Source organism: Novosphingobium kaempferiae (assembly GCF_021227995.1).
GTDB classification, from domain to species: domain Bacteria; phylum Pseudomonadota; class Alphaproteobacteria; order Sphingomonadales; family Sphingomonadaceae; genus Novosphingobium; species Novosphingobium kaempferiae.
In genome coordinates this window covers 1,429,343-1,540,635 of record NZ_CP089301.1, presented here as the reverse complement: position 1 = coordinate 1,540,635, position 111,293 = coordinate 1,429,343, and the positions used below count along the sequence as shown (strand labels likewise).

Here is a 111,293-nt window from a genome sequence, read left to right as displayed (position 1 = left end):
AATCGGCGAGCCATGCCTCCTGCGCGCCACGCGGATCGTATTCGCTGCGACCTTCATAGCCGCCGTAGTAGGGGGCGGGACCGCTATGGCCCTCATGCGCGAGGGCCGGGGAGGCGGCCAGTGTCAGTACCGCAAGACCGGCGGCACGCAGGGGAAGACGCATCGGGGCACCCTTTCGCGAAAAGCTCGGGGGCGTGAAAAATCAACCCCGTCAGTTAACGCGAAATTTAGCATCGTAATCCGCGCGAAACCAAGGGTCTGGCGCGGATTACACGGGCGGTGTCCCGTTCTGGTGCGACTCAGATGGAAAGCGCGGCGACTTGCGCGATCAACTGCATACCCACCGCGTCTTCTTCGTCGAAGCGGCCGGGGGTTGGGCTGTCGAGGTCGATCACGGCGATGACCTTGCCGTCGCGCAGGACCGGCACGACCAACTCCGAACGACTGGCCGCGTCGCAGGCGATGTGGCCGGGGAAGGCGTGTACGTCAGGCACGACCTGCGTGGCGCCCAGAGCCGCAGCGGTGCCGCAGACGCCGACGCCAAAGGGAATGCGGATGCAGGCGGGCTTGCCGATGAACGGGCCGAGGACCAGTTCGTCCTCGATGGTGCGGTAGAAACCGGCCCAGTTGAGATCGGGCACGAACTGCCAGATCGCCGCAGCCAGGTTCGCCATGTTGGCGACCGGGTCGGGCTCGCCCTGGACCAGCGCATCGGCCGCGCGAGCGAGGCTGCTGTAGAGTTCGGGCTTGGGAAGGTCGGTATCTGCTGCAAAGTCGTACATCGTGAGGCCCTTATCGCAACTGGCTGTTGTCGGCCAGCCGGCGTCGGCCTATCTCGATACGATGAACCCGATCGTCAAGAAGACCGCCATCGCCTCCTCCGTGATCGTCCTGGCTGCGGCCGGGTTCGTCTACTGGAGTTTGACCACCAACACCTCGGACCTGCCGAGCGATGCGACGACGGGCAAGAACCCGCAACTCGTCGAGCCGAAACCGCAGTGGATTCCCAGCATCAAGCTGGCCAAGCCGGTGGGCTGGGCGGCGGGCGAGGCGCCCAAGGCCGCGCCGGGCCTCACCGTCGCGCGCTTTGCCGAGGGGCTGGATCATCCGCGCACGATGCTGACGCTGCCGAATGGCGACGTGCTCGTGGCGGAGACGAATGCTCCGGCGGGCAACAAGCCCTCAGGCGTCACCGGCTTCGTCATGGGGCTGATGTTCAACCGTGTCGGCGCGGGCAGCCCTTCGCCCGACCGCATCGTCCTGCTGCGCGATGCCGATGGTGACGGCAAGGCGGAAGGCAAGTTCACGCTGCGCGCCGCCGACATGCACTCGCCCTCGGGCATGGCCTATCGCGACGGCAAGCTGTACATCGCGAACCACGACAAGGTGCTGGAATTCGCGTTCACACCGGGCCAGACCGTGCTCGAAGGCAAGCCGCTGCGCACGATGATGGACCTGCCTGCGGCGGGCAATCACTGGATGCGCAACCTGCTGCTGAGCGAGGACGGCAAACACCTCTACGTCGCGGTCGGCTCGGCCAGCAACATCGCCGAGAACGGCATGGAAGCGGAAACGGGTCGCGCGATGATCTGGGAGATCGATGTCGCGACCGCACGCCGCCGCCAGTTCGCGGTCGGCATGCGCAACCCGAACGGCATGGGCTGGAACCCCTCCACCGGAGAGATGTGGGCGACCGTACAGGAGCGCGACATGCTCGGGCCTGACCTCGTGCCGGATTACCTCACCAACGTGCCGGTTGGCGCGCAGTACGGCTGGCCATGGGTCTACTGGAAGACCACCTTCGACGATCGCGTACAGTGGCCGATGCAGACCTACATGATCGAATACACGCGCAAGCCCGAGTACGCGATGGGCGCGCACGTTTCGGCGCTGGGGCTGACGTTTGCGAACGGCGGCAACCGCATGGGCAAGGGATACGAGAACGGCGTCTTCATCGCCCGTCACGGTTCGTGGAATCGCCGTCCGGCGGCGGGTTACGACGTGGTCTTCGTGCCGTTCGACGCCAACGGCAATCCGAAGGACGTGAAGCCGCAGCCGGTGCTCACCGGCTTCCTAAAGGACAATGGCGATACCCGTGGTCGGCCGACGTGGGTCACGTGGGACAAGGGTGGCGCGCTGCTCGTCAGCGACGATACCGCCGGGATCGTCTGGCGGGTGATGTCACCGGGCGCGCAGCCCTCGGGGGCGATCAAGCCGGTCGTCACCGAGCATCTCAAGCCGCGGGAGGATATCAAGGATCCGACCTCGCCTGAGGCGATGCAGCAGCTGATGGGCGGATTCCGCAAGGAAGACGACAAGCTGCTGCCGTGAGACTGAAATCGTCATTGCAGGCGTAGCGAAGCAATCCACTGCCGGCCTGTGCCGCTGGATCGCTTCGCTACGCTCGCAATGACGAGGTTTGGGCGAGGGGCTCTCAGATCGCCTTGCCCGCCCGCCCAGCCAGTTCGTTGACGTATTGCCACGCCACGCGGCCCGAGCGGGCACCGCGTCGGCGTGACCATTCGAGCGCATCCGAGGGCTCCCACTCCAGCCCGAATTCGGTCGCGTAGCCGCCGATGATGGCGAGGTAGGCGTCCTGATCGCAGTTGTGGAAACCGACCGAGAGGCCGAAACGGTCGGCGAGGGCAAGGCGCTCGTCGACGATGTCGCGCGGGTTGATCGGATCGTCCTGCTCCGCCATCGAGCGGCCGACGATGGCGCGGCGGTTGGATGTGACGGCGAGCCTCACGTTGGCGGGCCGAGCCTCGACGCCGCCCTCCAGCCACGAACGCAGCACGCGCGGGCCGGAGCCGTCGCCTTCCTCGAAGCCGAGATCGTCGATGAAGACGAGGAAGCTGCGCTTCACCTTGCCAAGCGCGGCGAAGAGATCGGTAACGCCGGAGAGCGCATCCTGCGCCACCTGCACCAGCGCGATGCCACCGGGATACGCGGCGTCGGCGGCGCATACGGCGGCGCGCAGGAGTGCGGACTTGCCCATGCCGCGCGAGCCCCACAGCAGCATGTCGTGTGCGGCATATCCGGCAGCGAGACGTTCCACGTTCGTCACGACGCGCTCCTTCTGGCTGTCGATGCCACGCAGCAGGGAGAGGGCAGGGGCGTCGAGACGCTCCACCCACCGGGCGGTGCTGCCGGTCCAGACGTAGGCGGGGTGGGCCAGCCAGTCGGTCCCGGTGCTCGCTACGGGAGACAGGCGCTCCAGTGCCTCGGCGATCCGGGTGAGCAGGGCAGACTGGTCGGCGGGAAGGGTCATTGCGTGCATGTCCTTGGCTTTCGTCGCGTCGGGGCTATAGCGACGGGACATGGACCGCGCCACCCGACCCGAAATTCTCGATGCAGGCCCCGACGGGGTGGCCAAGGCTGCGCGCCTGCTGCGTGAAGGCGGACTGGTCGCGGTGCCGACCGAGACGGTCTACGGCCTTGCCGCACGCGCCGACCGGGACGAGTCCGTCGCGGCGATCTACCGCGCCAAGGGGCGGCCGAGTTTCAATCCGCTGATCGTCCACGTGGAAGATCTGTCGGCGGGAGAGCAACTGGCGCACTTCGATGAGCGGGCGCAGATGCTCGCCGATGCCTTCTGGCCCGGTGCGCTGACGATGGTGCTGCCGTTGCGGGAAGGGGCCCCGATTGCCCGAGCCGTCACGGCGGGGCTACCCACCATCGCTTTGCGCTGCCCGGCGCATCCGGTGATGCGTGCGGTGATCGCCGAGGCCGGCGTGCCTTTGGCGGCTCCTTCCGCCAATCGCAGCGGCGGTGTTAGCCCGACCGAGGTGGCGCATGTCGTGGCCTCTCTGGGCGCGAACGTGGATGCGGTTATCGATGGTGGGCAGTGCGAGGCCGGGCTTGAATCTACCATCATCGCGCTGCGCGAAGACGGGCGCTGGCAGGTGCTTCGGCCTGGTCCGATTGCGGAAGCGCGCATCGCCGCCGTGCTCGGGCAGGACAGCGTGCCGGTGACATCGCAGGAGATCGAAGCGCCGGGGCAACTCGCGAGCCATTACGCGCCGGGCAAGCCGGTGCGGCTGAATGCTACCGACGCGGCTGCCGACGAATTTCATATCGGCTTCGGATCAGTTAGTGGCGACATGACCCTCTCGGCCACCGGTGATCTGGTGGAGGCTGCTGCGCGCCTCTATGCCGCGCTTCATGCCGGGGCTGCCGCCGGGCAACCCCGCATTGCCGTCGCGCCGATCCCCGAGGGCGACATCGGCGCTGCCATCAACGATCGCCTGCGCCGCGCGGCGGCCTGAGCCCATTCATTCGTCATTGCGAGCGTAGCGAAGCAATCCAATGCCGCCGCTGGATTGCTTCGCTACGCTCGCAATGACGAGGGGTGTTCACGCGTCCGCGCCTGACATGAAAAGGCCCGCCGCGTCGGGGGACGGGCGGGCCTCTCTCAGTGTTCCACGTGAAACGTCAGTAGTCGTGGTCGATATCGCCAATGCCGTTGATGCGGCTGCGCAGGGTCTGCGGCTTGCGGATCAGGGTCACGTTGCCCGCGCCGTTGATCTCCACGTCGACCGTGCCGGTGGCGCCGATGGTCACGTCGCCCACCCCGTCGATGCGGATGGTGGCGTCGCGGCCCTGGACTTTGCCAAGGTTGATGTCGCCCGCGCCCGCGCTGCTGACGAACATGCGATCCACCTCGCCCGAAGCATCGAGGTCGATCGCGCCACGCGCGTTGATGTTCAGGGCTTCCTGCTGCAGCCCGTGGAGGTTCACGTCACCCGGCGCGTCGAGGTCGAGCCCGGCGATCTCGGGTGCGGTGATCCGCACCTTGAGACCACGATGAATGCGTGCCGATCCCTTGATCGAGAGGTGGCCGTTCTCCCAGACGAGGCGGTCGACCACGTCGGCCGGGCCTTCGACGATCATCTCGGCCTTGTCGCCCCGGTTGAACTCAAGGTTCACCGGCACTTCCATGGCGAGCTGGCTGCCCGACTGGATGGCGAAGGTGCGGGTCTTGCGCGGTCCCTTGGGGTGATCGTCCTGATCGCTGAGGTTGATCGTCCAGCCTTCGTTGACGAAGTCCTGGCGGAGCTTCTCGCCACCGATCACCCAAGCCGCGCCGATGGCGACGATCGACAGGATCACGCCGCTGGCGAAAACGATGAGCAGTTTCCTGAGCATCTCTTGGTCCTCCTTCTTTCGTCGCTTAGTCTTCGGAATGGATGGCGGGTTCGAGCACGCGGTAGTGCAGGCGGCCGAACCACATGATGGCGTTGACGATCCAGATGCTGACGATGGTCAGCAGGGCTCCTGCGGCGACCGAAGCGCTCATGATGCCAAGGCCGCCGAGGATGGCGACCAGCGGGCCGCCGGGGAAGCCGCTGAACGGTCCTGCGATCAGAACGAAGCCGCCGCCGATGAAGCAGGCGATCACCGCCACGAACAGGCCGAACATCACGCCCAGAACCGGCAGCACGATCGGCAGCAGGATCAGGATGTCGATGGTCGCGAGGCCCATGAAGGCGAGGATCGCGCTCCATGCGGAAGACGGGGAGCGCTCGGTCTTCCAGTTCCGAAAGCCGGTTTCGAAGCGCAGTTCGCGGGCAAGGCGGCTCGGGTTTCCGAGGGCCGCGGCGACCTCCTCTTCGCTGCGGCCCTCGGCGAGGCCGGCTTCGAAGTGCTCTTCGTAGTCGGCGACGATCTCGTCGACAGTGTCCTGCGGCATGCCCTTGAGGCCCGCCTTCAGGCGCTTGATGAACTCGTTACGCGTCATGGCTGGACTCCCCCCTGCTCGACGGGCGTTTCAGGCTCGGTGGTGGTGGCGCCGTCGATCAACTGGTCGACGGCCTTGGTGAAGCCCCGCCATTCGCCGACCTGCTCGGCAAGGCGCGAGCGTCCGGTATCGGTGAGGCTGTAGTACTTGCGGGGCGGGCCCGAGGGCGATTCCTCGAGATAGGTCTTCACCAGACCCTCGGACTGCATGCGGCGCATCAGCGGGTAGATCGTGCCTTCGCCCATGTCGACCGCGTCAGCCATGCGGCTCGCGATCTCGTAAGCGTAGCTGTCTCCCCGCGAAAGCAGCGCGAGGACGCAGAGCCCGAGCACCCCTTTCTTCAACTGGATTTCGATTTCGGACATCGAATCATCTCCTGCGGATGAGGAGTGTATATAACCAGCTACTGTGTTACGCAAGATACCTTGCTGAGATAGATACAGTCTAAGGCAAGATACCTTGCTATGACTGGGTATCGATCAATGCACATCCCTGCATTTCCGGGGTTTTCCGCAGGTTTGGAGCGTCTTAAGGTGCGGCGCATGGCCGTCCCCTATCACCCTCCCGTTAAGCGCTCGGTCGAGATCGCAGGGCACAAGACCTCGATCAGCCTGGAGCCGGTATTCTGGGAACTGCTCAAGCGAGTCGCCGCGCAGGAGGGGGTGCCGATCAACGCGCTGGTGGCGCGGATCGATGCAGAGCGGTTGGAGGCGGAGACGCCGCCCGGACTGGCGGGCGCGGTCAGGGTATGGCTGGCGACGTCCCTGCTGGACTTGGGCCTGCTAGATTCAGGCGGCGCGGCTGAGGCCGGGTAGGGCGGCGCCGAAGGCGCGACGAGCGATTTCGTCGAGGCTCGCCGGCCCCCAGCCGGTCATGGCGGCCGAGACGCAGACGAAGCCGGCGCGACGCCAGTCGCCGCGTGCCCGTCCATGCAGCACCAGCGCGTCGCTCTCTCCCGCCTGAGCCGGGTCGCTCACGAGCATCAACGCGCCGTGCGGGGTGCCCAGATACTGCCGCTCGCAGACGCTCTCATAGCGGCCGGTGGCGAGGCAGTTCCATGATCGCGGATCCGCTGCCGATCGCACCAGATGTTTCCTGCCGGGCAGCCCGGCGAGATGGACGGGGTTGCCGACATTGCCGAGAATCCAGACGGTATCGTCCGGTGCCACCCGCGCGCGCCAGACGTCGCAGATGCGGCGGGCCAGTTCGACGCTATCGGAAAATCCATAGGGAAGGGCGTTGCGGGCGCTGTCGCCGTTGAAATGCAGGTCCGCAACAAAGTGGATCGCCATCGTCATCTTCCCGTGGCGGAGCAGCCCTCCCGGCGCTCCGGCAAGAGTTTCAACGGCTTGTATAAGTGATTCGTTCCAATGTGATGACAGGGATTCGGGCGGTCAGAGCGGATTTGCGACGAGCCGCGCAAGGCCTTGAAAAAGGGCGGGGAAGCTTTTGCTTCTCCCGCCCTTGGTGCGACCGCGATCAATCAGTAGGTCGAAGGGGGATCGCTTGCCGGGAAGCTCTCGTCCACGGCCTCGTCGGTCTTGTCCCAGCCCTTGGGCGGGTTCTGCATGTGGTCGGGACCGGAACCGCGGATGCCCGCGAATTCGGCCTCCTGCTTGTTCTGGTTCGCGTATTTGTAGAGCGCGTAGCCGACCGCACCGGCGGCCGCCAACTTGATCAGGCCCATGTCGTGTCTCCTCTCGGCAATTCTTGAGAGGACAACGCGCCATGGGCCCCAGTTGTTTCCGGAATGTAAGCTCAGTCGCCGCCGACGCGTTCGATCTGCGCGCCGACCAGCGCCAGCTTCTCTTCGAGGCGCTCGTAGCCGCGGTCGAGGTGGTAGAGGCGGTGGACCTGCGTCTGCCCCTGCGCCGCGAGACCGGCGATGACGAGGCTCATCGAGGCGCGCAGGTCGGTGGCCATGACGTCAGCGCCGGTGAGGCCGGAGACGCCGTGGACGATGGCGGTGCGGCCCTTGGTCTCGATCCGCGCGCCCATGCGGTTGAGTTCGGGAACATGCATGTAGCGGTTCTCGAAGATCGTCTCGGTCAGCACGCTGGAGCCTTCGGCGAGGCACAGCAGCGCCATGAGCTGCGCCTGCATGTCGGTGGCGAAGCCGGGGTAGGGGGCGGTGGAGAGCGTCACCGGACGCAGCTTGCCGTCGGAGGCGACGTGGAGGCCTTCGGCGCGCGGTTCGACGTGGACGCCCGCGTCGCGCAGAGCCTGCACGGTCGCTTCCATGTCCTCGATTTTCGCGCCCTTGAGCGTGACTTCGCCGCCGGTGATGGCGGCGGCGCAGGCGTAGGAGCCCGCCTCGATACGGTCGGGCATGACCATGTAGGTCGCGCCGTGCAGGCGATCGACGCCGTGGATGGTGAGGTCGCTGGTGCCGATGCCCTCGATCTGCGCGCCCATCGCGACGAGCAGGTTGCACAGGTCGACGATCTCGGGCTCACGCGCGGCATTGTGGAGGGTGGACTTGCCCTTGCACAGCACCGCCGTCATCAGCGCGTTCTCGGTCGCGCCAACGGAGACGACAGGGAAGGAATAGCGCCCGCCCGGCAGGCCGCCGTCGGGCGCCACGGCCTTCACGTAGCCCGCTGCCATCTCGATCTTCGCGCCGAGCGCTTCGATGGCCTTGAGGTGCAGGTCGATCGGGCGGTTGCCGATGGCGCAACCGCCGGGCAGCGATACGGTCGCCTCGCCCATGCGTGCCAGCATCGGGCCGAGGACGAGGATGGAGGCGCGCATCTTGCGCACGAGGTCGTAAGGCGCGACCGAGCTGGTGATGCGGGTGCCCTGCAGCGTCATCACCCGGCCGAAGTCTTCCGGACGACTGCCCGCGATGGCGGTCGAGACGCCGAACTGATTCATCAGGTGCTGGAACCCGTCGATATCCGCGAGGCGCGGCAGGTTGCGCAGCGTCAGCGGTTCCTCGGTCAGCAGCGCGCAGGGCAGCAGCGTGAGCGCGGCGTTCTTGGCGCCCGAGACGGGGATGGTGCCGGAAAGGCGCTTGCCGCCTTCGATGATGATCTTGTCCATCACCGTCCTTTAGCGCCAAACGCGCACGCTTCAACGGGAGGGCGCGCAAATTCGCGGCGGATTAAAGGTTCCTTAGGGTTAACATGAGCTTGTTGCGCTCTAAGGATTTCCCGGCTTTAACCGCACTGCAACATGAGCGAGGCAAAACCAGACCCATGAGTGACATGAATTTCCGCAAGCCGGTTCGCAAGGCCGTCTTTCCCGTCGCCGGTCTCGGCACCCGCTTTCTTCCCGCGACGAAGGCGATCCCCAAGGAACTTCTGCCGGTCGTCGACCGTCCGCTGATCCAGTACGCCGTCGACGAGGCGCGCGAAGCGGGAATCGAGGAGTTTGTCTTCGTGACCGGCCGCGGCAAGACCGCGATAGTCGAGCATTTCGATACCGCTTACGAACTGGAAGCGACCATGACCGGTCGCGGCAAGTCGCTCGATCCGCTGGAGCCGACGCGCATCCAGCCGGGCAACCTAGTTACTGTGCGCCAGCAGGTGCCGATGGGTCTCGGCCATGCGGTCTGGTGCGCGCGCGCGGTCGTCGGTAACGAACCTTTCGCGATCTTCCTGCCGGACGAGCTGATGTACGGCTCGCCGGGTTGCATGAAGCAGATGATCGAGGCCTACAACGAAGTGGGCGGCAACCTCGTCTCGGTGCTCGAAGTACCGCATGAGGAAGTGTCGAGCTACGGCGTGATCGCTCCGGGCGAGAGCCGCGGGGCGCTGACCGAGGTCAAGGGCTTGGTCGAGAAGCCGAAGGTCGAGGACGCGCCTTCGAACAAGATCGTCTCGGGCCGCTACATCCTTCAGCCTGAAGTCATGGGCCTGCTCGAAACGCAGGGCAAGGGTGCGGGCGGCGAGATCCAGCTTACCGACTCGATGGCCAAGCTGATCGGCCAGCAGCCGTTCCATGCGGTGACCTTCAACGGCCGCCGCTTCGACTGCGGCTCGAAGGTAGGCTTCGTCGAAGCGACCCTCGCCATTGCGCTCGACCGCCCCGACATGCGGGACGAGGTTCGGGCCATCGCGCAGAAGCTGCTGGGCTGATTTATAATTCCTCCCCGAGCTTGCTCGGGGAGGGGGACCGCCGCGAGCGGTGGTGGAGGGGGAAGGGGCCAGAAAATCCCCCTCCGTCAGCCCTGACGGGCTGCCACCTCCCCGAGACAAGCTCGGGGAGGAATTTGCTTCATTGCCGCACAGGGTCCGTCAGTCGCGCCATGATCGCGGCGACATAGGCCTGAGTCTCACGAATGTTCGGGATACCGCCAGCCTTGAGCACGCGCCCCGGTCCGGCGTTGTAGGCGGCCAGCGCCTTCTCGATATTGCCGCCAAAAGCGTCGAGTTGCATGCGCAGGTAACGCGCGCCGCCTTCGAGGTTCGCCATCGGATCGGCCGAGTTCACGCCCATCTGCGCTGCCGTTCCTGGCATGAGCTGGGCAAGCCCGCGCGCGCCGACGGGCGAGAGCGCCAGTTCGTTCCAGCGGCTCTCCTGCCAGACCACGGCTTCGAGCAGGGTCGGGCTGATATCGTACTTTGCCGCAAGCTGCGCGACGCGTTCGCGCCAGCGGGTCGGGCCCGCAGCGTCGAGCGCTTCGGTGATCGACTGGGGATGGAGATTGGTGTCGACGTCGAGCGGCGTCGATTCGACCTGCACCGGTGCGGTCGCGATGGTGCTGCCGATGAAACCGACGCCCGATTCGGCATCGATCTGGGCGAGGTCCGGTGAGCCGGGCAATGCGGCCGGGCCTCCGGCAACCCATTCGGCGCCGCCCGAGCCGATCTGCATGACGTCGGCCGAAGCGACTCCGGGGACGGATGCGCAGGCGGCGGCGATGAGCACGCCAAAAGCCCTGATCCGCGTCATCGATTCGGTTCCCGCCACCATGGTCGCCCTCCTACCGCATCCGCGAGATTGAGTCACACGCGGATGCGGCAGGGCGCATCTACCTTACCTGATGCCGAGCGCGGTGCGGATCGCGCGCCAGGACAGCAGCTTGAAGTTCTGCGCCTTGGGGGCGTTGTCGCCGTCCTGCGCGATGAACAGGCCCTCGGGGTACTGCGGCCCGAAATCGCCGAGGATCACCTCGATGCCGTCGGTGTCGCTGGTGCCGCCGATGGCGCCGCCGTTCACGCGGAAGCGGCCTACAGGTTTGTCGGTCGCGAGGTCAAACAGCACATAGGCGTTGTCGCCCTGGCTCGATGCGACGAGCCATGCGCGGCCCTCCGCATTGCGGGCGATGGCGAGGCCCTCGATGTCGTCGACGAGGCCGTCCGCCTCGCCCACGCGGGCGTAGGAACTGGCGGTCAGCGTCGCGGGAGACAGCGGCACCTTCCAGATCGCCACGTCCTCCTCGGCGACGTAGAGCGTCTTCGTCACGTCATCGACAACGCAGCCCTCGGACTGGGTGGCGAACTTGACATTGCGCAGGTGCTCGGCGGCGATCTTGCCCGCCTTCTCGACAAGGCGGCTTTCGGCGACGGTGCCGTCCTTGAGGACGACGTAGGCGCGCGCCAGTTCACCGGCGGCGAGCGGCGCGCCCATGCAGAAGCCATAGGCCTCGGCGGGGGCATGTCCGGCGGGGAGGAAGGTCTCCGCGCCCAGAACGGTCAGCTTGCCGGTCGCGCCGTCGAGCGTGAACAGCGCGATGCGCGGCTCGGCCCGGTCGGTACGGTCGCTGGCGCCCACGAGGATGCGGCTGGTGCCGTCTCTCATGGCGATCTGGCGCAGGTCGGTGTTGTTCAGTGCGCCTGCCGGAGAGAAATCGCGCACCTTGCCGTCAAGGCCGTAGACGTAGAGCCCCGCCTTCTTGTCGGTGCCGAGGATCAGGCTGGCAGCGGGATTGGCGGGATTGCGCCAGATCGCCGGATCGTCCGCTGCATCGGCATTGCCGGTGCCGACGGGCGTGGTTTCACCCTCAGCCGGAACGTCGATCGCCGGATAGTGCGGTCGCGGCGGTTCGGCGGTGGTCGCGCCGGTCGTGGCGCAGCCCGCGAGCGGCTTTGAGAATAGCGGAAACCTTCATCAGAAGGATACCCGCGCGCCGAACTTCACGGTCGAACCGTATTCCTCGTACTGCAGCAGGCGCTGGGCGCCCGCGAAGTTCTGGTAGGCGTAGTACTTGGCATTGTTGACGTTCACCCAGTCCGCGAAGAGGCGGATGTTCTCGGTCAACTTGTACTTGGCCGAGAGGTCCAGCTGGAAGTGCTGGTTGACGATGCGGTCGGTGTCCGGCGCGTCGCCCACTTCGTCGAGGTACTTGTCGCGGAAGGTACCGGCGGCGCGCAGGCTTACCGGGCCCTTCTCGTAGCCGAGCACGACGTTGAAGGTGTTCTTCGACGCGTTGGGCAGGTTGATGCGGCGGGCCACGCCGTCATCGTCCAGCGTCGTGCCGCGGGCGTAGGTGTACGTGTAGTTCAACTGGGTCAGCAGGCCATCGAAGGGCGAGGGCAGCATCGAGAAGACCTGGCTGTAGCTTACCTCGACGCCGGCGATCTCGGCCTTGTCACCGTTTACCGGCTGGCGCAGTTCGGTGTAGGGAACGCCGTTGATCTCGCCTTCGTCGGTCGAGAAGCTGGTGTAGGTGTAGTCCTTGATCGACTTGTAGAAGCCGCCGACGGTGAACGCGCCGTTGTTGGCGAAGTAATATTCGAACCCGGCGTCGAAGTTCCACGCCTGATAGGGCTTCAGTTCCGGGTTGCCGAATTGGGCCTCGCCGTCTTCGTTGATCGAGTAAAGCGGCGGGAGCTGCGACAGCTTGGGACGTACGATCGTCTTGTAACCGGCGAAGCGCGCGACGAGGTTCTGTTGCGGGCTGTAGCGCACCGTAAGGCTGGGCAACCAGTTGGTGTAGTGGCGCTTGAAGGAGAGCGGCGAGACGTCGATCGCGGTGATCGTCTCGTCCTCGTCAGCCGGGTCCTCCATTTCAGTGATCGCGACGAGATTGCCGGTCAGCTTGTTGCGTGTGTGCTCCATGCGCACGCCGCCGATGACGCGCAAGGTGGCGCTGTCCCAGCGGCCGAGCAGGTAGGCGGCGGTGATGTCTTCGGTCACCGCGTAATCGCTGCTCGAACTGTCGATCAGGCTGTCGTCGGTGTTGTATTTGAAGCCCGTGGGATCGGCGAGGTAGAAGTCGGCCGAACCGCCCTTGTTGGCGACCGGGCCCATGTCGAGCAGGCGGTAGGTCTGCTTGCCCAGCACGTCATTCAGCGTGAAGTCGCCGTCGTAGTCGTCGAAGCGGCTCATGTTGAAGTTGTACGACTTCTTGCGCCAGCGCGCCTTGACGCCGCCCTGCACGGTGAAGTCGCCGTTGTCCCCGGCGAAGGTGCGGGCGAGGTCGGCCTTGGCGGCCCATTCGCGATCCTGGCTGTCCGACAGGGTGGTCAATTCCAGACGGTCGAAGCCGTAGTTGGTCGGGTCGTTCAGGACGCTGCCGCCGCTGGTCGCGGCGTAAGTCGGGAAGTAGCGACCGCTGTTGTCGACATCGACCACAACGCCCGAATCGTTCTCGAACTCGCCGGTGAAGCGCATCGGGTCGAGCGAGAAGGTCTCCTTCTCCGTCGACTTGGCGTAGCTTGCCTGCCAGTTGAACTTCCAGGTGCCGGTGTCGGTGTCGCTGCCGATCGAGACCGAGCGGATGCGCTGACGCTCGAAGCGGTCCTTGTGGTCGCGCTCGACGGTCAGCTTGTCGCCATCGTCGAGGGCACCGGTGTCGAAGGTGACGCGCGAGCCGTCGGAATCGCTGGCCTCGCCGAAATCGCTGAAGTCGAACGTGGTGCGGCGGCGATACTCATGGTCGTCGAACTGCGACCAGTTGCCGCGCACATAGGCCTTGGTCGTGTCCGATACGCGCCAGTCGAACGAGAGCGCCGCGTTGATGCGGGTGCGCTCCACGTCGTAGTCGCGGTATTCGAGGGTTTCGCCGTAGACCGCGCCGTTGTCGTCCTCGGTCCAGTCGGCCATCTCGACGTTGTCGGTCTCGAACTTGCGCTTGTAGTAGCTGACCGATCCTGCCACGCCGAAGTCGTCGCCGATCTTCTGGGTGAAGTCGAACGCGCCCTTCGGGGTCACCTTGCCCGAGTAGTCGTTCCAGCTGCCCTCGGCGCTGACGGAGTAGCGGTTCTTCTTCGAATCGAACGCGCTGGTGGTGTGGATCTCGACCGAGGCGCCGATGAAGTCGCCGTCCATGTCGGGGGTGAAGCTCTTCTTCACCTCGATCGATTCGATGGTGTCGGACGAGATCACGTCGAGCGCGACCGAGCGGCTTTCCGATTCCGGTGCGGGCAGGCGCACGCCGTTGACCGAAGTGCCGTTGAGGTCCGGGTCGAGGCCGCGGACCGAGACGTAGCGGCCTTCGCCCTGGTCGTTGAGGATGTTGAGGCCCGGCAGGCGGCGCAGCGATTCCGCTACGTTCTGGTCCGGGAACTGGCCGACGGCGTCACGGGTCAGGACCGACTCGACGCCGTCGGCGGCCTTCTGGCGCGACAGGGCGCTGGTCAGGTTAGCGGTCTGGCCGGTGACGAGGATGTCGCCGCCGCCGATCGCGGGAAGGTCGAAGTTGCCGGCGATGGTGCCGCTGGCGGGAACGGTGACGGTCTGGGTGGTCACTTCAGCGCCGACGTAGCGCGCTTCCAGCGTGTAGGTGCCGGCGGGGACGTTTCCGAACACGTAGCTGCCTGCGCGGTCGGTCTCGGCCTGGCGGTTGAGTTCGACGATACGAACGGTCGCGGACTGGAGTGCGCGGGTGCCAGTGGCGTCGTTGACGTGACCCGCGACTTCGCCCGCATGGGCGATGGTGGCGAACGATGCCGAGGCGAGCAGCCCGGCGACGAGCTGAAGCGAACGATTCATAGCTGGAAAAATCCCTGAAGCGACAGTTTGTGTGTCCTCAGGGGCGGCCCGTAGGCGCGCTAAATGACGCTCGCGTGATGAACTGGTGACAGTTCAGTGACAATTGCTGCGCTGCGACAATAGATTACACGGCGTGCGCACGCGCAAAAAAGCACGCTTTGCAGCGAGCCAGGCAATTCCAACGATGTAAAAGGGGAGGGGAATGGTGCTGCTAGGGAGGATTGAACTCCCGACCTCACCCTTACCAAGGGTGCGCTCTACCACTGAGCTACAGCAGCGCCGTTCCAGAGCCGCCGGATGCCCGGGGCAGGGGCGCGCTATTGTCCTCGCGGCGTTCGATTGTCAAGCGCCGCTTGCGCTTTCTTTTTCACGGCGGCAAGGCTCGGAGTCATGAGTGACGGGAAAACGCCGCGCGACGGCACGGAAAAGCTGACGCGCGAGGAGAGGCTGGCCGCCAAGCTACGCGAGAACCTGCGCCGCCGAAAGGCGCAGGCGCGTGCCGTCGCGACCGGGCCCGACGCCGATACCGATAGCGAATCACTCACGAGCAAACCGCCACTGGCCAAATCGCCCCCAGAAAGCTAGGGGCTGCGCGCAGACCGCATCGGTCCTCAAGACAGTATAGGGAGCTAAGCCTTGCCTCGCCTGATCCTGCTTCGCCACGGCCAGAGCCAGTGGAACCTGGAAAATCGCTTCACCGGCTGGTGGGACGTGGACGTCACCGAGAAGGGCGAGGCCGAGGCTCGCGCCGCCGGTGCGCTGCTCAAGGACAAGGGCGTGTTGCCCGACGTCGCCTTCACCTCGGTCCAGACGCGCGCGATCAAGACGCTGCACTTCGCGCTGGAAGCGGCGGGCATCCTGTGGATTCCCGAGACCAAGGATTGGCGCCTGAACGAGCGTCACTACGGCGGCCTCACCGGGCTCGACAAGGCGGAGACCGCTGCCAAGCACGGCGACGAGCAGGTCAAGATCTGGCGCCGCAGCTTCGACATTCCGCCGCCGGTGCTCGACAAGGGCAGCGAGTTCGACCTGTCGGGCGACGTGCGCTACGCCGGGATCGACGTGCCGATGACCGAGAGCCTCAAGGACACCATCGCGCGCGTACTGCCTTATTACGAAGGCTCGATCGTACCGCACCTCCATGCCGGTTCGACCGTCCTCGTCGCTGCGCACGGCAACTCGCTGCGCGCGCTGGAGAAGCACCTCTCGGGCATTTCCGACGAGGAGATCACCGGCCTCGAAATCCCGACCGGGCAGCCGATCGTTTATGAGCTCGACAACGATCTCAAGGTGCTCGACCGCTACTACCTGTCGGAGCGCTGAGGCGTGCCTGACGTTTCCAAGCCGCCGGTCGCCATCGTCATGGGGAGCCAGTCCGACTGGCCGACCATGGGCAAGGCCGCAGAAATGCTCGACAAGCTGGGCATCGCCTATGACGCGCGGATCGTCTCGGCCCACCGTACGCCCGATCGGCTGGTGGACTTCGCCAAGGGCGCGGAAGGCGAGGGCTTCAAGGTGATCGTGGCCGGGGCAGGGGGCGCGGCCCACCTGCCCGGCATGGTCGCCTCGATGACGCATCTTCCCGTGCTCGGCGTGCCGGTGCAGAGCAAGGCGCTGTCGGGGCAGGACAGCCTGCTCTCGATCGTGCAAATGCCCGCCGGTATCCCGGTGGGCACGCTGGCGATCGGCGAGGCGGGCGCGGCCAACGCGGGCCTCCTCGCAGCGGCGATCCTCGCCACTTCGGACGAGGCGCTGGCTGAACGGCTCAAGGCATTCCGGGCGGCGCAGACCGAAAGCGTGGCGGCAAAGCCGGTGTGATTTCCCCGCTCGATCGAGCGGGATTCGGAACAGGTACAAGGTCCGCTCGCCCTGAGCTTGTCGAAGGGCACGGGCGCAAGGCAGGCGTAAAGGCGTAATGATCCCTCCCGGCGAAACCATCGGCATTCTCGGCGGCGGCCAGCTCGGGCGGATGATCGCCATGGCGGCGGCGCAGCTCGGCTACCGCTGCCACGTCTATGCGCCGGAGGCGGATTCCATCGCCGCCGACGTCTGCGCGCAGTTCACCTGCGCCGCCTGGGACGACACCGAGGCCATGGCTAGGTTCGCCGCCGACTGCGCCGTCGTCACCTACGAGTTCGAGAACGTCCCCGTAGGCCCGCTCGCCTCTTTGGGCGACACGCCGCTGCTCGCCCACGCGCGTGCGCTGGAGACGGCGCAGGACCGCCTCAACGAGAAGCGCTTCGTCACCGATCTCGGCGGCACGCCCGCGCCTTTCGCGCCGGTCGACAGTGCCGAGGATCTCGCGCAGGCCATCGCCACCATCGGCGCGCCCGGCATCCTCAAGACCCGCCGTGACGGTTACGACGGCAAGGGCCAGTGGCGCATCATGACGCCCGAGGATGCCGCAAACCTCGATCTCCCGGCGACGCCGCTGATCTACGAGGGCTTCGTGACCTTCTTCGCCGAGTTCTCGGTGATCCTGTGTCGCAGCGCGGACGGCGACATCCGGTTCTTCGACAGCGCGCACAACGTCCACGAAGGCGGCATCCTCGCCATCAGCACCGTGCCTGCGCCTGCCGAACTGCTGGAGCAGGTTCCGGTCGCGCGCGATCTTGCTGCCAGGGTGGCCGGTGCGCTGGATTACGTGGGCGTCCTCACGCTCGAATTCTTCGCGACCAAGGACGGCCCGGTCTTCAACGAGATGGCGCCGCGCGTCCACAATTCGGGCCATTGGACCATCGAGGGCGCCGTCACTAGCCAGTTCGAGAACCACGTCCGCGCCATCTGTGGCCTTCCGCTGGGCAGCACCGAGCTTGCCGCCAACGGCGTCGAGATGCGCAACCTGATCGGCGACGAGGCGCACGACTGGCCGACGATCCTCGCCGATCCGGCCAACCACCTGCACCTCTACGGCAAGGCCGCCGCGCGCCCGGGCCGCAAGATGGGCCACGTCACGCGGCTCATGCTGGACTGATGGCGCGGGACGTCTTCCTCATATACGCCCGAGCCGCGAACGGCGTGATCGGCAGGGACGGTACGCTGCCCTGGCGGCTTCCGGCCGACCTCCGGCGGTTCAAGGCGCTCACCATGGGCAAGCCGATGGTGATGGGCCGCAAGACGTTCGAGAGCTTCCCCTCGCCGCTCCCGGGCCGTCGCCATATCGTGCTGACTCGCGATACCGGCTGGAGCGCCGGAGGTGCGGAAGTCGTCCATTCGGTCGAGCAGGCGCTGGCGCTGGCGGGTGACGGAGAGGTTGCCGTGATCGGCGGGGCGGAGATCAACGCGCTGTTCCTGCCGCTCGCCACGCGCATCGAACTGACCGAGATCGCAGGTGACTACGAAGGCGACACGGTGATGCCGCCGCCCGGCCCCGAATGGCAGGAGACGGCGCGTGAGGATCATCCGGCGGACGGTGCCTTTCCGGCACACGCTTTCGTGACGCTCAAGCGCACCCTATAGCCGGCAGACCAATGATTCGCCTCGACAACCGCCAACCCGTCTCCGAATCGCTGCGCAGCGCCGTGCTGGCGCTGGGCAATTTCGACGGGTTCCACCAGGGCCACCAGGCAGTGGTGGGAGAGGCGATCCGCTGGGCGAAGGCGGAAGGCCGCCCGGCCATCGTGGCGACTTTCGATCCGCACCCGGTCCGCCACTTCAAGCCTGATGCCGAGCCGTTCCGCCTGACCACGCTGGAACAGCGGCAGGAACTGTTCGGAGCGGCGGGCGCCGACGCCATGCTGGTGCTGCACTTCGATTCGGCCATGGCCGCGATGCCCGCACCGCAATGGGTCGAGGAGATGCTGGTGCGCCACATGGGCGCGGTCGGCGTCGTCACCGGCGAGGATTTCACCTTCGGCCGCTCCAAGGGCGGCAACCCGCAGATGCTGCGCGAAGTCGGCGCGGCCCACGGGCTGCAGGGGCGCACCGTCGGCCCTGTCCGCGACGAAGGCGGCATCGTCTCGTCCAGCCGTATCCGCGAGGCGCTGAAAAGTGGCGACTGCGCCACCGCCGCGCGCCTGCTGACGCGGCCGTTCTCGATCCGGGGACGGGTGCAGCACGGCGACAAGTTGGGCCGCACCATCGGCTTCCCCACCGCCAACCTCGACATGGCGAACTATCTGCGCCCGCTTTACGGCATCTACGCCGTCACCGGCCGCATGCCTGACGGGCGTTTGGTGAACGGCGCCGCCAACATCGGCATCCGTCCGACGTTCGACCCGCCCAAGGAACTGCTGGAGCCGCACTTCTTCGACTTCGCGGGCGATCTCTACGGGCAGGAGATCGAGGTGGCGTTCCACCACTTCCTGCGGCCAGAGGCGAAGTTCGATTCGCTCGACGCATTGATCGAGCAGATGGACCGCGATTGCGTGCGAGCGCGGGAGTTGCTGGCGGCGCTGTAGGGCCATGCGGTGGGGTGCATCCTCGCACTTCCAACAATCCCGCAATTGCTCTAGTGCCGCGCGATCATGACCGAACAGCGCGACTATCGTAGCACCGTCTTCCTGCCGAAGACCGATTTCCCCATGAAGGCCGGGCTCCCGCAGAAGGAGCCAGGCATTCTTGCGCGCTGGCAGGCCGAGAAGATTTACGAGAAGACCCGCGACGCCCGCCGTGGCCGCGAGAAGTTCGTGCTGCATGACGGCCCGCCCTACGCCAACGGCGACATGCACATCGGCCATGCGCTGAACCACATCCTCAAGGACATGGTCGTCCGCACCCAGACCCTGCTGGGCAAGGATGCGCCGTACGTGCCCGGCTGGGACTGCCACGGCCTGCCCATCGAGTGGAAGGTCGAGGAAGAATACCGCAAGAAGAAGAAGAACAAGGACGAGGTTCCCGCGGAGGAATTCCGCGCCGAATGCCGCGCCTACGCCCAGAACTGGGTGAACGTGCAGCGCGAGCAGCTGAAGCGCCTCGGCGTCAACGGTGACTGGGACAACCCGTACCTGACGATGGATTTCCAGGCCGAGGCCACCATCGTCGGCGAACTGCTCAAGTTCGCGGAGAACGGCATGCTCTATCGCGGCGCCAAACCGGTGATGTGGAGCCCCGTCGAAAAGACCGCACTGGCCGAGGCCGAAGTCGAGTACGAGGACATCGTCTCGACCCAGATCGACGTGGCGTTCGAGATCGTTGAATCGGCTATCCCGGAACTGGTCGGCGCCCATGCGGTGATCTGGACGACGACGCCGTGGACGATCCCGGTGAACCAGGCTTTGGCTTACGGGCCGGAAGTTGAGTATGTGCTGGTCGAAGCCAGCAAGCCACCTCTCGCAGGGGTTGTTGCCGATGGTTCTCGGACACCACTGCTAGATGAAGGCAGCGATTATCGCTTTGTAGTCGCTGCTGCTCTAGCCGAGCAATTCTGTGCTCGGTTGGATGCCCGGCTCTGGGTTGTTCACGAAAAAGCGGCGTATACCTTCAAAGGCTCCGACCTCGCGGGCACCGTCGCCCGTCACCCGATGCATGCCCTCGGCGGCTTCTTCGCCGAGCCGCGTCCGCTGCTCGCAGGCGATTTCGTCACCACCGAAAGCGGTACCGGCCTCGTCCACATGGCGCCCGACCATGGCGAGGACGACTTCGAGCTGTGCAAGGCCCACGGCATCAACCCCAAGTTCGTGGTCGAAGCCGACGGCAAGTACCGCGCCGACTGGCTATGGCTGGCGGGGCAGGGCTCGGTCATCAACCCGAAGTTCAATGCGCCCGACGGCCCGGTCTGCACGGACCTGCGCGAAGCAGGCGGACTGCTCGCGGCTTCGGCGGACTACAAGCACTCCTACCCGCACTCGTGGCGCTCCAAGGCCAAGGTGATCTTCCGCTGCACTCCGCAGTGGTTCGTGCCGATGGACAAGGTGATGACGCACATCTCGCCCAAGACCCCCGGCGAGAACCGCTGGGAAGGCGAGGGCGGCGCGGTGAACCCGGCGGAAGAGGGTCTGTGCGACGCGCCGACGCTGCGTCAGGCGGCGCTGCAGGCCATCGCCGACACCCGCTTCGTGCCCGACAAGGGCCGCAATCGCATCGGCGCGATGGTGGAAGGGCGCCCGGATTGGGTGCTCTCGCGCCAGCGTGCGTGGGGCGTGCCGATCACGCTGTTCGTGGATCGCAAGACCGGCGAATACCTCGTCGATGAGGCCGTAAATGACCGGATTCGTGCGGCGATCCTGGCGAAGGGCGTCGATGGCTGGTCGGATGCGGCGGCGCAGGAACTGCTGGGTTCCGACTACGACGCCGAGGATTACGAGCGGGTCGCCGATATTCTCGACGTCTGGTTCGATTCGGGTTCGACCCATGCTTTCGTAATGGAATCAGGGCGTTGGCCCGATCTGCTGCGGCCTGAGGGCTTCACTGGGCCGAAGGCGGACCTGTATCTGGAAGGTTCGGACCAGCATCGCGGGTGGTTCCAGTCCTCGTTGCTGGAGAGCTGCGCGACGCGTGGACATGCGCCTTACAAGGCGGTCCTGACCCATGGTTTCACCATGGATTCCAAGGGCTTGAAGATGTCGAAGTCGCTCGGCAACACGATCAGCCCGCTCAAGGTGATGGAGACCAACGGGGCCGACATCATCCGTCTCTGGGCGCTTTCGGTCGACTATACCGAGGATCACCGCATCGGTGACGAAATCCTCAAGGGTGTCGCCGACCAGTACCGCAAGCTGCGGAATACATTGCGTTATCTGCTCGGCGCGCTGGACGGGTTCGATGAAACCGAGCGTGTACTGAACGGCACCGAGATGCCACAGCTGGAGCTCTACGTGCTCTCTATGCTGGGCAGGCTGGACGCGACGCTGCGCGAGGCCGTGGCGGCCTACGATTTCAACACGTATGTCCGCGCGCTGCTCGATTTCTGCAACGAAGACCTCTCGGCCTTCTTCTTCGACATCCGCAAGGACTGCCTCTACTGCGACGCGGTGACCGACCCGAAGCGCCGTGCCTACCGCACCGTGCTCGACATCCTGTTCCACGCGCTCGTCCGCTACGCCGCGCCGGTGATCGTCTTCACCGCCGAGGAAACCTGGGCGAGCCGCTACCCCGATGCGGGCAGCGTCCACCTGCTCGAATGGCCGGAAGTTCCCGCCGTCGAGGCCGACGAGGCGAAGTGGGCGGAACTGCGCGTGCTGCGCGAGAAGGTGACCGAGGCGATCGAGCCGCTGCGCCGCGAGAAGATCATCGGCTCCAGCCTCGCCGCCGTGGTCACCGTGCCGGCAGACGCGCCGGAGGCGGATCTGGCGGAGCTGTTCATCACCGGGACAGTCACGCGCGGGCAGGGCGATGGCGTGAGCGTCACCCCCTCCTCCGACCACAAGTGCGGCCGCTGCTGGCGTCACCTCCCCGAAGTGACCGAGGACGGCGCCCTGTGCGACCGCTGCGACGACGTCGTCGGCGAATTGGAGACCGAGGCGTGAACCCCTGGGTGAAGCGCGTTCTCGGCCTCGTGGTCGCACTGGTGGTCTACGCGATCGACCAGGGCATCAAGGGCTGGGTGGTCAACGACGTGCAGCTCGACCGGATCGGCCAGGTCTACGTGCTGCCGTTCTTCAACCTGACCTGGACGCAGAACTTCGGCGTCTCGCTCGGCCTGTTCACCGCCGGATCGCCCGAGGGCCGCTGGGCGCTGGTGGCGATGACCGGCGCGATCGCGGCCTTCGTGTTCGTCTGGCTGCTGCGCGAGCGCAAGCTGCCCGAGATCGCCGCGCTCGGCATGGTGCTGGGCGGCGCGCTCGGCAACATCCGCGACCGCTTCGGCGTCGGTTACGTGATCGACTATGCCGACCTTCATTTCGGCGGCTTCCGCCCTTTCCTGATCTTCAATCTCGCCGATGCGGCCATCACCATCGGCGTCCTGATTATCCTTGCCCGATCCCTGTTTTCGCGCGAAAAGCCCGATGCAGCGGCCGAAACCGCCCCGATTGCCGATTAAACGCGAGTTGAATTTGATGCGCATGAAGAAAACCGGTGCCCTCGTCCTCGTCGCTACGGGCGCCGTCATGCTGTCCGCTTGCGGCAGCACGGGCCTGTTCAACCGCACCCGCCCCGACGAATTCGCGGTGCAGCGCCAGACTCCGCTGGTGGTGCCGCCCGACTTCTCGCTGAGCCCGCCGAAGGAAGGCCAGCCGCGCCCGACCGACGATTCGCTCCAGCAGCAGACGCTCGACGCGCTGTTCGGCGGCCCGCAGGCCCGCAGCGACGTGGAGAAGTCGGCGCTGAACCTCGCGGGGACCGCCGACCCGGCGATCCGCTCGACCGTGGGCGATCCCAAGACCTACACCGTGTCCAAGGGCCAAGTGACGCGCGCGATCCTCGCTGCTCCCGAAGGCGACGGCCGCGACGCGCAGACCGCGGTCGGCGGCGCCTGACCGCTTCGGTTCGGAATGATGTGAAGAGGCCGGGCGAGAGTCCGGCCTTTTTCGTTATGGGGCGGTGCTTGCGGAGGGGGCTTCGACAGGCTCAGCCTGAGCGGGAACCTGACAGTCCGTCATTGCGAGCGTAGCGAAGCAACCCAGAGCCGCGCAATGCCGCTGGATTGCTTCGCTACGCTCGCAATGACGAGAAAAAGGGGGCGGTCTTAGGTGGAATGGGCTTGGACCGAACCTTCCCCGATACCCGTCGCCCCTGCGAAGGCAGGGGCCTATCCCGCCCTTGCCGCCTCGCGATGAGCAAGGTGTTGCGGGGCGAGACCTGATGGGCTCCTGCCTACGCAGGGGCGACGTGGTTTCGGTGGGGCAGCCTGTGCCGCTGGATTGCTTCGCTGCGCTCGCAATGACGAGGTGAGGGGCGCAAATTCCTCCCCGAGCTTGCTCGGGGAGGTGGCAGCGCGAAGCGCTGACGGAGGGGGAATGGCACGAGGTTCTCCCCCTCCACCACCGCCTGCGGCGGCGGTCACCCTCCCCGAGACAAGCTCGGGGAGGAATTTGGAATTTAGCCGTCGCCGCTGACGCCGTCGTCCTCGCCGGGTTCGGCCGCGCGGCTCACCAGCACCTTGTCGATCTTGAGGCCGTCCATGTCGATGACCTCGAAGCGCCAGCCCTGTTCGGTGAAGTGCTCGCCCTCGCGCGGCACCTTGCGCAGGACGTGGAGGACGTGGCCTGCGACGGTCGCGAAGTCGCGGTCCTCGGGCAGCGAGATGGCGAGGCGGTCCGCCAGCGAATCCGCGGGCATCGCGCCCGAGATCAGCAGAGAGCCGTCTTCGCGCTCGACCACCATAGGCTCGTCGCCTTCGTCCTGGTGCGAGACGAAAGTGCCTGCCAGCGCCGAAAGCACGTCTGACGGCGTGACCACGCCTTCGAGGTGGCCATATTCATCATGGACCACCGCCATCGAGACTTCGGCGGTCTGCAGCTTGCGCAGCGCGTCCATGGCGTCGAGCTGGTCGGGGATGACCTCGGCCTTGCGCATCATCGCGCGCACGTCGACCGAGCGTCCATCCACCAGCGCGGCGAGCGCTTCCTTGACCTTGAGGATGCCGACCACATTGTCCGGCGCGCCTTCGCCCGCGACCACGGGCAGCAGCGAGTGCGGCGAGGCGGCGATCTTGGCGCGCAGCAGGGTCTCGTCGGCGTCGGCGTCGATCCAGTCGATCTGGTTGCGGGGGGTCATGAGTTCGCGGACGGGGCGTTCGGCAAGCCGCATGACGCCGGTCATCATCGCGCGCTCCTCCTCCTCGATCACGCCGGTGCGGGTGGCCTCGGCGAAGATCATCTGGAGCTCCTCGGCGGTGAGGCGCTCGGCGTCGCCGCTGCGGATCGAGAACAGGCGCAGGATCAGGCCCGACGAACGGTCGAGCAGCCAGACGAACGGGCCCATGATCTTCGACAGCCAGCTCATCGGCTGGGCCATCACCAGCGCCACCGGCTCGGCCATGCGCAGCGCCAGCTGCTTGGGCACCAGCTCACCGACCACGACGCTCAGGTATGTCGTGGCGATGATCACGAGCGCGAAGCCGAGTTCGGAGGCGAAACGCACCGGCACGCCCAGCAGCGTCAGGCGGTCGCCCACCGGCTGACCCAGGCTCGCGCCCGAATAGGCGCCCGCGATGATGCCGATGAGGGTGATGCCGATCTGCACGGTGGAGAGGAAGCGGCCGGGGTCGGCGGCAAGGTCCATCGCCGTCTGCGCGGCCCGGCTGCCCTTGTCGGCAGAGACCTTGAGGCGCGGCGTGCGCGCGGAGACGATGGCCAGTTCGGACATCGAGAACAGGCCGTTCAGCAGAATCAGCCCGATGATGATGAGGACGTCGGTCCAGGGAAAGGGTGTCACAGTGCTTCCATCGCTAGCAGATATTGCGGCGCTCGCGAAGAACCTGCGTTGCGCGATTGCTGCATCGCAATGATTTGCAATGCCGGACGGTGATCCGGACTGGAGCGGGAACCCATTGATCTATCGCGGGTTGAGGCCGCGTGAGCCATTCGCCGTTCATGTTCACTACCGCACAGATGCCCGCTATAAGGGCACATCCAGAGGAAGGGACACTCAAGATGAAGAAGTCGCGCCTGATCACCTCGGCCGCCGCGGTCCTCGCGATGGTCACGGTTTCCGCATGCGTCACCGATCCGAACACCGGTGAGCGCAAGGTTTCACGCACGGCCATCGGCGGCGCGGGCGGCGCCGGGCTCGGCTATCTGCTGGGCAGCGTCATCGGCGGCAAGACCGCGCGCATCGTCGGCGCGGGCATCGGCGGCGTCGCGGGCGGCGTCGTCGGCTACCAGATGGACAAGCAGATCAAGGAGCTGAAGGAACAGACCGCCGGTTCGGGCATCGACGTCACCCAGCAGGGCGACGGCATCCTCGTGAACCTGCCGGACGTGACCTTCGCGGTGAACTCCACGGTCATCAGCCCTTCGTTCCAGACCTCGCTGGACAAGGTGGCGCAGTCGATGATCCAGTATCCCAACAGCCTCGTCGACGTCTACGGACACACAGATTCGACCGGATCGGCGGCGTACAACCAGGATCTGTCGAAGCGCCGCGCCGATTCGGTGGCGCGCTACATCATCAGCCGCGGCGTCTCGTCCTCGCGCATCCAGACGCAGGGCATGGGCATGAACTACCCGGTCGCGGACAACAACACGCCCGAAGGCCGCGCGCTCAACCGCCGCGTCGAGATCAAGATCACCCCCGTCACCACCGACGACGCCAGCGCGGCGAAGTAACGACGGGCCGGTACGGGCCAACATCTTCCGCAGGAAGCGGGATCGGGGAAGGGGCCGGCGCGCAGGACGCACCGGCCCCTTCTTCTCGTCTGGCGGCGATGAAGCGAGGGCTTTCAATGTCGTAACTTGAATCGCGTCGCGCTGCGGGTAATCTTGCCGACTTGGCTGGTTCGGGGGGACTGATGCGTTTCGGAATCTTGGCGGCGGCATTCGTCGCCTGGCTGTCGGCGGTGCCGGCGCATGCGGCATGGCTGGAGGCGTCGAGCGATCACTTCGTGATCTATGCCAACGATACCGAAAAGGACGTCACGCGTTTCGCGCAGCAGCTCGAACGCTATCATGCGGGCATGGCGCTGGTCCTCGGCCAGACCGCAGTGAAGCCGAGCCCGTCCAACCGCGTCACCGTCTACGTCGTCAAGAACGAGCGGGAGGTGCGCGACCTGCATGGCGGCGACAACAAGTTCGTGGGCGGTTTCTATCTGCCGCGGGCGGAAGGCTCGCTGGCGATCGTGCCGGCGGTGCAGGCAGCCAACGGTCCGGTGACCTGGTCGATGGTGGTGCTGCTGCACGAATACGCGCACCACTTCCAGATCTCCGCCAACGCGATGCCGATGCCGCGCTGGTTCACGGAAGGCTCGGCGGAATTCTTCGCATCGAGCAAGTTCGAATCCGACGGCAGCCTCTGGCTGGGGCGGCCCGCCAATCATCGCGCGGGTGAACTCTATTACGCAAGGGATGTGAAGGTCGCAGACCTTCTCGACCCGACCGACTACGACAAGCGCAAGCACGAAAGCTACGATGCCTTCTACGGCAAGAGCTGGCTGCTTTACCACTACCTGACCTTCAATGACGGACGCAAAGGCCAGTTCACGCGCTACATCACCCTGCTCGGCGAAGGGAAGGGGCAGCGCGAGGCGGCGACCGAGGCTTTCGGCGACTTCAATGTGCTGGAGAAGGAACTCGATCGCTATCTGGCGCAGCGCCGGATGACGGCGCTCACCTTGAAGCCGGAGGGTCTCAAGATCGGCCCCGTCGCGCTGCGTCCGCTGACCGCCGGAGAGGCGGCGATGATGCCGGTGCGCATCCGTTCCAAGCGGGGCGTGACTGACGAGGAGGCGAAGGAACTGCTGGTCGAGGCGCGCTCGGTGGCCGCAAAGTTCCCGGAAGACCCTGCCGTTCTGGCCGCGCTGGCGGAGAGCGAATACGATGCGGGCAACGACAAGGAGGCCATCGCGGCGGCCGACGCGGCAATCAAGCGCGATCCCGCGCAGACCAATGCTTACGTCCAGAAGGGCTATGCGCTGTTCCGTAAGGCTGAGGAGGCGGGGGGTGACTATGAGGCCAGGGCTGCGGCCTACAAGGCGGCGCGCGCTCCGTTCATCGCGCTGAACCGCATCGAGAACGACCATCCGCTGCCGCTGATCTACTTCTACCGCAGCTTCGTCGAGCAGGGCGACGCTCCGCCGCCCCTGGCGATCAACGGGCTGATCCGTGCGGTGCAACTCGCACCGTTCGACCTCGGCGTGCGCATGACGCTGGGCAGCGCGCTTGTCCGTCTCGGCCGCACGGAAGAGGCGCGCTGGGCGCTTACGCCGATCGCCAACAACCCGCATCGTGGCGGCTTTGCCGACTATGCCCACCGCATGATCGAACGGATGGACAAGGATCCGGCCTGGCGGGGCGAAGACATGGATCCTCCGGCGGAGGATGAGGCTGCTGAGGACAAAGTCCGGGTCGGGCCTGCGTAGGACAGGCCACTGGTCCTTGCGGTTCGCGCGGCATGTATGGCGGTAATTGGATATCACCATCGCAAGCGTGGCGTCATGGCCACGGGCAGTCTGTCCTAAGCCGAGTACCGCACCGCCCGCTCTGCCAATCGTTTCACCGCCGCCGCGTGAATGCCGTTGGCGGAAACCAATACGCCGAACGCGCGCGGGTCGTGCTTGTTGTAGTTGAGCGGCTTGCCGAAGGCGTCGGTCACCGTCGCGCCCGCCTCTCGCGCGATGAGGCCAGCGGCGGCGATATCCCATTCGTAGCCCCAGCGCAGCGTCGCCAGCAGGTCGGCCTCGTCCGCCGCGACCATCGCCATGCGCAGCGCGATCGAGTTGGGCTGATCGACCAGCGTGAGGTCTGCGTCCTCTGCGGCGAGCTTCTGAGCCGGGACTCGCGACCCCGCCAGAACCTCGCGACGACTCGCCGTCAGCCGCGCGTCATTGAGCCATGCCCCTTTGCCTGCCTCGGCGCGCCACATCTCGCCCCCGTCCGCGCGGCGGCGCACCGGCGCGTAGAGGTAGCCGAGCAGCGGTCGCCGCGTGTTCACCAGCGCGACCGAGACCGCCCATCCGGTACGGCCCCTTATATAGTCGCGCGTGCCGTCGATCGGATCGACCAGCCAGACCAGTTCGTGTTTCTGCCGCTCGTGCGTGTCGGCCGTCTCTTCGGAGAGCCAGCCCGCCGCAGGCAGCAGCGCGCCGAGTTCCTGCTTGAGAAATGCATCGACCTCCAGATCGGAAGTGCAGACGGGACTGCCGGGGGTCTTCTCCCACGATTCGAGCGTGTGTCCGTCGCCCGGCCATCCAGCCAGAGCGATGCATCCGGCCTCGCGAACGATGGCTTCCAGTCTCTCTCGGTCAATCATCCGACTTCTCTCGGCATTTATTGCTATTGCGAACTGATATCAATTAAAGGCGATCAATTTGCGCCCGGCTATGCATTTGCGCAGGCGACGGGCCTTTTCAAGCCCGCCCGGATGTGCTTAGGCGGCATGCGAACTTATGGCTACGGCGCCTTCCCCGGGAACCTCCAGCAGAAAGCGATTTGAGCGATGAACATCCACGAATATCAGGGCAAGGAACTGCTCGCAAAGTACGGCGTGGGCATCCCTGCCGGCATCGCCGCCCTCACGGTCGAAGAAGCGGTCGCCGCCGCGAAGCAGCTTCCCGGACCGCTCTACGTCGTCAAGGCGCAGATCCACGCGGGCGGCCGCGGCAAGGGCAAGTTCAAGGAACTGCCGGCCGACGCCAAGGGCGGCGTGCGCCTTGCCAAGTCGATCGAGGAAGTCGAGGCTTTCGCCAAGGAAATGCTCGGCAACACCCTCGTCACCATCCAGACCGGTGAAGCGGGCAAGCAGGTCAACCGTCTCTACGTGACCGACGGCGTCGACATCGACAAGGAATACTACCTGTCGATGCTCGTGGACCGCAAGACCGGCCGCGTCGCCATGATCGTCTCGACCGAGGGCGGCATGGACATCGAGGAAGTCGCCCACAACACGCCCGAGAAGATCGCCACGATCACCATCGATCCGGCTGAAGGCTTCCAGGCCCACCACGGCCGCGCCGTCGCCTTCGCGCTCAAGCTGACCGGCGACCTCAACAAGCAGGCCCAGAAGCTCGCCAAGCAGCTCTACACCGCGTTCATCGCGATGGATTGCGACATGGTCGAGATCAACCCGCTGGTCGAATCGAAGGGCGGCGAACTGCTCGTCCTCGACACCAAGATGAGCTTCGATTCGAACGCGCTCGCCCGTCACCCCGACATCTTCGCCCTGCGCGACGAGACCGAGGAAGACCCGGCCGAGATCGAAGCCTCGAAGTACGACCTCGCCTACATCAAGCTCGATGGCGACATCGGCTGCATGGTCAACGGCGCCGGCCTCGCCATGGCGACGATGGACATCATCAAGCTGAACGGCATGTTCCCGGCCAACTTCCTCGACGTCGGCGGCGGCGCCAACAAGGAGAAGGTGACCGCGGCGTTCAAGATCATTCTCGCGGACCCCGCCGTTAAGGGCATCCTCGTGAACATCTTCGGCGGCATCATGAAGTGCGACATCATCGCCGAGGGCATCGTTGCCGCGGCGAAGGAAGTGAACCTCTCGGTTCCGCTCGTCGTCCGCCTCGAAGGCACCAACGTCCAGCAGGGCAAGGACATCCTGGCCAACTCGGGCCTCGCGATCGTCCCCGCCAACGACCTGGGCGACGCCGCGAAGAAGATCGTCGCCGAGGTTCAGGCGGTCGCCTGATCGCCGGGCTTCGCATAGGTGATTTTCCGGGGTGTCTCGATCCCTCGGGCGATCACTAGGCGAACATTCGACCAGAACGCAGACGGCGGGGGTTTCGCGACCCCCGCCGTTTCTGCATGGTCGCCAGACGTTCCGCACCCGTGATGCGACCGCGTAGCTGAGCTATCCCACCCCCAAGCGCTTCCCGTTTCAGCGGGGCTTGACGCAACGGTAAGGGCGCGCGATAGCTCGCCCCGGAAGTTTTAATCGCGCGGTTAAATTGTACCGTCCCAGCTAGTGAGAGGACAGATCGCAATGAAGATCCTCGTGCCCGTGAAGCGGGTCATCGACTATAACGTGAAGCCGCGGGTGAAAGCCGACGGCACCGGCGTCGACCTTGCCAACGTCAAGATGAGCATGAACCCCTTCGACGAAATCGCCGTCGAGGAAGCCATCCGCCTCAAGGAAGCGGGCAAGGCCGAGGAGATCATCGCGATCTCGGTCGGACCGACGAAGGCGCAGGAAACCCTGCGTACCGCGCTCGCCATGGGTGCCGACCGCGCGATCCTCGTCGAGACCGACGCTGAAGTGGAGCCGCTCGCCGTCGCCAAGATTCTCAAGGCGATCGTGGGTGAAGAGAACCCCGGCCTCGTGATCCTCGGCAAGCAGGCGATCGACGACGATTCGAACCAGACCGGGCAGATGCTCGCCGCGCTCACCGGCCGTCCGCAGGGCACGTTCGCCAGCAAGGTCGAGATCGACGGTGATTCGGTTGCCGTCACCCGCGAGGTCGACGGCGGTCTGGAGACGGTGAAGCTGGCGCTGCCCGCCATCGTCACCACGGACCTGCGCCTGAACGAGCCGCGCTACGCTTCGCTGCCCAACATCATGAAGGCGAAGAAGAAGCAGCTCGATGTGAAGTCGCCCGCCGACTACGGCGTCGACATCGCTCCGCGTCTCAAGACCCTCAAGGTCGCCGAGCCGCCCGTCCGTGTCGCAGGCGTCAAGGTCGCCGACGTCGACGCGCTCGTCGCCAAGCTCAAGGAACTGGGAGTAGCCTGATGTCCAAGACTCTCGTCTGGGTCGAACACGACAACGCCGCCGTCAAGGACGCGACGCTTTCCGCCGTCACCGCTGCCGCCAAGCTCGGTGAAGTCCACCTGCTCGTCGCCGGTTCGAACTGCCGAGCCGTGGCCGATGCCGCCGCGCAGATCGCGGGCGTGGGCAAGGTACACCTCGCCGACAACCCCGCCTACGAGCACGCGCTGGCCGAGAACGTCGCGCCGCTGATCGTGGACCTGATGGGCCACCACGATGTGTTCGTCTCGCCCGCCACCACCACCGGCAAGAACATCGCGCCGCGCGTCGCCGCGCTGCTCGACGTCGCGCAGATCTCGGACATTCTCTCGGTCGAGGGCGAGAAGACTTTCACCCGTCCGATCTATGCGGGCAACGCCATCGCCACGGTCGAATCGAGCGACGCCAAGCTCGTCATCACCGTGCGCGGCACCGCCTTCGCCAAGGCCGAGGCCACCGGCGGGGCGGGCGTGGTCGAGGACCTCGCCGGAGCGGGTGACGCGGGCCTCTCCAGCTTCGTCGGCGCGGAAATCGCCAAGTCGGAGCGCCCGGAGCTGACCAGCGCCAAGATCATCGTCTCGGGCGGTCGCGCGCTGAAGGACTCGGAAACCTTCGAGGCCACCATCCTGCCGCTCGCCGACAAGCTGGGCGCCGCCGTCGGCGCCTCGCGAGCAGCCGTCGACGCGGGCTACGTGCCCAACGACTACCAGGTCGGCCAGACCGGGAAGATCGTGGCGCCGGAAATCTACATCGCGGTCGGCATCTCGGGCGCGATCCAGCACCTTGCGGGCATGAAGGACTCCAAGACCATCATCGCCATCAACAAGGACGAGGACGCCCCGATCTTCCAGGTCGCCGACGTCGGCCTGGTGGCGGACCTGTTCACCGCGGTGCCGGAGCTGACCGGCAAGCTCTGAGCCTTCGGACAAGTACCGATGCGAAAAACGAAGCCCCGGTTGGTGACAACCGGGGCTTCTGCTTGTCAGGCTTGCAGGTAACCGCTTAATTGCCGGGCAGATTTCCTCGTAAGGACATGCCTATGAGCCTGCGTCCCGTCATCCTTGCCGCCATCGCCGCGTCCCTCCTGCCCGGTCAGGCCTTCGCCGAGACCAAGGTGGTCACTGCCACCTCGCCGTGGAAGGTCGATTACACCGGCAACGCCTGTCACCTCCAGCGCGGCTTCGGCACCGCTGCGGAGCCCATGCTGGTCCAGTTCGAGCAGCTGGCGCCGGGTGACAACTTCAACTTCACAGTAGCGGGCAGCGCGTTCTCGGGCGTATCGGAACTGACTCACGCGACGCTGAGCACTGGCCCGGATCGCAAGCCGATCAGCACGCGCTTCACGCTGGGTGACATGAATGCGGGCGGCCAGAAGCTGACCACGCTGTTCTTCATGGGCACCACGCTCAACGGCCACGCCGAGGACGGCAAGCAGCCGGAGAAAGTCACGCCCGAGCGTGAGGCACAGGTCAATTCGCTGTTCGTCAGCTGGGGCGGCAAGGAAGTGCAGATCGGCACCGGCCCGCTCGCCAAGGCCTTCGCGGCGATGGGCTCCTGCACCGAGGGACTGGTGAAATCCTGGGGCCTCGATCCGGTGCAGCAGAAGACGCTGGCACGCTGGCCCAAACCGCTGAGCGAGCCCTCATCGTGGTTGCCGCCGGGCAGCTACCCTTCGGACCTCGCGGACGAGGGACGGCAGGCGCTGGTCGACGTGCGGCTGCTGATCGACCCGGCGGGCGCGATCTCGGATTGTCAGGTGGTCAACGGCTACAGCGAGCCGCGCTTCGCCAAAGTCACCTGCGACCGCATCCGCGAACGCGCGAAGTTCGAACCCGCCCTCGATGCCGCCGGCCAGCCGGTGGCGTCCTATGCGGTGCGCCGGGTGCGCTGGGTCATCGACCGTAAGCCGCGCATGATCCGTCAGCGGCGCCGGTAGGGCCAAGGCGGGTCACAAGGGGCTGCGGCCAAGCGCATGCAAGATCGCGTCGGGTTGAGCTGTTCGGGCGGGGGGCCAGATGTTCAGGACAAATGCGGCGAAGCTTTTCGTCATTACGTTTGCAGCATGCGGCTGTCTTGCAGACGAGGCGTTCGCGCGGCCTGCCTTGACGTTGCCTTCGATAACTCCGTGGAACCTCGATATGCAGGAGAACGCCTGCGCCCTCAGGCGAATCTTCGGTACGGCGGAGAAGCCGTTCCTGCTCGAGTTTCGTCGCTATCGCCCCGGAGACAGATTCCAGTTGCTGTTCCGGGGGAAGGAGGTCTCCGGTCTCATGCAGCGGGAGGCCGTGACAATTGAATACGGCTCCCTTGCCAAGGATAAAGACTCGCAATTCCAGGCTGGTTCTTCGAAGCCGGAAAAGGGAGCCTCGGTTCCCGCGATTTTCCTCTCATCCAGCTTCAGGCCGGTAATGGACCGAGAACCCGGTTCCGTGAGCCCTGATATGGTGACGCCAGCCATGGAAGACAGCATCAGGCAGATCGCTCTGGTCTGGGGTAGCAATCGCCTCGTGCTCGACACGGGATCATTGGACAAGCCGTTCGCCGCCATGCGTTCATGCACGGATGAAATGGTCAAACGCTGGGGGCTTGACCCTGCGACGCAGAACTCGCTGAGCCGTCGAGCCAGACCGGCGAAGCTGGCAAGCATGGTACGGTCAATTCAGGCGGTCTATCCCATGTCGATGGCAGTGATGGGCAAGCAGGGGCGCGTGAATTTCCGGGCGCTGGTCGATGCGCAGGGCGTGGTTACGGGATGCGAGACGGTGCAGTCCTACAACGATGCTGCGTTTGACGCGCTCGCATGCAAGGTGATTCAGAAAACCGCCTTCGAGCCCGCGCTGGACAAGGATGGCAAGCCGACCGCGTCCTACTACGCCGAAACCGTCATCTATTCGATGAACTAGGAAGCCTTCACCCGCTCATAAAGCCTGAGCTCCACCGGTTCCGCCTCGTCCGTAAGCTGTGTGCCGTACTGCGCGAATCCGAACCGCGCGGCGACGCGCTCCGAGGCGGAATTACCTTCCTCGATCATGCAGGCGACGCGCTTGGGACCATGCTCGCGGTCGAACCAAGTGAACGCGGCGGCCATGACTTCGCCGGCGACGCCCTTGCCCCACCAGTCGTGGCGGACGATCCAGCCGGCTTCGGGCACATCGTCCATGCCTTTTTCCGGGCCGAAGCCGCGCAGGCTGTGGAACACGCCGCAGGTGGCGACGATCTCGTCCTCACCCTTCGCGCGGACCACGAAGGTGCCGTAGCCGTAGAGCATCCACGAACCGGCGTTGCGCAGCAGCCGCTCGAACTGCGCCAGCGCTCCCGCGCGCGAGGGGCCGAGGTAACGGCGCGTCTCGACGTCTTCCAGCAGCCGGCAGAGGCCGGGCAGGTCGGTTGCGGCGGGGCGCCACAGTTCGAAGCGGTCGGTCAGGAGCAGCGGTGCATCGGTCATAGCATCCGGTCGATGGCATGGATGCACAGGCCGAACAAGCCGCCCACCAGCGTGCCGTTGATGCGAATGAACTGGAGGTCGCGGCCGACCGCGCCTTCCAGCCGGTTGCTGATCGTGCGTGCATCCCAGCGCTTCACGGTGCCCGAGACGAGGCCGACGATCTCCTCGCCGTAGCGGGCGGTGACGCCGACCAGCGTGCGCCGGGCGAAGCGGTTGATCTGGCTCTGCAGGCGCGGGTCGCCGCGCAGCGCCTCGCCCAGTTCGCCCAGCATCGTCGTCAGTTGCCCCGCCAGCGCCGCGTCCGGATTGCGCGCGGCGTCGATCAGCTTGCGACGCAGGCGCTCCCAGACCGACTGCCACCATTGCCCGACGGCGGGATTGGCGATCAGTTCGCGCTTGGCGTTCTCCACCCGCTCGCGGGTTTCGGGATCGTTGACGAGGCGATCGGCAAGGCCCTCCAGCATCTGCTCGACCTTGAGCTTGAGCGGGTGGTCGGGCTGCACGATCATCTCGGCCAGCAGCTTGTAGAGACCGTCCAGCACAGAGTTGGCGATGCGACTGTCGAGCCCGGTCAGACGCAGCAGGCTGTGCGCGCGCTCGCGGATCATGGCGCGAACGATCTCCTCGTTCGCCTCCAGCGCTTCCCCGGCCCAGCGGATGGAGCCCTCGACGAGGGGGAGGTGGCGGCGGTCGGCGATCATCGCGGAAAGCATCTGGCCGAGCAGGGGGGCGACCTCGACCCGCTCCAGCTGGCGGGCCAGTCCGGCGCGGACCTGATTGCCGAGGCGTTCTGGGTCGAGCGATTCGAGAACGTCGGCCAACAGGTTTGCCGCACCGGCGCGGATGCGCGACTGCCCGCCGCGTCCCGGATCGGAGAGGAAGCCGCCCAGCGCGGCGGCGAAATTGAAGGCATTCACCCGGCGGGCGACGACCTGCGGGGTGAGGAAGTTGTCGCGCAGGAACGTCGCCATCGAATCGGCGATGCGGTCCTTGTTCTCGGGAATGATCGCGGTGTGCGGGATCGGCAAGCCGAGCGGGTGGCGGAACAGCGCGGTTACGGCGAACCAGTCGGCGAGCCCGCCCACCATCGCCGCCTCGGTGAAGGCGATGGCGTATCCCCACGCCGGATGCGCCCCCGCCAGCTTGCGCAAGACCACGAAGCCCACGGCCATCGCCAGCAGCAGGCCGGTGGCGAACATGCGCATGCGGCGGGCCCGGTCCTGAGCCGGGCCGATCAGCGACAATCCCGCAGTCCTGCGCCCGGCTGGCGGCAAGCTTACTCCTTCCTTACTCGGCCGGGTGCGCCTGTGCGGTCCCGGCATGGTGGTGCGCGGGATCGTACGTCAGCAGCGACTTGCGCAGCTTCGGCCCGACCCTCTTCTCGAAACCATCGGCGAGGCTGAAGGCTGCCGGGACGATCACGAGCGTGAGCAGGGTGGAAAGCACGAGGCCGCCGATCACCGTCCAGCCCATCGGCTGGCGGAATGCGCCGTCGCCCGAGAACGAGAGCGCGGTCGGGATCATGCCCGCGGTCATCGCGACGGTGGTCATGACGATCGGCTGCGCGCGCTTGTGCCCGGCGTCCATGATCGCGGTCAGCTTGTCGACGCCCTTGGCCATCTCCTCGATCGCGAAGTCGATCAGCAGGATCGAGTTCTTGGCGACGATACCCAGCAGCATCAGGATGCCGATGTAGACCGGCATCGAGATCGGCTGGCCGATGGCGGTCAGCACCAGCATCCCGCCGAGCGGGGCCAGCAGCAGCGAGGCCATGTTCACCAGCGGCGAGACGAAGCGCTTGTAGAGCAGCACCAGCACCGCGAAGACTAGGAAGATGCCGCTGATGACGGCGGTGACGAAGTTGGCGATCATCTCGCCCTGCCACTTGTCCTCGCCGACGGGGGCGTTGGAAACGCCCATCGGCAGCTTCTTCATGATCGGCAGCTGCTGGATCGCGGCCATGACCGGGCCCTTGACCTGCCCGGCGCCGAGGTCCGCGCCGACGAAGATGCGGCGCGACTGGTTGTAGCGCTGGATCTGCGTGGGACCGGCGCCGAAGCGGATCTCCGCCACGCGCTTGAGCGGCACCGTGCCGCCGCTGACGGTGGAGACGGGCAGGTTCTCGATCGTCGAGAAATCGCGGCGCGAGGTGCGGTCGAGGATGACGCGGATCGGCACCTGGCGGTCGCTCAGCGAGAACTTGGCGGCGTTCTGATCGATCTCGCCCAGCGTGGCGATGCGGATGGTCTGGCTGATCGCCGCCGTCGTCACGCCGAGCTGCGCGGCAAGATCGACGCGCGGGGCGATGATGAGTTCGGGGCGCTGGAGGTCGGCGGCGATGCGCGGGGCGACGACGCCCGGGATCGTGCGCATCTGCTCGACGAGCGTTTGCGCGGTCTTGTTCAGCAGTTCGGAATCGCTGCCCGAGAGCATGACCGAGATGTCGCGCCCGCTGCCGAAGCCGCCCGACTGCGAGGCGAAGCTGACGCGCGCGTCGGCGATGTCCTGCAGCTTGGGGGCCATGCGGCGCTCAAACTCGATGCTGGTCGCATCACGCTCGCTGGCAGGCTTGAGCGCGATGTAGAGGTTGCCCGAGCCTTCGCCCGCGAACTGGAGCACGCGCTCCACCTCGGGCTGCTTTTCGAGCAGGCGCGCGACGCTGGCGCCGACCGCCTCGGACTGTTCGAGGGTGGTGCCGGGCACCATCTCGATCTTGACCTCGCTGGTGTCGTTGTTGGTGTTCGGCTGGAACTGCTGCGGCAGGCCCGCCAACAGTGCGAACGTCACGACGAGTGCGTAGATCGAGGCGCAGAAGGCGTAGAAGCGGTGGTCGTGCATGCGCGCGATCACGCGGTCGGTGAAGTAGCGATACCAGCGTCCGAACGCGCCCATGAGCGTCGCGAGCAGCCGGAACAGCTTGCCCACCAGCCAGATGGCGACGGGAATGCCGATCGGCGAGAGGATCGCGGCGAGCACGAACGCGGCCTTCTTGAGCCCGATCGTGGTCAGGCCGGCCTGCAGCGCCGGGAACAGCATCGCCGCGCCGGCAAAGCCCGCCGCGATCAGGAGCACGAAGGCGAGCGTGGCGCCGAGCGCGTAGATGCCGCGGAACGGCTGGGGCACCAGCGCGGCCTTCCGGCGATGCGCCTCCGTGCTGTCGAGCGTCCAGGCGAGGATCTTCATGTAGAGGTCCATCGCCTTGCCGCCGCCGTGCTCGGCATGGCCATGCGCCTTGAGGAAGTAGGCCGCGACCATTGGCGTGATGACGCGCGCGACCGCAAGGCTCATCAGCACCGCGACGACGACGGTGAGGCCGAACGCCTTGAAGAACTGGCCCGGGATGCCCGGCATCAGGCCGACCGGCAGGAACACCGCGACGATCGAGAAGGTGGTGGCGACGACCGCAAGGCCGATCTCGTCCGCCGCGTCGATCGACGCCTGATAGGCGCTCTTGCCCATCCTCATGTGTCTGACGATGTTCTCGATCTCCACGATCGCGTCGTCGACCAGCACGCCGGCAACGAGGCTGAGCGCGAGGAGCGAGAGGAAGTTCAGCGTGAAGCCGAGCAGGTCCATGAACCAGAAGGTCGGGATCGCCGAGAGCGGGATGGCGAGGGCGGAGATCATCGTCGCGCGCCAGTCGCGCAGGAACAGGTAGACGATGACGATCGCCAGCACCGCGCCTTCGACCAGCGCCTCCATCGAGGAAGTGTACTGGCCGCGCGTGTAGTCCACCTGCGAGAACAGGCGGGTGACGTGGATCTGCGGGTTGTCCTTCTGGATCTGCTTCAGCTTCTCCATCGCGCCGTCGTAGACCGCGACGTCGGAGGAACCGCGCGCGCGTTCGAACCCGAAGGTGACGACCTCGCGGCCGTCGACGCGGGCGATGTCCTTGCGCTCGGAAAAGCCGTCGTAGACGTTGGCGACGTCGGACAGCTTGACCGAACGGCCGCCGCCCATGTTGATGCGCTTCTGCGAGAGGGCGTAGGCGCTTTCCGAGTTGCCGAGAACGCGCACCGACTGGCGTGATCCGGCGATTTCCGCCTGGCCGCCCGCCGCATCGACGTTGACCTGGCGCAGCACGTTGTTGAGCGCCTCGGCGCTGACGCCGAGCGCCTGCATGCGCTCGGGATCGACGACCACGCGGATCTCGCGCGTCACGCCGCCGTCGCGGTTGACGGTCGCCATGCCGGGTACGGACAGCAGGGCCTTGGCGACGGTGTCGTCGACGAACCAGCTCAACTGCTCGATCGTCATGTCGTCGGCGCTGACCGAGAAGTAGGCGAGGCTGCCGCTGCCGGACTCGATCTTCTGGACCTGTGGCTCGAGGATGCCGTCAGGCAACTGGCCGCGCACCTGGTCGACCGCGTTCTTCACCTGCTGGGTGGCGACATCGACGTTGGTGCCGACGGAGAAGAACACCATCGTCGTCGAGCGCCCTTCCGAGGCGGTCGACTGGATTTCCTCGACCCCCGGGATCGAGCGCACCGCGCCCTCGACGATCTGGGTGATCTGCGTCTCGATCTCGGTCGGGGCGGCGCCCGGCTGCGAGATGCCGACATGGACGCCGGGGAAATCGACGTCCGGCATGTTGTTCACGTCCATCCGGTTGAATGAGACGATGCCGGCGATCATCAGGCCGATGAAGAAGACGATCGGGATGATCGGGTTGCGGATCGACCAGGCCGAGATGTTACGCATGTGTCGGGACGCCCGTTACTTGGCGGCGGGGGCGGCGGCGCGGGTCTTCACCTTGTCGCCGTCGTTGAGGAAGCCGCCGGCGCGCACCACGATCTTCTCGTCGCCCGCGAGGCCCGAGGTGATGGTGATGCCGTTCGCGGTGACGAGGCCGGTCTTCACCGCGCGACGATGCACCCGGTCGTCCTTGTCGACGACGTAGACGAACGAGCCCTTGGCGTCGTTCTGGATCGCGGATTCGGGCAGCATCGGCGCGACGACGGTGCCGCTTTCGATCACGGCGCTGGCAAAGCCGCCGGGACGCAGCGCCGGATCGAACTTGAGCGCGATGCGCGCGGTGCCCTGGCGGGTGGTCGCGTCGATGGTAGGCGAGACCTGCCAGACCTGGCCGATGAAGGTCTTGCCCGAGCCGACCGGGGTGATCTTCGCCTCGGTGCCTACGGAGAGCTTGGCGAGTTCGTCTTCGGAAAGCAGCGCCAGCAGTTCCATTTCGCCGCCCTTGGCGAGCCGGAACAGCACGCCCGTACCGCCGCCGACGACCTGGCCGAGTTCCACGCTGCGTTCGAGCACGAGGCCCGACGCGGGCGCCACGATGTTGAGGCGGGCGTTCTGGGCGCGCAGCTGGCCAAGGCTGGCGCGCGCCACGCCGACCCGGGCGACGGCGGCGTCGCGCGTGGCGGTCAGCTGGTCGATGTCGGCCTTGGAGATGAACCCGCGGTCGACGAGCTTGAGGCCGCGGTCGAGGTTCGACTGCGCGATGCGCGCGTCGGCGGCGGCGACTTCGACCTGCGCGGCCTGGCTGGCGGCGGCCTGCGTCTGCACCGAGCGGTCGATCACCGCGAGAACCTGGCCCTGTTCGACCCAGTCACCGGCATCGACGCGCACTTCGCGCACTTCGCCGCCTTCGCCGACCGAGCCGACGGGCATGGGACGGCGCGCGGCGAGCGAGCCGGTGGCGGTGATCTCTCCGGCGACGCTGGAGCGGCCGGGAACGACGACCGAAACGACCGGCACCTGTGCATTGCCACCTGCGGCGGCATCGTCGGCGCCACCCTTGTGCAGCACGAACCACAGCGCCGCCGCGAGCAGCAGAGCCGCAACGACGACAAGCACGATCACGCGGCGCATGCCGCGATCCTGCGCCGCATCCCCGTCGAGCGGGTTGCCTGCCGCGAACGCATCGTGCTCCCCGGAGGCGTGGCCGGGCTCAATCTTGCCGTCGTAGTTCATCAGTTCACCCAGCATCGCACGCGCCCCCTGGCAGCGTGCTTCTCCCGCCGCATGGGAGGTTGCCGCCGGTATTCCGACGGGCCTGCCGATGTGGCTCTAAACCGCTGGATTCATATACTCGCGGGAACAGGGTGGCAACGCGAACTCGGTTTCGCTGCAACAGGCATCGACGAACGACTTCATTGCGCGAGTATGGATGGTCGGAGAGGGTTTATTGCGTAAAAATACGAAAAGGCGACCGTGAAGGTGCTTCACGGTCGCCTTTCACTGCGCGTCGGTCGGATCGAGGGCGTTCAGTACTTCTGCTGGCGCTCGTAGAGATCGCGATAGTGTTGGATTCGCGTCACACGCAGGCCCTGCATGCCCGAGCGGTCGACAGCGCGCTGCCACGAGGCGAATTCCTCCAGCGTGAGGCCGTAGCGCTCGCACACTTCGTCGATGGTCAGCAGGCCGCCGTTGACTGCGGCGACCACTTCGGCCTTGCGACGCACGACCCAGCGCGTTGTGTCGGCCGGGGGGAGGTCGGCAACCGTCAGCGGCTCGCCGAGCGGGCCGATTACCTGTGCGGGACGGATTTTCTGGTTCTCGATCATGTTTACCCTCGTTCGCCGCTACCGTTCACATCGGCGACCCGGGAATCCTTGCCCCCGTTGGGCTTGCCATTGCTTGAAGCATCAAGGTTAACGTTTCTTGAGCTTTCTTCGTAAGCATGAAGCGCAGATGCGGCGCAGCCGTCGAAGCTGCCGCGCAGCCGCAGTCGCGACGCCGCCGCGTCCTCGCCCAGCACGCCGAGCATGTCTTGCGCGGCGAAGAGGCGGGAACGCAGTGCCTGCCAGTCGATGGATTGCAGGTCGGCCGGGAGATCGACTGGCGATGAATCCCCGGAAAGCGCTCCGGAAGGACCGTCGCCGCCACCCTGCACGGTGCGACCCGATGCCTCCCCTCTATCCGGGGTTATGTGGTTGCGTGCGATGTTCATGAAGTCCCTATAACCCCAGGGTGGTCAAGGGATCGTAAAAGTCGGGTTTACCGTTTTTTCACATTGGGAAGGCGGCCGTGAGAGGGCCGCGAAGGCCCGGATTTCACGCAAAGGTAGGAATCCCGCGCGTCTCGCTGTATGGGCGGCCCACCATGACCGCGCTTTCCGATCTGCTTTCCGGGCTCGACCCCGCCGACCTGTTCCAGTTGCCCGAGCCCCTGAGCGCCCGCCGCATCGTCGTGGCCATGTCGGGCGGGGTGGACAGTTCGGTCGTCGCCGCGCTTGCTGCCGCGAGCGGTGCGGAGACGATCGGCGTGACGCTGCAGCTCTACGATTACGGTGCGGCGACGGGGCGCAAGGGCGCCTGCTGTGCGGGCGACGACATCCGCGATGCGCGCGCCGTGGCGGACCGCCTCGGCATCGCGCACTACGTCTTCGACCACGAGAGTGCCTTCCGCGAGGAAGTGGTGGAGCGATTCGCCGACGATTACCTCGCAGGCCGCACGCCGATTCCCTGCATCCGCTGCAACATGGGCCCCAAGTTCACGGACCTTCTGACGATGGCGCGCGAACTGGGCGCGGACTGCCTCGCCACCGGCCATTACGTGCGCCGCGTCATGGGCGCGGCGGGCTCCGAACTGCACCGCGCGCTCGATCCGGCGCGCGACCAGAGCTATTTCCTTTACGGCACCACCGAGGCGCAGCTCGATTTCCTGCGCTTCCCCCTCGGCGGCCTGCCCAAGACCGAGACGCGGCGGCTGGCCGAGGCGGCGGGCCTGCGCGTCGCCGCCAAGCCGGACAGCCAGGACATCTGCTTCGTGCCCGACGGCGACTACGCCAAGATCGTGCGCGCGGTGCGGCCGGAGGGCGAGGCGCCGGGCGAGATCGTCCATGCCGAGACCGGCGCGGTGCTGGGCAGCCATCGCGGCGTCATCCACTACACCGTCGGCCAGCGCCGGGGGCTTGAGATCGGCGGCCAGCCCGAGCCGCTCTACGTGACGGGGATCGAGGCCGAGACCCGGCAGGTCCGCGTCGGCCCGCGCCGCCTGCTCGCGACCGCTGCGGCGCGGCTGGTCGAGACCAACCGGATCGGGCCGATTCCAGATGCCCCGCTGACTGCCAAGGTGCGCTCGCTGGCGAAGCCGGTGCCCGTGGTCCTCGACGGGCCGCTGGGCGAGGGTGCGGAAACGACCATCCGCTTCGCCGAGCCCGAATACGGCGTCGCGCCGGGGCAGGCAGCGGTGATCTATGCCGGGGATCGCGTGGTTGGCGGCGGCTGGATCGATTCGACGGAGAGCGCGGCGTAAGCCTTCTCATATAGCCTCGTCATTGCGAGCGTAGCGAAGCAATCCTGCGGCACGTCCGAGCAGGATTGCTTCGCTACGCTCGCAATGACGAGGCTGCCTCAATCCTGCCACGGCTCCAGCCGGCACCCGCGGGCGGGATCGAAGTCCGCGCTCTGCGCCGCCAGCAGCGGGACGGATGCCTTGACGGTGCGCCGGTCGACATCCTCTGACAGCGAAACCCACCGGCCTGCTCCGTGCAGGCCCGCAATCTTGAGGTCGCCCTCGCAGCTGTCGAGCGGTCGGTCGGAGACGAAGCGGCACACGCAGCCGACGCGCGCACCATAAGCCGCGCCGACGAGCGCTTCCTCGCGCAGGCCGCGCCAGATCCACGCCAGCCAGAGCGCCAGCGCCAGCAAGGCGAGCAGGATCAGGTTGCGTTTCCAGCGCGAAGGTTGCCGCGTCGGGTAGGCGGGGGCCGTCGAGCCCCTATCCCCCGGTCCCGGTTGCCCGGATGTTGCCATTCTCAAACGCCTCGCACATGACCGGCGCGCCATGTCGGTGCGCCGCCCCTCCCTTATCGTCGCGATGCTCGCGGTTCCAGCCCTCTGGGGCTGCGGTTCCGGCACGCCCGAGGGGCCGCCGCCCGCCAGCGTCGAGGCGCTCGCCGCGATCAAGGATGATGGCGGCGCACCGCGCGAATCGCTGGGCCGCACCATCGACCGCCTGTTCGACGACGAGAAGGTCGGGAAGACGGACGCGCTGCTGATCCTCAAGCGCGGGTCGGTGATCGTCGAGCGCTACGGCGCGGGCGTGAAGGCCGAGTCGCGGCTGCCGGGCTGGTCGGCGGGACAATGCGTCACCGCGCTCATGATCGGCCAGCTGGTGAGCGACGGTCGCCTGCGGCTCAACGAGTCGGCCCCGGTGCCTGAATGGCAGCGCCCCGGCGACCCGCGCGGCGTCATCACCCTGCGCCAGCTCCTCCAGATGCGCTCCGGTCTGCGCCACGTCGAGAGCGTGGGTGCAGGGACGGGCCGGGTCGAGGACGAGTCGGACCGCATGCGCATGCTTTTCCTCGACGGGCGCGACGACATGGCCGCCTATGCCGAGGCGCAGCCGCTGGAGGCCCCGGCAGGCAAGCTGTTCGAGCATTCCTCCGCCAGCGCGGTGATCCTGTCCGACCTTGCCGCGCGCGTGCTCTCGCCTGATCGGGATGCGCTGCGGCGGCGGCAGGCGGTGAGCGATTACCTGAAGAACCGCGTGCTGCTGCCGATCGGCATGGGCTCAACCATCGTCGGTTACGACCGCTCGGGCACGATGATCGGCTCCGGCATGATCGCCATGACCGCGCGCGACTGGGGCAATCTGGGCGAGTTCCTGCGCCACACCGGCTCGGTCGGCGGCGCGCAGATTCTGCCGCGTCGCTGGGTGCAGTTCATGCTGGAGCCGAGCCCGCGCGAACCCGGCTACGGTGCGGGCGTCTGGCTCAACCGTGGCGAGGCGGGCGAAGGCGCGCGGCTCTGGCCCGGCGCGGCGGGGAAGAACGTGTTCGCGTGCCTTGGGGACTATGGGCAGTACGTGGTCGGATCGCCCGACCAGCTGCTCACCGTGGTCCGCATCGGCCACAGCGACCCCGCGCAAGAGCGCGAGGCGCATGATGAGTTCGGCGCACTGTTGGCGCTGTTTCCGAAGAATTGAGGCCTACGTCGTCCCGGACTTGATCCGGGACCGGTGATGGTCTTTAGGCGGGCGCTATCGCGCGCTTCAATGTGACGTAGGCCGTTCACGGCCAGCGGTCCCGGATCAAGTCCGGGACGACAACAGGTTCAGACCGTGAAGCTTTCCCCGCACCCGCAGGCGCCCTTGGCGTTGGGGTTGTTGAACACGAAGCCGGCGGTGAAGTCGTCTTCCACCCAGTCCATCGTGCTGCCGACGAGGTACAGCACCGATGCGCCGTCGATGTAGAACAGGCCGCCGGGGGTCTCTATCTTCTCGTCGAACTTCGCTTCCTCGGTCACGTAGTCGACCGAATAGGCGAGGCCGGAGCAGCCGCGACGGGGCGTCGAGAGCTTGACGCCGATGGCGCCTTCGGGGGCCTGGCTCATCAGGTTCGCGATGCGCGCCTCCGCATTGGCCGTCAGGGTGACGGCGGCGGGACGGACGCGGGGCTTGGTCGTGGTGTCGGTCATGTCAGCCTCTTCTGCCAGAACAGCGCGTGTCCGGCCTCGGGGTCGAGCTGGAAGTCGCCGTAGCCCAGCGACGCGTAGAGTTCCTTGGCGCGGTGGTTGCCGCTCAGCACTTCGAGCGTGACCTTGCAGGCGCCGATGGCGCGGGCCTCGGCCTCGATCGCGGCGAACAGGGCGCGGGCGACGCCCTTGCCGCGATGCGCGGGGGCGACGGCCATGTCGTGGATGTTGACCAGCGGGCGTGCCGCGAAGGTCGAGAACCCGGTGAAGCAGTTGGCGATGCCCACGGCTTCGCCATCGATGCGGGCGAGCAGCACGAAGGCTCCCGGCACTTCGGCCAGAGCCGGTACCAGCCGCTCGCGCACGTCGTCCGACAGCGGGGTGGCGCCGCCCATCGGATCGCAGGCGTAGACGTCGAGCATCGCCACGATCGCCGCCGCGTCGGCGGGATCGGCGAAGTCGGCCTTCGCGACCGTGATATCAAGGACGGCCGTATCGCTCACAGCATTCCCAGTTCCAGCTTCGCCTCGTCGGACATCTTGGCCATGTCCCATGGCGGATCCCAGACGAGGTTAACTTCGCAGTCGCGCACGCCCGGCACGGACGAGACGCGCAGCTCGACTTCGCCGGGCATTGATTCGGCCACCGGGCAGTGCGGCGTGGTGAGCGTCATCGTCACCGCCACCGAAGCCTCGGGCGAGACGTCGACGCCGTAGATCAGGCCGAGATCGTAGATGTTCACCGGGATCTCGGGGTCGAAGATCTCCTTGAGTGCATGAATCACACCCTCGTAGATGTCGCCGCCGGGTGCCGAAGGGTCGATGCCTTGCGGCTTTTCGGCGAGGAACCCGTCGAGGTAGTCTCGCTTGCGCTCGACCGGGGGCGTCGCATCGTCCACGCGCGCACGGGGCGCGGGCGGCGCTGCGTCGACTTCCTCGACGGTGAAGCTGGGGCCAGAGGAGGGGGCGTCGTCACTCATCCGAAAATTCTCCTGGTGCGCTCGATCCCTTTCAGGAGCGCATCGATATCTGCTTCGTCGCTGTAGAGGCCGAAGCTGGCGCGGGCCGTGGCGGGAACGCCGAGGTGCTCCATCAGCGGCTGCGCGCAGTGGTGTCCGGCGCGGATCGCCACGCCTTCCTCATCCAATATGGTGCCGAGATCGTGCGGGTGAACCCCGTCGAGCGCGAAACTGACGATGCCGAGCGAATCGTCCGGCCCGAACAGCGTCACGTCGTTGCGCTTGCGCAGTTCGGTGCGCAGCAGCGTGGCAAGGTCGCGCTCGTGCTTTTCGGCGCGGGCGAGGCCGATGTCGGAGAGCCAGTCCATCGCCGCCGCCATGCCGATGGCCTCGACGATGTTGGGCGTCCCCGCCTCGAAGCGCTGCGGCGCGGGGGCGTAGGTCGTCTTCTCGAATGTGACCTTGTCGATCATCGAGCCGCCACCCTGCCAAGGCTGCATGCCATCGAGGATCTCCTTGCGCGCCCAGAGCACGCCGATCCCGGTCGGGCCGTAGAGCTTGTGCGCGGAGAAGGCGTAGAAGTCGCAGTCGAACGCCTTCACGTCGAGTGCGAGGCGCGGGGCGGCCTGGCAGCCGTCGATCAGCAGCTTGGCGCCGACCGCGTGGGCCAGCCTGGCTGCATGTTCCACGTGGAGCACCGAGCCCAGCACGTTGGAGACATGGGCGAGGGACACCAGCTTGTGCGCCGGGGTCAGGATGCGCTCGGCGGCTTCGAGGTCGATGGCGCCGTCGGCGGTCAGCGGGCAGACGTCGATCTCGACGCCGTTGCGCAGCAGCTGCCAGGGCACGATGTTGGAGTGGTGCTCCAGCGTCGAGAGCAGGATGCGGTCGCCGGGTTTGAGGTTGGCTGCGGCCCAGCTCTGCGCGACGAGGTTGATCGATTCGGTCGCACCCCGCGTGAAGACGATCTCGTCCTCCTCGGCATTCATGAACTGCGCGACGCGGCGGCGGGCCGCCTCGAACGCCAGCGTCATGTCGGCCGAGCGGGCGTAGACGCCGCGATGCACGGTCGCGTACTTCTCGCCCATGGCCGCGACGGTGGCGTCGATCACCGCTTGCGGCTTCTGGGCCGTGGCGGCGGTGTCGAGGTAGTGCCAGTCGCCGGAAAGGCCGGGGAACTGGCTCTTGAGCGCGAGTTCAGCGGTGTCCAGCGTCACAGGATCGCCTCCAGACGGGCGATGGCCGCCGCGCTGAGTTCCTCTTCTCCCTCCGCGCCGGTGAAGGCTTCGGCGATGAAGGCCTGCAGCATCAGGCGCTTGGCCTGCGGCGGCGTGAGGCCGCGGCTCATGAGATAGAACAGGCCCTGCGCATCGAGTTCGCCCACCGCGCAGCCGTGCGCGGCCTTGACGTCGTCGGCGTAGATTTCCAGCTCCGGGCGCGCATTGGCGGTCGCAGTGCGCTCCAGCAGCATGGCGCGCACCGACTGCTCGGCATCGGTCCCGTCGGCGCCGCGCTCCACCGCGATGCGGCCAAGGTAGGTGCCGACCGACTTGCCCGCCAGCACCGTGCGGACGATCTGCTCGGACGTGGCATTGAGCCCCGCGTGGGTGACTTCGGTGACGATCTCCAGCGTCTCCTCGCCCGTCGCCAGCTGTGCTGCGCCCAGCGTGAAGTCCGCGCCCTCGGCCAGTCGCACGTCGATGGCGATGCGGCCATAGGCAGGTCCAGCGGTCAGCACGCGCAGGTCGAACTTCGCGCCCTTGCCCAGCGTGACGGCGATGTGGCGGGCAACGGCTTCGGCGCCGGTCTCGACGATCTGGAGCGCATCTTCCGCACCGTCCGCGACCGTGATCTCCTCGGTCACGATCGGCCAGACAGTGCTCAGCGCCGCGATGTCGGAGTAGCGGAAGTCTTCGTCCCTGCGGGTGGGGAGGGCGAGTTCGACGGTCATGCCGCTTCCTGCACCACCGCCTCGTAGCCCTCTTCCTCAAGCCGCAGCGCGAGGTCGGGCCCGCCCGACTTGACGATGCGCCCGGCGGCGAGGACGTGGACGAAGTCCGGCTTCACGTAGTCCAGCAGGCGCTGATAGTGGGTGATGAGCAGCACGGCCTTGTCGGGCGCGCGCATGATCGCGTTGATGCCTTCGCCGCAGATACGCAGCGCGTCGATGTCGAGGCCGGAGTCGGTCTCGTCGAGGATCGCCAGCTTGGGGTTGAGGATGCCCATCTGCACCATCTCGGCGCGCTTTTTCTCGCCGCCCGAGAAGCCGACGTTCACCGGGCGCTTGAGCATGTCCATGTCCATGCGCAGCAGCCCCGCCTTTTCCTTGGCGAGCTTGAGGAATTCGCCGCCCGAAAGCGGTTCCTCGCCGCGTCCCTTGCGCTGGGCGTTGGCCGCCTCGCGCAGGAACTGGACGAAGGAGACGCCGGGGATCTCGACCGGGTACTGGAAGCCCAGGAACAGGCCGGCGGCGGCCCGCTCGTGCGGTTCGAGTTCGAGCAGGTCGGTCCCGTCGAAATCGACCGAGCCGCCGGTCACTTCATAGCCCGGACGGCCGCCGAGCGTATAGCCCAGCGTCGACTTGCCCGCTCCGTTCGGCCCCATGATCGCGTGGATCTCGCCCGGATTGATGGTGAGCGACAGGCCCTTGAGGATCGGCTTGTCGGCGACGTTCGCGGTCAGGTTTTCGATCTTGAGCATGTCTTATCCTTCGTCGCTCACGAACGTCCCGACGGGACGCGAGCCGGCCTTCCGGCGCGCGGAGCGCTTGTCGAAGGGCACGTTGAGTTCGGTGTTGATTTCGCGGACCACGGTATCGACGTTGCCGAGCACTTCCTCTTCTGAGAAGCGCAGCACGCGGATGCCGACTTCGGTCAGCTTGCGGTCCTGCAGTTCGTTGACGTCGGGATTGGAATCCTCGGCGCTGAGCTGGACCACGATCCAGCGCGAAGGGCAGGCAAAATCGACGATCGACGATCCGACCACCGACTGACGCGAGAATTTGACGCCGCCCAGCTTCGAACCCGACAGTTCCGCCCACAGCGCCTTCTGCGCTTCGGTGGGGTTGCGGCGCTGGTCCTTGGCACGCTCCTTGAGCGTTTCGAGGCGCTTGCCGGTAACGGCGAAGCTGGCCTTGGCATCTGCCTTCGGAGCGCTTGCCGCGAGGCTTACGCCAAGGGTCTTGCGGGCGGCGGTCATGGTGTGGTCCTTCGTATCTTCTGTTTTTCTTCGTCACCCTGAACTTGTTTCAGGGTCAATTTTGCCGCCTGCGCCGTGCCTTGGGACGGTAAATCCATCGGGCGGCTGGTGAAACGACGCTTCGGTCCAGACTGCCCGATGGACCCTGAAGCAAGTTCAGGGTGACGCGGGAGGGTCGAGAGGTCGCGCACTATCCGACGCTACCCTCCAGGCTGATGCCGAGCAGCTTCTGCGCTTCGACGGCGAACTCCATCGGCAGCTGCTGCAGGACTTCCTTGGCAAAGCCGTTGACGATCAGCGCCACCGCCTGCTCGGTGTCGAGACCGCGCTGCATCGCATAGAACAGCTGGTCGTCGCTGATCTTGCTGGTGGTCGCCTCATGCTCGATCTGCGCGCTGGGATTGCGCACTTCAATGTAGGGCACCGTATGCGCGCCGCACTCCTTGCCGAGCAGCAGCGAATCGCACTGGGTGAAGTTGCGCACGCCCTCGGCACCCGCAGCCACGCGGACGAGCCCGCGATAGGTGTTGTTCGACTTGCCTGCCGAAATGCCCTTGGAGATGATCGTCGAGCGGCTGCCCTTGCCGTTGTGGATCATCTTGGTGCCGGTGTCGGCCTGCTGGTAGTTGTTGGTGACGGCCACCGAGTAGAACTCGCCCACCGAATCCTCGCCGTTGAGGACGCAGCTGGGATACTTCCACGTCACGGCGGAGCCGGTCTCGACCTGGGTCCAGCTGATCTTCGAGCGCGCGCCCTGGCACAGCCCGCGCTTGGTGACGAAGTTGTAGATGCCGCCCTTGCCGTTGGCGTCGCCGGGATACCAGTTCTGGACGGTGGAGTACTTGATCTCCGCATCCTCCAGCGCGACCAGTTCGACGACTGCTGCGTGAAGCTGGTTCTCGTCGCGCTGCGGCGCGGTGCAGCCCTCCAGATAGGAGACGTAGCTGCCCTTTTCGGCGATGATGAGGGTGCGTTCGAACTGGCCCGTATTCTCCGCATTTATACGGAAATAGGTGCTCAATTCCATCGGGCAGCGCACGCCTTCGGGGATGTAGACGAAGGTGCCGTCCGAGAAGACCGCGCAGTTCAGCGCCGCGAAGTAGTTGTCGTGAACCGGCACCACGCGGCCCAGCCACTTCTTCACCAGTTCGGGGAATTCGCGGATCGCCTCGGAGATCGAGCGGAAGATGACGCCCGCCTGCTCCAGTTCCTTGCGGAAGGTGGTGGCGACCGAAACCGAATCGAACACCGCGTCCACCGCGACCTTGCGTGCGCCCTCGACGCCGGCGAGCACTTTCTGCTCCTCCAGCGGAATGCCCAGCTTTTCGTAGACGCGCAGGATTTCGGGATCGACTTCGTCAAGGCTGGCCGGGCCGTCCTTCTTCTTGGGCGCGGCCCAGTAGTAGGCTTCCTGATAGTCGATCGGCGGGACATCGAGCTTCGCCCAGTCCGGCGGAGTCATCTCCAGCCACTTCGCGTAAGCCTTCAGGCGCCAGTCGAGCATCCACTCGGGCTCGTCCTTCTTGGCCGAGATGAAGCGGATGGTGTCTTCGGACAGGCCCTTGGGACCGTATTCCTGCTCGATGTCGGCGACCCAGCCGTGCTCGTACTCGGCTACGCGGGCAGCTGCCTCGCGCGCGGCCTGATCGCGTTCGGGCGCGATGGGGAGGGTTTCTTCGGTCATCTCAAACTTCCTCGACGAGCTGGGTCAGCGCCACCTGGGCGAGCGCTCCGCGCACGGCCGCATTGACTTGCGGCCAGTGGCCTTTGACGTTGCAGCAGGACTCCAGCGTGCAGTCGCTCTTCACGCGGTCGATGCAGGCGGTCAGCGCGATCGGCCCTTCGACCGCCTCGACGATATCCGCAAGCGAAATCGTCGCCGGGGGACGGGCGAGGCGCAGGCCGCCGCCGACCCCGCGCGATGAGCGCATGAGGCCTGCCGCCGACAGCTTGCTCACCAGCTTCTGCACGGTGGGAGCGGGCAGGCCGGTTTCCTCGGCGAGCTGGGCGGCGGAAATACGCGCACGCTTGCCGCCGGCCTGCTCGATGAGCGAGCACGTCCCACAATGCCGCGCTGCAGCGGACATGATGACGACGGCGTAATCTGTCATGCTCGACAGGCGCATTGCGGGCTTTTCCGAATCCTGTGCTTAAATCGGACCAATTCTTTCGGATTTGCACCTAGTGCAGCGCGCCCACAGATTCAATGGGGGTTTCGCACGCAATTCCGCTGATCGCTCGCGCGCCATAGCTCGTCGCAAAAGTTACGCAAGATAAGGAAAAAGGCTTGCGTATTAGCGGGGCTGTGGGAGCCTATATGGCGAAGCCCATGAAAAAAGGCGGTTCCCGATCGCAATCGAGAACCGCCGTAGGTGATAAAGAACTCGAGCGCATCCCGCTACGAGCCCTTCGGGTCGCATGAGTCGTGTATGCTCCGGTCCGGGCGATTTATTGTATAAACGCGACACGTTCGCAGGTGGAACCGGCGTTCCCCCACGGCTAACGGTCTTTTTCATCTCGCACCGCAGCAACAAGAAGCGTTTGAGCAACACTCCCTGGGGCGTTATGCGGCCTGCGTGCTCTATTCCCTGATCCGACCCGCCCTTTTCCGAATCGAGGCCGAGAAGGCCCATGGCCTTGCGCTCAAGGCATTGAAGTTGGGCGGAACCGGCCGTGCGCCGCGTTCCGATCCGGCGCTTGCCGCCGAAGTGGCGGGCATCGCGTTCCCCAACCCGGTCGGCATGGCCGCGGGCTTCGACAAGGACGGCGAAGTGCCCGACGCGCTGCTGGGACAGGGCTTCGGCTTCGCCGAAGTCGGCTCGATCACCCCGCTGCCGCAGGCGGGCAACCCGCAGCCGCGCCTGTTCCGGCTGGTCGAGGACCGCGCGGTCATCAACCGCATGGGTTTCAACAACGGCGGCGCGCAGGCGGCGGTCGACCGGCTGGAAGCGCGCGTATCGCGGCCCGGCCTCGTCGGCATCAACATCGGCGCGAACAAGGATTCGACCGACCGCGTCAACGACTATGCGATCATGGCGAAGCTGATGGCGCCTCTCGCAAGCTACCTTGCCGTCAACATCTCCAGCCCGAACACGCCGGGTCTGCGCGCCCTTCAGGACGAATCGGCGCTGACCGGCCTGCTCGACGCGGTGATCGAGGCGCGTGACGCGGCGTGTGGTACGGGACGACGCCCGCCGGTGTTTCTCAAGGTCGCGCCCGATCTCGAACCGGCGGACATCGACGCCATCGCGCGGATCGCAATCGACAAGGGGCTGGGCGCGCTGATCGTCTCCAACACCACGATCTCGCGCCCGCCGCTGGCTTCGGCGCACAAAGGCGAGACCGGCGGCCTTTCCGGCGCACCCCTGCGCGACCTTGCGCAGCAGCGCCTGCGTGATTTCCGCAAGGCGACCGGCGGTGCGGTGCCGCTGGTCGGGGTCGGCGGCATCGCCAATGCGGCGGACGCCTGGGCGCGCATCCGTGCGGGGGCGAGCCTCGTCCAGCTTTACAGCGCGATGGTCTACGAAGGGCCGGGCATCGCCAAGGCCATCAACAAGGGGCTGCTCGAACTGATGCGCCGCGATGGCTTCGCATCGATTGCGGAGGCGGTTGGAAGCGAATAAGCCTTTCCGCAATGTCCGGAAAGTCGCTCCTGAGGCTCGCCGCCTCGCTCGCCCCCCTGTCCTTCATCCTGTCCGGTTGCGCGACGCTGCCCGCGTCGCCGCCGACTGCTGCCGCTGTCGCAACGACGGAGCCCAGCCTCTTCGATGCGGGTATGGTCAGCGCTGCCGATCCGCGCGCGGCGGAAGCGGGGGCCTCGATCCTGCGCCGGGGCGGCAGCGCCGCAGATGCCGCTATCGCGACGATGCTGGCGCTCACCGTGGTCGAGCCGCAAAGCTCGGGCATCGGCGGCGGCGGCTTCCTGATGCTGGGCAATGCGAAGGGCGAGGTCGAATCGTGGGACGGGCGCGAGACCGCGCCCAAGGCGGCGACGCCCGCCCGGTTCCTCGATGCCTCGGGCCAGCCGCTGTCGTTTCGGACTGCCGTGATCGGCGGACGCAGCGTCGGCGTTCCGGGCAACATCGCGCTCGCCGCGAAGATTCACGCCGAGCATGGCCGCCTGCCGTGGGCGGACCTGTTTCAGCCCGCCATCCACCTTGCACGTGAGGGCTTCGCGCTCTCGCCGCGCGGCTTCCAGTCGCTGAGCCGTCAGCCCGATACCGGCGCGCACGATGCCGAGGCGCACACGATCTACTACGGCGCCGACGGCAAGCCGCTGCCGGTGGGCACGACGATCCGCAACCCGGCGCTGGCGGGTACACTGGAAATGCTCGCCGCCAAGGGAGCTGACGGCTTCTACAAGGGCGAACTCGCCCATGAGATCGCCTCGAAAGTCGCCGCCGAGACGCCTTCCGATGGCCGGATGACGGAGGAGGACATCGCCACCTTCGTGGCCAAGGAACGGCCGAGCACTTGCGGCAAGTACCGCGTCTATCGGATTTGCAGCATGGGGCCGCCATCCTCCGGCGCGACGACGGTGCTGGCGACGCTGATCCAGCTCGAAGGCTTCGATCTGGCCAGGCTGGGGCCTGATTCTCCGGTTTCCTGGCATCTCATCGCCGAGTCCGAGCGCCTGGCCTATGCCGACCGCGACCTGTTCCTCGCCGATCCGGACTTCGTGAAGGTGCCGGTCGCGGCGTTGCTCGATCCCGCTTACCTCCACCGTCGCGGCGCGCTGATCTCGGCCGAGCGCACGATGGAGAAGGTCACGGCGGGCTTGCCTGCGCCGAAGCTGTCGGCGGGCAGGCACTATGTCGAGAACGGCACTTCGCACTTCGTCGTGGTGGACCGGCAGGGCGACGTCGCTTCGTGGACATCGACCATCGAGAGCGCGTTCGGGTCGGGCGTCATGGTCGGCGGGTTCTACCTCAACAACGAACTGACCGATTTCAGCTTCGCGCCCGAGAAGGACGGCGCCGTCGTCGCCAACCGGGTGGAGGGCGGCAAGCGACCGCGCAGTTCGATGGCGCCGACCATCGTCTACGGACCCGACGGCAAGCTGCTGTTCGTCGTCGGCGCGGCGGGCGGGGCGACCATTCCGGTGCAGGTGATCCGTGCGCTCGTCGGCGTGCTCGACTGGAAGCTGCCGGTCGATCAGGCGCTGGCGCAGCCGGTGATCTTCGCGCCGGGCGATACGATCACCGTGGAGCAGGGCACCAAACTGGAGGCCATGATCCCGGCGCTGCAGGCGCTCGGCCATACGTCCGTCAGGGCAAGCCAGATGCCGCTCAAGACCAATGCCGTGCTCGTCGTGGACGGCAGGCTGGTTGGCTCGGGCGATCCGCGGACCGAGGGTGTCGCGGTATCGCAGTGACCTTGTGGCAACCTGCCACGCCGCCTAGACGTTCGACAAGACAAGCCGAGAGGGAATACGGGGCCGCCATGGAAATCGAAGACTTCGACCGCAGCGCCAATGTCGTCTCGCTGTTCCTCGCCCGCGCCGATGCGCTGGGCGAGGCGCCGATGCTCTGGGCCAAGCGCGATGGGCAGTGGCACGCGATCAGCTGGGCCGAGGCGGCGCGTCGCGTCTGCCTGCTCGCCGCATCGCTGCGCCGGCTGGGTCTGCGCGACGGCGAGCGGGTGCTGATCGTCTCGGAGAACCGGCCCGAGTGGTGCCTTGCCGACCTTGCCATCATGGCGGCGGGCTGCGTCACGGTGCCCACCTACACCACCAACACCACCCGCGATCACATCCACATCCTCGAGAACTCGGGCGCGCGCGCCGCGATCGTCTCGACCGCGAAGCTGGGCAAGGCGCTGCTGCCCGCCATCGTCCAGACCGACATGTGCCGTCATGTGATCGGTATGGAGCCGCTCGTGCCGATGCAGGGCGGGGCCTACGAGACGCACATGTGGGAGGAACTGCTCGAAGGCGATGCCGTCGCCGCGCGCACCGCCGTCGAGCAGCGGATGGCCGGGGTCGGGCGGGCCGACCTTGCCTGCATCATCTACACCAGCGGCACCGGCGGAGCCCCGCGCGGGGTGCGCCAGCATCACGGCATGCTGCTGTCCAACGTGGCGGGTGCGGCGCAGATCATCGAGCAGGATTTCGGCTGGGACCAGGGCCCGGACAAGCGCGAGATCTTCCTCTCGTTCCTGCCGCTCAGCCACGCCTACGAGCATACCGGCGGGCAGTTGCTGCCGATCGGGCTGGGCGGGCAGATCTACTATTCGGAAGGGCTGGAGAAGCTCGCCGCCAACATCGAGGAAGTGCGCCCGACCGTGATGGTCGTCGTCCCGCGTCTGTTCGAAGTGCTGCGCACGCGCATCATGAAGCAGATCGAGAAGCAGGGCGCGGTCGCCAACCGGCTGATGGACTGGGCCATCGGCGGCGGCCTGCGCCGTCTCAACGGCAAGCGAGGCCTCATCGACTACCCGCTCGACATCCTGATCGAGCGCACCCTGCGCCCCAAGATCCGCGCTCGGTTCGGCGGACGGATAAAGGCGCTGGTCTCGGGCGGCGCGCCGCTCAACCCCGAGATCGGCGTGTTCTTCGACGCGATGGGGCTGACGCTGCTGCAGGGCTACGGCCAGACCGAGGCCGGGCCGATCATCAGCTGCAACCGCCCTGCGGCGGGCGTGAAGTTCGACACCGTCGGCCCGGCGCTGCGCGGGGTCGAGGTCAAGATCGCGGACGACGGCGAGATTCTCGTGCGCGGCGAACTGGTCATGTCGGGGTACTGGCAGAACGAGGCGGCGACGGCCAACGTCCTCAAGGATGATTGGCTCCACACGGGCGACATCGGCCACATCGACGTGCGCGGGCGCATCGCCATCACCGACCGCAAGAAGGACATGATCGTAAACGACAAGGGCGACAACGTCTCTCCGCAGAAGGTCGAGTCCATGCTGACGCTCCAGCCGGAGATCGCGCAGGCCATGGTTTCGGGTGACCGGCGGCCCTACATCGTCGGCCTGATCGTGCCTGACGCCGACTGGGCGCTGCAATGGGCGCGCGACAACGGCGAGAACTTCAATTTCCGCGCCTTGCAGGACTTGCCCGTCTTCCGTGCCGCGATCCGTAGCGCCATCGACCGGGTCAACGCCGACCTCTCGGTGATCGAGAAGGTGCGCCAGTTCACTTTCGCCGACGAGCCGTTCTCCATCGAGAACGAGGAAATGACACCCAGCCTCAAGATCCGTCGCCACAAGCTGAAGGAGCGGTACGGGGCGCGGCTCGACGCACTTTATCGCGTCTAGGGAAACGCAGCGCGCACTCCTGCGTTGACCCGCCGAACGTCAACGTAAGCGAGTGCGCCCATGCGTGCCTTTCCCTGCCCCAACTGCCGCCGTCTCAATCACTTCGAGGTCCGGGTCTGCCCCGGCTGCAACGCGACGCTGGGTTACGACCCGGCGATCGACGGCTTCCGCTTCCTTGCCGACGACGCCACGGTGTGGCGCGACTCCGGGGGCGAGGTGGCCGAGGTCGTCGTCTGCGCCAACAACAACGACTACCAGATCTGCAACTGGCTGGTGGCGAGCGACGACACCACGCCGATGTGCCGCGCCTGCCGCCACAATCGCACGATCCCGGACTTGTCCGAGCCTTCCGTCCCGCCGCGCTGGGGCAAGATCGAGGCGGCCAAGCGCCGCCTGTTCCACACCCTGATGAAGCTGGGCCTGCCGCTGGAGACCAAGGCCGAAGAAGGGCCGGGAACGCAGGGCCTGGCCTTCGATTTCCTCTACGATGCTGCCGCCGAGCAGGCGGGCAGTCCGCAAATCTACACCGGTCACGACGGCGGCGTCATCACGCTCAACCTGATCGAAGCTGACGATGCCGAGCGTGAGAGGGCACGTCACGCCATGGGCGAGCCCTATCGCACGCTGCTCGGCCATTTCCGGCACGAAGTGGGCCATCACTACTGGTCGCGGCTGGTTGAGACCGACCCGGCGGAACTCGAAGCGTTCCGCGCCGTCTTCGGGGACGAGCGGATCGACTACCAGCAGGCGCTGCAGGCGCACTACGACGACGACGGTTCGAAGGTCTGGACCGACGATTTCGTCAGCTTCTATGCCACGTCACACCCGTGGGAGGACTTCGCGGAGACGTTCGCGCACTACCTCCACATCGTCGACGTGGTGGCGACGGCGGGCGGTTTCGACCTGTCACTGGCGGCATTGCCGGGCGACGAGGCGGGGCTGGAAGTGGAGCTGGACTTCAACCCCTACACCGCCGACACCCGTGCGCTGGCCGAGACGATGGGGCCGCTGTCCTTCGCGATGAACGCGATCAACCGCTCGATGGGCCAGCCCGACCTCTATCCCTTCCACCTCTCCGACGCGATCGTCGCCAAGGTGGATTATGTCCATAACCTTGTCGCCAAGGCGCGCGACGGGGCGGTGGTTCAGGTGGCGGAGCCGGTCACGGTTCCGGCCTGATCCGCCCATCGTCGTCCCGGATCAAGTCCGGGACGACGACAACTCAGGCCGCTTCCTTCTCGATGAACTCGGGATAGAAGCTGGGCTCCCGGTCGGACCAGCCGGGTGCGGTGGCGGCGGCTTCGCTGATCGAGTGCAGCAGCGTGCGGCGGCGGTCCGGACGGATCTGCGGCAGCGCGGCCGCACCGCAGAACGCGGCGGGCAGCCATGGACGTGCCCAGCCGCCGAGGAGGCGTTCGTAGAGGAACCGGAAGGCCGAGAAGCTGGTCACCCGCTCCTGCGCCAGATCGAAGGCGGCCATGCGCACCAGCTTGCCCATGAAAGCGTCCACGCCGTCGAAGTCGTACTCGTCGGGCCGCGTCTGGCGGAGCGCCTTCAGGTCGCGATAAGCGTCGTACTGGCGGCGGATCGACACCTGCTCATCCTCGTCGCGCGCCCAGAGCTTGAAGGCATCCTGGCGGCCGAGCCCGATATCGAGGCTGCGGCGGATGTAGCGCTGTTCGCTCGACGTGAAGCTGGCGAATTCGCGCAGTTCGCTGATGGTCAGAGTTGCGGTGCCTGACTGGGTCATCTTCGTGGTCCCGATCGTGGCGGGGACGATCCCCGTCACGAGTCGAATTTAACCACGAACATCTTTTCTGGATAGTTTACCGTGCAAACGTTTGTTCACTCGGATTCCCGCGAGAAACGGGAAAGGAATCGAAGCCCATCCCGTTTCGGGACATTAACGATCAAATAAGTCCGGCGAGGGGGCTCGACGGGTCGGCATAGCGACGCTGGCCCATGCGTCCGGCAAGGTAGGCGTGGCGGCCGCCTTCGACCGCGAGTTTCATCGCGCGGGCCATGCGGACGGGATCCTTGGCTTCGGCGATGGCGGTGTTCATCAGCACGCCGTCGCAGCCCAGTTCCATCGCCACGGCAGCTTCCGAAGCGGTGCCGACGCCCGCGTCGACCAGCACCGGCACCTTGGCGCCCTCGACGATGAGGCGCACCGTCACCTTGTTCTGGATGCCGAGGCCCGAGCCGATCGGAGCGCCCAGCGGCATGACCGCGACGGCGCCCGCTTCCTCAAGCTGCTTCGCCGCGATCGGATCGTCCACGCAGTAGACCATCGGCAGGAAGCCTTCGTTGGCGAGGATCTCGGTCGCCTTCAGCGTCTCGCGCATGTCGGGGTAGAGCGTGCGCGCCTCGCCCAGCACTTCCAGCTTCACCAGATCCCAGCCGCCCGCCTCGCGCGCCAGGCGCAGGGTGCGGATGGCGTCCTCTGCCGTGAAGCAGCCCGCGGTGTTGGGCAGGTAGGTGATCTTCTTCGGGTCGATGAAGTCGGTCAGCATCGGGGCCTTGGGGTCCGATACGTTGACGCGGCGCACCGCCACGGTGACGATTTCCGCGCCGCTCGCTTCGACGGCGGCGGCATTCTGCGCGAAGTCCTTGTACTTGCCGGTGCCCACGATCAGGCGCGAGTTGAAGGTGCGACCGGCAACGGTCCAGGTGTCGGCAGGGAAATCGGTCAAGGCGCGTCCTTTCGGGAGCGGAAATCAGAACAGGGCGGGGAGGGCGGCTATCTCAGCCGCCGCCGACGAAGTGGACGATCTCCAGCACGTCGCCGTCGGAGAGCGGGACGTCGGCCAGCGTCGAGCGCGGCGCGATCTCGGCATTGTGCTCGACCGCGACCTTCTTCGGGTCGAGCCCGATCTGGGCGACGAGGTCGGCGATGCTGGAACCGGCGGCGATGCGGCGCGGTTCGCCATTGACGGTGAGCAGGATTTCGGCAGCCATGGCTGCGGAATAGCGCCGAGATTCCGTTTGTGAAATGCCCATTCGGTCATTTTAGCAGCGGCACCAGCCCACGCCCCCACCCGGCCGCCCATCAAGGGTACACTAGTGGGCGGCCGGGTGGGGGCGTGGGCTGGTGCCGCCAAATCCGCCCATGGCGGATTTGCAAACAGGCGCTCAACAGGCTCCGTGCAAGTTCCGAATGTGTGCGTAGGCAACGAGGCCGACACCGGCGATGGTCAGCACCGTCTCCTCGATGCCGTGGCCGACGAAGAGCGCGATGCCCATCAGCGTCAGGCCCGAGGCGCCGATGGCGAGCGGGGCGACGCGGCCGTGGCGCAGCATGCCGAAGCCAAGCGAGATGATGCCGACGACCAGCGCCAGCGCCAGGCCGATACGGTGGATGTCGGGCGAGAGCAGCGCTTCGCCGCCGATTCCGAGAATCCCGACGAGGACGACGCCGAGCACGCAATGCACCGCGCAGAGCCCGCTCAGGATGATTCCGGCACGGTCGAGGCGGTTTCGAATCGCGAGTAGGGCAGTACGCATGCGAGGCCATGTATGTAACGTTGTAACATCGTTCAACCCCCCTTCCTGCAAATTTGTCTTGCAGCGATGCCGGGCAAGGGCAGGACTCGATGAAAGCACGCCCGGTCGATGTTGCCCTTGCGTTACCGGCCATGAAATCGCAGGGAACGCGGTCATGACGGAAGAAGCAGACGCATGAGAGTGAACGACGGCCGCCCGATCATCGGGACGAGTGACGATATCGCCCCGATGGTGCGATGGCTGCTGACGGTGGCGGTGCTGGTGGTGCTGATCGTGGCCGTGGGCGGGATCACCCGGCTCACCGAATCGGGCCTCTCGATCACGCAGTGGAAGCCGCTGACCGGCGCCATCCCGCCGCTGACCGACGCGCAGTGGCAGGCCGAGTTCGACCGCTACAAGCAGATCCCGCAGTACCTCGACGTCAACGGCCCGGCGGGGATGACGCTGGCGCAGTACAAGTTCATCTACTTCTGGGAATGGTTCCACCGCCTGCTGGCGCGGACCATCGGCCTCGTCTTCGCGGTGCCGCTGGCGTGGTTCTGGTACAAGCGCACGATCCCCGGCGGCTACAAGCCCCGCCTTCTTGCGCTGCTGGCTCTGGGCGGTCTGCAGGGCGTGGTCGGCTGGTGGATGGTGTCCTCGGGCCTGAGCGCCGAGGCGCTCGACCGGGTGAGCCACTTCCGCCTTGCTGCGCACCTGTTGGTGGCTTTGTTCACGCTGGGCGGGCTGGTCTGGACCGCGCTCGACCTCAAGGCGATGGAGCGGGGCGAGCAGCGCGCGCGGCTGACCGGCTTCGGCGCGCTGGCGCTGGGCATGCTGACATTGCAACTGTTCATGGGCGCGATGGTCGCAGGCTTGCGCGCGGGCTACGTCGCGGGCGCGGGCTGGTGGAGCTGGGATGCCTGGCCGCTGATGCAGGGCAGCTTCTTCCCCGAAGGCGTCGAGTGGGCGCGCGGGGCGCTCTCGGCGCTGGTCAACGACCCCTACCTCACGCACTTCATCCATCGCTGGTGGGCATGGGCCATCGTCGCTGTGCTGGTCGTGATGGGCCGCCGTCTCAAGGCGCGGCACGAGCGGCTGGTCTCGGTCGCGGTGCATGCCGCCTTCGGGACGCAGGTGCTGCTCGGCATATTCACCGTATGGTCTGGCGTGACGCTGTGGATCGCGGTCGCGCACCAGCTCTGCGGCGCGCTGCTCGTCGCGGCGACGGTGTGGGGCGCGCATGCGCTCGGACGTCGCGGATAATCTGACGGTATTATTTTACCTCTCTGCAATCCCGCAGTCTGCTTGACTTGAGCGGCGGTTTCGACGATTTGGCCGCCTTCCGCGCTATCAGGGGATTCGCTCCCGTGGCTGGCGCTCGAATATAGGGATAGACCAGCCATGAAGGCGCTCACGAAGGTCACCCGGTCGATCAAGCCGGCCGAGGTGGAGAAGAAGTGGCATCTGATCGATGCCGAAAACCTGGTGGTAGGCCGTCTGGCCGTCATCGTCGCGGACCTGCTGCGCGGCAAGCACAAGCCGAGCTTCACCCCGCACGTCGATTGCGGCGACCACGTCGTCATCATCAACGCGGAGAAGGTTCGCTTCACGGGCAACAAGCTCAAGCAGCAGACCTACTACAAGCACACCGGCTACGCCGGCGGCATCAAGGAAGTCACCGCGGACAAGGTTCTCGCCGGTCGCTTCCCCGAGCGCGTGCTCGAGAAGGCTGTCGAGCGCATGATCCCGCGCGGCCCGCTCGGCCGTGACCAGATGCGCGCCCTGCACGTCTACGCCGGCACCGAGCACCCGCACGGTGGCACCCAGCCCGAAGCGCTCGACGTCGCTTCGATGAACCGCAAGAACAAGGTGGGCGCATAATGTCCGACAACGAAACCGTGCAGAGCCTGTCCGACCTCGCGGACATCGCCGGCAACGTGGCAGCGGGTGAAGACACCTTCGTCGCTCCCGTCTCGAACGCTCCGCTCCGCGAGCAGCAGATCGACGCGCAGGGCCGCGCTTACGCCACCGGCCGCCGCAAGGACGCCGTCGCTCGCGTGTGGATCAAGCCCGGCTCGGGCAAGATCGTGATCAACGGTCGCGACCAGGAAGTCTACTTCGCGCGTCCGACCCTGCGTCTGGTCATCAACCAGACCTTCCAGGTCGCCGGTCGTGAAGACCAGTACGACGTGATCGCCACCGTCAAGGGCGGCGGTCTGTCGGGCCAGGCTGGCGCCGTGAAGCACGGCATCGCCCAGGCTCTCGCCAAGTACGAGCCCGCCCTGCGCGCGCACGTCAAGGCCGCCGGCTTCCTTACCCGCGACCCGCGCGTCGTCGAGCGTAAGAAGTACGGCCGCGCCAAGGCACGCCGCAGCTTCCAGTTCTCGAAGCGCTAAGCGTTTCCAGAGCTTCGGCTTACGAAAAGGGGTCGCGGGAAACCGCGGCCCTTTTTTGGATATGCGCCGCCGAAATCCGGTCCGGACCGGCAGCGACATGAACGAAATTTAACGTCGCAGTTAATTGCATGGCACTTCGAATTTGCCATGAAGCCCATGCTGCACTTCTGATTTGAGTGGATGTTCCACAGCGAGCGGGGGGCGCCCGGCGCGGGGACTATGGTACTCGAAACAGACATTGCCATCGGTGACGAAGCCGATGGAAACGGGTTCGAACGGGACACGGGAATCACGGGGCAGCCCTGGCTGAGCCTGCTGGTGCCGGTCTACAACGTGCGGCCTTTCCTTGAAGATTGCCTGCGCTCGATCCTGACGCAGATCGGGGGCGATTCCGGCATCGAACTCGTCCTGCTGGACGACGCTTCGACCGATGGCTCGGGCGATCTGGCGCGCGCCCTGATCGCGGATCGCGGATCGTTCGCGCGCCTGCTCGGCCATGCGGAGAACCGCGGGATATCGGCGACGCGCAACGGCCTGATCGATGCGGCGCGCGGGCGCTACGTCTGGTTCGTCGATTCCGATGACGTGCTGCTGCCCGGCGCGGTCGATGCGCTGCGTGCGATCGTCGAGGCGGAGCGGCCCGATGTGGTCATCTGCGACTACGTGCGCGAGGGGGAAGGGCGCTATCCGACCTTCCGTGGACCGGAGCGCCGACTGGCCCGCTGCACCGAGACGCTCGTCGCGGGCACCTTCATCCGGCGCAGGCTGCACCTCTGGTCGCGCGTGTGGCGGCGCGACCTGTTCGACGGCGCGATCCGCTTTCCCGAGGGTGCATGCTTCGAGGATGTCGCCACCGTGCCCTGGCTGCTGCTTAGGGCGGAGAGCTTCTACTATGCCGCCGAGCCGTGGGTCGGCTATCGCGCACGGCCGGGCAGCATCATGGCGCGGCTGAACAGGGCGTGCGCCGGGTTCGACCGGCGCACCAACGACGACATGGCGCGTGCGCTGTGCGGTTTCGGCGGTGCGCTGGGCCGGGCGGTGCCTCATGCCGGGCCGGAGACGTCCTGCGTCGTCGCGCGGTTCGTGTCGCGGGAATTCGCCAAGATCGTCAAGCGGCTGCTGCGCGGGTGCCGCAGCAAGGCGGGGTGCGCGGAATTGCGGGCGGAGATGCGCCGCTATCGCATCGCCATGGAGGGGTGCTCCCCGCTGCCGTTCGGGCAGGTGGTGCAACACTATCTGTCGAAGGGGAAAATCGGGCGCGCCCTCGAACTCGCCTTCTGGCTGGCGATCACGCGACCGGAACGGCATGTGGAACTGGCGGAGACGGGGCTCGACGCCGTGCTTCCCGAGGGCGCCTGAGGCTCTTCCCGGGTGATGGAGCGGCGCGTGGCGGCAGGCCGCCACGCGCCAGCCGTCATCAGTACATGTGCTGGCCGCCGTTGATGCTCAGCGTCGAGCCGGTCACGAACGCGGCGTTCTCCGAGCAGAGGAACGCGCAGCCGCGCGCGATCTCGTAGGCGCTGCCGAGGCGGCCGACCGGGATCTTGGCGACGATCTTCTCCAGCACCGGCGGCGGCACGGCGGCGACCATGTCGGTGTCGATGTAGCCCGGCGCGATCGCGTTGACGGTGACGCCGTACTTGGCGCCTTCCTGCGCCAGCGCCTTGGTGAAGCCGTGGATGCCGCTCTTGGCCGCCGCGTAGTTCACCTGGCCGTACTGGCCGGCCTGGCCGTTGATCGAGCCGATGTTGACGATGCGGCCCCAGCCACGCTCACGCATACCCGAGAACGTCGCCTTGGCGGTGTTGAAGCAGCCGCCGAGGTTGACGCGCATGACGTCGTTCCAGTCATCGAAGCTCATCTTGTGGAGCACGCCGTCGCGGGTGATGCCCGCGTTGTTGATGACGATGTCGATCGGGCCGACTTCGGCAGCGATGCGCTCGCAGCTTTCCTGCGTCGCCTCGAAATCGCCCACGTCCCACTTGTAGGCGGGAATGCCGGTCCGCTCGGTGAAGGCCGCGGCCTTTTCATCATTACCGGCGTAATTCGCAACGACGGTGTGACCGCGTTCCTTGAGTGCGAGAGAGACAGCCTCGCCGATACCCCGGGTTCCCCCGGTGACTATTGCAACGCGCGCCATACCTTTAGCCTTTCGTTCGTGAGCATCCACCGAACGCAAGGCTATGGAAGGTTTATGACGGCGGCAAGGCCGACTATTGACTTAAACGCGCGGTGACTGGTTGCAGAATTAGCAACCACGGTTGCCCGATTCAGAACTTGAACTGGGTGCCCACGTAGACGGCCTGGCTGTCCTGCTTGCCGTCGGTCAGCGGTACGAGGCGTTCGCGCTCCTGCGAATAGCGCACGCCCGCCGTGACATCGAGATTGTCGGTCACGCGATAGGCGCCGCCGAGTTCGACTTCGCCGCCGTCCATCGCGAACGTGCGCGGGGCGCGGCCCGAAACCTTCTTCTCGTCGATCGAGATGCGCGGTGTCAGGCGCGGTTCCTCGCCCTTGGAGGGGCCGGGGGAGAGGCTGAAGCGCTTGAGGTCGGGCAGTTCGGCCATCGGTCGGCTCGGTGCCTGCGGGACGAGGTTCTGCGCGAAGTTCTGGTAGCCGCGCGACACGCCAAGGTTGAACGCCGTCGGCGCGATGCGCAGGCGTCCGGGATCCTGAACCGCCTGCGCCATCGGCGCGCGGCCATGGACGATGATCGCCTGCGCCGCCTCGGGATCGACGCGCACCGCGACCGTTACCGCACGGTCCTGCCGGTTGGGCGTGCCTGCGGGGGTAAAGGGAAACAGTTCCCCCTTGGCGAGCGAGCGCATCGAGATCGCGCGCGAGAGATTTTCCTGCGTGGCCTCAGGTGCGAGCGAATCGATCTGGCCGTCGTTCGCGGTTGTCGAATGTCCGCCGAAGTCGGTGGAGAAGGCGAGCACCGCGCTCGGCAGCGCGAGCAGCATGACGCAGCCTGCCAGCAGCAGACTTCCCTTCATGCCCCCCCGTGTCACGGCTCCCCGCTCGATACTCATCACAAGACCCTGTTGCTCATCGTCGATCGTGCCTTGCGGACTCGAAGTCCGTTGCATCCAGCATGATCGTCCGGTGAGATTAACATGCCCTGAGCACGGCGCAAAGGACGCTTGGTACACGCTAGGTGTCGTTCAGTGTCCGCTCAGGGACGCCCTGCTTGGCACACGGGCAAGGCAAAGGCGCACTTGCCGCTGGCCCACCGGCAGCTATAGAGGCGTTTTGCGACAGGGTTCGGCTCCGCCCCGATGGAGCCACGAGCAAGAGCACTAGGAACGAACATGACAGGCAGCACCAAGACCGGCCTTCTCACCGTGCGCACTCTGACCACCGCAGGTATCTGCGCCGTGGCGGCGCTCGCCCTGGCCGGATGCGGCGGCGGCCGGAAGCGCCAGCAGACGGCCTTGGCGCCCTCGCAGGTAACCACCATCGGCGTGAACAGCTACCTGTGGCGCGCGAGCCTCGATTCGGTCTCGTTCATGCCGCTGCTCCAGTCGGACAGCGCCGGCGGCGTCATCATCACCGACTGGTACGTGAACCCCAAGACCCCGACCGAGCGCGTGAAGGTCTCGATCGCGATCCTCGACCAGGATCTGCGCGCCGACGCGCTGCGCGTCACCGCCGTGCGCGAAGTGCAGCAGGGTGGCGGCTGGGTCGCGGCTCCGGTGCAGGCGGCGACCGTGCAGAAGCTCGAAGACATCATCCTCACCCGCGCCCGCGACCTGCGTCGCGATTCCATCGGCGGCTGATTTTTAACGCGGGCCTGAGCGCCCGCAGGAGACCTTGAAGACATGACCGAGCGGTTCGATCCCGCACAGGCGGACACGCGCTGGCAGGCTGCGTGGGACGAAGCGCAGAGCTTCCGCGCCGACGACACTTCCACCAAGCCACGCAGCTACGTGCTGGAGATGTTCCCGTACCCCTCGGGCCGCATCCACATCGGCCATGTCCGCAACTACACGATGGGTGACGTGCTGGCGCGCTACAAGCGGATGAAGGGCTTCGAAGTCCTGCATCCGATGGGCTGGGACGCCTTCGGCATGCCTGCCGAGAACGCGGCGATGGAAAAGGGCGTCCACCCCGGCGGCTGGACGCGTGAGAACATCGCGAACATGAAGGCGCAGTTGAAGCGCCTCGGCTTCGCGCTCGACTGGAGCCGCGAGGTCGCGACCTGCGAGCCGGAATACTACGGTCACGAGCAGGCGCTGTTCATCGATCTGTACGAAAACGGCCTCGTCTACCGCAAGGAATCGGCGGTCAACTGGGATCCGGTCGACCAGACCGTGCTCGCGAACGAGCAGGTGATCGACGGACGCGGCTGGCGCTCGGGCGCGCTGGTGGAGAAGCGCAAGCTCTCCCAATGGTTCCTCAAGATCACCGATTTTGCCGAGGAACTGCTGGAGGGCCTCTCCACGCTCGACAAGTGGCCCGAGAAGGTCCGCACGATGCAGGAGAACTGGATCGGCAAGTCGCAGGGCCTGCAGTTCAGCTTCCAGCTTTCGACCAGCGGTTCGGTGGACGTCTACACGACGCGTCCGGACACGATCTTCGGCGCAAGCTTCGTGGCCGTTGCCGCCGATCACCCGATCGCGCAAGGCGTTGCCGTCGGTCGTCCCGAGGTCGAGGATTTCATCGCGCTGTGCAAGCAGGGCGGCACTACGGCGGCCGAACTGGAGACGGCGGAGAAGCTGGGCTTCGACACCGGGATCACCGCGAAGCACCCGTTCACCGGTGCGGACCTGCCGGTGTACATCGCCAACTTCGTGCTGATGGACTACGGCACCGGCGCGATCATGGCCGTTCCCGGTCACGACCAGCGCGACTTCGAGTTCGCGACCAAGTACGGCCTGCCGATCACGCGCGTCGTCGCCGCCAGCGCCGAAGATGCCGACAAGCCCTTCGGCGACGAGGCCGAGGCGGGTGACGGTGTGCTCGTCAACTCCGGCTTCATCGACGGGCTTTCCGTGGCGGAGGCCAAGGCCGCCGTCATCGGTCGCGCCGAAGGCGAAGACTGGGGCGAAGGCAAGACGGTGTGGCGCCTGCGCGACTGGGGCGTCTCGCGCCAGCGCTACTGGGGCACGCCGATCCCGTTCATCCACTGCGAGATCTGCGGCGTGGTGCCGGTGCCCAAGAAGCACCTGCCGGTGACGCTGCCCGAGGACGTCGATTTCCAGACGCCGGGCAACCCGCTAGTGCGCCACCCGACCTGGAAGCACGTCGACTGCCCGCAGTGCGGCAAGCCTGCCCGTCGTGAGACCGATACCCTCGATACGTTCGTGGATAGCTCGTGGTACTTCCTGCGCTTCGCCAGCCAGCCTGACGATCGTCCGTTCGACCCGGCGAAGATCGCCGAGTGGCTGCCGGTCGAGCAGTACATCGGCGGCATCGAGCACGCGATCCTGCACCTGCTCTACGCCCGCTTCTGGACCCGCGCGCTTGCCCGCATCGGCAAGATCGAGGTCAAGGAGCCGTTCGGCAGCCTGTTCACGCAGGGCATGGTCACGCATGAGACCTACTTCCGCATCAACGACGCCAATGGCCAGCCGGTCTACTTCGCGCCGAGCGAGATCGAGCGCGGTGCGGAGACTGCGAAGCTGAAGGCCGATGGCGCTCCGGTGGAGATCGGCCGCGTCATCAAGATGTCGAAGTCGAAGAAGAACGTCGTCGATCCCGACGAGATCGTTGCGACTTACGGCGCCGATGCGATCCGTTGGTTCATGCTGTCCGACAGCCCGCCCGAGCGCGACCTGCCGTGGTCCGAGGCCGGGATCGAGGGCTGTGGCCGCTTCGTCCAGCGCCTGTGGAGGCTCTTCGCCCAGTTCGACGGCGCAGCTGCGGGTGAGGACAAGGCGCTCGATCGCAAGGTCCACCAGACCATCGCGGCGGTTGCGTCCGACATCGAATCGCTTGGCTTCAACAAGGCCGTGGCGCGCATCTACGAACTGACCGGCGCAGTCGAGAAGGCCGCACCTTCGGCCAGCCGCACCGCCGCGATCCGCACCGTGTTGCTGCTGATAGCGCCGATGATGCCGCACCTTGCCGAAGAGGCATGGTCGGCATTTGGAGATGGCCTCGTCGCCGATGCGCTGTGGCCCGAAGTCGATCCGGCGCTGCTGGTGGATGACGAGGTCACCGTTGCGATCCAGGTCAAGGGCAAGCTGCGCGACACCCTCACCGTGGCCAAGGGCACGTCCAAGGAAGAACTTGAGGCGCTTGCCCTTGCCAGCGAGAAGGTGCAGCGTGCGCTTGATGGTGCTGAAGTGCGCAAGGTGATCGTCGTGCCTGACCGGCTGGTAAATCTCGTCGCATGAAGGTCTTGGTGGCCCTTTGCGGAGCGTTGCTGCTCGCCGGATGCGGGTTGCAGCCGATGTATGCGGGCGGCGGCAATGCCGCCGTCGCGCAAGGCCTCGCCGGCGTGCAGGTCTCCGCGATCGAGGGCCGCGCCGGGTGGCTGGTGCGCAATGCGCTGGTCGACGAACTCGGTGTTTCCGGTGCCAAGGGTGTTGCGCCGAAATACCGGCTGGATGTGCGTCTCGACGACAAGCTGGAAAGCTTCGCGCTGCTATCGGACGATACCGTGGGCCGTGAGCGTCGGACGCTTCGCGCCCGCTATCAGCTTGTCGACGCGGGCAGCGGCGAGGTCGTGCTCGACCAGACCGCCGGGTCCGACGCGGGCATCGACGTGGTTTCTTCCGACTATGCGACGATTGCGGCCGAACAGACCGCGCTGGAGAACATGTCCAAGGACATCGCCACGCGCATCGTCACCAACATCGCGCTGCGCCTGCGCGGTGACACCAACCAGTAAGGCCCCATGAAGGCGACCCAGAAGGAGTTCGCCGGGCTCGCCCAGCGCGCTGCCCGCGACGCCCGCGTGTTCTTCTTCTGCGGCCCCGACGAATCGGGCGCTTCGGATGCGGCAGCGAAGATCGTCTCGCTGCTCGAAGACCCCGGCGAGCGTATCGAGATGGGCGGCGCCGAACTGCGTCGCGATCCCGTCCGTCTGGGCGACGAGGCGCGCTCGACCTCGCTGTTCGGAGGGGCGCGGCATATCTGGGTGCGCGCGCAGGGCGACGAGGCGCATGATGCCGTCCAGACCCTGCTGGAGAACGACGTAGAGGGCTGCCCGGTGCTGATCGTCGCCACCGGCGCCACCGACAAGTCACGCACCGCCAAGCTGCTCGCGGCCCGCCCTGACGGACTGGTGGCGATGTTCTATCCGCCCGATCTGGCTTCGGCAACCGCATCGGTGCGTGCCATGGCCAACGGCGCAGGGCTCAAGCTCGGCAGCGAGATCGCCGAACGAATCGCGCGTGGGGCTGGTCTCGATACCCGGCTGGCCCGTTCCGAGGTGACGAAGCTGGCGCTCTACCTCGATGCATCGGCGGAAACGCCGCGTCCGGTATCGGCGGCGGACCTCGACGCGATCGGCGCTTCGACCGAGGATGATGACTTCGCTCCGTTAGTCGATGCCGTGCTGGGCGGCAGACGCGAAGCCGTCGGCCCGGAACTGAAACGCATGCGTGAGCAGGGCATGAATCCGGTGGGTTTGCTGCTCGCCTTCGAGCGACGGGCAGCGCAACTGGCCGGTCTCAATTCGCGGCTCGGTGACGGCCGGGATGTTGCAGGTTTCCTGAAAGCCGAGGCCGGTGCCCGCCGCGTCTTCTGGAAGGACCAGCCCGCGCTGACGGTCCAGTTGCAGCTCTGGCGCGGGCACAGGCTGGAGCGTCTCGTCGCGCGATTGGTAGGTCTGCACCAGATGCTGTTGGCTAACAGTCAGGACTCTGAACTCTTACTCGCTGACGGTTTATTGACAATTGCTAGATCGGCACGTCCTAATTCAAGACGACCGACAAATACCACGTCCTGACAGAAACCGCTTTTCGGGTTGCCTCGCCACTACATACGAGCCTATACGTATTGCGCCGCAGCATGAAACTCGTGCTGCACGCGCTGAGGTTCTGTTGAGGGAGGCGTTCAGCGTGAGTTCGCAAGTCGGAGTTCTGCACGCATGAACGCGCCTTTTGCTGCGCGTTCGCTCTCCAAGGAGCGGACGGATGCCGACGACCTGCTCGTCGCACCTTCGCTCGAACGGCGGCGCTTGCAATGCTATCTCTCGCTGGTTCTTGGCGATATCGTCTCGATCTTCGTCGGCTTTGCTGCAACCGGTTACCTGCTGACCGGTGCGCAAGGCCTTGGCGGTGGCATCGTTCACGCACAGCTGATCCTGCCGATCTACCTGACGCTGGCGCTCTATAACGGCTCTTACTCCACCGCCTCGCTTCAGGAAGCCTGGAAGGGTGTGTTCCGCGCCCTGATGGCGATCATGATCTCCATGGTCGTGGTCGTCTTCGTGCAGTTCCTGATCCGTCCTGATGCCGACGTTTCGCGTTCGGGCTTCAATGGCGGCGCGATCGCGGCAATGGCAATCATCACCTGGACTCGCCTCCAGTTGCGCGGCCTGGTGCGGTGGCGCTGCGGTGAGAACGTCCTCAACGAACTCATCATCGACGATGGTGGCCCGCAGGTGCAACTGCGCGGCGCGATCCGCATTTCGGCGGCGGCCATGGGCTTGCGCCCGAACCTCAACGACCCCAACGCGCTCGACCGCGTCGGCCTCGTGCTGCGCAACATCGACCGAGTGGTGGTGAGCTGTCCGGCGGGACGACGCGCCGAATGGGCGATGATGCTCAAGGGCGCCAACGTCGACGGCGAAGTGCTCGACGACGAGGTGGCCCGGCTCGGTGCGCAGGGTGCCCGCGTGGTGGGCAAGCACGGCCTGCTGATGGTCTCGGCAGGCCCGCTGGGCCTGCGCGACCGCGCAATGAAGCGCCTGTTCGACGTCGCCTTCGCGGGCGGCGCGATCCTCGCTCTGTCACCACTGCTGATTGCGGTCGCTCTTGCGGTCAAGTTGCAGGACGGCGGCCCGGTGTTCTTCACCCAGCGCCGCATGGGTCGGGGCAACCGCTTCTTCAACATGTACAAGTTCCGTTCGATGACGGAAGCCTTGTGCGATTCGAACGGCAACGTCTCGGCCTCGAAGGACGACCAGCGCATCACAACGGTCGGTCGCTTCATTCGCCGCACCAGCATCGACGAACTGCCGCAACTGTTCAACGTGCTGCTCGGCGATATGAGCCTTGTCGGGCCGCGTCCTCATGCGACGGGCTCGCTGGCCGGAGACAAGCTGTTCTGGGAAGTCGATACGCGCTACTGGCAGCGCCATTCGCTCAAGCCGGGTCTCTCGGGGCTGGCGCAGGTGCGCGGCTTTCGCGGTGCGACCGACCATGAATCAGATCTGGTGAACCGCCTTCAGGCCGATCTTGAATATCTCGAAGGCTGGACGATCATGCGCGACCTGCAGATCATCTTCCTGACCATGCGCGTGCTGGTCCACGACCGGGCGTTCTGACCCGGTCTTCGCTTTTCGACCTTATGATAAGTTTGGCGGGCGGATCGCGTCTCGTCTGAGGCGCGAGTCCGTCAGTTGCCGTTGGTCTTCTGCTTGGGGACCGAGAACGTGCCCGAGACGCGTCCGCCGGGGCCTGCGGAGGCGGAAGACACGCCGCTGTTGAGGTCGACCACCAGTCGCCCGCCGCGCAGCGTGTCGCCGTTGGTACGCTTGATGGTGGCATTGCCGGTCATCGTGATGATCTTCTGGTTGAAGTCGTAGACGCCGACGTCACCCGTTGCGGTTTCGTCCGGGCGGGAGACGGTGACGCCGCCGCTCGCAGTGATGCGCTGAATCTGCATCGAGCCCTGGTTGGTGAAGTTCACCACCGTGCGCGCCGCGCGCAGGCGCAGTTCGGCCTGCTTGACGTCGACGTTGCCTGACAGGATCACCCGGTCCTGCTTGTCCTGCAGTTCGATGCGGTCCGCTGCATAGTCCACCGGGGCATTCGAGTTGTGTCCCGACAGCACCTGCGCGCCGAGCTGCTGCGACCCGCCCAGCGCGGCGAGGCCCAGCACGGGCAGGACGAGCGCGGCGCGGGTGAACATCCTGGGAGCGGCGGTCATTTCGGTATCCTGATCTTGCCCGGCGTCATGCGCAGGCGGGCATTGCCTTCGAGGGTCACGGTGCGGTTCTCGAGGTCGGCGTGCATCGAATCGGCGCGGAACGTGCCGGTCGGTACGGTGCCGTCCACGCCGCCCGAGCCGACGGCGGTCTGGTTCTTGACGTCGACGGCGACGTTGCGCGTGGTCATGCTGTAGCCGTCGGGCGCGGCGAAGTTCACCGGCCCGTCGACCGCGATCTGTTCGCTGTCGTAGTTGTAGGCGCCGCGCGGGGCGACGATCTCTGCGGGGCCGTCCTGGAGGTTCATCAGCGCCTTGAGGCCCAGCATCTCGACGATGGGCGTCGTGGCGGTCTTTTGAACGGCGGTGCCCGACGTCACCACGAAGTCGCGGTTCTTGTTGTCCTTGCCACGGTAGGCCGCATTGTCGGCGCGCAGGCGCTCGCTGGTGATCGCCACCTTGTTGCGGTCGAGCAGGAAGCTGATCTCTCCGCGCGGCGACAGGGGCACAAGGATCATCACCGCGGCGACGAGGCCGATGCCGGCCGGAAGCACCTTGGCCAGCAGCGCGACGAGCCGGTCATGCGAACCACCGGGCGCGGCGAAATGCCGACGGCGGTTGCGGATCTGGACGGCTTCGACGGACATGGCGGCTCAGGTAACTCCCGGAAGGGCGATCAGGCTGCTTCGTGGCTGAATATGTCGTGCTCCGGCCAGCCTGCAAGGTCCAGACGGGCGCGCGCCGGAAGGAAATCGAAACAGGCTTGTGCGAGTTCCGTGCGATGTTCGCGTGCCAGACGCGTGACGAGGATGTCATGCATGGCGTGCAGGTACCGCACGTCCGATGCCGCATAGTCCTTCTGCGCGTCGGTCAGTTCCGGGGCGCCCCAGTCGCTCGACTGCTGCTGCTTCGACACTTCCTTGCCGAGCAGTTCGCGCACCAGATCCTTGAGGCCGTGGCGGTCGGTATAGGTGCGCACCAGCTTGCTGGCGATCTTGGTGCAGAACACCGGTGCGGCGGTGACGCCGAGGTAATGCTCTATCGCGGCGAGGTCGAAGCGCGCGAAATGATAGAGCTTCAGGCGCGCCGGATCGGCCAGCACCGCCTTCAGGTTCGGCGCGGCATAGGCACTGTCTGCGTTGAAGCGGACAAGGTGTTCGTCACCCTTGCCGTCCGAGATCTGGACGACGCAGAGTCGGTCCCGGGCGGTGATGAGACCCATGGTCTCGGTGTCGACGGCGACGGGCCCCGGCGCGAGCACGCCTTCGGGGAGATCTTCTTCGTGGAGATGGACAGCCATGATCCCAAAATGCTTAGGGAATGGCCGGGTGTTTCGCAATGGCAGGTGCGCCTGCCCGCAGGTTTTTCGCTGGAGGTGAGGGCATGACGGCAACACAGGATGTCCAGAACGTCCCCGAAAGCTGGGCTGCGGCGCTTGGACCGGCCCTTACGACGCCCGAGACGCGTCGTCTCGGCGGCTGGCTCAAGGCTGAGGAAGCGGCGGGAAAGCGCATCTATCCGCCGCGCGGAACTCGGCTGCGGGCGCTGGAACTGACGCCGCTCGACGCGGTGCGCGTCGTGATTCTCGGACAGGATCCGTACCATGGGCCGGGGCAGGCGCATGGGCTGTCGTTTTCGGTGCAGGAGGGGGTGAAAGTGCCGCCCTCGTTGGTGAACATCTACAAGGAACTGGCGACGGACTGCGGTGTGAAGGCGCCAGGGCACGGGAATCTGGAGCATTGGGCGAAGCAGGGCGTGCTGCTGCTCAACAATGCGCTGACGGTCGAGGAAGGGCAGGCGGGGTCGCACCAGAAGAAGGGGTGGGAGGCGATCACCGATGCGGCCGTGGCGGCGGTGGCGGCCAAGGCGGAGCCTTGCGTGTTCATGCTCTGGGGCAGTCATGCCAGGAAGAAAGCGCTGAATGTTCAGGGACTTGCTGAGAGCCATCACCTCGTTCTGACCGCGCCGCACCCGAGCCCGCTTTCGGCGCATTCGGGGTTCTTCGGGTGCCGACATTTCAGCCGGGCCAACGCATTTCTGCGGGAAAATGGGCGCGGGGCGATCGACTGGTAAGATCAGGCCGCCGATGGTCCGGTGAGGGCCTCGTCCATCTGGTAGTGGCTCATCGCGCCGCCGATCGTTAGGTCGCCGAAGCAGGCGCGGAACTGGCCGAATTCCGGGAGATTCCGGGCATTCTGATGGGCTTCCATCGAGGTCCACACGACGTTGAAGGTGAACTTCGACGGGTTCTCCACCCCCCTGCCGAAGCGGGCGGAAACGACGCCGTCGCAGGCGGCGAGATGGGCTACGCCGGCATCGCGCATGGCATTGGCGAACTGGTCTTCCGCGCCGGGGCGGACTTCGACTTCGGCGATCTCCAAGAGCATCGGTTTTCTCCCGTTTTTCGCACTCTCCGAGCCGGGGGGAGGATGGTCAAGGCGGGCGCGGAAGTGATCGCGGCGGCGGGGTTGGGGGCCGAAAGCGGGTGTGCACTGAACGGCACCTAGACGGTGCTGACGGGCACTTGCGCGGTGCTGGCGGCGACTTGCGCGAGCCTTCGAGGGTCGGTGATGCCGCTTTCCCCCTCCACCATCCTTCGGATGGTCCCCCTCCCCGAGCGAGCTCGGGGAGGAATGAGAAAGGGGCGCACCTTGCGATGCGCCCCCTCTCGTTTTCAGTATCGCCGGAAAAGTCAGCGCGGCAGTTCGCTCTTGCCCATCAGCGCCTCGTCGACCGAGCGGGCGCACTGGCGGCCTTCGCGGATCGCCCAGACGACCAGCGACTGGCCACGGCGCATGTCGCCGCAGGACCAGATCTTCTCGTCGCTGGTGCGGTACTCGAAGACGTTCGCCTTGACGTTGCCGCGTGCGTCCAACTCGACGCCCGACTGGTCGAGCATCCCGGCCTTGCGGGGGCCGAGGAAGCCCATGGCGAGGAAGATGAGATCGGCCTCGAGCGTGAACTCGCTCCCTTCGATCTCGTGCATCTTGCCGTCCTTCCACTCGACGCGCACGCATTCGAGGCCCTTGACGTCGTTGTCGCCGATGACGCGCTTGGTCAGCACGGCCCAGTCGCGCGTGGCGCCTTCTTCATGGCTGGAAGAGGTGCGCAGCTTGAGCGGCCAGAACGGCCACGACGTCGCCTTGTTCTCCTTCTCGGGCGGGCGCGGCATGATCTCGAGCTGGGTCACCGAAGCGGCGCCCTGGCGGTTCGAGGTGCCGACGCAGTCCGAGCCGGTGTCGCCGCCGCCGATGACGATGACGTGCTTGCCGGTGGCCGAGAGCGTGCCGCGCGGGGCGGCGCGCAGTTCGTCGTCACCGGCGTTGCGCTTGTTCTGCTGGGTCAGGAACTCCATCGCGTAGCGCACGCCCGGAAGCTCGAAGCCGGGGATCGCGAGCGGGCGCGGGTCTTCCGCACCGCCGGCGAAGACCACCGCGTCGAAGTTCTCCTTGAGCGAGGCGACCGAGACGGTGACGCCCACTTCGACCGAGGTCTTGATCTCCACGCCTTCGGCCATCATCTGCACCAGGCGGCGGTTGATGAGGTGCTTCTCCAGCTTGAAGTCGGGGATGCCGTAGCGCATCAGCCCGCCGACGCGGTCGTTCTTCTCGAACAGGGTCACGGCGTGACCGGCGCGGGCCAGCTGCTGCGCGCAGGCCATGCCCGCCGGGCCGGAGCCGACGACGGCGACCGACTTGCCGGTGCGCTTTTCGGGCACCTGCGGCGTGATCCAGCCTTCCTGCCATCCCTTGTCGACAATCGCGCATTCCACCGACTTGATGGTCACGGGCTCGTCGATGATGTTCAGCGTGCAGGCCGCCTCGCACGGGGCGGGGCAGATGCGGCCGGTGAACTCGGGGAAGTTGTTGGTCGAGTGGAGGACTTCCAGCGCGTTCTTGAAGTCATCCTCGTAGACCAGGTGGTTCCAGTCCGGGATGATGTTGTTGACCGGGCAGCCGGTGTGGCAGTGCGGCACGCCGCAGTTCATGCAGCGCGACGCCTGCGCCTTCAGCGCCTCGGGCGAGAGGGGGACGACGAACTCGTTGTAGTTCTTCAGGCGATCCTCGACCGGACCGTACGTACGGTCCTGGCGGTCGAGTTCGAGGAAGCCGGTTTCCTTGCCCATCTTGATACGTTCCTAAATCTTATTCTGCTGCGACCGAGGCGGCTTCGAGGCGTTCGGCCTCCTGCTGGCGCAGGGCCTTGGCGTAGTCGCGCGGCATCACCTTGACGAACTTGCCCAGCGTGTTCGACCAGTCGTCGAGCAGCGCGCGAGCTCGCTTCGAGCCGGTGTGCAGGTGGTGGCGTTCGAGCAGGATGCGCAGGCGATCCGCGTCGTGGCGCAGCGGGTCGCCCATGCCGAGGTCGGTGACCGAGGACGTGCGCTGCTGCGGACGGCCCGTGCCCTCTTCCTCGTCGGCGTCTGCCGAGATCGGCAGCAGGTCGACCATCGAGGGGTTGACCAGCTTCGCGAAATCGCCGTCCTCGTCGTAGACGTAGGCGATGCCGCCCGACATGCCCGCCGCGAAGTTGCGGCCGGTCTTGCCCAGCACCGTCACGACGCCGCCGGTCATGTATTCGCAGCCGTGGTCGCCGCAGCCTTCGACGACCGCGATCGCGCCCGAGTTGCGGACCGCGAAGCGCTCGCCGCCGACGCCGTTGAAGAACGCCTCGCCGGAGATCGCACCGTAGAGCACGGTGTTGCCGACGATGATGTTCTTCGTGGGATCACGATCGACGTGGCCGGGCTGGCGCACGATCACGCGGCCACCGGACAGGCCCTTGCCGACGTAGTCGTTGGCATCGCCGGTCAGGTCGAGCGTGACGCCGTGGGCAAGCCAGGCGGCGAAGCTCTGGCCGGCGACGCCGGTGAGCTTCACGTTGATCGTGTTGTCGGGCAGGCCCGCATGGCCGAAACGGCGCGCCACTTCGCCCGAGAGCATCGCGCCGACCGTGCGGTTGACGTTGATGACGGGCTTTTCGATGCGCACCGGCTGGCGGTTTTCCAGCGCGTCGGCAGCGGCTTCGATCAGCGCGTTGTCGAGCGCGTTCTCGAGGCCGTGGTCTTGCGTCTCGCTCCAGTTGAGCGAGGGGCTGTCACCCAGCGGCGCCTGGTAGAGCACCTTGGAGAGATCGACGCCCTTGGCCTTCCAGTGGCTGATCGCCTTCTTCATGTCGAGCTTGTCGACGCGGCCGACCATCTCGGGGATGGTGCGGAAGCCGAGTTCGGCCATGATCGCGCGCAGTTCCTCGGCGACGAAGAAGAAGTAGTTGATGACGTGCTCGGGCTGGCCGGTGAAGCGCGCGCGCAGCACCGGATCCTGGGTGGCGACGCCGACCGGGCAGGTGTTGAGGTGGCACTTGCGCATCATGATGCAGCCCGCCGCGATCAGCGGGGCGGTGGCGAAGCCGAACTCGTCCGCGCCAAGGAGCGCGGCGATGGCGACGTCGCGACCGGTGCGCAGGCCGCCGTCGGCCTGCACCACCACGCGGCTGCGCAGGTTGTTGAGCAGCAGGGTCTGCTGGGTCTCGGCGAGGCCGATTTCCCAGGGCGAGCCCGCGTGCGTCAGCGAGGTCAGCGGCGAAGCGCCGGTGCCGCCTTCGTAGCCCGAGATCGTGATGTGGTCCGCGCGCGCCTTGGAGACGCCCGCCGCGACCGTGCCCACGCCCACTTCGGACACCAGCTTGACCGAGACGCGCGACTTCGGGTTCACGTTCTTGAGATCGTGAATGAGCTGCGCGATGTCCTCGATCGAGTAGATGTCGTGGTGCGGCGGCGGCGAGATCAGGCCGACGCCCGGGGTCGAGTGACGGGTCGCGCCGATGGTGCGGTCGACCTTGTCGCCGGGCAGCTGGCCGCCTTCGCCGGGCTTGGCGCCCTGGGCCATCTTGATCTGGATGTCGTCGGCGTTGACGAGGTACTCGGTGGTGACGCCGAAGCGGCCCGAGGCGACCTGCTTGATCGACGAGCGCATCGAATCGCCGTTGGGCAGCGGCGTGAAGCGCTTGGGATCCTCGCCGCCCTCACCGGTGTTCGACTTGCCGCCGATGCGGTTCATCGCCAGCGCCAGCGTGGTGTGCGCTTCCCAGCTGATCGAGCCGTAGCTCATCGCGCCGGTGGCGAAGCGCTTCACGATCTCGCTCGCGGGCTCGACGTCGTCGATGTGGATCGACTGGCCGGGCACGAATTCCATCAGGCCCCGGATCGTGAGCATGCGCTCCGACTGGTCGTTGATGGTCTGCGCGAATTCCTTGTACTTGGCCGGAACGTTGCCGCGAACGGCGTGCTGGAGCAGGCCGATGTTCTCGCTGGTCCAGGCGTGTTCCTCGCCGCGGATGCGCTGGCCGTAGATGCCGCCCACGTCGAGCATGTTCTTGTAGATCGGGTTGTCACCGTAGGCGGCCGAGTGGCGGCGCACGGTCTCTTCCGCGATCTCGGCAAGGCCCGCACCCTCGATCGAGGTGGCGGTGCCGCCGAAGTACTTGTCGACGAACGGGGTGGACAGGCCGACCGCGTCGAAGATCTGCGCGCCGCAGTACGACTGGTAGGTCGAGATGCCCATCTTGGACATGACCTTACGGATGCCCTTGCCGATGGCGTAGACGTAGTTCTTCGCCGCCTGCTCGGCCGAGACCGGCAGGTTCTTGCGGACGCGGATCGCCTCGATCGTCTCGAGCGCGAGGTAGGGGTTGATCGCCTCCGCGCCGTAGCCGGCGAGGGCGCAGAAGTGATGGACTTCGCGCGCTTCGCCGGTTTCCACGACGAGGCCGGTCTGCATGCGCAGGCCTTGGCGGACGAGGTGGTGGTGGACGGCGGCGGTCGCCAGCAGCGCGGGCATGGCGATCCGGTCCTGTCCGACCGCGCGGTCGGACAGGACGAGGATGTTCTTGTCCGCCAGCACCGCTTCGGTCGCGGCCCAGCACATCTCCTTGATCGCCATCTCCAGCCCTTCGGCGCCGGTCTTGGCGTCCCAGGTCATGTCGATGGTGCCGGTGCGGAACGCGCCGTCGAGCGCGGCCTCCACCGAGCGGATCTTGGCGAGGCCGAGATCGGTCAGGATCGGCTGGCTGACTTCGAGGCGCTTGTGCGTGCCCGCGTCATGGCCGAGCAGGTTCGGGCGCGGGCCGACCATGGTGACGAGGCTCATCACCAGTTCCTCGCGGATCGGGTCGATCGGCGGGTTGGTCACCTGCGCGAAGTTCTGCTTGAAGTAGTCGTACAGCAGGCGCGACTTCGACGAGAGAACCGGGATCGGCGTGTCGGTGCCCATCGAGCCGAGCGGATCGTCGGCGTTGACGGCCATCGGTTCGAGGAAGCGGGTGGTGTCCTCCTGCGTGTAGCCGAACGCCTGCTGGCGATCGAGCAGGGTGCCGGTGGGCTTGGGCAGCTCGGCCAGTTCCGGCTCGATCACGTCGAGGTCGGCCAGCTTGTACTGCGCCTGCTCCAGCCACTGCTCGTAGGGCTCGGCCTCGGCCAGCTTGGTCTTGATCTCCTCGTCCTCGATGATGCGGCCTTCCTCGAAGTCGATCAGCAGCATGCGGCCGGGCTGGAGACGCCACTTGCGCACGATGTTGTCTTCCTTGATCGGAAGGACGCCGCTCTCGGACGCCATCACGCAGATGTCGTCGTCGGTGACGAGGAAGCGGGCGGGGCGCAGGCCGTTGCGGTCCAGCGTCGCGCCGATCTGGCGACCGTCGGTGAAGGCGACGGCGGCGGGGCCGTCCCACGGCTCCATCAGCGCGGCGTGGTATTCGTAGAACGCGCGGCGCTCCGGGGTCATCAGCGGGTTGCCCGCCCACGCCTCGGGGATGAGCATCATCATCGCGTGGACGAGGCTGTAGCCACCGGCCAGCAGCAGCTCCAGCGCGTTGTCGAGGCACGCGGTATCCGACTGGCCGTGCGGGATCAGCGGCCACATCTTGTCGAGGTCGGCGCCGAGCAGCTCCGATTCCATGGTGCGGCGGCGCGCGTTCATCCAGTTCACGTTGCCGCGAACCGTGTTGATCTCGCCGTTGTGGGCCATGAAGCGGAACGGGTGCGCCAGCTTCCAGCTCGGGAAGGTGTTGGTCGAGAAGCGCTGGTGGACGAGGCCGAGCGCCGAGACGAACTCGGGGTTGCGCAGGTCGTCGTAGAACGAGCCCACCTGGGTCGCCAGCAGCAGGCCCTTGTAGACGATCGTGCGGGTCGAGAAGCTGGGCATGTACAGCTCGGTCAGGCCGGGCATGTCGTGCTTTTCTGCCAGCGCCTTGAGCGGGTTCTGCGTCTGCTTGCGGATCGCGAGGATCTTGCGCTCGAACGCATCCTGGTCGGCGCAGCTCTCGCCGCGGCCGACGAAGCACTGGCGGATGACCGGCATCGATTCGAGCACGGTCTTGCCGAGGCCATCGAGCGTGACGGGCACGTCGCGCCAGCCGATCAGGTACTGGCCTTCCTTCTTGATGAACTTCTCGAAGATCGAGACGATCATCTCGCGCGCGGCATCGTCCTGCGGCAGGAAGCACATGGCGACCGCGTAGTCGCCCGGCTGCGGCAGTTCGAGGCCTTCGCCGGCGGCCCAGGTGCGGAACAGCTGGTCGGGAAGCTGGGTCAGGATGCCCGCGCCGTCACCCAGCAGCGGGTCCGCGCCCACCGCGCCGCGGTGGTCGATGTTTTTCAGAATCTCCAGAGCCTGGGTAATGATCGCGTGGTTTTTCTGGCCCTTGATATGGGCGACGAAGCCCACACCGCAGGCGTCGTGTTCATTGCGCGCGTCATAAAGGCCCTGGGGCTTAGGAAATCCCATCGATATAAACCCATCCTGTGTTTTTTTGGTGCCTGTTGGCAGGGGGCCACTGGGCATGCCCGCGGATTCGCACGAATCGTGCGAACGACCCCACGCGGCATAGTGACCCCAACGGTCCCCATGACGATTGCGAGGCGGTTTTGCAATGGCGAACAGGGGGCTCCGCGCAGCAACATGGCGCGAATGACGGATTTCTCGGCATTTTATTATCAGAAACCCCGCCCGGATTGCGCCGGACGGGGTTTTTCTAATGTTCAGTAGAGAACCTTGAGGCGGTTCAGGCCGCGCCGCTCATGCGCTGCAGCGTAGCCAGAGCCGCACGAAGGGCGCGTTCGGTGGCCTCCGGATCGTTGCGACCGGGCGCGTCGAAAGCACGTTCCTCGGCCATCGGCGCGGGATCGGATAGGCCTTCCTGCGGTGCGGGGGCGAGCATCGGACGACCGAACGGCGCGGGCTCGATGCTGTTTTCTTCACCGTAGGCGGTCGGCAGCACGGGCGTGGCGTGAGCTTCCTCGTCGCCTGCCTCGTCGGGTTCGCCGAACTGGAGGAACGGCTTGCGCACCGCGGAGTGACGCGAGAGGTTGAGCAGCGAGGAATAGCCCTGCTGCAGCACCACGTCGTCCTCGGCCTCCTCGTCGTCCTCGACTTCGGCGCCGGAGAACGGGCTGCTCGGGAAGGGGATCGCCTCGAACGCGGCGTTCGGGGTGAACCCGGCCTCGGGAGCATCGCCCTGCAGCGGCGCGAGCGCGATGTGGCGCGGCGGCAGGTAGCCCGGTAGCGGCTGGTCGTCGGCGTCGATCGGCTCAAGCTCCACCGGACGCAGCGCGCTCGGGACAGCCGAGGGCCAGGTCGGCTCGGCAGGCGCGTCGGGCAGGGTGGTCTCGACGAAGCCGTAGTCGGCGTGGCCGTGGTCGTCGTCGAAGGCCTGCTCCACCACCGGCGCGGCGAAGGGAGCGGTGACGGGCGCGGCAGCGGCAGCCTCGGCAGCGCGACGCGCTTCCTCCTGCTCGGCTTCGGCCTGGGCAGCTTCAAGGCGGGCAGCTTCAAGGCGGGCGGCTTCCTCGCGCGCGGCGTCGCGGCGGCGCTGCATCGCGACGGCAAGGCGTTCGAGCAGTTCGACCGGCGAGAGGTGCTCAAGCTCGGCATCGGCGATGCGGTCGGCGGCGCTGCGGGCTTCGGCACGGGCTTCCTCGAAGGTCGAGTCGGCGTGCTGCGAGGCGATCTCTTCCGCCGGGGCGGCCCAGGCGTTTACGATCTCGGGCGCCGTTTCAGGCTGCGTCTCGGCAATGTAATCGGCCTCGGCTGCCGGAGCGGCGAACGTGTCGGCGTTTTCAAGCGCCGCATCCTCGCACCATTCGTTCTCGATCACGGCTTCGGCGGGGTCGGCGACATCGTTGTGCGCGCTCCAGTCGCCCTGCGGCAGACGCGGCAGCAGCTTGAAGCCGGGCTGGTTGAAGCCCGACTGATTCTGGCCGGTCTGATTCTGACTGGCCTGCGCGGCGTTGAAGCGGATCTCGAAGCCGGGCGCGGCGTCCTCGGCAGGCTGGATACCGGCCGGGGTCTCGGAGCGGGGCGAGAGTTCGCGCGAATAGGCTTCGAACAGGCGGTTGCCGAGCTGCGAATCGGCGTCGTCCTCGACGGCGGCATCCGAAGGCGCGGGCTGCGGCTGGAACACCTGCGCGCCGGGAGGCGTCGTAAACACGCCGCGCTGGCCGGCGGTGCTGTCCGCTTCCACCCATGCCGATTCGGCTTCCAGCCATGCGGGCAGGTTGTCGTCCTCGTCGGCATCCTCGACGGGCGCTTTGGCGACGGGAGCGGTGCGGGTCTCCTCGACGGTGGTGAAGGCGCGGCGGAACGGCGCCGGGGCCGGAGCATCGTCGAAGGTGTCGAGGTCGAAGTCGGCGACGTTGAGGATCTGCGCTTCACCCTGCGCGGTGGCGCCGGGCAGCGGGGCGCGTTCGTCGTAGGCAGGGGCAGCGGCTTCGGGCTCGATCGCCAGCGCGCGGCGGCGGCGCGCACCCGGCGCAGCTTCGACCGGGACAGCGGCTTCGGCGACTTCGCCCTCGATCTGTTCGGAAGTGGCTTCGGCCCCGGCGGAACCGGCGATCCGGCGTGCCAGCACGCCGCCGATGGCGGCGCCAAGGCCGGTCATGGCAAGCGCGAGCAGGATGCGCATGGTGGTGCCGAGCGGCGGCGCGGCCATCGGGATCACCTTGTCGATCCCCAGCATCTGCACCAGTCCCTCGACCGTCGAGGAGCCGATGGTCACGCTGCCGAGCCCGGCCAGCGCGCCGCACCAAAGGGCGACGATCGCCGGGAACAGCGGATGGCGGGTGATCGGCTGACCGGTGCCCCCGATGCTGCTTTTGCTGTCGGCCACTAAACTACCTCGTGTCTTGAGCTCTCTGGCGCGCCGTCAGGCGGCGGCTCCCAGCCCTGCTTGATCGGTCTTTGCTGCCAGCATTTGGTAAACGACAGGATAACGACCGGCGTTCACCGCCCAGTCGTGCCGGGTTTCCACGTGCTCGCGGCCTGCACGGCGGTAGCTGTCCCACCCGTCGCGGGCTTCGATCAGCCGCGCCAGCGACTCGGCGCAGGCCTGCGCATCGTCGGGGGCGAACAGCACCCCGGTCAAGCCGTCGGTGACGAGTTCGCGATGCCCGCCCACGTCGCTCGCCGCCACCAGCTTGCCCTGCGCCATCGCCTCCAGCGGCTTGAGCGGGGTGACGAGGTCGGTCAGGCGGCTCTTCTTGCGGGGGTAGGCCATGACGTCGCACAGCGCATAATAGCGGTCGACCTCATGGTGCGGCACGCGGCCGACGAAGCGGATCGCCTCCGCCGCCGGGGACGCCGCCGCCTGCGCGCGCAGGGCCTCCTCGCGCGGGCCGCCGCCGACCATCAGCAGCTTCGCCTGCGGCTGGCGCGCGACGAGCGCGGGCATGGCGTCGATCAGCACGTCGAGCCCCTCGTAATCGTAGAAGCTGCCGATGAAGCCGATGACGGGGCCGTCGAAGCCCAGTTCGGCGGCGAATGCCTCGTCGCGGGGCAGGGGGGTGCCGAAGAGGGCAAGGTCCACACCGTTGGGCATGACGGTGATCTTCGCTTCGGGAATGCCGCGCGTGGCAAGGTCGGCGCGCAGGCCCTCGCAGATCGTCACCACCGCGTCCGCCTCGCGCACGACATGCGTCTCCAGCGCGCGGGTGAGGCGGTATTTCAGCGAACCCTCGGTGCCGGTGCCGTTGCCGACGGCGGCATCCTCCCAGAAGGCGCGGATCTCGTAGACCAGCGGAATCCCGTACTTGCGCGCCACCTTGAGCGCGGCCTGCCCGCACAGCACGGGGGAGTGCGCGTGGATCACGTCGGGCCGCCACTGCTGCACGACCTTCTCGATTCCCGCCGCGAACAGCGCGATCTCGCGCCATTCGCGCACCACGGGCGGGCCGGAGACCTTGCCGCCCGCGCGGTGGAACAGGAGGCGGTCATGCTCCTCCACCACGCCGTCGCCCTCGTTGTAGCGCGGGCCGGTCACGGCGCGCACGTCGAGCCCCAGCGCCTGCTGCGCCTTCAGGATCGCGCGGGTGCGGAAGGTGTAGCCGCTGTGGATCGGCAGCGAGTGGTCGAGCACGTGGAGGATACGGGTCATGACGCTTTTCCTAGCCCGGAACGCTTAACGCGCCGTCAACTTGCCGCTGCTAACGCCGCTGTCGATGGTCGACATCTTCGCCCTGGCCCTGTCTCACGGACTGCTGCTGCTCGCCGCCTGGCGGCTGCTGTGGCGGACCGATCTCGATTCGGAAGGCGCCGATTCGCAGGTCCGGCCCCGTCGTGGCCCCGGCGCGCCGATGCGGGTAAACCGTGCGGCGCAGGAAGACGCGGACGGCGATGCTTAACCTCGGCCTCAGCGCGTTCTTCGCCTGCCTCATCCTGCTCGGCTTCAGGCGCCCGTTCATCTGGGTGCTGTGCTATCTCTATGTCGACATCGTCGCGCCGCAAATCATCTCGTGGGGCTTCCTGACCCAGATCCCGACCTCGCTGATCGCCTTCGCGGCGGCGTTCCTCGGCTGGCTGGTGTTCGACGACAAGCGCGATTCGCGCTTCACCTGGCGGCAGGGCCTGCTCGGCGTGCTGCTGCTCTATTGCGCCATCACCACGCTGCGGGCGGATTACCCGGTGGAGGCGCTGACCAAGTGGTCGTGGGTGTGGAAGGCGCTCGTCTTCGCGATGTTCCTGCCGCTGACCTTGCGCACGCGGCTGCGAATCGAGGCGGTGGCGCTGTTCATGGTACTCTCCGCGAGCGCGCTCATCATCGACGGCGGGCTCAAGACCGCGATGGGCGGAAGCGGCTACGGCGCGCTGCGCATCTTCGTGGACAACAACACCGGGCTCTACGAAGGCTCTATCATCTCCTGCGTCGCGATCGCGCTGATCCCGGTCGCGGTGTGGCTGGCGAAGCATGGCACCATCTTCCCGCCCGAATGGCGCGTCTGGCTGTTCACCGCCGCGCTGATCTTCGCGTGCTCGCTGATCCCCATCGGCACGCAGGCGCGCACCGGCCTCGTCTGCCTCGCGATCCTTGCGGGCCTGTACCTGAGGACCGCGAAGCACCGCTTCCTGCTCTCGGCCGGCATGACGCTGGCGGTCCTGATCGCCGTGCCGTTCCTGCCGCAGTCCTTCCTCGCCCGCATGAACACGATCGAGGATCACCAGTCCGACCAATCCGCCGGCACCCGCCTCGGCGTGTGGAAGTGGACGCTCGGCTACGTGAAGGACCACCCCTTCGGCGGCGGGTTCGAGGTCTACATGTCGAGCAAGGTGTCCTACGACACCGTGACCACGCAGAAGGTCGGCAGCATGGTCACCGTCACCCGCACCCCGATCGTCGAGGAAGGCCGCGCCTTCCACTCCAGCTACTTCGAGATGCTGGGCGAGCAGGGCTATCCCGGCCTCGCGCTGTGGCTGCTGCTGCAGGTCTCCGGCATCGTCCAGATGGAGATGATCCGCCGCCGCTGGAAGAATCGCACCGGCCCGGACGAGGCCTGGGCCGCGCCGCTCGCGGTGGCGCTGCAACTGGCGCAGGTTGTCTACATGATCGGCTCGCTGTTCGTGGGAATCGCCTTCCAGCCGTTCATCCTCATGCTCATCGGCTTGCAGTGCGGCCTGTGGAGCTACCTCAAGCGCATCGACCGCCCCGCGCCCGCCCCGCGCGGAGCGCGCCGTCCCATGCGCGTCCCCGGCCAGACAGCCACGCAAGAGGTCGCGGGTTAAGAATCGGGCAGTCGCAAAGCGTTTGCGAATTCCTGCCGGGCATCCTTAACATTAACCAGTGGCCGCCGTTCTGGAGGCCAACGGTGCGGAATGCGTGCCGGCGAAGCCGTTGACCGGGCACAATTCCTTAAGGACGTTTCCGGCGTTTACGACGAATTAACCTTTAACCTTCATTGGTCATATGGTTAATACAACGCAATGTCCGCAAAGGGATGCGTGAAAGCGCAGCGGGCATCGGGGCAAGAAGGGACACTGACCCATGCGAGTGCTGTTGATCGAGGACGAACCGACCACTGCCCGCGCGATCGAGCTGATGCTCACCGCGGAGGGGTTCAATGTCTATTCCACGGATCTGGGCGAGGAAGGCCTCGATCTGGGCAAGCTGTATGACTACGACATCATCCTGCTCGACCTGAACCTGCCGGACATGCACGGCTACGACGTGCTCAAGAAGCTGCGCGTCGCCAAGGTGCAGACGCCGGTTCTGATCCTGTCGGGCATCTCGGAAATGGACAGCAAGGTCCGCTCGTTCGGCTTCGGCGCGGACGATTACGTGACCAAGCCGTTCCACCGCGAGGAACTGATCGCCCGCATCCACGCGGTCGTGCGCCGTTCGAAGGGCCACTCGCAGTCGGTCATCCGCACCGGCAAGCTCGTCACCAACCTCGACGCCAAGACGGTCGAGGTCGACGGAGCCCGCGTGCACCTGACCGGCAAGGAATACGCGATGCTGGAACTGCTCTCGCTGCGCAAGGGCACCACGCTGACCAAGGAAATGTTCCTCAACCACCTCTACGGCGGCATGGACGAGCCCGAGCTGAAGATCATCGACGTCTTCATCTGCAAGCTGCGCAAGAAGCTGGCGCACGCCTGCGGCGGCTCGAACTACATCGAGACCGTCTGGGGCCGCGGCTACGTGCTGCGCGATCCGGACGAGGCCGCCGAAGCGGCCTGAGTTTCCGGGCACTTCCCGGAGCCGGGCCCGATGGCCCGCGACTCGGAAGATGCCGCCACGGAACGACGACCCTGCACCCCTTGCAGGAAGAATGGCGGCCTGCCCTCACGAGGGGCGGGCCGTTCTTTTGTTCTGGGACGGGGCCGCTCTCCGTTGCGCGAATCCGCAGCAGGATTAGGGTGAGACATATGTCCGAAGCCCATCCCTCATGGTCAACTTTGCCGAGCGTGCCACTCACGGACGATGAGGCGAACTTCATTCTCGCCACGGCCAGACGGTTCTTTGGGGGCACCGCGGTCATTCGAAACTACGGCACCGCTAGCGACCGTATCGACCTTCATGTCGAGACCGATGAAGATGTGGGGATGGAGCAGTATGACTGCCTCGGTGTGCTGATGACCCGCATAGACAGGCCGATTAGCTTGGATTTCACCCGCCGGGGCACTCGAGTGCGAGGAAATGCCAAGTTGGCGTATCGGCACGGTCAAATACTATAGTGATGGCTGCCTTTCTGCTTATGCGCTCGTTGCGCCCGTTCCTTTCGCAAGACAGAGTGCTCGGATGACAGTCCATGATCCTCGCCCAGCAGGCCGTCTTGCTCGAAGAAGCTTTGCCACCGCGCATATGTCAGACGCGAAGTGGAGAAAGATGTTCGAAGCAATCCACAGCGAGCACGCCGACCTCAAGGAAATGATGGTAAAATTCATTGGTGTGGAAAAAGCGCGCCAGATGCGCTTTCCTCCAAGCTTGTCGTGTCCTCGCGCATACATGGACACGATTGAATTTGGCCCTACCGAACTTCGCTCGATTGAATGGGTTGAGTTTGTGGCGGACGTATCACGCATCTTGGCTGGTCTCGGTCAGTATCCGTTCTCGTTTGAAAACGGTCGAACCAGGGTGACAGGTTACACTGATCCGCTGCCGGCGAACGTACGCTAACCCCCAATCCAGCAGTCACCCCGAACTTGTTTCAGGGTCCATCAAGCCACCAGCGCAGTTTTGGGATCAGTGGCCGAGGGGGGCGGCCTGCGACACGACGATCCGGCATTAACTGCCCGATGGATCCTGAAACAAGTTCAGGATGACGCAGTGGGACGCATACGCTCCAACCCCGCTCAGCCTGAGCTTGTCGAAGGCCCCGAGGCGTGGCGCGAGGTTGCCCATGTTTTGCATCGAACGGTGCAGCGCCCCCTCCGCCGCCTAGACCATCAGCGCCACCACCGACAGCAGCGCCGCCGTCACCACCGCGTTGAGGGCCATGCCGAGGCTCGCCAGTGCGCCCGCCGTCGCGTCCACCTGGAACGCGCGCGCCGCGCCGATGCCGTGGGCGGCGATGCCGACGGCGAAGCCGCGCGCACGATAGTCGCGCACGCCCAGCAGGTTCAGCAGCGGCGTCGCCACCATGGCGCCGACGACGCCCGCGAAGAGCACGATGACCGCCGCCAGCGCGGGCACGCCGCCAAGCTGGCTCGCCACCGCCATGGCGACCGGCGTGGTGGTCGCCCTTGGCGCGATGGTCGCCAGCATTTCCCGTGGAGCGCCGAACAGCGCCAGCACGCCGACCGCGCTGACGATCGAGGTCACTGCGCCTGCGCCCAGCGCCAGCACGATCGGCATGGCAAGGCGGCGGATGCGGGCGCGCTCGGCCCAGATCGGCACCGCCAGCCCGACGACGGCGGGACCGAGCAGGAAGCTGAGCGGGAAGGTCGCGGCCTTGTAGGTCGCATAGGAAGTGCCCGTCGCCAGCAACGCCGCGATCAGCGTGGGTGTGGACCAGAGCACCGGATGGCACAGCGGATGCCGCCCGAATCGCTTCGACAGGGTGTCGAACAGCTCGAACACGCCCACCGTCGCGGTCAGCCAGAGCAGCGGCGTTGCCAGCAGGGCGGCTTCGTTCATGCCTCGTCCCCCGGCGCGAATCGGTCGAGGGCCCAGCGGAACACCAGCGCGGTGACGACCAGCGTCAGCAGGGTGGAGAACACCGTCGCGACGAAGAGGCCCACGCCGTAGCGGGACAGCGCCGTGCCTTCGTCGATCAGGCCCACGGCGGCGGGGACGAACATCACCGCAAGATGCGCGGTCAGCCAGGCGGCCACCACCGTCAGCGTCGGTCGCTCGCGCGGGACCAGCGCCAGCCAGCAGAGCAGCAGGACCATGCCGATGACCGCGCCGGGCAGCGAGATTCCGGTCTGGCGATGGACGATCTCGCCGGCAAGCTGGCAGGCAAGGAGGAGCAGGATGGCGCGCAGCATGGCGGCGATAAAGCAGCGCCGCGCGCCCGCTGGCAATGCGCTTTTCGGACGGGCCGGTCCCCGACAAGTTGCGCGGCGCAACTTTCGGAGGCACGCGCTGCACGCGAGTCCATTGACCCGCGCGCGGCGCGGTGCCAGTGGCGCGCGCCATGACCGCTTACAAATCCGGCGATCCGACCACGCTCAACCGCCTCTATGGCCGCGCCAAGGGCAAGCCCCTGCGCGCCGGGCAGCAGGGCCTCGTCGATGACCTGCTCCCCCGCATCGCCATGCCCGAGGAAGGCCCGATCACCGCGCAAGTGTTGTTCGGCGACGACCGCCCGCTGCACTTCGAAATCGGCTTCGGCGGCGGCGAGCACATGGCCAACCGCGCCGACATGTTGCCCGATCACGGATTCATCGGCGCCGAACCGTTCCTCAACGGCGTGGCGCAGGCGCTGCTCCACGTCAGCGGCGACAACGGCGCGCATCCGCCGATCGGCAACGTGCGCATCCACCACGGCGACGCGCTGGAAGTGCTGGCGCGCATCCCGGACGGCTCGCTCTCGTTCCTCTACCTGCTGCACCCGGACCCCTGGCCCAAGGCGCGCCACGCCAAGCGGCGCATGATGAACGACGGCCCGGTGGACATGTTCGCGGCCAAGCTCAAGCCCGGCGGCGAGTTCCGCTTCGGCACCGACCACGCCGTCTACCTGCGCCATGCGCTGATGGTGATGCAGCGCCACACCGACCAGTTCGAATGGCTCTGCGACAAGCCCCGCGACTTCCAGGTGCGCCCGGCCGGCTGGCCCGAGACGCGCTACGAAACCAAGGCCCGCACCGTCTACGGGCATGAGGTATGGTACTTCCGCTATCGCCGCAAGTGACGCGCTAACCGGGCGCTGACGGGGCCTTGAGTGCCCCGTAATGCTGCCTGACAAGGCCGACGAAGGGGCTGGTGCGTCCCTGAGCGACCTGCTCCTCCCCCGCATGGAGCAGGCCGACTTCGCGCACGAGTTCGAAGTCACGCACCGGCACGAACTTTTCCGGTCCGGCGGCGAAACTTTCGGGCATCATGCCGATCCCCGCGCCGCTGCGGACCACCGCCAGCACCCGCTCGTCGCTGGTGGTCTTGAGCACGAAGCGCGGCCGGACGCCGCGTTCCACGAAGAAGCGGTTAATCTCGGGCAGCGCCTCGCAGTGGCGGCGCAGGGCCATGCGGTCGCGCGCAAGCTGCTCGGCCTGCACTTCGCTCTCCCTTGCCAGCGGGTGGTCGGGCGGCAGGACCATCATGTAGCGCTCGCGCGCCAGCACTTCCGGCGCGAACCGCGCGTGGTGGGGGCGCACGACCGTCAGCGCCATGTCGATCCGCCCGCGTTCGAGCCGCTCGGCGATGTCGCGTTCGCTGCCGTCGAGGATCTCCAGCGCCTCCCCGGAGCCCAGCGCGCGGTGCTCGGCCAGCCAGCCTTCGACAACGCGCGTAGGGATCGTGTTCAGCACGCCGAGGCGCAGCAGCGTAGGGTCCGTCACCTCGCTCAGTTCCACCAGCGCATGCTCGTATTCCGCGGCAATGCGGCGGGCGCGGACGAGGAAGCGGCTGCCTGCAGGGGTCAGGGCGACCCGTTGCCGGTCGCGGTCGAACAGGCGGGCGCCCAGTTCGCGCTCCAGCTTGGCTATCCCGGCGGAGAGCGTGGGCTGGGTGACGCTGACGCGCCGCGCCGCGCGGCTGAAGTTGCCGGTCTCCGCCACGGCGAGGAAGTAGCGCAGGAGGTACTGGTCAATCATAGACACTGTCTATGACGATGCCCGGAAACTTTCAATTTCCGCTTCCGTTGCAGCTTGGATAGATAGATGCGGCAAATCGACGAGGCTGGCCCCACGCCGCCCGCAAGGAAGGAAGAGGCATGAGCGCGCCGGTCCTGCAGACCCAGCTGAACAGCGACAGCCCCGAGGCAAAGGCCCGCGACGCGCACAACCGCGCGCTCGCCGCCGAGCTGCGCGAGAAGGTGGCGAAGGCGGCTCTCGGCGGTGACCAGAAAGCGCGTGAACGGCACCTCAGCCGTGGCAAGCTGCTCCCGAGGGACCGCGTGGAGCGCCTGCTCGACCCCGGCTCGCCCTTTCTGGAGATCGGCCAGCTCGCCGCGAACGGCCTTTACGGAGACGAGGTCCCGGGCGCCGGGATCATCGCCGGGATCGGCCGCGTGTCGGGCCTTCAGTGCATGGTCTTCGCCAACGACGCCACGGTGAAGGGCGGCACCTATTTCCCGCTCACCGTCAAGAAGCACATCCGCGCGCAGGAGATCGCCCAGGCCAACCGCCTGCCCTGCGTCTACCTCGTCGACAGCGGCGGCGCGAATCTGCCCAACCAGGCCGAGGTCTTCCCCGACCGCGACCACTTCGGCCGCTTCTTCTTCAATCAGGCGCAGATGAGCGCGAAGGGCATCCCGCAGATCGCCAGCGTCATGGGCAGCTGCACGGCAGGCGGCGCCTATGTCCCGGCGATGAGCGACGAGACGGTGATCGTGAAGGAACAGGGCACGATCTTCCTCGCCGGCCCGCCGCTGGTGCAGGCCGCCACCGGCGAGGTCATCAGCGCCGAAGATCTCGGCGGCGGCGACCTCCATTCGCGCAAGTCCGGCGTGACCGACCATCTGGCCGAGGACGACGAACACGCGCTGACCATCGTGCGCGATATCGTCAGCCACCTCGGCCCCGCGTACCGCCACGACCTCAATGTGCAGGAACCGCGCCCGCCGAAGTACGCCGCCGAGGAACTGTACTCGATCATCCCCGAGGACGTGCGCGCGCCCTACGACGTCCACGAAGTCATCGCCCGCATCGTCGACGGCAGCGAGTTCCACGAGTTCAAGGCGCTCTACGGAAACACGCTCGTCTGCGGCTTCGCGCATATCCACGGGCTGCCGGTGGCGATCCTGGCGAATAACGGCGTCCTGTTCTCCCAGAGCGCGCAGAAGGGCGCGCACTTCATCGAACTCGCCTGCCAGCGCCGCATCCCGCTGCTGTTCCTCCAGAACATCTCGGGCTTCATGGTCGGCGGCAAGTACGAGGCGGAGGGCATCGCCAAGCACGGCGCCAAGCTCGTCACCGCCGTCGCCACCGCGCAGGTACCCAAGCTGACGGTGCTGATCGGTGGCTCGTTCGGCGCGGGCAACTACGGCATGTGCGGGCGCGCCTACGATCCGCGCTTCCTGTTCACATGGCCCAACGCGCGCATCTCGGTGATGGGCGGTGAGCAGGCGGCCAGCGTGCTCGCCACCGTCCACCGCGACGCGGTGAAGTGGAGCCCCGAGGATGCCGAGGCGTTCAAGGCGCCGATCCGCCAGAAGTACGAGGACGAAGGCAACCCCTACTACGCCACCGCGCGGCTGTGGGACGATGGCGTGATCGACCCCGTGCAGACCCGCGACGTGCTGGGGCTGGCGCTCTCCGCCTGCCTCGAAGCCCCGATCGAGGAGGCGCCCCGCTTCGGGGTGTTCCGGATGTGACGACGGTGAAGGATACCCTGTTCGTGCTGGACTTCGACTGGCCCGATCCGGCCTACGAAGGTCGCCGCTTCTACTGCAAGGACAGCGTGACCGTGGAGGGCCTGCTCGCCCTGTTCCCCGAGCGCGCTGCCAACATCGAAGTCGTGCGCGTCGGCTGGCCCCGCCCCCGCGCCGCCGTGGTCGCGCGGCTGGGCGAGGCGAACCAGAACCTGCCTGCGCTGGCCTTCGCCGATGGCGGCTTCGCCAACGACATCGAGGCGGTGCTGGCCGCGCTGCATAAGCGGCACGGGTTTCCGGAGCGGCATCCATGAGTGCGGAACGCCTATTCCTCCCCGAGCTTGTCTCGGGGAGGGGGACCGCCTGGCAAAGCCGGGTGGTGGAGGGGGAGCCGCGCACCCGCCTCCGCCTCAATCCAGGCTACCGCGCGAGGCAGATCGGAAAGCACCAGCTTCGCCGGAACCCGCAACGTCGCGATGCCGGCAACGGCGAACCACGCATCGCGCGCAGCATCCCGCCCGGGCCGATCACCGAAGCCATGCGCACCGCCATCGACCTCGATCGCCAGGCGCGCATCGCTGCAATAGAAGTCCAGCACGTAAGGCCCGCTCGGATGCTGTCTGCGGAACTTCAGGCCACCGGGCCGTTTGCGCAATTCACGCCACAGCAGCCCTTCCGGCAAGCTCAGTTCTCGTCTGAGGCGACGCGCCCGGTCGATCCGGCCTTCGCGTGGCTTGGGCGCTGTATCCCGGAGCATTGGAAATCCCCCTCCACCACCCTTTGGGTGGTCCCCCTCCCCGAGACGAGCTCGGGGAGGAATGAGCGTCTTTCAAAAGACGCGCGATTGGGAGTTAAATCATGATCACGTCCCTCCTGATCGCCAACCGTGGCGAGATCGCCTGTCGCGTCATCCGCACGGCGCGCGCCATGGGCATCCGCACCATTGCGGTCTATTCCGACGCCGACGCGCAGGCGCTCCATGTGCGCGAGGCGGACGAGGCGGTGCATATCGGCCCTTCGCCCACGCGCGAGAGCTATCTGGTGGGCGAGAAGATCCTTGCCGCCGCGAAGCAGACCGGGGCGGAGGCGATCCATCCCGGCTACGGCTTCCTGTCTGAGAATGCCGCGTTCGCGCAGGCGGTGATGGATGCCGGGCTGGTCTGGGTCGGGCCGGATCCGTCCTCGATCACGGCGATGGGCCTCAAGGATGCCGCCAAGAAGCTCATGGCCGAGGCCGGGGTGCCGGTGACGCCGGGCTACATGGGTGAGCGGCAGGAACCGGAGTTCCTTGCCGAAGAAGCCGCGAAGATCGGCTATCCGGTGCTCATCAAGGCGGTCGCGGGCGGCGGCGGCAAGGGCATGCGGCTGGTGGAAAGCGCGGATGCCTTCGCCGACGCGCTGGCCTCCTGCAAGCGCGAGGCGGCGTCCTCGTTCGGCAACGACCATGTGCTGATCGAAAAGTACATCGCCTCGCCCCGGCACATCGAGGTGCAGGTCTTCGGCGACCGCCACGGCAACGTCGTCCACCTGTTCGAGCGTGACTGCTCGCTCCAGCGCCGCCACCAGAAGGTGATCGAGGAAGCCCCCGCCCCCGGGATGGACCCCGCCACGCGCGAGGCGCTCTGCGCCGCCGCCGTGCGCGCGGCGAAGGCGGTCGACTATGTCGGCGCGGGCACGATCGAGTTCATCGCCGACGGGTCGGGCGCGCTGTCTGCCGACCGTATCTGGTTCATGGAGATGAACACCCGCCTGCAGGTGGAGCACCCCGTGACCGAGGCGATCACCGGCGTCGATCTCGTCGAATGGCAGTTGCGCGTGGCCAGCGGCGAGCCGCTGCCGCTCGACCAGAACGACCTCGTCATCGACGGCTGGGCGATGGAAGGGCGCCTCTATGCCGAAGACCCAACGAAGGGCTTCCTGCCCAGCATCGGGCGGCTGGACCTGCTCCAGTTCGGCGAGAGCGAGGGGGGGCGCATCGACACCGGCGTCTACGAAGGCGCGGAAGTCTCGCCGTTCTACGACCCGATGATCGCCAAGGTCATCGCCTGGGGCGACGACCGCGACGAGGCACGCGAGCGACTGGGGGCGATGCTGGAGGACACCGCCGTCTGGCCGGTGCGCACCAACGCCTCGTTCCTTGTGAAAGCGCTCCAGCACCCCGACTTCGCGGCGGGCAAGGTCGATACCGGGCTGATCGGCCGTGATGGCGAGGCGCTGGCGGAGCCGCCGGTGCCGTCGGACGATGCGCTGCGGGCGGCTGCAAGCTCGCTGGTTCCGGCGGGGATTGCTCCGGGTCTGCGCCTCAACGCTGCGCCGTGTCGGGGCGCGTGGTTCCTGCTCGACGGCGAGAAGGTGGAGATCGAAATCGACCCCGAGGGTTCGGACGCGCCTTCGAGCGGCGTTCTCGTCACCGAACAGGGGCAGGCATGGCTGCTGACGCCATGGCGGCGCGACGGCGCGCATGGGGCGGCGGACAGTTCTGGCGCGATCCTTGCGCCGATGCCGGGCAAGGTGATCGCCGTGGAAGTCGCGCAGGGTCAGGCCGTGACCAAGGGCCAGAAGCTGCTGACGCTGGAGGCGATGAAGATGGAACACACGCTGACCGCGCCGTTCGACGGCATCGTCGCCCGGTTGGAGGCGAGTGCGGGCCAGCAGGTGCAGGTCGACGCCCTGCTCGCCCAGATCGAGGAGACCGAATGATGCCGGGCCGCTTCTTCGACGAATGGCAGCTGGGCGACCGGCTTACGCACCAGCCCAGCCGCACCGTCACCGAGACCGACAACCTGCTGTTCTCGGCGATGACGCACAACATGCAGCCGCTGCATCTGGACGTGGAGACCGCGAAGGCGAGCGAGTTCGGACAGATCCTCGTCAACTCGACCTTCACGTTCAGCCTCGCGGTGGGGCTGTCGATTGCGGACACCACGGTTGGCACGCTCGTCGCCAACCTCGGCTTCGACAAGGTGGTGACGCCCAAGCCGACCTTCATCGGCGATACGCTGACGTGTTCCAGCGAAGTGGTCGAGATGCGCGAAAGCAAGTCGCGGCCCAATCAGGGCATCGTCGTGTTCCGGCACGAACTGACCAACCAGCGCGGCGAAGTGGCGCTGTCGATGCTGCGCACGGTGCTGCTGAAGAAGAAGGCCTGAGAGGGCCGCTCACTCCGCCATCTGTTCGCTGAGCGAGCGTGCAGCAACCTTCAGCGCGTCCTTCAGGCGCGGCAGTTCGCTGCGCAGGGCCGCGCCGATGCCGATGGCTACGAGGGCGTGGCTTTGGGCGCTGGTCCTTCCGCCCTTCCAGACCGGTGCGGCGATGACGGTGACTCCGGCGATGTAGTTCCCGGCATCGACCGCCACGCCGGTTTCCCGCGCGTCCTCGACCTCGGCGAGCCAGTCGTCCCATTCCGGCGGCTCGTCCCAGCGCAGCCCCTCGAAGCGCGTCCTGATCTCCTCCGGCGCGTGGCCGCCGAACGCGGCGATGCAGCGCCCGGTCGCCGAGACCAGCGCTGGGAAGCGGCTCCCCACCTGCGTCGAGAGCTGGAAGTTCTGCCCCGACTGCGACATCGCGGTCACGATGATGTGGTCGAGCCCGAAGACCTGCACCCCCAGCGTCGTCGTTCCGAACTCCCGCGTGATGCGGTCCAGCGCGGGCTGGGCGAGGTCGGCGAAGCGGTCCTTGCGCAGCCATGCGCGCGCCAGCGTAAGCACCCCGGCGTCGAGGGCGTAGCGCTTGGTGTCGGCGTCGAAAGCCACGAGTTCCTCGGCCACGAGCGCGCGCAGCACGTAGAGGCAGGTACTTGGGACCAGTCCCAGTTCGCGGGCGATGCCCTGCACCCCCATCGGCGATCCGCGCTTGCCGAGCAGGCGCAGCACCGCAGCCGCCCGGGCGATGGCCGGGGCCTTGCTGGCCTTCACGGTTTCCGCAACTTTATCCATTCAATATAGTGAATATCATTCAATATTTACAAAAACAATCAGGCCCTTCAGACAATCGCTGAACACAAGGACAATTTCCCGCTCGTCGATTCGACCGGTCGGGATGGCGGAAGGGACGGGGCGGTTGATGGCCAGAGCGATTTCAGGGCTGACCGACTATTCGCGCTACGCCGATGCGCAGGCGCATGCCTCTTCGGCGGCGCTGTGGGAGCTGTTCGATGGCGACCGCGAATACTTCAACATCGCGCACGAATGCGTGACCCGCCACGCCGACGGCTCGGGCCGGGCGGCGGTGCGGATCGCCCATGCGGACGGCGCGGACGAAGTGCTCAGCTTCGACACGATCGCCTCCGGCGCGGCGCAGTTCGCGCACTGGCTCGATGCCGAGGGCGTGCAGCCCGGAGAGCGCATCGCCTTCATGCTCGAACCCTCGCTGCCCTTCTACGTTTGCCTGTTCGGCGCGATGCAGACCGGCGCGATCTCGGTGCCCTTGTTCACGCTGTTCGGCCCCGACGCGCTGCGGCTGAGGGTGGGGGACTGCGAACCCTCGATCCTCGTCACCAATGCCGAGAAGGCCGAACTGGCGCGTTCGGTGGCGGTCGAGGGAAACCCGCGCGTGATCGTGGCGGATGAGGCGTTCCTCGCCTCGCTTGCAGACCTGCCGACCAGCTACACACCGAAAACGCGCGCCACCGACATGGCCGTCTTCCAGTACACCAGCGGCACAACGCGCGAGCTTCCCGAGGCGGTGAAGCATTCGCACCGCACGCTGGTGACGCTGATGTTCGCGGCGCTCTATGGCACCGGCATTCGCCCGGGGGACGAGTTCTTCTGCCCGTCCAGCCCCGCCTGGGGCCATGGCCTGTGGCACGGCACGCTGGCGCCGCTGGCGATGGGCGTGACGACCGGCACGTTTGCGGGCCGCTTTGATCCGGTGCGACTGATGCAGGCGCTCGACGACTTCGGCATCACCAACATGTCGGCGGCGGCGACCCACTACCGCATGATGAAGAACAGCGGGAAGGCGGCGGACTTCGCGTTCCACTTCGACAAGCTGTCGTTCACCGGGGAGCCCATCGATCCGGCCACGCTGGAATGGATCGACCAGTGGTTCAAGGTGCCCGCCTGCTCGATGTACGGCACCACCGAGATCGGCGTGGTGCTGGTGAACTATCCCGGCGCGGACGACTTCACGGTCAAGCCCGGCTCGCTGGGCAAGGCGGTGCCGGGGCAGAAGCTGCAGGTCCAGCGCTCCGACGGCACGCCCTGCGATCCCGGCGAGATCGGCGAACTGATGCTGTTCCGTGGCGGCGGCTGGATGACCACCAAGGACCGCGCCAGGATCGACGCGGACGGCTACTTCTACCACTGCGGCCGCGCCGACGACGTCATCATCTCGGCAGGCTGGACGATGAGCGCGGTCGAGATCGAGAACACCATGTTGCGGCATGACAACGTGCTCGAATGCGGCGTGATCGGTGTCCCCGACGAGAAACGCGGGCAGGTGGTGAAGGCCTTCGTCGTCGCCAACCGTGCGGGCGACGACGCCTTCGTGCGCGAGCTTCAGGACTTCACCCGCGAACGCCTCGCCCAGCATGAATTCCCGCGCCTCGTCGAGTTCGTCGACGAGCTTCCCAAGAACCCCGCAGGCAAGGTCCACCGCAAGATGCTGCGCGAACGTGAAGCCGCGAAAGCCGCCGAAGCGGTCGGCTGAGAAAATCCAGGAGAGCAGAGAAATGGCCACCACAGCAGAACCGAAGAACAAGTTCCCCAAGATCACCGAGGAAGGGCTCGACGACCTGCGCCAGCGCATCGGCGTGAAGATCGAGAACACGGTGGAGCCGTGGAACTACGAGGCGACCCGCGACGCCATTCGCCACTACGCGCACGGCATCGGCGACGACAATCCGCTGTGGTGCGACCCGGAATACGCGGCGAAGACGAAGTACGGCTCGATCGTCGCGCTGCCTTCGTTCCTGTTCACCACCAGCCGCATCATCTCGGGCTATTGCGGCGGCCTGTCGGGCGTCCATGCGATGTGGGCGGGGGCGGACTGGACCTGGCACAAGCCGGTCCTGCGCAACGACACGATCAAGGCGGTGGCGCACCTCAAGGATCTGGTCGAGCACCAGACCAAGTTCGCGGGCCGCTCGTTCCAGCAGATCTATCACGTCGACTTCTACAACCAGCAGGGCGACCACGTCGCGGGCGCGGACAGCTGGGTCTTCCGCACCGACCGCGACGAGGCGCGCGAACGCGGCACCAAGTACACCGAGGCGCGCGGCCGCGTTGAGCCCTTCACGCAGGAGCAACTCGACGAGTTCTACGAGATCTACGACCAGGAAGAAATCCGCGGCGCCATTCCGCGCTACTTCGAGGACGTGAACGTCGGCGACAAGCTGCCGCCGATGATGAAGGGCCCGATGACCGTCACCGGCTTCATCTGCTACGCGCAAGGGTGGGGCGGGCTCTACATCCGCGCCAACAAGCTGGCCTACAAGATGCAGCAGGCGCACCCGGGCCTTGGAATCCGCAACCGCTTCAACGTGCCCGACTGCCCCGAGCGCGTCCACTGGGACGAGGCCTTCGCACTCGAGGTCGGCGCGCCGGGCGCCTACGACTACGGCCCGGAGCGCTGCTCGTGGCTGACCCACCACATGACCGACTGGATCGGCGACGACGGCTTCCTCCACAAGTCGAACTGCCAGATCCGCCGCCACAACCCGGACGGCGACGCCATCGTCATCACCGGCGAAGTGACCCGCAAGTTCGAGGAGAACGGCAAAAAGTACGTCGAGGTGGCCCAGAAGGCGACCACCCATCGCGGCGAGCTTTCGGCCTTCGGCACCGCCGTGGCGGAATTGCCGAGCCGGGGCTGACCTCGGGCGTGACCTGACCCGCCGCCGGGCCTAGTCTCCGGCGGCGGGCAACCGCGAAAGGCGCACAAGCGCGGGCGGAAGGGAGAGGCATGGATACGAGCACAGCGGCGAAGCCCTGCTTCCTTCCCGACGGCACGGTAGAGGTGCCTGCCTTCGCGCTGCCGATCTCCGATCTCGCCAGCCCCGAAGCGGCGGCGATGCAGCGCCTGCGCGCGACGATGCCCGCCTTCGATGCGGCGGGCGGCGACACGGACATCGCCGGACGGCGCATCCAGATCAACACCTACATGGCCCCCCAGATCGCCCGGCTGCGGCAGGAGTTCGCGGTCGATGTCGCGCGCACGACGATCGGCGGGATCGAGGTGCTCGACGTCACGCCCGCAGGCGGCGGTCGCGACCCGGACCGCGTGCTCATCAACCTGCACGGCGGCGCGTTCTGTGTCGGCTGGGATGGAGTGGCGCTGGTCGAATCGATCCCCATCGCGGCGCTGGGCAACTGGCGCGTGGTCAGCGTCAATTACCGCATGGCGCCCGAGCACCGGCACCCGGCAGGGGTGGAGGATGTGGCGGCGGTCTATGCCGCGTTGCTGGCGGATTATGCGCCGGGCCGGATCGGCATCTACGGCGGTTCCGCAGGCGGCGCGCTGACGGCGCAGGCCGCGGCATGGCTGCCCGCGCACGGGTTGCCGCAGGCGGGCGCCGTGGGCGTGTTCGGTGCCGGTGGGGTACCCTTTGGTGCCGGTCAGTCACCTTATGTGTCAGGCCATATCGATGCCTCGTTCCCGCCGCCGCCTGCTGACGGCTCCGCGCCGGTCGATATCACGCACGGCTATTTCGATGGCTGCGATCCGCGCGATCCCACCGCTTGGCCCGGCTATCACCTTGATGTCATGGCAAGTTTTCCGCCGACGCTCATCATCACCGGAACCCGCGCGATGGACCTCAGCCCGGCGATCTACACCAATTCCCAGCTTCTGAAGGCAGGCGTGCGCTCCACCCTCATCGTCGGCGAGGGAATGGGCCACTGCTACCACTATCAGCTCGGAATCCCCGAAGGCCGCGACGCGGTGGACGCGATTCTGGCGTTTTTCCGCGAGAATCTCGCCTGACCATGGCCGACGACGCTCCCTGGCCCGGCCCGCTCTCCGGCGTGCGCGTGATCGACTTCACGCGCGTCCTCGCTGGTCCCGCTGCCAGCCTCGCGCTGGCCGACCTCGGTGCCGAGGTGTTCAAGATCGAACCGCCCGGCACCGGCGACGAAACCCGCACATTTCCGCCGACCCGCGACGGGGAGAGTCACTATTACCTCGCGGTCAACCGGGGCAAGAAGTCCATCGTGGTGGACCTCAAGACTGCCGAGGGGCTCGCGCTGGTCAGGGATCTCGCGCGGCATTGCGACGTGCTGGTGGAGAACTACCGGCCTGGCGTGATGGACCGGCTCGGCCTCGGCTGGGAGGACATGCGCGCGATCAACCCGCGCCTCATCTACTGCTCGATCTCGGGCTACGGGCAGACCGGGCCGCTGCGGGACCGGCCGAGCTTCGACATCGTGCTTCAGGCGATGTCGGGCGCGCTGTCGATGAACGGGGAGCGGGACGGGCTGCCGACCAAACTCGGCATTCCGCTCGGCGATCTGGTCGGCGGGATCAACGGGCCGATCGGCATCCTCTCGGCGCTCTACGAGCGCGAGCGGACCGGACGCGGGCGGCACATCGACGTGAGCCTGATGGACGGCCTTATGGGGATGCTCGGCTATATCGCGCAACTCGCGTTCTTCACCGGCACCGACCCGCAACGCGTGGGCTCGCAGCATCCCAACCTCGTTCCCTACGGCATCTTCCCGGCGAGCGACGGCTCCATAGTCGTCGCCTGCCTGACGCCGGGGTTCTGGGGCCGCATCTGCCGCTCGATCGGGCAGGGCGAACTGTGCGACGATCTTCGCTACGACACGCTGGAAAAGCGCCGCGATGCTCGCGAGGAGGTCAACGCCATCGTCTCGGCCTTCACCTCCCGGCATACCGTCGATGAACTCGTCGCGATCTTCACCGAGTACGAAGTTCCGCATGCGCCGATCCTCGGCGTGACCGAGGCGCTGGCGCAGCCGCAGGCACAGGCGCGCGGGATGGTGGTCGAGGCGGAGCATGCAAGCCTCGGCACGATCCCGCTCGTCAACCGCCCGATCCGCTTCACCGATGCCGAGCAGCCGACACCCGAAGCGCCGCCGGTGCTGGGCCAGCATACCGATGCGATCCTTGCCCAGGTGCTCGATCTATCGCCCGAGCGGATCGCGGCCCTGCGCGCCGCCGGGGTCGTTGCCTGAGGCACTGCCAGCGGTAAGGTCGCGGGCGGGAACACGATACGAGGAGAGAAGCCCATGGCCGAACTGCGTTTCGACGGTCGCGTCGCGGTGATCACCGGCGGCGGGCGCGGTCTCGGCCGGGCCCATGCGCTGCTGCTGGCGAGCCGGGGCTGCAAGGTCGTCATCAACGATCCGGGCGTCTCGATGGCAGGCGACGCGACGACGGAAGGCCCGGCCGAAGCGCTCGCCGCCGAGATCCGCGCCGCCGGGGGCGAGGCCATCGCCAACCTCGACAGCGTGGCGACACCGGAGGGCGGCAAGGCGATCATCGATGCCGCACTCGACGCCTATGGGCGCATCGATATCCTGATCCACTCGGCAGGCAACGTGCGGCGCGGTTCGCTGTCCAGCCTCGCCTACGAGGACTTCACGGCGGTGCTCGATGTCCATCTGAAGGGGGCCTACCACGTCGTGCGCGAGGCTTTCCCGCACATGATGGCGCAGGGCTACGGCCGGATCGTGCTCACCAGTTCGATCAACGGCCTCTACGGCAAGGCGGACAACGTCACGTACTCGCTGTGCAAGGCGGGCTTCATGGGCCTATCCAACACCGCGGCGATCGAGGGGCAGCACGCGAACGTGCGCTCGAACCTCATCGTTCCGGCAGCCGTCACGCGCATGTCGGAGGGGATCGACACCAGCAAGTTCCCGCCGATGGAGCCGGAGATGGTCGCGCCGATGGTCGCCTATCTGTGCCACGAGGACTGCACGGCAACCGGCGAGATGTACGTTGCGATGGGCGGTCGGCTCGGGCGCGCATGGGTGGCCGAGAACGCGGGCGTCTATCGTTCGGAGTGGAGCCTGGAGAGCGTAGCAGGCGAGTTCGCCGAAATCCGCGACGGCGGCGCGACGCTGGCGTTTCCGCCGGTTCCCGATGGCCAGCTCGACCACCTGCTCCATGGCTTCGCGATGATCCGCGAAGGCGTCGCCTGAGCCCTCAGAGCATCGAGCCGTAGCCGGACGACAGCGGCATCTTCTCGCGCTTGGCCTGATAGAGCCGCGCGTCGGCGCTGCGCAGCAAGGCTTCCAGATCGGTCCCGCTCTCGCTGGAGAGCACGGTGCCGATGCTGGTGGTAATCTCGACCGCTTCGCCGCACAGGTCGAAGGGCTGCGCGATGGCGGCGCAGATGCGGCGGGCGAGCAGTTCCGCCTCCTCGTTGCGGCCGAGCCCGAACTGAACGATGCCGAATTCGTCGCCGCCGAGACGCGCTACGATGTCGCCGCTGCGAACCGCCGTGCGCAGGCGCTCCGCCACCGCCGCCAGCAGTTCGTCGCCCGCCGCATGGCCGAAACGGTCGTTGACCGGCTTGAATCCGTCGAGATCGAGATAATGCACCGCGACGACGCTGCCGGGACCGAGCAGCAGCGCGTTCTCCTCGAAGTATTCCCGCAGGGCAAGCCGGTTGGGCAACGAGGTCAGCCCGTCGCGCCGGGCGAGCGAGACCGAGGTCAGCCGCTTGCCGATTTCGGTGCTGGCGCTGCGGTGCATCCTGACGACGCTCTGCGACCCGCCGGTGAGGAAAGAGCCCGCGATCACGCTCATGCCGATGTGCATCGGCTCCAGATGGAGCGCGGATACGAGGATCGCCGGGCTCAGCGCCATGAGCATGCTGGGAATGGCCACGGGCGGACGAAGACCGGTCCCCGTGGCGACGCCCGCGCAGTAGCCCACCAGCACGCAGATCGTGAGCATCTGCGCGGTGGGATCGGACTCCGCGAAGACGAGCGCTCCGAACGTGCCCAGTAGTGCCGAGTAGAGGTAGTAGGGCCACGCGTAGATCCGCTCCAGCCGTCGCGCGGCGGCGCCGTCCAGCGGAGCAGTCATGGCAGCCGTGCGATGGTATACGGTAAAGCCGACACGCAGCGCACAGGCGAACAACGCGGCCACGCCGAGCGCCCACGTCCCAGCGTCGTTTCGGCTCAAGCCGACAAGACTTACATAAATGGCCGTAATGCCGAGCATGATCTTCGACGGGACCACGTTCGCGTAAAGGCTGCGAACGAGCTCGACGTAGACTTTTTCAGCTAGCGAATCGGATGGCGTCATACTGTCGAGGCATGGTGAAAATACCTCCGCATTAATACACTAGTGTTGACGATATGCGACAATTCGCTCGCCTGCGTCCCCGAACGGCACGGTATCGCCGACGGGTCGGGAGGGGCCGGGTTTGTGAACGCCACCTGAAAATTCGGAACTGCATTCGATGAACGGCGTTTCATCAGCGAGAGGTTGCCGATGCGACGCTGAGAAAAAGCAGGTCCGCGATGATCAATACTTATGACACACGTATCGAAGTTCCACCGTTCGATCTGCCAGTGATACTGGCCTTCAACGGGGTTTTGTGGGCCGTGATCGTCACGATCGCCGCGCTCGTCTGGTGATCCTCCGGTTGGAATGTCGGGCGGAGCGCGAAGCCCCACCCGTATCTGTTACAACTGTCAGGGACGGCCGATGGAAGCGTAGTCGAACCCCGCCTCGCGCATTTCGTGCGGCTTGTAGATGTTGCGCAGATCGACCAGCACCGGCGCCTTCGCGAGAGTCTTGACCCGGTCGAGGTCGAGCGCGCGGAATGCGTCCCATTCCGTCACGATCACCACGGCGTCCGCGCCTTCGATGGCGGTGTAGGGGTCGCCCACCATCTCCACTTCCGGCATCAGCGGACGGGCGAGTTCCATGCCCTCCGGGTCGAATGCGGCAACGCTGACGCCAGCGTCATCTAGCGTCTGCGCGATCGCGATGGCGGGCGAATCGCGCATGTCGTCGGTGTTCGGCTTGAAGGTCAGGCCCAGCATGGCGACGCGCTTGCCGCGCGCCTCGTCCGCACCGCCGAGCGCCTCGATGACCTTGCGGCCCATGGCGCGCTTGCGGCTGTCGTTTACCTTGGAGACCGCCTCGACGATGCGCAGCGGACTTTCGTAATCCTCGGCCGTCTTGAGCAGCGCCAGGGTGTCCTTGGGGAAGCAGGAGCCGCCATAGCCGGGCCCGGCATGGAGGAACTTCTTGCCGATGCGCCCGTCGAGACCGATGCCGCGCGCCACGTCCTGCACGTCGCCGCCGACCTTCTCGCACAAGTCCGCGATCTCGTTGATGAAGGTGATCTTCGTCGCGAGGAAGGCGTTGGCGGCGTACTTGATGATTTCGGCCGAGCGGCGCGAGGTGAACAGGATCGGGGATTCGTTCAGAAACAGCGGGCGGTAGACCTGCCGCATCACTTCGCGCCCGAACTCGTCCTCGGCGCCGATAACGATACGGTCGGGGCGCTTGAAGTCGCCGATGGCCGCGCCTTCGCGCAGGAACTCGGGGTTGGAGACGACGGCGACGCGGTGCGGCGTGCCGCTGTCCGCGAGGATGCGCTCCACTTCGTCGCCGGTGCCGACGGGCACGGTCGACTTGGTGACGATCACGGCGTCGTTCGACAGGTTCTCGCCCACTTCGCGCGCGACGGCGTGGACGAACGAGAGGTCGGCGTGGCCGTCGCCGCGACGCGACGGAGTGCCGACCGCGATGAAGATCGCGCTGGCACCGCGGATGCCTTCGGCAAGATCGGTGGTGAACGAGAGGCGGCCCGCCTTGACGTTGCCGCCGACGAGGGCGTCGAGCCCCGGCTCGTAGATCGGCATGATCCCGTCATGCAGGCGGTCGATCTTGGACTGGTCCTTGTCGATACAGACGACGTTGTGGCCGAAATCGGCGAAGCAGGCTCCTGACACCAGGCCGACGTAGCCCGAACCTACCATTGCAATCTTCATGTGAACCTCTTTGGGAGGGGAATTGGAGCGCCTTTTAGATGCTGCGCCAGCGAAGGGGAAGACAAAGCCCCCGTCTCAAAATCCAGTATATCCCCGGAACCAGTCGACAAAACGCGGCACCCCTACCTCGATGGGGGTACTCGGCGCGTAGCCGGTGTCGCGGGTGAGGGCGGCGATGTCGGCGTAGGTCGCGTGGACGTCACCCGGCTGCATCGGCAGCAGGTTACGCTGCGCCTTGCGGCCGCAAGCGTCTTCCAGCACCTCGATCAGGCGCAGAAGCTGTTCGGAGCGGTTGTTGCCGATGTTGTAGAGCGCGTGCGGCTTGACGCTGCCGCCGGCCTTTTCCAGCCCATCATCGGCAGGCGGCCGGTCGAGGCAGGCGAGCACGCCGCCGACGATATCGTCGATGTAGGTGAAGTCGCGGCTCATCTCGCCGTGGTTGTAGACGTCGATCGGGCGGTCGTTGAGGATGTTCGTCGCGAACTTCCACATCGCCATGTCCGGGCGGCCCCAGGGACCGTAGACGGTAAAGAATCGCAGGCCGGTCAGCGGAATGCGGAAGAGATGGGCGTAGGTCTCGCTCATCAGCTCGTCCGCCTTCTTGGTGGCGGCGTAGAGCGATACCGGGTTGTCGGCGCGGTCCTCGACGGCGAACGGAAGCTTCGTGTTGCCGCCGTAGACCGAGCTGGAACTGGCATAGACCATGTGTCCGACCTGCCGCGCCCGTGCGAGTTCGAGCATGTTGACGTGCCCGGCAAGGTTCGAGGCGACGTAGGCCTGCGGGTTCTCCAGCGAGTAACGGACGCCCGCCTGCGCGCCGAGGTGGACGATGCTCTCGAAAGAGAACGGCTCGAGCGTTTCGGTCAGCGTCGACATCTCGGAAAAGTCGAGGTGGCGAAAGTGGAAGAGGTTGCCATGCCGCGCGGCGAGCCGGTCAAGCCGCGCCTGCTTGAGCGATACCGGGTAGTAGTCGTTGAGGTTGTCGATCCCGACGACGGGCTGGCCGCGCTCCATCAGCGCCTCGGCCACGGCGGCGCCGATGAAGCCTGCCGCACCCGTAACCAGTACCGTCGAACCTTGGTATGCCATCATGTTCCTCGCTCTGCCGCCTGACCGTTTCAGTCCGATTGCAGTCGCGGCGCTAGCGCAAAAAGATGGATCAGTTGATAATTTGCGTGGGTCTACCTTGGATGAGACATCAGAACGAGCGGCGCAGCGTCGCTCCTGCGGAGGTCATGTTGCCCGCCTTCACGCCGAAACTGCGCGTGGCGAACAGGTCGAGGTAGAGATTGTCGCCCAGCTTCATGTTGGCGGTCGCGCCCGCTTCGAACCAGCTGTCGGCGTAGTGCTTGCTGTAGAGTCGGAACGGCAGTTCCGCGCCGGGATCTTCGTTGCGCCCGATCCGCAACGCCGACAGCCCGTTGCTGGTCCAGTTGCGCGACAGGGAAAGCCCTGCGTAGTGGACGCCCGACGGACCGAAGGCATGGTCTACGCGTATCGCCGCATTGGCCGACCATGTGGGCTCGTCGGTTTCCTGATCGCGCAGATTGGTGACCGCGGGAGCAGGGCGCAGCAGCTTGCCGTCCGCGAATGACGCGGCGACGGTTGGGGTCAGGAAGAAGCTTCTGCCGAGCGGCAGTATCCGCCCGAAATCGCCGCCGATCGCGTAGTAGTCGCTGCCCTTCGCCCCGGTGCTGGAGCGGCTGCCGAGCGAGGTGCTGATGCGACCGTAATCCTGCCGTCCGTAGCTTGCCCAGCCGTCGACCACCCAGTTGTCGAAATTGCCGCCCGCGCCGAACGTGCCGACGTAATAGTCGGAGGGGAGCGCGGTGTCCGCCTGCGTCAGCGTGCCGTGATAGCGCATCACGCTGCCGCGCAGGTAACCGCGCCCGACCGTGCGGGTGAGGCTCAGCGATTGCCAGCTGCCATCGGGGCCGTCGTCGCGGGCGCTAACCCCGACGGAGATCGTGCCGGTCCAGAGCAGTGGTTCGGTGGTGTCCACGGCTGTCTGCTCATCTGCGGAAACGGCATCCGCCTCCTGCGCTATGGCGGGTACGGCGGACAGCGACAGGGCGAGGCAGAAGGCGAACCTTCTTGCGCGAGTGTGCATCGCGGGGCGGTTCCTCAGGCGGCCTTGCGCAGTGTCGGCACGACTGCAACGGGCACCGTCACGCGGGCGATGAAGCCGTCCTGCCCGTGGGCGAAGGACACATCACCGCCATGCGCCCTTGCGATCGAGCGGCAGACCGCAAGGCCGAGGCCGCTGCCCATACGGCCGGACTTGCGCGCGGATTCGCTCCGGTAGAAGGGCTCGAAGGCGCGATCGAACTCGTCCTCGGGGATGCCGGGCCCGGCATCGACGATCTCTGCCACTGCCTCGCTGCCGCTGAGGGACACGCGCACGCGGGCACTGTCGCCGTACTTCACGGCATTCTCCAGCAGGTTGCCGAGCAGGCGGCGGATGCCGACGGGATCGACCTCGACCGGAATATGCGCGTTCCGCTCGATCTCCACTCTGGCGCCGACAAGCTGCCAGTCGGCGACGCTGCCCTCGACAAGGTCGGCGAAGTCGAGGTGCTGGCGCGGTCCCGGCGTCGAGGCGTCGCGGATGAAGGCGATGACCTGACTTATCATCGCCTCCATCTCGGTCACTTCCTTCAGCAGCCCCTCGCGCTGGTCGTCGGGCACGTCCTCGATGCGAAAGCGCAGGCGGGTGAGGGGGGTGCGAAGATCGTGGCTGATCGCGCCGACCATCGCCGTGCGGTCGTCGACGAAGGCGCGCAGGCGATGGCGCATCTGGTTGAAGGCGTTGGCGGCACGGCCGATCTCGGCCGGGCCGGAGAGCGGCAGGATCGTGGCCGAGGGATCGCGGCCGAGCTGCTCGGCGGCCTGCGCGAAGTCGCGCAGCGGCACGACGATGCGGCGCACGAATATCCACGCGAGCGGGCTGACGATGGCGAGCGAGAGCGCGAACCACAGCATCACCCGCGTCTGCCAGGCATTCGGGAACGGCTCCGCGCGCGGCGCGACGGCGAGCCATGTACCGTCCTTCTGTCGGGCCGCCGCGACGAAATCGCCCTCGATGAAGGGTGGCGAGGCAGCGGCGAAGATGGAGCTTTGGGTGCGGCGGAAGGGAATGGGTTGGGCGGCGGGCGCAGACACCGGGCTGGCTGCGGCGCCAGGCGTCGCTATCGGTTGTGGCTGGGCGGACGGGGCGACCAAGGGGGCAACAGCGGGCGCAATCGTAGCCACGGCGGTAGGCCGCGTCACGGTTTCGGAAGGCGTTGCGCTTGGCTGCGGAAGCGGTTCGGTAGCCGGTGTGGTCGGCGCTGCCGCCGGAGGCGGCGCGGCGATCACGGGCACGGGTGGTGCCATGCCGACACCCGGACTCAGGCCGGGCTGCGCGAGCGGGCCGGGCGCGCGTCCGGGATTGCCGATGCCGCCCGGGCGACCGACTTCTCCGCCGGGTCGACTGGTGCCCGACTGGCCGCCACCGATAGTGCCGCCGGGCAGGCTTGGGCGAGGCATCGACGATCCGGGTTGGGTGGGGACGCGAGGGCCGTTGCCGCCCGGAAATCCGCCACCGGGAAAGCGGCCGCCCGGCATACGCCCGCCGGGGAACCCGCCCCCCGGCATACCTGCCGGACCGGCGCTGCCGCCAGCAGGCGGTCCGCCGGGAATCGCCTGAGCCTGCGCCTGCTCGATCAGCAGCGACGAGAGGCTGCCGGAACGCGACGCCTTCGCGGCAAGTGGCGAGCGCGTCGCGCTCGGCACGGCGACGCCGCCGACCGGCAACTGCGTGTAGAAGGCCAGCACGACATCGCCGGACGGACGGTCGATCCGCTTCGCCAGTGCATCGCGCGAGGATTCGGAGACCAGCCAGCCCTGCCCGCTCACGTCGGGCGGGCCGCTCATGGCCTTGCGTTCGAGGCGTTCGGGCGCGGGGCCACCGCCCAAAGCGGACGCAACCTCGTCTATGTCCCAGCGCTCGGTCGGGCGCGGCGGCAGGATTACCGTCAGCGCAAGCGTTACCGCCTGCGCCGCAAGCAGTGCGCACACGAGGATCGCGACCATCTGCATGGCCAGCGGCATGCCGAGCCGGTGCGTAAACCGGGGCGGGATCTGGGGCAGGTTCATGGGGCCAGCTTTGCCACGCGATCGCGGCGAATTCGAGATGGGCGATTGTCGCAGGGCCGGCCGATTGCCGGTTGATGCGAAGCGGGGACAGGAGAGAGGGACACGTCCCTCCTGTCCCCGCTCCGCGTTCCCGTCGCCTGCCGAAGCAGGTGGCGGGAACGGTCACCTCGGACCGATGCGGACGCGCGCGCATTGATGCGGCGCGTCCAGCGCGAATCTCTTGGACCGAAAGCCTCGTCATCGGGCTTTTCCGGCCTGTTGCGGCGCGAGTAACACGCACTTGTGTCAGTTTGTAGACTGAGAATTCCCGAAATATCCAACCATTGGATATTCGGTGCATTACTTAGGACTATTCCGGAGCCGTCGACGAGTGGGGCGGGTGCGACTACAGAACCCGCTCGACCGACGGCCCCGGCACCGAGGGGTTCCATGGCGGCGGAACCCCGGACGGTGGCCTTGAACGCAGCGAAACCGTGAGGCGCGGGCAAGGACGCGGGGGGCGCCGGATGCTTTGCGAACACGGTCGGCCGGTGCGTATCGCGGCAAGCTCGACTGTCCATGGCCGGATTCCTGTGCCGGGCAGGTTGCGGGTGGATTTCACCGCTTTGCAGGCAGATTTCAGGGCTGTCGCAAGCTGTATCGGCGGTTGAAATCCTTGCGGCACACATGCTGTTCAACAGCACCTAATGATCCTAGAACGCAACCTGATGGACCTGCAGACCCGCATTCTCATCGTCGACGACGACGAGGGCATCCGCTCGCTGATCGGCGATTTCCTCGCCAAGCACGGCTACGAGACGACCACCGCGGCCGACCCGATCGAGATGCGCGTGCGCCTTGCGAACGAGCGCTTCGACCTCATCGTGCTCGACGTGATGATGCCGCGCGAGGACGGGCTGACGGCGCTGCGCCAGATGGGGCCGGACGCGCCGCCGGTCATCATGCTCTCGGCGGTGGGCAGCGATGTCGACCGCATCGTCGGGCTGGAGATGGGCGCGGACGACTACCTCGCCAAGCCGTGCAATCCGCGCGAACTGCTGGCGCGCATCCGCACCGTGCTGCGCCGTCATGCGGCCACTGCGCCTGCTGCGGTCGAGCCGGTGCCGATGCGCGCGGCGGAGGTCGATTCGGGCGACTGCCTGCACTTCGCGGGCTGGCGTATGGACCTGGGCCTTCGCCTGCTGTTTGACCCCGCCGGAGCGCTGATCTCTCTGTCCGACGGCGAGTTCCGTCTGCTGCGCGCCTTTGCCGAGCATCCGCGCCGCGTGCTCACCCGCGACCAGCTTCTCGACTGGTCGCGCGGCGAGGATTCGGAGCACTACGACCGCGCCATCGACGTCCAGCTTTCGCGCCTGCGTCGCAAGCTGTCGGAGGGGCAGGGCGGCAGCGACATCATCCGCACCGTGCGCAACGAAGGTTACCTCTTCGTCCCCGCCGTGACCGACGACCGCCCGGCCTGATCGTCGCAATCTGGGCGCAACGC

At 66.6% G+C, this 111,293-nt stretch carries 104 protein-coding genes, 1 tRNA gene and 1 pseudogene (1 of these 106 cut by a window edge); 51 read left to right on the top strand and 55 right to left on the bottom strand.

The genetic code is table 11. The annotated features are described in order from the left end of the window. Together LO787_RS07120 and LO787_RS07115 are read right to left on the bottom strand one after the other, a co-directional pair. Positions 1–163: the 5' portion of a glycine zipper 2TM domain-containing protein gene (locus LO787_RS07120; RefSeq protein ID WP_232495151.1), read on the bottom strand. It extends 500 nt beyond the left edge of the window; 163 of the gene's 663 nt are visible here — the first part of the coding sequence; its start codon is at positions 161–163; its stop codon lies off the left edge, out of view. A gap of 136 nt (positions 164–299) precedes the next feature. Then, positions 300–782 (bottom strand): GAF domain-containing protein, encoded by a 483-nt coding sequence (locus LO787_RS07115; protein WP_232495150.1) that lies wholly within the window; start codon positions 780–782, stop codon positions 300–302. A 61-nt stretch (positions 783–843) separates the two neighbouring features. Here LO787_RS07115 and LO787_RS07110 point away from each other — a divergent pair, with 61 nt between their 5' ends. Then, on the top strand, positions 844–2,331 hold the full coding sequence (locus LO787_RS07110) for a PQQ-dependent sugar dehydrogenase (RefSeq protein ID WP_232496276.1): 1,488 nt from the start codon (positions 844–846) through the stop codon (positions 2,329–2,331). 103 nt (positions 2,332–2,434) lie between these two features. On the opposite strand, the gene LO787_RS07105 is transcribed toward LO787_RS07110, so the two are convergent. Continuing rightward, positions 2,435–3,271 (bottom strand): DUF815 domain-containing protein, encoded by an 837-nt coding sequence (locus LO787_RS07105; RefSeq protein ID WP_232496275.1) that lies wholly within the window; start codon positions 3,269–3,271, stop codon positions 2,435–2,437. Positions 3,272–3,320: 49 nt separating this feature from the next. On the opposite strand from LO787_RS07105, the gene LO787_RS07100 reads away from it, so the two are divergent. Next, the gene (locus LO787_RS07100; protein WP_232495149.1) at positions 3,321–4,268 is read left to right on the top strand and encodes an L-threonylcarbamoyladenylate synthase; all 948 of its coding nucleotides are present in this window, start codon (positions 3,321–3,323) and stop codon (positions 4,266–4,268) included. Between the two features lie 166 nt (positions 4,269–4,434). Here LO787_RS07100 and LO787_RS07095 read toward each other — a convergent pair whose 3' ends face one another. Genes LO787_RS07095 through LO787_RS07085 form a run of 3 tightly spaced genes read right to left on the bottom strand, consistent with a single transcriptional unit; the run spans position 4,435 to position 6,105 of the window. Beyond that, positions 4,435–5,148: a GIN domain-containing protein gene (locus LO787_RS07095; RefSeq protein WP_232495148.1), complete on the bottom strand. Its 714-nt coding sequence runs from the start codon at positions 5,146–5,148 to the stop codon at positions 4,435–4,437. Between the two features lie 25 nt (positions 5,149–5,173). Beyond that, complete coding sequence (locus LO787_RS07090; protein WP_232495147.1) at positions 5,174–5,740, bottom strand: DUF1700 domain-containing protein; 567 nt, start codon at positions 5,738–5,740, stop codon at positions 5,174–5,176. Beyond that, positions 5,737–6,105: a PadR family transcriptional regulator gene (locus LO787_RS07085; RefSeq protein WP_232495146.1), complete on the bottom strand. Its 369-nt coding sequence runs from the start codon at positions 6,103–6,105 to the stop codon at positions 5,737–5,739. The genes LO787_RS07090 and LO787_RS07085 overlap by 4 nt, the downstream gene beginning before the upstream one ends. Before the next feature lie 177 nt (positions 6,106–6,282). Here LO787_RS07085 and LO787_RS07080 point away from each other — a divergent pair, with 177 nt between their 5' ends. Beyond that, complete coding sequence (locus LO787_RS07080; protein WP_232495145.1) at positions 6,283–6,555, top strand: ribbon-helix-helix domain-containing protein; 273 nt, start codon at positions 6,283–6,285, stop codon at positions 6,553–6,555. On the opposite strand, the gene LO787_RS07075 is transcribed toward LO787_RS07080, so the two are convergent. The 3 genes from LO787_RS07075 to murA form a co-directional block, all read right to left on the bottom strand. After that, positions 6,529–7,038 carry a metallophosphoesterase family protein gene (locus LO787_RS07075; RefSeq protein WP_232495144.1) on the bottom strand — a complete coding sequence of 170 codons (510 nt, stop codon included), beginning with the start codon at positions 7,036–7,038 and terminating at the stop codon, positions 6,529–6,531. The genes LO787_RS07080 and LO787_RS07075 overlap by 27 nt on opposite strands. A 185-nt stretch (positions 7,039–7,223) precedes the next feature. Further along, complete coding sequence (locus tag LO787_RS07070) at positions 7,224–7,427, bottom strand: hypothetical protein (RefSeq protein WP_232495143.1); 204 nt, start codon at positions 7,425–7,427, stop codon at positions 7,224–7,226. Between the two features lie 71 nt (positions 7,428–7,498). Beyond that, positions 7,499–8,782, bottom strand: coding sequence for a UDP-N-acetylglucosamine 1-carboxyvinyltransferase (gene murA / locus LO787_RS07065; protein WP_232495142.1), 1,284 nt, complete (start codon positions 8,780–8,782; stop codon positions 7,499–7,501). A gap of 155 nt (positions 8,783–8,937) precedes the next feature. Between murA and LO787_RS07060 the strand changes: the two genes are divergently transcribed. Then, positions 8,938–9,819 (top strand): UTP--glucose-1-phosphate uridylyltransferase, encoded by an 882-nt coding sequence (locus tag LO787_RS07060; protein WP_232495141.1) that lies wholly within the window; start codon positions 8,938–8,940, stop codon positions 9,817–9,819. A gap of 139 nt (positions 9,820–9,958) precedes the next feature. On the opposite strand, the gene LO787_RS07055 is transcribed toward LO787_RS07060, so the two are convergent. The 4 genes and pseudogenes from LO787_RS07055 to LO787_RS07040 form a co-directional block, all read right to left on the bottom strand. Further along, on the bottom strand, positions 9,959–10,636 hold the full coding sequence (locus tag LO787_RS07055; RefSeq protein WP_232496274.1) for a lytic transglycosylase domain-containing protein: 678 nt from the start codon (positions 10,634–10,636) through the stop codon (positions 9,959–9,961). A gap of 84 nt (positions 10,637–10,720) precedes the next feature. Next, positions 10,721–11,767: pseudogene (locus tag LO787_RS07050) on the bottom strand (phytase); the annotation flags it as partial. Positions 11,768–11,794: 27 nt separating this feature from the next. Then, the gene (locus tag LO787_RS07045; protein WP_232495140.1) at positions 11,795–14,620 is read right to left on the bottom strand and encodes a TonB-dependent receptor; all 2,826 of its coding nucleotides are present in this window, start codon (positions 14,618–14,620) and stop codon (positions 11,795–11,797) included. Positions 14,621–14,823: 203 nt separating this feature from the next. Further along, positions 14,824–14,898 (bottom strand) — tRNA-Thr (locus tag LO787_RS07040). A 112-nt stretch (positions 14,899–15,010) separates the two neighbouring features. Between LO787_RS07040 and LO787_RS07035 the strand changes: the two genes are divergently transcribed. The 9 genes from LO787_RS07035 to LO787_RS06995 all read left to right on the top strand — a co-directional run bounded on the left by LO787_RS07035 (position 15,011) and on the right by LO787_RS06995 (position 22,977). Next, positions 15,011–15,205, top strand: a complete 195-nt coding sequence (locus tag LO787_RS07035; RefSeq protein ID WP_232495139.1) for a hypothetical protein — start codon at positions 15,011–15,013, stop codon at positions 15,203–15,205. A gap of 51 nt (positions 15,206–15,256) precedes the next feature. Beyond that, positions 15,257–15,943 carry a 2,3-diphosphoglycerate-dependent phosphoglycerate mutase gene (gene gpmA, locus LO787_RS07030; protein WP_232495138.1) on the top strand — a complete coding sequence of 229 codons (687 nt, stop codon included), beginning with the start codon at positions 15,257–15,259 and terminating at the stop codon, positions 15,941–15,943. Between the two features lie 39 nt (positions 15,944–15,982). After that, on the top strand, positions 15,983–16,438 hold the full coding sequence (purE, locus tag LO787_RS07025) for a 5-(carboxyamino)imidazole ribonucleotide mutase (protein WP_232496272.1): 456 nt from the start codon (positions 15,983–15,985) through the stop codon (positions 16,436–16,438). 97 nt (positions 16,439–16,535) lie between these two features. Continuing rightward, positions 16,536–17,594, top strand: a complete 1,059-nt coding sequence (locus tag LO787_RS07020; protein WP_232495137.1) for a 5-(carboxyamino)imidazole ribonucleotide synthase — start codon at positions 16,536–16,538, stop codon at positions 17,592–17,594. Further along, positions 17,594–18,079 (top strand): dihydrofolate reductase, encoded by a 486-nt coding sequence (locus tag LO787_RS07015; protein ID WP_232495136.1) that lies wholly within the window; start codon positions 17,594–17,596, stop codon positions 18,077–18,079. The genes LO787_RS07020 and LO787_RS07015 overlap by 1 nt, the downstream gene beginning before the upstream one ends. Positions 18,080–18,090: 11 nt before the next feature. After that, positions 18,091–19,020, top strand: a complete 930-nt coding sequence (locus LO787_RS07010) for a bifunctional riboflavin kinase/FAD synthetase (protein WP_232495135.1) — start codon at positions 18,091–18,093, stop codon at positions 19,018–19,020. A gap of 66 nt (positions 19,021–19,086) precedes the next feature. After that, positions 19,087–22,026: an isoleucine--tRNA ligase gene (gene ileS, locus LO787_RS07005; protein WP_232495134.1), complete on the top strand. Its 2,940-nt coding sequence runs from the start codon at positions 19,087–19,089 to the stop codon at positions 22,024–22,026. Beyond that, the gene (gene lspA / locus LO787_RS07000; RefSeq protein WP_232495133.1) at positions 22,023–22,541 is read left to right on the top strand and encodes a signal peptidase II; all 519 of its coding nucleotides are present in this window, start codon (positions 22,023–22,025) and stop codon (positions 22,539–22,541) included. The genes ileS and lspA overlap by 4 nt, the downstream gene beginning before the upstream one ends. 16 nt (positions 22,542–22,557) lie before the next feature. Continuing rightward, a complete protein-coding gene (locus tag LO787_RS06995; RefSeq protein WP_232495132.1) occupies positions 22,558–22,977 on the top strand; it encodes a DUF3035 domain-containing protein in 420 nt (139 codons plus the stop codon). A 562-nt stretch (positions 22,978–23,539) separates the two neighbouring features. Here LO787_RS06995 and LO787_RS06990 read toward each other — a convergent pair. Then, a complete protein-coding gene (locus tag LO787_RS06990; RefSeq protein ID WP_232495131.1) occupies positions 23,540–24,877 on the bottom strand; it encodes a hemolysin family protein in 1,338 nt (445 codons plus the stop codon). 218 nt (positions 24,878–25,095) lie between these two features. Here LO787_RS06990 and LO787_RS06985 point away from each other — a divergent pair, with 218 nt between their 5' ends. Together LO787_RS06985 and LO787_RS06980 are read left to right on the top strand one after the other, a co-directional pair. Continuing rightward, complete coding sequence (locus LO787_RS06985; protein WP_232495130.1) at positions 25,096–25,770, top strand: YiaD family glycine zipper/OmpA-like lipoprotein; 675 nt, start codon at positions 25,096–25,098, stop codon at positions 25,768–25,770. A 182-nt stretch (positions 25,771–25,952) separates the two neighbouring features. Next, complete coding sequence (locus tag LO787_RS06980; protein ID WP_232495129.1) at positions 25,953–27,518, top strand: DUF1570 domain-containing protein; 1,566 nt, start codon at positions 25,953–25,955, stop codon at positions 27,516–27,518. A gap of 95 nt (positions 27,519–27,613) precedes the next feature. On the opposite strand, the gene LO787_RS06975 is transcribed toward LO787_RS06980, so the two are convergent. Beyond that, a complete protein-coding gene (locus tag LO787_RS06975; protein ID WP_232495128.1) occupies positions 27,614–28,408 on the bottom strand; it encodes a 3'(2'),5'-bisphosphate nucleotidase CysQ in 795 nt (264 codons plus the stop codon). Positions 28,409–28,594: 186 nt separating this feature from the next. Between LO787_RS06975 and sucC the strand changes: the two genes are divergently transcribed. The 5 genes from sucC to LO787_RS06950 all read left to right on the top strand — a co-directional run bounded on the left by sucC (position 28,595) and on the right by LO787_RS06950 (position 33,753). Continuing rightward, positions 28,595–29,794 (top strand): ADP-forming succinate--CoA ligase subunit beta, encoded by a 1,200-nt coding sequence (sucC, locus tag LO787_RS06970; RefSeq protein WP_232495127.1) that lies wholly within the window; start codon positions 28,595–28,597, stop codon positions 29,792–29,794. Positions 29,795–30,088: 294 nt separating this feature from the next. Further along, entirely contained in the window at positions 30,089–30,835 is a 747-nt protein-coding gene (locus LO787_RS06965) for an electron transfer flavoprotein subunit beta/FixA family protein (RefSeq protein WP_232495126.1), read from the top strand. Continuing rightward, positions 30,835–31,767, top strand: coding sequence for an electron transfer flavoprotein subunit alpha/FixB family protein (locus LO787_RS06960; RefSeq protein WP_232495125.1), 933 nt, complete (start codon positions 30,835–30,837; stop codon positions 31,765–31,767). Before LO787_RS06965 ends, LO787_RS06960 begins: the two co-directional genes overlap by 1 nt. Positions 31,768–31,889: 122 nt before the next feature. Next, positions 31,890–32,786 carry an energy transducer TonB gene (locus LO787_RS06955; protein WP_232495124.1) on the top strand — a complete coding sequence of 299 codons (897 nt, stop codon included), beginning with the start codon at positions 31,890–31,892 and terminating at the stop codon, positions 32,784–32,786. A 202-nt stretch (positions 32,787–32,988) separates the two neighbouring features. After that, complete coding sequence (locus LO787_RS06950) at positions 32,989–33,753, top strand: energy transducer TonB (protein ID WP_232495123.1); 765 nt, start codon at positions 32,989–32,991, stop codon at positions 33,751–33,753. On the opposite strand, the gene LO787_RS06945 is transcribed toward LO787_RS06950, so the two are convergent. From LO787_RS06945 to LO787_RS06920, 6 genes are all read right to left on the bottom strand, one after another. Then, complete coding sequence (locus LO787_RS06945) at positions 33,750–34,295, bottom strand: GNAT family N-acetyltransferase (protein ID WP_232495122.1); 546 nt, start codon at positions 34,293–34,295, stop codon at positions 33,750–33,752. The genes LO787_RS06950 and LO787_RS06945 overlap by 4 nt on opposite strands. Further along, positions 34,292–35,500: a DUF445 domain-containing protein gene (locus tag LO787_RS06940; RefSeq protein ID WP_232496271.1), complete on the bottom strand. Its 1,209-nt coding sequence runs from the start codon at positions 35,498–35,500 to the stop codon at positions 34,292–34,294. The genes LO787_RS06945 and LO787_RS06940 overlap by 4 nt, the downstream gene beginning before the upstream one ends. Positions 35,501–35,582: 82 nt before the next feature. Further along, positions 35,583–38,996 carry an efflux RND transporter permease subunit gene (locus tag LO787_RS06935; protein ID WP_232495121.1) on the bottom strand — a complete coding sequence of 1,138 codons (3,414 nt, stop codon included), beginning with the start codon at positions 38,994–38,996 and terminating at the stop codon, positions 35,583–35,585. 15 nt (positions 38,997–39,011) lie between these two features. Continuing rightward, a complete protein-coding gene (locus LO787_RS06930; protein ID WP_232496270.1) occupies positions 39,012–40,223 on the bottom strand; it encodes an efflux RND transporter periplasmic adaptor subunit in 1,212 nt (403 codons plus the stop codon). 293 nt (positions 40,224–40,516) lie between these two features. After that, positions 40,517–40,816 (bottom strand): CtrA inhibitor SciP, encoded by a 300-nt coding sequence (gene sciP, locus LO787_RS06925; protein WP_232495120.1) that lies wholly within the window; start codon positions 40,814–40,816, stop codon positions 40,517–40,519. 2 nt (positions 40,817–40,818) lie between these two features. Further along, positions 40,819–41,202 carry a hypothetical protein gene (locus tag LO787_RS06920; protein ID WP_232495119.1) on the bottom strand — a complete coding sequence of 128 codons (384 nt, stop codon included), beginning with the start codon at positions 41,200–41,202 and terminating at the stop codon, positions 40,819–40,821. Between the two features lie 152 nt (positions 41,203–41,354). Between LO787_RS06920 and mnmA the strand changes: the two genes are divergently transcribed. Beyond that, positions 41,355–42,509: a tRNA 2-thiouridine(34) synthase MnmA gene (gene mnmA / locus LO787_RS06915; RefSeq protein ID WP_232495118.1), complete on the top strand. Its 1,155-nt coding sequence runs from the start codon at positions 41,355–41,357 to the stop codon at positions 42,507–42,509. A 98-nt stretch (positions 42,510–42,607) separates the two neighbouring features. Here mnmA and LO787_RS06910 read toward each other — a convergent pair whose 3' ends face one another. Continuing rightward, positions 42,608–43,009 (bottom strand): hypothetical protein, encoded by a 402-nt coding sequence (locus LO787_RS06910; RefSeq protein WP_232495117.1) that lies wholly within the window; start codon positions 43,007–43,009, stop codon positions 42,608–42,610. 31 nt (positions 43,010–43,040) lie between these two features. On the opposite strand from LO787_RS06910, the gene LO787_RS06905 reads away from it, so the two are divergent. Beyond that, the gene (locus tag LO787_RS06905) at positions 43,041–44,183 is read left to right on the top strand and encodes a serine hydrolase domain-containing protein (protein WP_232495116.1); all 1,143 of its coding nucleotides are present in this window, start codon (positions 43,041–43,043) and stop codon (positions 44,181–44,183) included. Positions 44,184–44,311: 128 nt separating this feature from the next. Here LO787_RS06905 and LO787_RS06900 read toward each other — a convergent pair whose 3' ends face one another. From LO787_RS06900 to LO787_RS06860, 9 genes are all read right to left on the bottom strand, one after another. Further along, on the bottom strand, positions 44,312–44,674 hold the full coding sequence (locus LO787_RS06900) for a HesB/IscA family protein (protein WP_232495115.1): 363 nt from the start codon (positions 44,672–44,674) through the stop codon (positions 44,312–44,314). Next, the gene (locus tag LO787_RS06895; RefSeq protein ID WP_232495114.1) at positions 44,671–45,174 is read right to left on the bottom strand and encodes a GNAT family N-acetyltransferase; all 504 of its coding nucleotides are present in this window, start codon (positions 45,172–45,174) and stop codon (positions 44,671–44,673) included. The genes LO787_RS06900 and LO787_RS06895 overlap by 4 nt, the downstream gene beginning before the upstream one ends. Continuing rightward, positions 45,171–45,650 (bottom strand): SUF system Fe-S cluster assembly protein, encoded by a 480-nt coding sequence (locus tag LO787_RS06890; protein ID WP_232495113.1) that lies wholly within the window; start codon positions 45,648–45,650, stop codon positions 45,171–45,173. Before LO787_RS06890 ends, LO787_RS06895 begins: the two co-directional genes overlap by 4 nt. Beyond that, positions 45,647–46,846 carry an aminotransferase class V-fold PLP-dependent enzyme gene (locus LO787_RS06885; RefSeq protein ID WP_232495112.1) on the bottom strand — a complete coding sequence of 400 codons (1,200 nt, stop codon included), beginning with the start codon at positions 46,844–46,846 and terminating at the stop codon, positions 45,647–45,649. The genes LO787_RS06890 and LO787_RS06885 overlap by 4 nt, the downstream gene beginning before the upstream one ends. Further along, positions 46,843–47,580, bottom strand: coding sequence for a SufD family Fe-S cluster assembly protein (locus LO787_RS06880; protein WP_232495111.1), 738 nt, complete (start codon positions 47,578–47,580; stop codon positions 46,843–46,845). The genes LO787_RS06885 and LO787_RS06880 overlap by 4 nt, the downstream gene beginning before the upstream one ends. Then, positions 47,577–48,329 carry a Fe-S cluster assembly ATPase SufC gene (sufC, locus tag LO787_RS06875; RefSeq protein WP_232495110.1) on the bottom strand — a complete coding sequence of 251 codons (753 nt, stop codon included), beginning with the start codon at positions 48,327–48,329 and terminating at the stop codon, positions 47,577–47,579. Before sufC ends, LO787_RS06880 begins: the two co-directional genes overlap by 4 nt. 3 nt (positions 48,330–48,332) lie before the next feature. After that, positions 48,333–48,827 carry an endonuclease domain-containing protein gene (locus LO787_RS06870; protein ID WP_232495109.1) on the bottom strand — a complete coding sequence of 165 codons (495 nt, stop codon included), beginning with the start codon at positions 48,825–48,827 and terminating at the stop codon, positions 48,333–48,335. Between the two features lie 190 nt (positions 48,828–49,017). Next, positions 49,018–50,511, bottom strand: coding sequence for a Fe-S cluster assembly protein SufB (gene sufB / locus LO787_RS06865; protein WP_232495108.1), 1,494 nt, complete (start codon positions 50,509–50,511; stop codon positions 49,018–49,020). A 1-nt stretch (position 50,512) separates the two neighbouring features. Beyond that, positions 50,513–50,953 (bottom strand): SUF system Fe-S cluster assembly regulator, encoded by a 441-nt coding sequence (locus tag LO787_RS06860; protein WP_232495107.1) that lies wholly within the window; start codon positions 50,951–50,953, stop codon positions 50,513–50,515. Positions 50,954–51,403: 450 nt separating this feature from the next. Between LO787_RS06860 and LO787_RS06855 the strand changes: the two genes are divergently transcribed. From LO787_RS06855 to LO787_RS06840, 4 genes are all read left to right on the top strand, one after another. Beyond that, positions 51,404–52,450 (top strand): quinone-dependent dihydroorotate dehydrogenase, encoded by a 1,047-nt coding sequence (locus LO787_RS06855; RefSeq protein WP_232495106.1) that lies wholly within the window; start codon positions 51,404–51,406, stop codon positions 52,448–52,450. Positions 52,451–52,461: 11 nt separating this feature from the next. Continuing rightward, entirely contained in the window at positions 52,462–54,201 is a 1,740-nt protein-coding gene (gene ggt, locus LO787_RS06850; RefSeq protein WP_232495105.1) for a gamma-glutamyltransferase, read from the top strand. A 68-nt stretch (positions 54,202–54,269) separates the two neighbouring features. Further along, positions 54,270–56,087, top strand: a complete 1,818-nt coding sequence (locus LO787_RS06845) for an AMP-dependent synthetase/ligase (RefSeq protein ID WP_232495104.1) — start codon at positions 54,270–54,272, stop codon at positions 56,085–56,087. A gap of 60 nt (positions 56,088–56,147) precedes the next feature. Beyond that, the gene (locus tag LO787_RS06840) at positions 56,148–57,266 is read left to right on the top strand and encodes a zinc-binding metallopeptidase family protein (RefSeq protein ID WP_232495103.1); all 1,119 of its coding nucleotides are present in this window, start codon (positions 56,148–56,150) and stop codon (positions 57,264–57,266) included. A gap of 43 nt (positions 57,267–57,309) precedes the next feature. On the opposite strand, the gene LO787_RS06835 is transcribed toward LO787_RS06840, so the two are convergent. From LO787_RS06835 to LO787_RS06820, 4 genes are all read right to left on the bottom strand, one after another. Next, positions 57,310–57,837, bottom strand: a complete 528-nt coding sequence (locus tag LO787_RS06835) for a hypothetical protein (protein ID WP_232495102.1) — start codon at positions 57,835–57,837, stop codon at positions 57,310–57,312. 160 nt (positions 57,838–57,997) lie between these two features. Then, the gene (locus tag LO787_RS06830; RefSeq protein ID WP_232495101.1) at positions 57,998–58,780 is read right to left on the bottom strand and encodes a bifunctional sulfur carrier protein/thiazole synthase protein; all 783 of its coding nucleotides are present in this window, start codon (positions 58,778–58,780) and stop codon (positions 57,998–58,000) included. Positions 58,781–58,832: 52 nt separating this feature from the next. Further along, positions 58,833–59,045, bottom strand: coding sequence for a sulfur carrier protein ThiS (gene thiS, locus LO787_RS06825; RefSeq protein WP_232495100.1), 213 nt, complete (start codon positions 59,043–59,045; stop codon positions 58,833–58,835). Between the two features lie 174 nt (positions 59,046–59,219). Beyond that, complete coding sequence (locus LO787_RS06820) at positions 59,220–59,591, bottom strand: MerC domain-containing protein (RefSeq protein WP_232495099.1); 372 nt, start codon at positions 59,589–59,591, stop codon at positions 59,220–59,222. 174 nt (positions 59,592–59,765) lie between these two features. On the opposite strand from LO787_RS06820, the gene LO787_RS06815 reads away from it, so the two are divergent. The 4 genes from LO787_RS06815 (at position 59,766) to LO787_RS06800 (ending at position 63,328) form a co-directional block, all read left to right on the top strand. Further along, complete coding sequence (locus LO787_RS06815) at positions 59,766–60,836, top strand: COX15/CtaA family protein (RefSeq protein WP_232495098.1); 1,071 nt, start codon at positions 59,766–59,768, stop codon at positions 60,834–60,836. A 138-nt stretch (positions 60,837–60,974) separates the two neighbouring features. Further along, the gene (gene rplM, locus LO787_RS06810) at positions 60,975–61,454 is read left to right on the top strand and encodes a 50S ribosomal protein L13 (protein WP_232495097.1); all 480 of its coding nucleotides are present in this window, start codon (positions 60,975–60,977) and stop codon (positions 61,452–61,454) included. Then, a complete protein-coding gene (rpsI, locus tag LO787_RS06805; protein WP_232495096.1) occupies positions 61,454–61,969 on the top strand; it encodes a 30S ribosomal protein S9 in 516 nt (171 codons plus the stop codon). The genes rplM and rpsI overlap by 1 nt, the downstream gene beginning before the upstream one ends. Before the next feature lie 219 nt (positions 61,970–62,188). Then, positions 62,189–63,328 (top strand): glycosyltransferase family 2 protein, encoded by a 1,140-nt coding sequence (locus tag LO787_RS06800; protein ID WP_232495095.1) that lies wholly within the window; start codon positions 62,189–62,191, stop codon positions 63,326–63,328. A gap of 58 nt (positions 63,329–63,386) precedes the next feature. Here LO787_RS06800 and phbB read toward each other — a convergent pair whose 3' ends face one another. Further along, entirely contained in the window at positions 63,387–64,109 is a 723-nt protein-coding gene (phbB, locus tag LO787_RS06795; protein ID WP_232495094.1) for an acetoacetyl-CoA reductase, read from the bottom strand. Between the two features lie 130 nt (positions 64,110–64,239). Next, on the bottom strand, positions 64,240–64,965 hold the full coding sequence (locus tag LO787_RS06790) for a hypothetical protein (RefSeq protein ID WP_232495093.1): 726 nt from the start codon (positions 64,963–64,965) through the stop codon (positions 64,240–64,242). Between the two features lie 315 nt (positions 64,966–65,280). On the opposite strand from LO787_RS06790, the gene LO787_RS06785 reads away from it, so the two are divergent. From LO787_RS06785 to LO787_RS06765, 5 genes are all read left to right on the top strand, one after another. Beyond that, on the top strand, positions 65,281–65,748 hold the full coding sequence (locus LO787_RS06785; RefSeq protein WP_232495092.1) for a DUF3576 domain-containing protein: 468 nt from the start codon (positions 65,281–65,283) through the stop codon (positions 65,746–65,748). A 42-nt stretch (positions 65,749–65,790) separates the two neighbouring features. Continuing rightward, the gene (gene leuS, locus LO787_RS06780; protein WP_232495091.1) at positions 65,791–68,310 is read left to right on the top strand and encodes a leucine--tRNA ligase; all 2,520 of its coding nucleotides are present in this window, start codon (positions 65,791–65,793) and stop codon (positions 68,308–68,310) included. Continuing rightward, positions 68,307–68,807 (top strand): LPS assembly lipoprotein LptE, encoded by a 501-nt coding sequence (lptE, locus tag LO787_RS06775; protein WP_232495090.1) that lies wholly within the window; start codon positions 68,307–68,309, stop codon positions 68,805–68,807. Before leuS ends, lptE begins: the two co-directional genes overlap by 4 nt. Before the next feature lie 6 nt (positions 68,808–68,813). Next, positions 68,814–69,869, top strand: coding sequence for a DNA polymerase III subunit delta (holA, locus tag LO787_RS06770; protein ID WP_232495089.1), 1,056 nt, complete (start codon positions 68,814–68,816; stop codon positions 69,867–69,869). A gap of 141 nt (positions 69,870–70,010) precedes the next feature. After that, complete coding sequence (locus LO787_RS06765) at positions 70,011–71,411, top strand: sugar transferase (protein WP_232495088.1); 1,401 nt, start codon at positions 70,011–70,013, stop codon at positions 71,409–71,411. A 71-nt stretch (positions 71,412–71,482) separates the two neighbouring features. Here the strand turns inward: LO787_RS06765 and LO787_RS06760 are convergent, their stop codons facing one another. From LO787_RS06760 to LO787_RS06750, 3 genes are read right to left on the bottom strand one after another with little or no spacing between them, the layout of a single operon-like run. After that, positions 71,483–72,016, bottom strand: coding sequence for an LptA/OstA family protein (locus LO787_RS06760; protein ID WP_232495087.1), 534 nt, complete (start codon positions 72,014–72,016; stop codon positions 71,483–71,485). Further along, positions 72,013–72,660, bottom strand: a complete 648-nt coding sequence (lptC, locus tag LO787_RS06755; RefSeq protein ID WP_232495086.1) for an LPS export ABC transporter periplasmic protein LptC — start codon at positions 72,658–72,660, stop codon at positions 72,013–72,015. Before lptC ends, LO787_RS06760 begins: the two co-directional genes overlap by 4 nt. 29 nt (positions 72,661–72,689) lie before the next feature. Further along, a complete protein-coding gene (locus LO787_RS06750; protein WP_232495085.1) occupies positions 72,690–73,313 on the bottom strand; it encodes a ribonuclease D in 624 nt (207 codons plus the stop codon). An 83-nt stretch (positions 73,314–73,396) separates the two neighbouring features. Between LO787_RS06750 and ung the strand changes: the two genes are divergently transcribed. Beyond that, positions 73,397–74,086: a uracil-DNA glycosylase gene (gene ung / locus LO787_RS06745; protein ID WP_232495084.1), complete on the top strand. Its 690-nt coding sequence runs from the start codon at positions 73,397–73,399 to the stop codon at positions 74,084–74,086. Between the two features lie 2 nt (positions 74,087–74,088). On the opposite strand, the gene LO787_RS06740 is transcribed toward ung, so the two are convergent. The 5 genes from LO787_RS06740 to LO787_RS06720 form a co-directional block, all read right to left on the bottom strand. Beyond that, positions 74,089–74,400, bottom strand: coding sequence for a putative quinol monooxygenase (locus tag LO787_RS06740; protein ID WP_232495083.1), 312 nt, complete (start codon positions 74,398–74,400; stop codon positions 74,089–74,091). Between the two features lie 305 nt (positions 74,401–74,705). Next, complete coding sequence (locus LO787_RS06735; RefSeq protein ID WP_232495082.1) at positions 74,706–76,139, bottom strand: glutamate synthase subunit beta; 1,434 nt, start codon at positions 76,137–76,139, stop codon at positions 74,706–74,708. A 19-nt stretch (positions 76,140–76,158) separates the two neighbouring features. Further along, positions 76,159–80,796: a glutamate synthase large subunit gene (gene gltB / locus LO787_RS06730; RefSeq protein WP_232495081.1), complete on the bottom strand. Its 4,638-nt coding sequence runs from the start codon at positions 80,794–80,796 to the stop codon at positions 76,159–76,161. A 277-nt stretch (positions 80,797–81,073) separates the two neighbouring features. Then, positions 81,074–83,176, bottom strand: coding sequence for a hypothetical protein (locus LO787_RS06725; protein ID WP_232495080.1), 2,103 nt, complete (start codon positions 83,174–83,176; stop codon positions 81,074–81,076). 36 nt (positions 83,177–83,212) lie between these two features. Beyond that, positions 83,213–84,439 (bottom strand): TIGR04063 family PEP-CTERM/XrtA system glycosyltransferase, encoded by a 1,227-nt coding sequence (locus LO787_RS06720; protein WP_232495079.1) that lies wholly within the window; start codon positions 84,437–84,439, stop codon positions 83,213–83,215. Between the two features lie 64 nt (positions 84,440–84,503). Here LO787_RS06720 and LO787_RS06715 point away from each other — a divergent pair, with 64 nt between their 5' ends. From LO787_RS06715 to LO787_RS06700, 4 genes are all read left to right on the top strand, one after another. Further along, complete coding sequence (locus LO787_RS06715) at positions 84,504–84,686, top strand: hypothetical protein (RefSeq protein ID WP_232495078.1); 183 nt, start codon at positions 84,504–84,506, stop codon at positions 84,684–84,686. After that, positions 84,679–86,061 (top strand): putative O-glycosylation ligase, exosortase A system-associated, encoded by a 1,383-nt coding sequence (locus LO787_RS06710; RefSeq protein ID WP_232495077.1) that lies wholly within the window; start codon positions 84,679–84,681, stop codon positions 86,059–86,061. The genes LO787_RS06715 and LO787_RS06710 overlap by 8 nt, the downstream gene beginning before the upstream one ends. Before the next feature lie 259 nt (positions 86,062–86,320). Continuing rightward, positions 86,321–87,016, top strand: a complete 696-nt coding sequence (gene ctrA, locus LO787_RS06705; RefSeq protein WP_232495076.1) for a response regulator transcription factor CtrA — start codon at positions 86,321–86,323, stop codon at positions 87,014–87,016. Positions 87,017–87,664: 648 nt separating this feature from the next. Then, a complete protein-coding gene (locus LO787_RS06700) occupies positions 87,665–87,955 on the top strand; it encodes a hypothetical protein (RefSeq protein WP_232495075.1) in 291 nt (96 codons plus the stop codon). Between the two features lie 261 nt (positions 87,956–88,216). Here the strand turns inward: LO787_RS06700 and LO787_RS06695 are convergent, their stop codons facing one another. Together LO787_RS06695 and LO787_RS06690 are read right to left on the bottom strand one after the other, a co-directional pair. Beyond that, positions 88,217–88,915: an LrgB family protein gene (locus tag LO787_RS06695; RefSeq protein WP_232495074.1), complete on the bottom strand. Its 699-nt coding sequence runs from the start codon at positions 88,913–88,915 to the stop codon at positions 88,217–88,219. Then, positions 88,912–89,268 carry a CidA/LrgA family protein gene (locus tag LO787_RS06690; RefSeq protein ID WP_232495073.1) on the bottom strand — a complete coding sequence of 119 codons (357 nt, stop codon included), beginning with the start codon at positions 89,266–89,268 and terminating at the stop codon, positions 88,912–88,914. Before LO787_RS06690 ends, LO787_RS06695 begins: the two co-directional genes overlap by 4 nt. A 149-nt stretch (positions 89,269–89,417) precedes the next feature. Between LO787_RS06690 and trmB the strand changes: the two genes are divergently transcribed. After that, positions 89,418–90,134 (top strand): tRNA (guanine(46)-N(7))-methyltransferase TrmB, encoded by a 717-nt coding sequence (trmB, locus tag LO787_RS06685; protein ID WP_232495072.1) that lies wholly within the window; start codon positions 89,418–89,420, stop codon positions 90,132–90,134. A gap of 4 nt (positions 90,135–90,138) precedes the next feature. Here the strand turns inward: trmB and LO787_RS06680 are convergent, their stop codons facing one another. After that, positions 90,139–91,032 carry a LysR family transcriptional regulator gene (locus LO787_RS06680; RefSeq protein ID WP_232495071.1) on the bottom strand — a complete coding sequence of 298 codons (894 nt, stop codon included), beginning with the start codon at positions 91,030–91,032 and terminating at the stop codon, positions 90,139–90,141. Positions 91,033–91,151: 119 nt separating this feature from the next. Here LO787_RS06680 and LO787_RS06675 point away from each other — a divergent pair, with 119 nt between their 5' ends. Next, entirely contained in the window at positions 91,152–92,753 is a 1,602-nt protein-coding gene (locus LO787_RS06675; protein WP_232495070.1) for a carboxyl transferase domain-containing protein, read from the top strand. A 5-nt stretch (positions 92,754–92,758) separates the two neighbouring features. Continuing rightward, entirely contained in the window at positions 92,759–93,064 is a 306-nt protein-coding gene (locus LO787_RS06670; RefSeq protein ID WP_232495069.1) for a DUF3088 family protein, read from the top strand. Positions 93,065–93,075: 11 nt separating this feature from the next. On the opposite strand, the gene LO787_RS06665 is transcribed toward LO787_RS06670, so the two are convergent. Then, the gene (locus LO787_RS06665) at positions 93,076–93,507 is read right to left on the bottom strand and encodes an endonuclease domain-containing protein (protein WP_232495068.1); all 432 of its coding nucleotides are present in this window, start codon (positions 93,505–93,507) and stop codon (positions 93,076–93,078) included. Positions 93,508–93,608: 101 nt separating this feature from the next. Here LO787_RS06665 and LO787_RS06660 point away from each other — a divergent pair, with 101 nt between their 5' ends. Together LO787_RS06660 and LO787_RS06655 are read left to right on the top strand one after the other, a co-directional pair. After that, positions 93,609–95,450: an acetyl/propionyl/methylcrotonyl-CoA carboxylase subunit alpha gene (locus LO787_RS06660; RefSeq protein WP_232495067.1), complete on the top strand. Its 1,842-nt coding sequence runs from the start codon at positions 93,609–93,611 to the stop codon at positions 95,448–95,450. Then, on the top strand, positions 95,450–95,899 hold the full coding sequence (locus LO787_RS06655) for a MaoC family dehydratase (protein WP_232496269.1): 450 nt from the start codon (positions 95,450–95,452) through the stop codon (positions 95,897–95,899). Before LO787_RS06660 ends, LO787_RS06655 begins: the two co-directional genes overlap by 1 nt. A 9-nt stretch (positions 95,900–95,908) precedes the next feature. On the opposite strand, the gene LO787_RS06650 is transcribed toward LO787_RS06655, so the two are convergent. Beyond that, complete coding sequence (locus LO787_RS06650; RefSeq protein WP_232495066.1) at positions 95,909–96,685, bottom strand: IclR family transcriptional regulator; 777 nt, start codon at positions 96,683–96,685, stop codon at positions 95,909–95,911. A gap of 127 nt (positions 96,686–96,812) precedes the next feature. Between LO787_RS06650 and LO787_RS06645 the strand changes: the two genes are divergently transcribed. The 5 genes from LO787_RS06645 to LO787_RS06625 all read left to right on the top strand — a co-directional run bounded on the left by LO787_RS06645 (position 96,813) and on the right by LO787_RS06625 (position 102,856). Next, complete coding sequence (locus tag LO787_RS06645) at positions 96,813–98,399, top strand: acetate--CoA ligase (protein ID WP_232495065.1); 1,587 nt, start codon at positions 96,813–96,815, stop codon at positions 98,397–98,399. Positions 98,400–98,421: 22 nt separating this feature from the next. Continuing rightward, positions 98,422–99,564 (top strand): FAS1-like dehydratase domain-containing protein, encoded by a 1,143-nt coding sequence (locus tag LO787_RS06640; protein WP_232495064.1) that lies wholly within the window; start codon positions 98,422–98,424, stop codon positions 99,562–99,564. An 89-nt stretch (positions 99,565–99,653) separates the two neighbouring features. After that, complete coding sequence (locus LO787_RS06635; RefSeq protein ID WP_232495063.1) at positions 99,654–100,673, top strand: alpha/beta hydrolase; 1,020 nt, start codon at positions 99,654–99,656, stop codon at positions 100,671–100,673. Positions 100,674–100,675: 2 nt separating this feature from the next. Next, positions 100,676–101,884 carry a CaiB/BaiF CoA transferase family protein gene (locus tag LO787_RS06630; protein ID WP_232495062.1) on the top strand — a complete coding sequence of 403 codons (1,209 nt, stop codon included), beginning with the start codon at positions 100,676–100,678 and terminating at the stop codon, positions 101,882–101,884. A gap of 54 nt (positions 101,885–101,938) precedes the next feature. Continuing rightward, positions 101,939–102,856, top strand: coding sequence for an SDR family NAD(P)-dependent oxidoreductase (locus LO787_RS06625; RefSeq protein ID WP_232495061.1), 918 nt, complete (start codon positions 101,939–101,941; stop codon positions 102,854–102,856). A 4-nt stretch (positions 102,857–102,860) separates the two neighbouring features. Here the strand turns inward: LO787_RS06625 and LO787_RS06620 are convergent, their stop codons facing one another. The 5 genes from LO787_RS06620 to LO787_RS06600 all read right to left on the bottom strand — a co-directional run bounded on the left by LO787_RS06620 (position 102,861) and on the right by LO787_RS06600 (position 109,810). Beyond that, on the bottom strand, positions 102,861–103,847 hold the full coding sequence (locus LO787_RS06620; protein WP_232495060.1) for a GGDEF domain-containing protein: 987 nt from the start codon (positions 103,845–103,847) through the stop codon (positions 102,861–102,863). A 515-nt stretch (positions 103,848–104,362) separates the two neighbouring features. After that, positions 104,363–105,673 carry a UDP-glucose dehydrogenase family protein gene (locus tag LO787_RS06615; RefSeq protein ID WP_232495059.1) on the bottom strand — a complete coding sequence of 437 codons (1,311 nt, stop codon included), beginning with the start codon at positions 105,671–105,673 and terminating at the stop codon, positions 104,363–104,365. Positions 105,674–105,748: 75 nt separating this feature from the next. Continuing rightward, positions 105,749–106,762, bottom strand: coding sequence for an NAD-dependent epimerase/dehydratase family protein (locus LO787_RS06610; protein WP_420847811.1), 1,014 nt, complete (start codon positions 106,760–106,762; stop codon positions 105,749–105,751). A 109-nt stretch (positions 106,763–106,871) separates the two neighbouring features. Further along, positions 106,872–107,783: an autotransporter outer membrane beta-barrel domain-containing protein gene (locus tag LO787_RS06605; RefSeq protein ID WP_232495057.1), complete on the bottom strand. Its 912-nt coding sequence runs from the start codon at positions 107,781–107,783 to the stop codon at positions 106,872–106,874. Between the two features lie 14 nt (positions 107,784–107,797). Beyond that, positions 107,798–109,810, bottom strand: a complete 2,013-nt coding sequence (locus LO787_RS06600; RefSeq protein WP_232495056.1) for an ATP-binding protein — start codon at positions 109,808–109,810, stop codon at positions 107,798–107,800. A gap of 686 nt (positions 109,811–110,496) precedes the next feature. Here LO787_RS06600 and LO787_RS06595 point away from each other — a divergent pair. Next, positions 110,497–111,270 carry a response regulator gene (locus LO787_RS06595; RefSeq protein WP_232495055.1) on the top strand — a complete coding sequence of 258 codons (774 nt, stop codon included), beginning with the start codon at positions 110,497–110,499 and terminating at the stop codon, positions 111,268–111,270. Positions 111,271–111,293 lie beyond the last annotated feature (23 nt).

Excerpts from the sequence above, each read along its gene's own strand:
- LO787_RS07115 (WP_232495150.1), bottom strand. The coding sequence starts at position 782 with ATGTACGACTTTGCAGCAGATACCGACCTTCCCAAGCCCGAACTCTAC.
- LO787_RS07110 (WP_232496276.1), top strand. The coding sequence starts at position 844 with ATGAACCCGATCGTCAAGAAGACCGCCATCGCCTCCTCCGTGATCGTC.
- LO787_RS07105 (WP_232496275.1), bottom strand. The coding sequence starts at position 3,271 with ATGACCCTTCCCGCCGACCAGTCTGCCCTGCTCACCCGGATCGCCGAG.
- LO787_RS07100 (WP_232495149.1), top strand. The coding sequence starts at position 3,321 with ATGGACCGCGCCACCCGACCCGAAATTCTCGATGCAGGCCCCGACGGG.
- LO787_RS07095 (WP_232495148.1), bottom strand. The coding sequence starts at position 5,148 with ATGCTCAGGAAACTGCTCATCGTTTTCGCCAGCGGCGTGATCCTGTCG.
- LO787_RS07090 (WP_232495147.1), bottom strand. The coding sequence starts at position 5,740 with ATGACGCGTAACGAGTTCATCAAGCGCCTGAAGGCGGGCCTCAAGGGC.
- LO787_RS07085 (WP_232495146.1), bottom strand. The coding sequence starts at position 6,105 with ATGTCCGAAATCGAAATCCAGTTGAAGAAAGGGGTGCTCGGGCTCTGC.
- LO787_RS07080 (WP_232495145.1), top strand. The coding sequence starts at position 6,283 with ATGGCCGTCCCCTATCACCCTCCCGTTAAGCGCTCGGTCGAGATCGCA.
- LO787_RS07075 (WP_232495144.1), bottom strand. The coding sequence starts at position 7,038 with ATGACGATGGCGATCCACTTTGTTGCGGACCTGCATTTCAACGGCGAC.
- LO787_RS07070 (WP_232495143.1), bottom strand. The coding sequence starts at position 7,427 with ATGGGCCTGATCAAGTTGGCGGCCGCCGGTGCGGTCGGCTACGCGCTC.
- murA (WP_232495142.1), bottom strand. The coding sequence starts at position 8,782 with ATGGACAAGATCATCATCGAAGGCGGCAAGCGCCTTTCCGGCACCATC.
- LO787_RS07060 (WP_232495141.1), top strand. The coding sequence starts at position 8,938 with ATGAGTGACATGAATTTCCGCAAGCCGGTTCGCAAGGCCGTCTTTCCC.
- LO787_RS07055 (WP_232496274.1), bottom strand. The coding sequence starts at position 10,636 with ATGACGCGGATCAGGGCTTTTGGCGTGCTCATCGCCGCCGCCTGCGCA.
- LO787_RS07045 (WP_232495140.1), bottom strand. The coding sequence starts at position 14,620 with ATGAATCGTTCGCTTCAGCTCGTCGCCGGGCTGCTCGCCTCGGCATCG.
- LO787_RS07035 (WP_232495139.1), top strand. The coding sequence starts at position 15,011 with ATGAGTGACGGGAAAACGCCGCGCGACGGCACGGAAAAGCTGACGCGC.
- purE (WP_232496272.1), top strand. The coding sequence starts at position 15,983 with ATGGGGAGCCAGTCCGACTGGCCGACCATGGGCAAGGCCGCAGAAATG.
- LO787_RS07020 (WP_232495137.1), top strand. The coding sequence starts at position 16,536 with ATGATCCCTCCCGGCGAAACCATCGGCATTCTCGGCGGCGGCCAGCTC.
- LO787_RS07015 (WP_232495136.1), top strand. The coding sequence starts at position 17,594 with ATGGCGCGGGACGTCTTCCTCATATACGCCCGAGCCGCGAACGGCGTG.
- LO787_RS07010 (WP_232495135.1), top strand. The coding sequence starts at position 18,091 with ATGATTCGCCTCGACAACCGCCAACCCGTCTCCGAATCGCTGCGCAGC.
- ileS (WP_232495134.1), top strand. The coding sequence starts at position 19,087 with ATGACCGAACAGCGCGACTATCGTAGCACCGTCTTCCTGCCGAAGACC.
- LO787_RS06995 (WP_232495132.1), top strand. The coding sequence starts at position 22,558 with ATGCGCATGAAGAAAACCGGTGCCCTCGTCCTCGTCGCTACGGGCGCC.
- LO787_RS06985 (WP_232495130.1), top strand. The coding sequence starts at position 25,096 with ATGAAGAAGTCGCGCCTGATCACCTCGGCCGCCGCGGTCCTCGCGATG.
- LO787_RS06980 (WP_232495129.1), top strand. The coding sequence starts at position 25,953 with ATGCGTTTCGGAATCTTGGCGGCGGCATTCGTCGCCTGGCTGTCGGCG.
- LO787_RS06975 (WP_232495128.1), bottom strand. The coding sequence starts at position 28,408 with ATGATTGACCGAGAGAGACTGGAAGCCATCGTTCGCGAGGCCGGATGC.
- sucC (WP_232495127.1), top strand. The coding sequence starts at position 28,595 with ATGAACATCCACGAATATCAGGGCAAGGAACTGCTCGCAAAGTACGGC.
- LO787_RS06965 (WP_232495126.1), top strand. The coding sequence starts at position 30,089 with ATGAAGATCCTCGTGCCCGTGAAGCGGGTCATCGACTATAACGTGAAG.
- LO787_RS06960 (WP_232495125.1), top strand. The coding sequence starts at position 30,835 with ATGTCCAAGACTCTCGTCTGGGTCGAACACGACAACGCCGCCGTCAAG.
- LO787_RS06955 (WP_232495124.1), top strand. The coding sequence starts at position 31,890 with ATGAGCCTGCGTCCCGTCATCCTTGCCGCCATCGCCGCGTCCCTCCTG.
- LO787_RS06950 (WP_232495123.1), top strand. The coding sequence starts at position 32,989 with ATGCAGGAGAACGCCTGCGCCCTCAGGCGAATCTTCGGTACGGCGGAG.
- LO787_RS06945 (WP_232495122.1), bottom strand. The coding sequence starts at position 34,295 with ATGACCGATGCACCGCTGCTCCTGACCGACCGCTTCGAACTGTGGCGC.
- LO787_RS06940 (WP_232496271.1), bottom strand. The coding sequence starts at position 35,500 with ATGCGCATGTTCGCCACCGGCCTGCTGCTGGCGATGGCCGTGGGCTTC.
- LO787_RS06935 (WP_232495121.1), bottom strand. The coding sequence starts at position 38,996 with ATGCGTAACATCTCGGCCTGGTCGATCCGCAACCCGATCATCCCGATC.
- LO787_RS06930 (WP_232496270.1), bottom strand. The coding sequence starts at position 40,223 with ATGAACTACGACGGCAAGATTGAGCCCGGCCACGCCTCCGGGGAGCAC.
- sciP (WP_232495120.1), bottom strand. The coding sequence starts at position 40,816 with ATGATCGAGAACCAGAAAATCCGTCCCGCACAGGTAATCGGCCCGCTC.
- LO787_RS06920 (WP_232495119.1), bottom strand. The coding sequence starts at position 41,202 with ATGAACATCGCACGCAACCACATAACCCCGGATAGAGGGGAGGCATCG.
- mnmA (WP_232495118.1), top strand. The coding sequence starts at position 41,355 with ATGACCGCGCTTTCCGATCTGCTTTCCGGGCTCGACCCCGCCGACCTG.
- LO787_RS06910 (WP_232495117.1), bottom strand. The coding sequence starts at position 43,009 with ATGGCAACATCCGGGCAACCGGGACCGGGGGATAGGGGCTCGACGGCC.
- LO787_RS06905 (WP_232495116.1), top strand. The coding sequence starts at position 43,041 with ATGTCGGTGCGCCGCCCCTCCCTTATCGTCGCGATGCTCGCGGTTCCA.
- LO787_RS06900 (WP_232495115.1), bottom strand. The coding sequence starts at position 44,674 with ATGACCGACACCACGACCAAGCCCCGCGTCCGTCCCGCCGCCGTCACC.
- LO787_RS06890 (WP_232495113.1), bottom strand. The coding sequence starts at position 45,650 with ATGAGTGACGACGCCCCCTCCTCTGGCCCCAGCTTCACCGTCGAGGAA.
- LO787_RS06880 (WP_232495111.1), bottom strand. The coding sequence starts at position 47,580 with ATGACCGTCGAACTCGCCCTCCCCACCCGCAGGGACGAAGACTTCCGC.
- sufC (WP_232495110.1), bottom strand. The coding sequence starts at position 48,329 with ATGCTCAAGATCGAAAACCTGACCGCGAACGTCGCCGACAAGCCGATC.
- LO787_RS06870 (WP_232495109.1), bottom strand. The coding sequence starts at position 48,827 with ATGACCGCCGCCCGCAAGACCCTTGGCGTAAGCCTCGCGGCAAGCGCT.
- sufB (WP_232495108.1), bottom strand. The coding sequence starts at position 50,511 with ATGACCGAAGAAACCCTCCCCATCGCGCCCGAACGCGATCAGGCCGCG.
- LO787_RS06860 (WP_232495107.1), bottom strand. The coding sequence starts at position 50,953 with ATGCGCCTGTCGAGCATGACAGATTACGCCGTCGTCATCATGTCCGCT.
- ggt (WP_232495105.1), top strand. The coding sequence starts at position 52,462 with ATGTCCGGAAAGTCGCTCCTGAGGCTCGCCGCCTCGCTCGCCCCCCTG.
- LO787_RS06845 (WP_232495104.1), top strand. The coding sequence starts at position 54,270 with ATGGAAATCGAAGACTTCGACCGCAGCGCCAATGTCGTCTCGCTGTTC.
- LO787_RS06840 (WP_232495103.1), top strand. The coding sequence starts at position 56,148 with ATGCGTGCCTTTCCCTGCCCCAACTGCCGCCGTCTCAATCACTTCGAG.
- LO787_RS06835 (WP_232495102.1), bottom strand. The coding sequence starts at position 57,837 with ATGACCCAGTCAGGCACCGCAACTCTGACCATCAGCGAACTGCGCGAA.
- thiS (WP_232495100.1), bottom strand. The coding sequence starts at position 59,045 with ATGGCTGCCGAAATCCTGCTCACCGTCAATGGCGAACCGCGCCGCATC.
- LO787_RS06820 (WP_232495099.1), bottom strand. The coding sequence starts at position 59,591 with ATGCGTACTGCCCTACTCGCGATTCGAAACCGCCTCGACCGTGCCGGA.
- LO787_RS06815 (WP_232495098.1), top strand. The coding sequence starts at position 59,766 with ATGAGAGTGAACGACGGCCGCCCGATCATCGGGACGAGTGACGATATC.
- rplM (WP_232495097.1), top strand. The coding sequence starts at position 60,975 with ATGAAGGCGCTCACGAAGGTCACCCGGTCGATCAAGCCGGCCGAGGTG.
- rpsI (WP_232495096.1), top strand. The coding sequence starts at position 61,454 with ATGTCCGACAACGAAACCGTGCAGAGCCTGTCCGACCTCGCGGACATC.
- LO787_RS06800 (WP_232495095.1), top strand. The coding sequence starts at position 62,189 with ATGGTACTCGAAACAGACATTGCCATCGGTGACGAAGCCGATGGAAAC.
- phbB (WP_232495094.1), bottom strand. The coding sequence starts at position 64,109 with ATGGCGCGCGTTGCAATAGTCACCGGGGGAACCCGGGGTATCGGCGAG.
- LO787_RS06790 (WP_232495093.1), bottom strand. The coding sequence starts at position 64,965 with ATGAAGGGAAGTCTGCTGCTGGCAGGCTGCGTCATGCTGCTCGCGCTG.
- LO787_RS06785 (WP_232495092.1), top strand. The coding sequence starts at position 65,281 with ATGACAGGCAGCACCAAGACCGGCCTTCTCACCGTGCGCACTCTGACC.
- leuS (WP_232495091.1), top strand. The coding sequence starts at position 65,791 with ATGACCGAGCGGTTCGATCCCGCACAGGCGGACACGCGCTGGCAGGCT.
- lptE (WP_232495090.1), top strand. The coding sequence starts at position 68,307 with ATGAAGGTCTTGGTGGCCCTTTGCGGAGCGTTGCTGCTCGCCGGATGC.
- holA (WP_232495089.1), top strand. The coding sequence starts at position 68,814 with ATGAAGGCGACCCAGAAGGAGTTCGCCGGGCTCGCCCAGCGCGCTGCC.
- LO787_RS06765 (WP_232495088.1), top strand. The coding sequence starts at position 70,011 with ATGAACGCGCCTTTTGCTGCGCGTTCGCTCTCCAAGGAGCGGACGGAT.
- LO787_RS06760 (WP_232495087.1), bottom strand. The coding sequence starts at position 72,016 with ATGACCGCCGCTCCCAGGATGTTCACCCGCGCCGCGCTCGTCCTGCCC.
- lptC (WP_232495086.1), bottom strand. The coding sequence starts at position 72,660 with ATGTCCGTCGAAGCCGTCCAGATCCGCAACCGCCGTCGGCATTTCGCC.
- LO787_RS06750 (WP_232495085.1), bottom strand. The coding sequence starts at position 73,313 with ATGGCTGTCCATCTCCACGAAGAAGATCTCCCCGAAGGCGTGCTCGCG.
- ung (WP_232495084.1), top strand. The coding sequence starts at position 73,397 with ATGACGGCAACACAGGATGTCCAGAACGTCCCCGAAAGCTGGGCTGCG.
- LO787_RS06740 (WP_232495083.1), bottom strand. The coding sequence starts at position 74,400 with ATGCTCTTGGAGATCGCCGAAGTCGAAGTCCGCCCCGGCGCGGAAGAC.
- LO787_RS06735 (WP_232495082.1), bottom strand. The coding sequence starts at position 76,139 with ATGGGCAAGGAAACCGGCTTCCTCGAACTCGACCGCCAGGACCGTACG.
- gltB (WP_232495081.1), bottom strand. The coding sequence starts at position 80,796 with ATGGGATTTCCTAAGCCCCAGGGCCTTTATGACGCGCGCAATGAACAC.
- LO787_RS06720 (WP_232495079.1), bottom strand. The coding sequence starts at position 84,439 with ATGACCCGTATCCTCCACGTGCTCGACCACTCGCTGCCGATCCACAGC.
- LO787_RS06715 (WP_232495078.1), top strand. The coding sequence starts at position 84,504 with ATGGTCGACATCTTCGCCCTGGCCCTGTCTCACGGACTGCTGCTGCTC.
- LO787_RS06710 (WP_232495077.1), top strand. The coding sequence starts at position 84,679 with ATGCTTAACCTCGGCCTCAGCGCGTTCTTCGCCTGCCTCATCCTGCTC.
- ctrA (WP_232495076.1), top strand. The coding sequence starts at position 86,321 with ATGCGAGTGCTGTTGATCGAGGACGAACCGACCACTGCCCGCGCGATC.
- LO787_RS06700 (WP_232495075.1), top strand. The coding sequence starts at position 87,665 with ATGTTCGAAGCAATCCACAGCGAGCACGCCGACCTCAAGGAAATGATG.
- LO787_RS06695 (WP_232495074.1), bottom strand. The coding sequence starts at position 88,915 with ATGAACGAAGCCGCCCTGCTGGCAACGCCGCTGCTCTGGCTGACCGCG.
- LO787_RS06690 (WP_232495073.1), bottom strand. The coding sequence starts at position 89,268 with ATGCTGCGCGCCATCCTGCTCCTCCTTGCCTGCCAGCTTGCCGGCGAG.
- trmB (WP_232495072.1), top strand. The coding sequence starts at position 89,418 with ATGACCGCTTACAAATCCGGCGATCCGACCACGCTCAACCGCCTCTAT.
- LO787_RS06680 (WP_232495071.1), bottom strand. The coding sequence starts at position 91,032 with ATGATTGACCAGTACCTCCTGCGCTACTTCCTCGCCGTGGCGGAGACC.
- LO787_RS06675 (WP_232495070.1), top strand. The coding sequence starts at position 91,152 with ATGAGCGCGCCGGTCCTGCAGACCCAGCTGAACAGCGACAGCCCCGAG.
- LO787_RS06665 (WP_232495068.1), bottom strand. The coding sequence starts at position 93,507 with ATGCTCCGGGATACAGCGCCCAAGCCACGCGAAGGCCGGATCGACCGG.
- LO787_RS06660 (WP_232495067.1), top strand. The coding sequence starts at position 93,609 with ATGATCACGTCCCTCCTGATCGCCAACCGTGGCGAGATCGCCTGTCGC.
- LO787_RS06655 (WP_232496269.1), top strand. The coding sequence starts at position 95,450 with ATGCCGGGCCGCTTCTTCGACGAATGGCAGCTGGGCGACCGGCTTACG.
- LO787_RS06650 (WP_232495066.1), bottom strand. The coding sequence starts at position 96,685 with ATGGATAAAGTTGCGGAAACCGTGAAGGCCAGCAAGGCCCCGGCCATC.
- LO787_RS06645 (WP_232495065.1), top strand. The coding sequence starts at position 96,813 with ATGGCCAGAGCGATTTCAGGGCTGACCGACTATTCGCGCTACGCCGAT.
- LO787_RS06640 (WP_232495064.1), top strand. The coding sequence starts at position 98,422 with ATGGCCACCACAGCAGAACCGAAGAACAAGTTCCCCAAGATCACCGAG.
- LO787_RS06635 (WP_232495063.1), top strand. The coding sequence starts at position 99,654 with ATGGATACGAGCACAGCGGCGAAGCCCTGCTTCCTTCCCGACGGCACG.
- LO787_RS06630 (WP_232495062.1), top strand. The coding sequence starts at position 100,676 with ATGGCCGACGACGCTCCCTGGCCCGGCCCGCTCTCCGGCGTGCGCGTG.
- LO787_RS06625 (WP_232495061.1), top strand. The coding sequence starts at position 101,939 with ATGGCCGAACTGCGTTTCGACGGTCGCGTCGCGGTGATCACCGGCGGC.
- LO787_RS06615 (WP_232495059.1), bottom strand. The coding sequence starts at position 105,673 with ATGAAGATTGCAATGGTAGGTTCGGGCTACGTCGGCCTGGTGTCAGGA.
- LO787_RS06610 (WP_420847811.1), bottom strand. The coding sequence starts at position 106,762 with ATGGCATACCAAGGTTCGACGGTACTGGTTACGGGTGCGGCAGGCTTC.
- LO787_RS06605 (WP_232495057.1), bottom strand. The coding sequence starts at position 107,783 with ATGCACACTCGCGCAAGAAGGTTCGCCTTCTGCCTCGCCCTGTCGCTG.
- LO787_RS06600 (WP_232495056.1), bottom strand. The coding sequence starts at position 109,810 with ATGAACCTGCCCCAGATCCCGCCCCGGTTTACGCACCGGCTCGGCATG.
- LO787_RS06595 (WP_232495055.1), top strand. The coding sequence starts at position 110,497 with ATGATCCTAGAACGCAACCTGATGGACCTGCAGACCCGCATTCTCATC.